The following is a 115,343-nucleotide window of genomic DNA, read 5'->3' on the forward strand; positions in this document are numbered from 1 at the left end:
TCGGTATCCATGGCACACCAGACCCGAGCCGGATCGACAAGACCGGTTCGCACGGTTGCGTGCGGTTGACCAACTGGGACGCCGAAGAGCTCGCCAAGCTCGTCAGCAAGGATGTGCCTGTCAAGTTTATGTAGGGAGGAATGTTTGACGACCAGGGGTCTGAATTGGGTGTTCGCTGATCGTCCTGCGCAGAAGCTCCGCCACTACTGCCGCGGCTTCGGCAGTGGTGTGTGGGAGCAAGACGACGAACTCCTCGCCTCCAAATCGCGCCAGGACATCGCTCTGCCGCATCCTCTCCCGACAGCGCCGGCTGGTCGACCTGAGCACCTCGTCCCCACCAGCATGACCGTGCGTGTCGTTGACAGCCTTGAAGGCGTCGACGTCGATCATGATGATCGATGCCTGCGAATCGAACCGGCGGACCTTCTCGAACTCGACATTGGCTATGTTGAAGAAATAACGGCGGTTCGGCAGGCCCGTGAGCGGGTCGGTTGCAGCGAGCCTTTCCAATTCGTTCTCGAGAAGCCGGCGTGCGGTGATATTCTCATGCGAGATCACCGCACCGCCTTCAGGTTCAGTTTCATCGGATCGATCCTTTCCATTCAACGACGGCTGCCGGCGGGGGCATCGGCCTAAATGCTCTTGCGCAGGGTGTCCTTGACGTTGACGCGATACCCATGCTTGGGACGGGGTCGGCTGCCCTTGGCTGCGACCTTGCGGGCTTCTTCAATGCCTTCTTCTTCAGGGCAATGATCTCCAGCAACCGAACGCCAAATGCAAGGCGTCCGACGCGGCATGGACGATCTGCGATCGCGGCCGAGAGCGGAAGGATGCTTAGGGTTCCGGCGACGACAGCGGTGGCGAGAGGGTTTCGACGAGTGAATGCCTGGCATTGCACGGGGCTGCCTTTGGCTGGCCTTACGGGACGAACTCGTCCAAGGCCCGGAAAGCTTTGATTTGAGGGGTTGCAAGAACTATCGGTGTCGCCCGTGGAGGAGCAGGGGGATCGGCCGAGGCAGCTATTTTAGCCGCATTAGATTCCTGTCGCCAAGCTGCACCACGGCATCGATTTCCTCGGATGTCCGCGTCGAATCCCATCCCCGCACCGTGGCCGCTATCGTCGCGATCTGCCTCAGATCGCCCGTGGTCAGGGAGCCCCGTATTGCAAGCGTCGTTCGGCGCATGACGATATCAGACAGATGCTCGACACATTCGTTGCGGAGGATGTAGTCGATCTCCGAGAGGCTGTAATCGGTCGAGCCGGGCAGGCGATCTTGGTCGCTCCAGGGACTGTTGTGACACGCGATCTGCAGCGCTTTGGTTCCATAGCGAGACAGGAGCTGGTCCAGACGGTCCTTCTGCAAATCCGATGCCGCATTGGCTTGGGTCAGCCAGCTTTCGCGAGCTGCGGCGTTGGGCGGGAAGTTCTTACCGCCACCGATTTGCATCGTTTGCGTCGTCGCCTTTCTGCTGTGTCCGAGGCGCGTCAGGATCGTATCGGCGACTTCCTCGGCGAAACCGCGAAAGGTTGTCCACTTGCCGCCAACCAGCGAGATGATCGGGAAGGGACGCGTCGGCTCCGGTTCGGCGACCGGGCTGGAATGGTCGCGGCTGATAAGCCCTGGGACAGAGGCGTTCGAGGCTGGCAAGGGCCTGATGCCGCTATAGGCATAGACGATCTGGTCGTGATTGAAAGTCATGCCCGGCAACAGGCTGCGCACACTCTCGAGCAGATACTCGATCTCTTGAGGGTCGCAGCGGACGGTGTCGGGATTGTCGGCCGGAATGTCGGTCGAGCCGACGAGAACAAGGCCGAGATAGTCGTAGACAAGGCAGATGCGTCCGTCGTCGGCTTCGAAGTAGATCATGCGCCCAGCGAGGCTTTGCACCAGTTCGTCATGCTTGAGAAGAATGTGCGAGCCCTTAGTGCCGCCAATCATTTTCGAGGGGGCGCCGAGCAGGGCATTGACATGGTCGATCCACGGGCCGGCGGCGTTGACGACCAGCTTCGGCCGTACGGAAAACGTGGTGCCGTTCTCTGGCTGGAAGGTCAAGGCGCCATTCGAGACGGAGGCGAGCGCGGTGTAGTTGGCGGCGGCCGAAAGTGAATCTTCTTCCAGCCCGTCGGCAATCAGTTCGAGGACCAGCCGTTCGGGATGGCTGATCTTGGCATCATAGTAAGTGCCGGTCGCGACGATCGACTTTGTCAGCGCCGGCATGTCGCGCAGCGCGCGGGCGCGGCCGAAAAGCTTGTGGCGCGGCATGACCCGGTTGCGCGAGCCGTAATAATCATAGATCGACAGGCCTATCTTGATGAGGATGGCGCCGCGGCTGCGCGGTGCGCTGGTCGAGCCGAAGAGGGTGCGAAGTGCTGCCCAGATGCCCTTGCTCCAGGAAAAGATCGGGATGATCGTCGGAAGCGGGCTGACGCAATGCGGCGCGTTCTTCAAAAGGAGATTGCGCTCCAGCGTCGATTGCGCGACCAGTCCGAATTCGCCGGTTTCAAGATATTTCAGCCCGCCATGGATCAATCGCGACGGAGCCGCGCTGGTGCCTGAGCCGAAATCGCCCTTGTCAACTATCAGACAGCTGACGCCTTGTGCGCAGAGATCGCGGAAGAGGCCGGCCCCGTTGATCCCGCCGCCGAGAATGACGACATCCACAGTGCCCGCCGTGGCAACTGCCGCAAGGCGGCCGGCGGGATCGATTGCCGTCTGGTTCGGTGAGGTCATGGTGCTGTCCTTACAATCCGCAGCCGCACGCCGGCCTGCTCCAGCTGTTGCGCCATTGCATCGCCGATGCCCTCGGTGACCAGAACCGTGTCAAAGGACGTGAGCTCTTCGAACACGTGCAGGGCCACCTTGTTGAATTTGACATGGTCGACCAGAAGAACGCGTGTGCTGGCGGCCGCCATCATCGCCTGCTTTACCCGGACGACCTGTTGGTCCTGGATGAAGCCGGTCGTGCCGGTAATCGCGGAGGCGGAGCAGATGAGGACATCGGCGCGCAGCCGCGAAATCGCGTTTTCACAGAGGATGCCGATATAGGCGTTGTAGGTGCGATGGTACTGCCCGCCGAGGCAGATGAAGTCGATGTCGTCGATATTGATCAGGTGCTCGGCGGTCGACATGCTGTTGGTGATGACGGTCAGTGGCTTGACCTCGAGCAGCAGCGGCGCGACGGCGTTGGCGGTGGTTGAATCGTCCAGCATCACCACCTGGCCCGCTGCGACATAGTCCATTGCGGCGCGTGCAAGCGCGTCCTTCTCGACCCGACCAACGGTCATGCGGTAGCGAAAAGTGCTCTCGTAGATGCCGGACGGCTGCACGGTGACGGCGCCGTGCAGTTTGCGCAGCACACCCTGGTGCGCAAGCTGGTCGATGTGACGATGGATCGTCATCCGCGAGACGCCGAAATGTTCGACCAGATCATCGATGCGAACCTGGCCGAATTTGATCACATAGTTGGCAATGTCCTCGCGTCGTTCGTCGGCCTTGATCACGCGGTGCCTCTGATGGTTTGCGATGCGAGGCGTTCTATCTCCGGCCATTGCGGCTTGAGCGCCTCGGCGATGCGGGAATAGAGGGCGAAGCGCTCGTCGAAGAGGGCGCTGCGTTCAGCGTCGGGCAGGTATCGGCGGCTTGTCGTCCCTTTAGGGTGTAGTGGTTGTTGCGACATCGGGAAGAGGCCGATTGCCGCACCTGCGCAGAGGGCTGCGCCGAAGGCGGCGGCCTCGTCGGTCGAGGTGACGGTTACCGGCATGTTCAGAATGTCGGCGAACATCTGGGCAAAGGCCGGGTTGCGGGAGCCACCGCCGGTCAACCGAGCCTCGCGGAAGGCAAAGCCGTCACGCAACGCCTCGACATGCGTGCGGTGATTGAAGGCAATGCCTTCCAGCACGGCTTTCAGCATATCGCCGCGATCGTGCCAGCCATGCAGACCGAGGAAGCTGCCGCTGGCGAGGTTTCCGTAGGGCGATCCAAAGAGGTAGGGGTGGAAGAGGATCGTGGAGGGTCTTTTCAGTGCTGCATCGATTTCGCCTGCCAGCATCGAGTGGATCGACCCGCCGGTCGCCGTGGCTTCATCCTGGTCCTTGCGGCAGAATGCATCGAGGAACCAGTCATAGTTCGCTGTGGACGCGGGCGAGATCGACATGTTGTTCCAGAAGCCGGGAGCTATGGCATTGCGGCAAAACCAGCGAGGGTCGGTGCGCGGCTCGGCCGACACCACTTCGTTGATCGAGTAAGTGCCGGCGACGATACCGACCACGCCCTCCGCGTGGCCGCCGATGCCGAGCGCCGAAGCGGTGACATCGTGCAGGCCGCTCGCGACCGGCGTGCCCTTTGCAAGGCCGGTCAGCGCGGCGGCCTTAGCAGTGACGCTGCCGACAATTTCGGCGGAATGGGCGACCGGAGGCAGGGCGTCAAAGAGCTGTTCAAGCCCGTAGATGCGCAGAGCTTCCGGCGAATAGGATTGGCTGCGAACATCGGTAAACGAGGTGCTGGCTTCGGTCCGGTCGGTGCCGATAATGCCTGTCAGGCAAAACCGCAGCCAGTCCTTGCAGGAGAGGATATGGGCAATACGGCTGAAGCGAACAGGATCGTTCTCCTTCAACCAGGCGAGCAATGCCGAAGGGGCAGAGGCGTGGGGGACCTGTCCCGTCAGGCGGAGTGCCTCGGCAAAGACCTGACTTGCCGACCATCGATCGACGATCGCGCCCGCGCGGCTATCGAGAGATAGGATGCCGGCGCCGAGAGGCCGGTGGTTCTCGTCAAGGAGATAGAGCCCGTCGCCGTGCGCGGTTGCGGCAAGTGCCTTGATGTCGCTGGCCGGCCTGCCGCTTTGCGAGATGGCCTCGCCGATCGCTTCGGCGGTCGCTTGCCAAAGGCCTGCCATGTCGCGTTCGACCCAGCGGGCATGCGGCATCGACTGCGGCACCCGCCGCCTCGCCACCGAAAGCTGCGTGCCGTCGACATCGAAGATTACCGCCTTGGTGACTGTCAGGCCGTTATCGATCCCTAGCAGACTGGGCATGATCTATCCGCTCTGTTCATTTGGCTATAAATAAACATACAAAGACGATAAGTTAACGTCAATAGATGTGATATTGCGCAGGTCGACGTGCGCGAAATCGTCGCGACGAGAAGCCCGCGGCGGCGGCGGTCACCCGATCCCAGGATGTCACCTGGCCTCTGGATCATAGCGTTGGATGGCCGATGCGTGGCCAAGGCCGCGGGTCGGGGCGACGACGACATTGATGCCCTTGTCGCGCATCCGGGCGATGTGCACGGCCGGTGTTCCATCATCGACGATGACGATGTCGAAACTGGTCAGCGGCGAAAAGGCATGAAGCGCTCGGCGGTCGAACTTGGTGTGGTCGGCAAGCAGGATGCGGGTCGAGGCCGAATCGAACATCGCCCTTTTTGTGTCGACCATCTCCAGGAACTGATGGAAGACGATGTCGTCTGTTATGGCCGACATCGACATAAACAAGGTGTCGGCGCGCAGCTGCGAGATTTCGTGTGTCGTCATGCGGCCGAGAAATGCGTTACACCAGTTGTAGTACTGGCCGCCGAGGCCGAGAAGCGTCACGTCGCGAACGCCCTTCAGTTCATTCATGAGCGTCAGCGAGTTTGTAATGACGGTCAGCGGCACGATCGACGGAAGGAAGCGGGCCATCTGCAAAACGGTTGTCGAGTCGTCGAAAAAGACCGCCTGTCCCGGTTCGACGAAGCGCATGGCCGCGAGCGCCAACGCCTTCTTCTCGGCAGACTGGCGACTGGAGCGATAGACATCGCTAGATTCGATCAGACTGGTTGGCGCTGCCGAGGCGATGCCGCGTGACTTGCGCAGGATTCCGCGACTGACCAGTTCGTCAAGGTCGCGATGTGCGGTCATCAGGCTTATGCCGAAGCGGTCGGTCAGATCCTCGATCCGCACCGATCCCTCGGCCATCACGGTCTCGGTGATCGACTGCCGGCGCGCGAGCTGGCGCGCGAGCCTGGTATCGCTGGGCACCTGCTCTGGGGTCAATCGCTTGTCGGCCGGTTCGCCGGCATCCTTGGACGCCGTCATCGTGCGCTCACGTCGGAAATACAAGTCGAAACTGTAACCTTAGGGAAAGCATTGGTCATTTCCGCCGCGTCGACTGCGGTGGTCGAGTGTGACATGTAGCTGTTCACGTTGCGCCCGAGCTCCTTGATGAGTTTGACATTGATGTCGGGTTTCAAACCTCGCCTTCAGTGTCTTCTTGTACTCGAAGCCGGCGTCGTCACAACCGGAAATACGTCGAACATCGCAGTCAATAGCGACAACCGTTCGGTTTTCCAAACGAAACAAATGGGGAGCGCCCAACGGCCGCTCCCCTGCGCCGTTACTGCGAGAGCGTGAACGGAGCTGTGTAGTTTGCCACGTTGTCTTTGGTGATCAGAAGGCAATCGAAGAGCTGTTTTTCGGCCGGCGCACCGATCTTGCCGGTTTTCAAAAACGAGTCTGCCTCATCCACGGCCTTCGCTGAGAAGACGGCAACCGGCTGGAGCACGGTATACTGCAGTTCGCCGGCCTTAATCGCAGCAACGGCATCTGGAGAGCCGTCGAAACCGCCAACCTTGATGTTAGCCAGCTTTCCAGCTTCCTTCAGTGCCGCAATCGCGCCAAGCGCCATTTCGTCGTTGCCGCTGATGACGCCAGTGATATCGGGATGCGCCTGCAGAAGGCTCTGCATCTTGTCGTGGCCCTGGGTACGATCCCAGTTGGCGACGTCCGAGCCAGCCTTTTCAAGGTCTGAATACTGGCTGAGCACGGTTGTGTATCCGTTCGACCGCGTTGCGGCATTGTTGTCGGAGGGAGCCCCCAGCAGTTCGACATATTTGCCCTTTTCTCCAACATCCTTCACCCATTGCTGGGCACCGAGCGCTGCACCTTGCGCGTTGTTGGAGACAAGCTGTGCCTTGGCCAGGCCAGCCTGGTTGATTTCCGCGTTGACGAGGAAGACCGGGATGTTTGCAGCAATGGCTTTCTTGACGGCGCCGATGGAGCCGCTGGCATTGGCCGGGTCGAGGATGATTGCCACGGATTTATTGGTGATTGCGGTGTCGATCAGGTTGCTTTCGGTGTTGGTGTCTGCCTTGTGGGCGCCGACATTGGCTTCATAGCCGAGCTTTTTTGCCTGGGCGGCGGCAACGTTACCCTCTGTCAGCCAGTAGGGGTTGGCCGGATCGTTGACGATGATCGAAATAAGGCCGCCGGCGGCAGATGCCGTGGTTGCTGACATGGCCAGGACCGAAGCCGACAGCGCAAAGGCTGCAGCCAGGATTTTAGTTTTGCTAAACATTATAACTTTCCTCCATTTGTTGACTGTAGTGCCGGTTGCCCGGATTTCTTCTCTCGAGCGGATTGAGCCTTTTCACGCTTTACCTCCCAGTTGCGGAGAAGTGGATTGGCCGTCGGTCGTGGTGGGCTTCTTGACGCGGCGGCGATACTGAACGGCATTGAGCAACACCGCGAGCACGATGACCGCGCCGGTGAAGACCGTCTGCCAGTAGGACGAGATGCCGATGATCACGAGACCGTCGGACAGAAAACCGATGACGAAAGCCCCAAGGAGCGTTCCGCGTATGTTGCCGCGACCGCCGGTGAGGGCCGCGCCGCCGATGACGACCGCTGCGATTGCGGTCAGTTCGTAAGAGGTGCCGGCGGTCGGACCGGCCGAGGTCAGCTGGGAGGACAGGATGAGCCCTGCGATGGAGGCGCAAATACCCGAAAGTACATAGACCCAGATCTGTACCGTCTTCACCGGGACGCCTGACAGTTCCGCCGCGCGCTCGTTACCGCCTGAGGCATAGAGCCATCGGCCAAAGGCCGAGCGGTTCAACATCAGGCTCACAAGGAACGCTATAACAACGAGCACGAGAACGCCGAGCGGAACGCCAAACAGGCGGTTGAAGCCGAGCCAGTCGAAGCCGGTATTGCCCAATTCAGGCTTGCCGCCGAGGTTGTTGTAGGTCAGCCCGTTCGTCATCAAAAGGGCGACGCCCCGCACCATGTACATGACGCCGAGGGTGGCAACGAAAGCCGGCACCTTGAAACGCGCGATAAGGACGCCGTTGACAAGTCCCACCAGCGCGCCAAGGCCACAGGACAGGACCGCAACGACCCACACCGGGGGAAACAGCACGACGCCGAACAGCTTCAACGTCACGCCCTGCATCATGAACCCGGCGATGCAGCCGGAAAGCCCGAGCGTCGATCCCACCGAAAGATCAATGCCGCCGTTCAGGATGACCAGCAGCATCCCGACCGCGAGAATCCCGAAGATGGCGACGTGCGACGACATGGTCAAAAAGTTGGCGGTCGAGAAGTAGTATGGCGACAGGATCGAAAAGACCACGATGATCGCTATCAGCGCGAAAAACGCGCGGCCCTCGAGCAGAAGCCTGCCCAGGTCGACGCCACCGCCAAACAAACCCGGGCGGGCGGCTTTGAGGGATGGACCAGCTTCGGTCATGGTCAAGGCTCCGTTCTTCTTATTCATAGGTCGATCACCGCTTCGCCCGAGGCGGCCATGATCTGCTCTTTCGTGGCATCAGATCCGAACTGCGCAGATATCCGGCCTTTGCGCATCACGACGATCCGGTGGGCGATGCTCAGGCATTCGGCGACCTCCGAGGTGGAAAACAGGACGGCGAGGCCCTGTGAGGCACGCTCCGCAAGCAGGCGGAACACCTCCGCCTTGGCACCGATGTCGATGCCGCGGCTGGGCTCATCGAGAAGAATGACCCGGGGGCTGGTTGCCAGGATCTTGCCTATAACGACTTTCTGCTGATTTCCACCGGACAGAGAGCCAATGGCGGCATCGCCGCCGGAGGTTTTGATGCGCACGTTTTGGATCGACTGTTTGATCAGTGCGCTTTCGCGTGAACGCGAGAGCAACATTCGCTTGATGAAGGTGCCGATGCTGGCGAGCGAAAGATTTGCGCCCACGGACATTGTCTGGACGAGCCCGTCGCGCTGGCGGTCCTCGGGAACCAGGGCAAGTCCACGCTCGATCCTCTCGGCGATGCTGAGCCGGGAGACCTCCTGACCCTCGAGAACGACCTTTCCGCCGGTCGGCTGCAGGCGGCCTGCGACGCATTCGAGCAGCTCGGTGCGTCCAGCCCCCATCAGGCCGTAGATGCAGACGATCTCTCCGGCCCGGATATCGAGGGACAGGCGGTCGACGACCGAGTAGCCGGATCCAGACGCATCAGCGACGCTCAAGCCGCCGATCGACAGGGCGACCTCGCCGAATTCGTGACCGGTTGGTGGCGAGCCAAGGTCGAAGTTCTCGCCCACCATGTTGCGCACGATCCACTCGAGATCGATATCCTTCGCCTCGGCTGTTGCGGTAATCGACCCATCACGCAGGACGACGGCAAAGTCCGTGATCTGCAGCGCCTCTTCGAGGTGGTGGGAAATATAGACAATCGAGACCCCGCGTGCGGTGAGGTCGCGGATTACCTTGAACAGCACCTCTACCTCGGTGGCGCTCAGCGCCGATGTCGGCTCGTCCATGATGAGGATACGCGAATCGACCGATAGCGCGCGTGCGATTTCGACGATCTGCTGCTGCCCCAGACGCAGCTCCTCCACGCGGGTCAGCGGGTCGATGTCTTCATTGAGATCGGCCATCAGCTTGCGCGTTTGACGGGCTTCCTCGGCGAAGTCGATTCCTGTCGGCGTTTGAAGCTCGCGTCCCATGAAGATGTTGTCGCGGACGCTGAGGTTGGGTGCAAGGCTCAGTTCCTGGTGAATGATCGAGATGCCGCGATCACGGGCATCGGTCGACGAATGGAAGATGACGCGCTCGCCATCAAGCTCGATATCGCCCGAACTCGGAGTGACGACACCAGATAGAATCTTCATGAGCGTGGATTTGCCCGCTCCATTCTCGCCGAACAGGGTCGTGACCTTGCCGCGGTGAATATCGAAGTTCACGCCCCTCAGCGCATGAATATTGCCATAGGACTTTGCGATGTTGCGCGCCGCCAGCACGGTGTCGTCGCGCGATCGGTCAAGATTGGATACGGCGCTCATTGGACATCCAGCTTCACGGGCGTAACAAGCCAGCTGTTGGGATTGATCAGTTGGAATACGCCGACGACCGACAAGGTCTTTCCGGTGAGGTTGCCGTTGTCGATCTTCGACAGAACCTGGGCCTTCATTTCCTTATTCAGGGCCGACCCGGCATTCTGATAGTCGATCTGGTTGGTGAACTGATCGAAAGTGATGGTGCCGGTCGAATCGCGTAAATCCGTCCCATTGATCGCCGGTCCCGTTTGGACGCGGATCGACACGGTGCTCGGAACGCCGGGGACAGTCACGCTGTAAACCCCTGATTTTGCGGCACCGGCAACACCAGTGAATTTGACTGACATCTCCGGGCCGATGCCGCCGGGAACGCCATACTGCTTCGCCGCCGCATCCTTGTTTGCCGCGATCGCTGTAGCCAATTGATCGGCGCTGGCGGCGCGTGCTTCGACGGCTGCTTGTACCTTCGGAAACTGTGCTGCGCCGAATGCCTCGGACGAGAAGACGTCGGGCGGCGCATCAGCTTCGGAGCCGATCTTCACGACCTTCGTATCGATCGCCATCGCGGCGAGCAGGACCAGGACCGCGGCAGAAACAATCGTTACCCGAAGGCGGCGTTTGGGACGGATGTTCATCGTGGCACCAGCGGGATTACTCATGGTGCGACCACCTTTGACTTAAAAACGGAGGGACGAGAGAGGCACGCCACGATGATGGCGCGTCGAGATGGCTCCCCGCACGAATGCGGCCGGGCGAGCAACTGAGCCAAGCTTCCAGCTGTCGAAGTCGAGCAGCATCAATTTTGCACATTGGTCGCCCCTCCTCCAAGTGGCCGGTTGTCTGGGGCAATGCCTGAACGGCATCGCCTCGATGGATATTGCCTACAAGTGATCTCCTCGCCTCAAATGTAGTAGCTGTGGTATATTTATGTTATCAGCCACATTCAATATGTGATATAGAAGATGTCTTGTCAATCGGCGCGACGAGGCCGCTATGACAGAGATTGACAAATTCCGGTAGAAATATGGAGGGCCTTGGACACTGCTGCGGCTCTGGGAATGACGGCAGCGTTGACCCATCCCCGGTACGGACGGCAAGTGATGGTCGTGGAAGTTGCAAAATTGGCGCTTTTTAAGTCAAAAATTGCCAAATCGTAGGGATCTAGGCGAGAATGTCCGATCGAGCGCGAGCCTGGCGCTGACGACGAGCGGGGTTGTGGTCTCCCGGTTGGAGCCTCGACCAATGCCCACTGGAACGTCATCTCATGTCACGCAACAAAGAGTGATATTGTTGACATATGTTATGAAACTGTGCAAAAAAATACACCAACTAATAATAATTTCACCAGCCGCAATCGACTTTGGGAGGCGAGATGGCGCGATTTTCCGAGAAACGCGACAGTGAAGACAGCCTCGCAGTGCGCGCGGCCTGGCTTCACTATGCTGCGGGAATGACGCAGGCCGAGGTTGCGAGCCGGCTGGGGGTCACGAGTGTCAAGGCGCACCGGCTGATCGCGCGCGCCAACCAGAATGGCGCTGTGAAGGTCACGATCGACGGCGAGGTGGCCGAGTGCGCAATGCTCGAGAGGGCGTTGGAGGTTCGTTACGGGCTTGAATATTCGGAAGTGGTACCGGATCTGCATGAGCAGGGTTTGCCGCTGAAGGCACTGGGCATGGCGGGCGCGGGATTCCTGCAGCGCGAGATCGAGAGTTTTCATGGAGGCGTTATCGGGATTGGTCACGGCCGCACCCTGGCTGCGGCGGTGACGGAGATGGCCCGCATGGATGCCGGGCGGGTACGGTTTGTATCTTTGTTGGGAGGAGTGACGCGGAACTACGCGGCCAATCCGCACGATGTGATGCACCGCCTGACCGAGAAAACCGGGGCGGCGGCGTTTGTCATGCCGGTTCCGTTCTTCGCCAATACGGTCGAAGATCGGGAGGTGCTGTTGGCGCAGCGCGGCGTGCGCGAGATTTTCGAGCTGGCGGCAAGGGCTGATCTGATGTTCGTCGGCGTTGGCACGGCAGCGCTGGATGCCCAGCTTGTCGCATCGCAGATGATTGAGGCGGCCGAAATTCGCGACGTGCGTGAACTGGGCGGCGTCGGAGAGATGCTAGGTCATTTCTTTGATCGCGTGGGCAAGCCGATCGAAACGTCGCTGTCGGCACGCACATTGTCGCCTGGTCTCGACGCGATGCGGGGAAGAAGGATTGTCGCCATCGCGGGCGGACATGAAAAGATCGGCGCGATCAGGGCTGTGTTGAAGAGTGGCTTTCTGCGCGGGCTGATCACCGATGAGCGCACAGCGCAAGCCCTCGCGAATGAGGATCCGGCATGGGTGCGCGGATGAAGTGGAAATCTTGGTGGACGATATGAATGCGGGGGCCAACGGACATGCCGCCGGGGTGGCATGCCAGCAGTTCATCTGCCAATGGAGTTGGAGCGATGGAGAATAGAGCTGATGCATGATGCCGGACAGGACATCCTGATCGGCATCGATGCCGGAACCTCCCTCATCAAGGCGGTAGCCTTCGATCTGGCGGGGCGGCAGATTGCCGCGGCGTCAGTGCCGAACCGCTATGTGACACAGGCAGATGGAGCCGCGTTCCAATCGCTAAGCCAGACCTGGGTGGACTGTGCCCGGACGTTGCGGGATCTGGGCACCAAGGTCGAGGGGCTTGCGCGCCGCACGGCGGCGGTGGCGGTGACGGGGCAGGGCGACGGTACATGGCTTGTGGGCGCGCGCAATGCGCCGGTCACCGACGGTTGGCTATGGCTGGACGCGCGGGCCGCCGAAACGGTGCGGCGGTTGCGGGCCTCGCCTTCAGAACGCGCTCGGTTCGAGGCGACCGGGACCGGGCTTACTGCTTGCCAACAGGGAACGCAGATCGCGCATATGGCAGCGGCAGCGCCCGAAATGCTCGACCAAGCCGAAGTCGCGCTGCACTGCAAGGACTGGCTTTACCTCAATCTCACCGGGGTTCGCGCGACTGATCCGTCGGAGGCGAGCTTTACCTTTGGCAACTTCCGCACCCGCCAATATGACGAGACGGTCATCGACGCCCTGGGCCTGACGGCGCAGCGCGGATTGCTGCCGCAGATCCTCGACGGTACGCAGGTCACGCATTCGCTCTCGCCGGACGCGGCAACGGCGACAGGCCTGCTTGCGGGAACGCCGGTCAGCCTTGGCTATGTCGATTTTGTCTGCACGGCGCTCGGAGCCGGTATCCATACCGGCGGGGCACCGGCCGCCTGCTCGATCATCGGCTCCACGGGCATGCATATGCGTGCGAGCGACATTGCGGGCGTCCACCTGAACCAGGAGGGCACGGGCTATGTGATTGCACTGCCTATCCCCGGCATGGTCGCGCAGGTGCAGTCGAACATGGCGGCAACGCTGAATATCGACTGGGCGCTGCGATTGGCCGGTGATTTGATGGAAGAGATGGGCCACGAGGCGACGCATGCCGAGCTGGTGGCGCGGATAGAGGGTTGGCTTGCGGTCAGCAGTCCCGGCACCCTGATCTATCACCCCTATATCTCGGAAGCGGGAGAGCGGGGACCGTTCGTCAACGCCAATGCGCGTGCCGGTTTTGTCGGGTTGACCAGCGGGCACCGTTTCCCCGATCTACTACGTGCTGTGGTCGAGGGGCTCGGGATGGCCACGCGCGATTGCTATGCGGCGATGGGTGATATGCCATTGGAGTTGCGACTGACCGGTGGAGCGGCACGGTCGCAGGCGCTTCGCGAAATTGTTGCAGCTGCAGTTGGCTCGCCTGTCCGGATTTCCGCACGAGAAGAGGCGGGCGCCGCGGGTGCGGCAATGATGGCTGCGGTCGCAATCGGGGTCTATCCGGAGATGGAAGCCTGCATTGCAAAATGGGTCACGCCGTTGCTTGGGCCGGTCGAAGCGCCGGATGCAGCGCTGGTGCAGACCTATGATCGCACGTTCCCGGCCTATTGCAGTGCGCGGCGCGCGCTGGAACCGGTTTGGGACCTGTTGGCGCTTTCGCAGGGGCGAACCGAATGAACGGGGATATGAATATGATCGACAATTGCTTCCAAAAGCCCCGCAAACACGCAGAGGCTTGCCTCGGAGGAGAGTGGAGATGAACGATACGCAAACGGTAGATCTGTTCATCATCGGCGGCGGCATCAACGGTGCGGGCATCGCGCGCGATGCCGCGGGCCGAGGTCTGTCGGTCATCCTGTGCGAGAAGGATGATCTGGCGCAGGGCACCTCGTCCCGCTCGGGCAAGCTGGTGCACGGCGGGCTACGCTATCTCGAATATTACGAATTCAGGCTTGTGCGCGAGGCGTTGATCGAGCGCGAGGTGCTGCTGAATTCGGCAAGCCACATCATCTGGCCGATGCGTTTCGTGCTGCCGCACAGTCCTGATGATCGGCCGGCGTGGCTGGTCAGGCTCGGACTGTTTCTCTATGACCATCTCGGCGGGCGCAAGACGCTGCCTCCGACGCGCATGCTGGATCTGCAGCGCGACCCGGAAGGCGCACCGATCAAGGATCAGTACACCAGAGGGTTCGAGTACTCCGACTGTTGGGTTGACGACGCGCGGCTCGTGGTGCTGAACGCGATGGACGCGGCTGAACGGGGGGCGGAAATCCTGACGCGGACGGCCTGTACCTCGGCGCGGCGCGAGGGCGCGCTGTGGCGGGTCGAGATGACAGATGCGCGCAATGGCACCAAGCGGGTCGTCATGGCGCGTGCGCTGGTCAATGCGGGCGGGCCCTGGGTCAATGACATTATCGGGCGGGTGGCTGGCACCAATTCCACTCGGAATGTCCGTCTGGTGAAGGGCAGCCACATCATCACACCGAAGTTCTGGGACGGACCGCAGGCCTATCTGGTGCAGAACCACGACAAGCGGGTGATCTTCATCAACCCCTACGAGGGCGATAAGGCGCTGATCGGAACGACCGATATTCCTTATGAGGGGGCGCCGGAGGCGGTGTCGATCGACGAGAGCGAGATCGAATATCTGTTGGCGGCGGTCAATCGCTATTTCAAGCAGACATTGCGGCGCCAGGATGTGATCCAGACCTTCTCGGGGGTGCGGCCGCTCTACGACGACGGCAAAGGCAATCCCTCGGCCGTGACGCGGGACTATGTCTTCGACCTCGACGTTGCAGGCGGCGCGCCGCTGCTCAACGTTTTCGGCGGAAAAATCACCACCTTCCGCAAGCTGGCCGAGCATGCGATGCAGCGGTTCCGGGCGACGTTCCCGAAGATGGGCCTGGATTGGACCGCCAAAGGCATTTTGCCCGGCGGCGAGATCGAGGGGGCTGACGTGCCGCGTTTCCTCCACACGTTGCAGCGCGAGTATCCGTGGCTGCCGCGCGCTCTGGCGGGACACTATGCCCGTGTCTATGGCGCGCGGACGGCGAAAGTGATCGGCGGTGCCGCATCGCTTTCGGGCTTGGGGCAGTGTTTTGGCCCGAATTTCTACGAGGCCGAGGTGCGGTATCTGATGACACAGGAATGGGCGGAGACAGCAGAGGACATTTTGACCCGCCGCACCAAGCATGGGCTGCACATAAGTGCCGAGGAGAAGGCCACCTTTGATGTGTGGCTCAACGGGCAGATGGCGCGTTCCGCCTGAGCGGCATTGGGGGAAGTGCTCGATTTCACCCCGGCGCGTTTCGATTTTCAACAGGAGGTCCCGATGGGGCTCACGCTATCGCTCAACACCAATCCGCTGGTCAACCGCTTCGCCGAGCCGGGCGACCTGATAGACGCCATCGCGCACAGCGTGAAGATCCGTGATGTCCAGCTGACGCATGAGTTCATCAACCCTTCGTGGCCAGGCGCGGTCACCCGGCGGCTGACGCGCGAAATGAGCGCGGCGATGGCACGCACGGGAGTGCGCGTGACCTCCGGCATGACCGGCCCCTATGGGCGGCTCAACCATTTCGGGCACCCCGACGCAGATGTCCGGCGCTACTATGTCGACTGGTTCAAGACCTTTGCCAATATCACCGCCGATCTGGGCGGCAGTTCGGTCGGCACGCAGTTCGCGATCTTCACCTATCGCGATTTCGACGATCCCGCGCGCCGCGAGGCGCTGATCCGGATCGCTATCGATTGCTGGGCCGAAGTCGCGGAGCACGCCAAGGCGGCAGGCCTGAGCTCTGTATTCTGGGAGCCGATGTCGGTGGGTCGGGAATTCGGCGAGACAATTGCCGCCTGTATGGCGCTTCAGGACCGGCTGACGGCCGCGAACATGGCGGTGCCGATGTGGATGATGGCGGACATCGACCATGGTGACGTCACCAGCCCCAACCTCGACGACTTCGACCCCTATGCCTGGGCGAAGGCGGTGCCCCGTGTTTCGCCGATCATTCACATCAAGCAGTCGTTGATGGACAAGGGCGGTCATCGCCCCTTCACCGCCGAATACAACGCCAAGGGGCGCATCCAGCCCAAGCCGCTGCTTGCCGCCTTCCACGAAGGTGGCGCGCGTGAAAACGAAATCTGCCTTGAACTATCCTTCAAGGAACGCGAGCCGAACGACCGGCAGGTGATCGGCCAGATCGCCGAGTCGGTGGCCTTCTGGGCCCCTCATATCGACACCGGCATCGCCGACCTCAATCTTTGACCTGCTCAACAGGAATAGACACATGACTGATATGCCTTTCTGGATCGGTACCAGCTGGAAGATGAACAAGACGCTGGCCGAGGCGCGCGTCTTTGCGGACGGCCTCCTCGCGGCTGAGGCAGACGCCGATCCGCGCTTCCAGCGCTTTGTGATCCCGCCATTCACCGCGATCCGCGAGGTAAAGGCGATGCTTGCCGGCTGTTCGGTCAAGGTGGGCGCGCAGAACATGCACTGGGCCGATCGCGGGGCGTGGACTGGCGAAATCTCGCCGCTCATGCTGGTCGATTGCGGGATGGATATGGTCGAGCTCGGCCATTCCGAGCGGCGCGAATATTTTGGCGAAACGGATGCGACCGTAGGACTGAAGGTCGAGGCGGCCGTGCGCCATGGGCTGATACCGCTGATCTGCATCGGCGAGACGTTGGCGGACCGCCAAAGCGGACGTGCGGATGATGTCTTGGCCGACGAGGTGCGCGGTGCGTTGCAGGCGTTGTCGCCGGCGCAACGGGCAGCACCGATACTGCTGGCCTATGAGCCGGTCTGGGCGATCGGGGAGCACGGCATTCCGGCGACCGCGGAATATGCCGACGCGCGGCAACAACGGATCATCGCGGTGGCCGAAGAGGTTCTGGGCCGACGGATACCGTGCCTTTACGGTGGCTCGGTCAATCCGGGAAATTGTGCCGAGCTCGCCGCATGCCCACATATCAACGGACTCTTCATCGGACGATCCGCCTGGGACGTCGGGGGCTACCTCGACATCATCGCGCGGGTCGCCGCTATCATCTGATCCAGGGATCACAACCCATCACATTGCAAAAAAGGAGAAAGACTATGAAACTTGCAATCGCCGGCGACAGTGCCGGGTCTGGCCTCGCCCATGTGCTCGCCGAGTATCTGAAAGACCGGCACGATGTTGCCGAAGTCTCCAAGCCTGCCGAGGGCTCTGAGGAATTTTATGCAAACCTTTCGGACCGTGTAGCCTCCCGTGTGTTGAGCGGTGAGTATGATCGAGCAATTCTGATCTGCGGCACCGGCATCGGTGTCAGCATCTCGGCCAACAAGGTTCCTGGCATCCGGGCGGCGCTGTGCCACGACACCTATTCCGCCGAGCGGGCCGCATTGTCGAACAACGCGCAGATCATCACCATGGGGGCCCGCGTGATCGGGACAGAGGTGGCGAAATCGATCGCTGACGCGTTCCTGGCGCAGACCTTCGACGAAAAGGGCCGCAGCGCGTCGAACGTCGCGGCGATCAACGAGGTTGATGCGAAATATCATCGTTGAAGTCGATGGCTGGACGGCTCCGAACTGCTGGCTTCGAAGATCGGCTGGCGAAAGGAGCCGTTCAAGAGGCGCTTGTCGTCAAACAAACATTCCAAAAGTGGGATAAAATGCGTATCGGCCGCCAGCATTGGCATGGTGCGGGTCGGGGAGCGGAAATATAGGAAATCCCGTGTCGAAAGTGGAAACGTCACGCGGCCATTGATTTTTCGGGCAGTCGGACTAGACGTTTTCAGCGAATGGTCTGCGTCCACTGGACCGGATGCTGAAGCACGGGAACGAATACGACCGCACATGGACAACGACATCGAGGCGGTGAATCCGACCGAACGAATTCGATTTCAGCGGTCTGCAATTCACGCGCGGCAGCTCTCTACCGATGCGTCTCGGGTGGGCATAGTCGCCGCGGCATTCCTGCTGGCGGCTTGCCTGGTCGGATCATTCGCCTCTTCAACGATGTGGCTGCCGTTCTTTTGCAGCAACGCTGCGGCGTTGATTGTTCTCGGATCAGGCTTGCGATCGGGCTGTGAGGTTGCAAGCTGGCGACGGGAAAGAGCCGGTCTTCCGAGCCTGCCAAGACCGGCTTGGTTGCGTTGGATGATCGATGCGGCCACGTCGCCGTGGCGCTCGCCGTCCGAGGAACCTCTGCGAACCGATACCATTGAGCGGCTTTCTGGAAGGGCCGCGACTTCTGCCAGAGCCGCTGTCCAGCGTGTCGGATCACGAGCCGTGTTGCAAGCATGCCTGTCACTGCTGGCGCTCTTGACGGTCTATGCGGGTGTGTCCTGGGATTTTGAACAATCGACACCCGGTCGGGCTGCCTACATTGCGGGCGGATTCTGTCTTGCGCTTGCATTCGCGCTGCTCGTGATCGAGAGGCGCTTTGCCTCAAGCAATTTGGAGGAATTGCCTGAGGCGGGTTCGCTGATGCTTCTGACCCGCCTGCCGATCGTCACCCTCGTTGCATCGGCCTTCTGCCTGCTTATGGTCGGAGCAGGCCAAGAATGGCTTACCCGGCTTATGGTGCTCTCGGGTTGTTTCGCGGCATTGGTGGCGCTTGAGCTGCTCATTCGCGCCCTCCTTGCAATGTTCAGTCCTCAAAACAGCGATATTGAACCGCAATTGATCGCGGACAGCTTTGTGGCAGGTACACTTCGCTGGCCGCCGAGGCCATTTTCGGTCCTTCGCAACGAGATCAAAGCCAGGTACGGCATAGATCTTCGCCAGATCTGGGCGATTTCCTTCATCCGCAGGGCCGCACCTGCTGTCATCTGCCTGATCCTTTTCATCGGCTGGTTGCTGAGCGGCGTCAGCGAGGTGCCGATGACGGGGCGCGGCATCTATGAGCGCTTCGGAAAGCCGGAAAGCGTTGTCCATTCCGGCCTTCATGCCGGCCTTCCCTGGCCCTTCGGGCGGGTCGTCCCGGTCGAAAACGGCGTGGTTCATGAACTGGCAACGTCACTGTCCGACAAAAAAGACGGTGAGCCCTTGGCTGACGCGGAGGGGCCGGCGCCGGAGATTACAAATAGGCTGTGGGACGGCTCTCATATCAGCGAGAAATCGCAGATCATAGCGAGCCGAACGGACGGAAAGCAGAGCTTTCAGATCGTCAACATGGACATCCGCTTTGTCTATCGCATCGGCCTCTCGGATCAGGCGGCACTGAACGCCGCCTATCAGACCTCCGACCCCGCTGCCCTGATCGAAAGCACGGCTAGTCGCGTCCTGGTTCACGATTTCGCGGCGCGAACACTCGATGATGTCCTTGGCGAGACGCGCGCACAGCTTGCTGTCGATATCTCTTCGGCGATACGAAAGGATCTCGACCGCTTGAACAGTGGCGTGGAAATCCTCGCGGTGGTGGTCGAGGCAATTCACCCGCCGGCTGGGGCCGCCAATGCGTATCACGCGGTTCAGGCCTCGCAGATCACTGCCGAGGCTCTGGTTGCTCGCGAGCGCGGCCACGCGGCCGAGCGAGCCAACGATGCTCAACTCAACGCCAGTATCGAACGTGACAAGGCCGTGGCGAGTGCGCGCGAGAGCATTGCTGCCTCCGAGGTGGCGAAGTTGCGGTTTGCAGCAGAGCAGACGGCCTATGACAAAGCTGGGCAGGTCTTCCTGACGGAGACCTATTTTGCTCGGCTCACCGCGGGGCTGGCGCATTCGAAGGCATTGATCCTCGATCATCGGATCGGCGGAAACCTTGCTCCTACTTTCGACCTCAGAACGACCATGCCTCCGATAGATCCAGATGCCGCCGGTGAGACGAGTGCGCCAGCGCCAAGTGAAGAGGTCAATCCATGACCCACGTGCATTCCCATGATGAAGCAGACGATCACCATCATTTTCATCATGACGAGGACGCTGAAACGATGCCGTTTCGGTGGTACCGCGTCGTCATCGCCGTCCTGATTGCAATGATCATCATCACGGCTGCCTGCCTCGTCCAGGTCAGATCGGGTGCGGCCACCATTGTCACGCGCTTCGGCAATCCGACGCGCGTCCTTACCGAGCCTGGCCTTGCCTTCCGGTTTCCCATGCCGTTCGAGACAACCATAGATGTCGATCTGCGCGCCAAATCGACATCGAGCGGTTTGCAGGATGTCGGCACGAGGGACGGCCTGCGCGTCATTGCTCAGGCCTATGCGATCTGGCAGGTCCCAGGGGACCCGGAGGCGATAAAACGGTTCGTCCGATCGGTGCAGAACCAGCCGGATCAGGCGGCGGAGCAGATACGCACCTTTCTGGGATCGTCGCTGGAAACGGTGGCCAGCAACTATGATCTGGCATCGCTGATCAATCCCGATCCTGCCAAGTTGCAGATAGACGCGCTCGAAGCCCGCTTGCAGGCGCAGATTGGTCAGCCTTTGCTCGATACCTATGGCATTCGCGTTGTCGAGGTCGGGATCGAACGTCTGACGTTGCCGTCCGTCACCCTTGATGCGACCGTCGATCGCATGCGGGCGGAGCGCGAAACCATTGCGACGGAGCGGGCGGCTGTTGGGAAAAGACAGGCGGCGGAAATCCGTTCGGCGGCCGAGCGCGATGCACGGGTGCTGCAGGCGGATGCCGCCGTCAAAGCGGCCAATATCGAGGCCCAGTCCCGCGTCGAAGCAGCGCAGATCTACGGGGCGGCTTACAACAGCGCGCCACAGCTCTATGACCTGCTTCGATCCCTCGACACGCTGGGGACGATCGTCAATTCGAACACACGGCTTATTTTGCGAACGGATGCAGCACCATTCCGCGCTCTGGTCGATGGTCCTCCTGTTGCGCCATCAAGTGCACCGCCGGCGATTGGGGGCAAGTGAGCATGTCCAGGCCAGATCAGAACGATGCCTCGCCTCAAGTTCAGGCTGTTCGGCTGGCATTTCTCGCGTTGTTTGCAATCATGGCGATGGCAGCTGTCGGCTGGATGATTTCCAACATCCGCCAGATCGCTCCTGAAAGCAGGGCGGTTGTCTTGCGGATGGGTGCGTTGAACCGGATACAGAATTCCGGCCTTCTGCTCGCCTGGCCGCAACCCTTTGAACAGGTCTTGCTCGTGCCGGCTTCCGCAAATGTTCTGGAGCGCAAAGTTCAAGGCTTGTTGCGCTCGATCGATGCAAAGACTGATGAAACCGATACGGCACCGGAAAGCGACGCGCTGGCGGGTTCCGGATATTTGCTGACTGCGGACGCGAGTGTCGTGCATCTCGACATTCAGGTGTTTTATCGCGTCACAGATCCCTTCGACTATGTCATTCAGGGGGCGCACCTTATTCCGGCCCTGGATCGCCTGGCGACACGAAGCGCCATTCTGGTCTGTGCATCCAGAGACCTCGACGGAATCTTGGTGGCGCGGCCGGAGCTGATGGCTTCCAACAATGGTACCGCCGAGCGACGGGAACGCTTGAGGGCGGATCTGGTCAAGAGCATCAACGACAGTCTGAATGTCCTCAGCGCCAAGGGCGCCGGGCTCGGGATCGAAGTCGAACGCGCCGATGTGCAATCGTCGCTTCCCCTGCAGGCGGTCGCGGCGTTCGACGGCGTTCTCACGGCGAGCCAGCAGGCGGAGCAGGCGGTCGCGGCGGCTCGAAACGATGCCGCTAAACAGGGGCAAGCGGCGGCGCAGGCTGCTGACCTCGCGGTGCAGATTGCCACGGCGCAAGCCACCGAACGGATCGGAAAGGCTCGCACGGATACGGCCACGATTACAGGCCTCGCGGCTACGCAAGGCAATGACGGCGATCCGGGTCTCCTGCTGCGCCTATACCGGGACCGGATCGCGACGATCCTGTCGCAGGCGGGGTCTGTGATCACCGTCGACCCCCGCGACGACAGCCATCTGATCCTTCAGGGAATGGATAAATGAGCCAGCCACCTGGACACGGGCATAGCCATGCGCACCTTCATGGTCATGTGCTCAGCAGCGGCATGCTGACCGCCAACGAAAAGCAAAATGCGGCCTTCCAGCTGACGTTGGCGATGATCGCCGTAGGCCTTCTGATACTCGGTATCGGCTGGCGTTGGGTTTCTGGCGATGAAACAGGGATAGGCCAGCTGCTCTTCGCCTCGGCATCGATCATTGTTGCGGTGCCGGTGCTGCGCTCCGGATGGCACAGCCTTCGTCACCCGAGCCTCCACGGCATTACCGACCAGTTGATCGCTCTCGCGATGCTCGCTGCCTGGGCGACGGGTGACCTTTTGACCGCGGCCTTACTGCCGATCATCATGATCTTCGGCCATGTGCTTGAGGAGCGCAGCGTCATCGGATCGAAGGAAGCGATGGACGCACTGGCACGCCTGACGCGCAGCCACGCACGATTGTTCAATACTGATGGGCAAATCGAGGAAGTGGACAATGCAACCCTCAAGCCTGGAGATCAGGTTGAGGTGAGGGCTGGGGACCGCGTGCCGGCCGATGGCCGTATCCTGGCAGGGAGAGCCAGCCTCGATACCGCGCCGATCACCGGAGAATCGGTTCCTGTGGAGGTTGGCGCCGGCACCGAGGTCTTTGGCGGCTCGATCAACCTCGATGGTTTGCTGCGGATCGAGGTCACCAGAATTGGCGAGCAGTCGACACTCGGTAAGGTCATAGCGCTCATGCAGCGGGCGGAACGCTCGAAGCCGCCGATTACCCGCCTGCTTGAGCGATATGCCAATCAATATCTGGCCCTTGTGCTCATGATCGCTGTTGTTGCTTGGTTCGTCACATATGACGATCAGATCATGCTGGCCGTGCTGGTGGCGGCATGTCCCTGCGCGCTCGTTCTATCAGCGCCTGCGACGGCGATCGCGGGCATTGCGGTGGCGGCGCGCCACGGCATCCTTATCCGCAGTTCCGCCTTCCTTGAGGAGTTGGCCGACCTCACGTCCGTCGTCATCGACAAGACCGGAACGCTGACTTACGGCAAATTGCGTTTGCAGGAAATTCGATCGGCGGGGAACGTCGATCAATCGGACATCCTGGCACTGGCAGCGTCTCTTGGGGCCGCAAGCAGTCATCCGGTCAGTCAGGCTTTGGTCTCGCTGGCGCCTCATGACACATTTCGTTCGTTGAAAAACCTGCGGGAACTTCAAGGTCTTGGCGTCGTCGCCGACACAGCGGAAGGCGAGGCGGCTCTTGGTCGCCCGGAATTGTTCGAGCGTCTGCGGATCGAACTCCCGGCCGTCCCGGTTCACGACGGGCCGATCGCCGGTGTTTCGCTCGGCGGGCGGTTTGCGGCATGGCTGCTGCTATCTGACACGATGAAGCCGGAAGCCGCTGCCGCCATGGCCGGTCTTCGTGACCTCGGGCTCAACCGGCAACTGCTCCTGACCGGTGATCGGCAGTCCGTTGCAATGGCCTTGGCGGAAAAAATCGGCATGACCGATCTCATTGCAGAGGCACTGCCGGAAGATAAATTGAGATGGGTATCCCGCGAAATCAAAAGCGGTTACCGGCCCATGGTGGTCGGTGATGGAATTAACGATTCTCTTGCTCTCAAAGCTGGCGTCGTTGGCGTTGCAATGGGGGCGGGCGGATCTGATATCGCGTTGGCGTCGGCCGATATCATCCTGATCGGCAGTGATCTCCGGCGGCTTGGCACATGCGTACGCCTCAGCCGACGCTGCCGAGACACCTTGAAGGGGAATGTCGTCATCGGGCTCGGTTGGACGTTGGCGATCGTCGTCCTTGCGGCATTCGGGCTGCTGGGTGCCACGGGCGCCCTGGTGGCCGCAATTCTCCACAACGTCAGCACGCTACTGGTACTCGGAAATGCCGGGCGACTGATGAGATATGACGAACTGTTGCCGCCGGTGACGCCAGCTGAACCCACCGTTTCAAAGACCGCGCCCATGCTCGATTTTGGGTGACCCGGGCGAGTGTTTATCAAGGGCGATGGTGGGAGCTGACTGCGAGGGAAGATGGGCGAAAGCTTGTGAGGGCTTTGATCGACCTTGCGAATCTTGGATTTGAACCTAAATGCAATCTCTCGCGTTTGTCTTTTTACCGCCTTTGTCTCAAGCTACCCGGTTGGGATCGTTCTGCAATAATATGCGTTCCAGTTGCGGAATTTGTCGATTGGAGGACAGTGCATATGCATCGCCCACGATATTGGAAGGAAACGACTATGAATAAATCTGTACTGGCAATTGCCACAGCAATTTCGACTCTGTCTGCCGCAACGGTGGCCAGCTCTGCCGACATGGTCACCAGCTATCAGGAGCAAGACGCGCGCAATGGCGTGAAGATCGGCTATCTCACTTGCGATATCAGCGGGGGTGTCGGCTATGTCCTCGGGTCGGCCAAGGAAGTCGACTGCGCATTCCATTCGAGCGCATCCGGTGAGCTTTCCGACCATTACACCGGAGCCATCAGGAAGTTCGGGGTCGATCTCGGCTTTACCACGCGCAGTCGGCTCGTTTGGGCGGTATTTGCGCCGACGGCCGGCTATCACCGCGGCTCGTTGAGCGGTCTCTATCAAGGCGCCACCGCCGAAGCGACGGTTGGCGCCGGCATCGGTACCAACATCTTGTTCGGCGGCACCTCAGGCTCAATTCATCTTCAGACGATCAGTGTCACGGGCCAGCTCGGTCTTAACGTCGCCGCCAGCGGGACGTCACTGACGCTAAACTCCATAAATTGAGTAGGCAGACCTGCGCCCTTTCGGGTGGTCGCCGATCTGTCTGTTGAACTCGACGGATAACTCCTCGCGGAGTTATCCGTCGAATTTGAACACGGTTTTCTCCGTATCGCCGTATACGCTGCGCAATCGCTGGCGGCACTGATGGCGCCAGTCATGGCTTGGCGCGCGCCGTCTCAAAGAGGCAATGGTCGTGGCATTCATTCTGGCAGTCAGCGCGAAATAGCCCGCCGCAGTGCGGTTCGGTGCTCATAGGGACCGTGATCCTGTCGAACAGGTGTTCGACAGCAAGGCGGCGGCATTGCCGCAGGTTGCGACAGAATTCGTCTGCGGAATTCCCCAGCGTGGTGGCAGCAAAGCCTTGCTCGCTTCGGTTGCAGAGCGCTGATCAACGCCGATCTCCGGCACGGAGTTTGGGAGGTTCTGTCGGACGTGGCGGCATTCAGGTCACTGTCAGTGTCGTTGTCCATAATTGCACGCTAGCTAAGAAAGAAAGTCATTTAATATGAAGCGCGCGCAGACTGCCGGTTATCCAAGCGTTCAGATATCATCGCACTGGCTCGTAACCACTCTGAGGTCCTCGCCGGCCAAGCTGTCGTGAGGTCTCTCCACGACATTTCAGATCGGCCACGAAAGTCGACCGACCTAGAACCTTTGCAGCGAAACGCGGTAGATCTCGTTCCTCGAGTAGAACATCGGCAATCCGTTTCGGTTGTCGTTCCGACGCTCAACGAGGTCGAGAATATCGACGTTCTTCTGTCGTCATTGCTGTTGCAATCCAGTGCCGACATAGCGCTTGAGATCCTGGTAGCTGATGGCGGATCGACCGATGGAACCGTTGAGCGCGTCCGGGTGTGGGAAGCCAAGGCTCCCGTGAGGCTCATCAGCGGTAGCGGGGCACGCGGGTTGGCTGGAGACGTACTCGCAGCTGCAAGATCTGCCACCGGCGACATCGTCGTCGTCATGGATGCCGATCTGAGCCATCCCCCTGACGAAATCGGCAATCTCGTCGGACCCATTGTTGACGGCACGAGCGATATGGTCGTCGGAAGCCGCTATGTGCCGGGCGGCTCCACGCCGGATTGGCCGCTGGCTCGTCGCTTGCTGTCTCGGCTCGGCGGCGCTCTGGCATGGCCGCTGACCGATCTGCAGGATCCCATGTCCGGGTTCTTCGCCGTGCGCAAAGAGCGACTTCTGGCCGTTGACCCGGAGGCAGCCGGCTTCAAGATCGGTCTGGAAGTCATAGCCGACGGCGGTGATGCCCTTCGGGTCAGCGAGGTTCCGATTGTCTTCCACGACCGAGTGCGCGGAGAATCGAAGATCGGCTGGGGACAGATGATAGCCTATGCCCGCCGCCTTCTGGTCTTGGCCGGAGGCGCCGTTTCACTTGGAAACGCTGCGCGTTTCGCAGCGGTCGGCCTCATTGGCTTGGCACTCGACATCCTGATCTTTCAGATATTGTTCGCGATGGGAGCAAAATTGGTTACGGCGCATGTCGTAAGCTTCGTTGTCGCCACCGTTTCCAACTATATTTTAAATTCGAGATGGGCTTTCGCAAGCGACGAGCTGGCTCGGCGGGAGCGGGACTGGAGACGATACATACGCTTCCTGACGATCTGCCTTCTTGCTTTCGCACTGCGGGGCGGCGTCCTTGCCGGGGCCGTGGAGCTGCTGGGATGGCATCCCCAGGCCGCGATCCTCCTTGGCGTCGGGGCGGCCGCAGTTGTCAACTACTTTGGAAACGCCTTCTTCGTATTCCCCTCTGTCAACCCGCGCATGCCGCCCGATGTGCGGTGGCGTGTGGCGGCGATCGGCGTTCTGGTCTATGTTCTTGCCTTGAGATTGGTGTTCCTGGGCCTTGTCGACCTCGTGCCGGAGGAGACTTACTACTGGAACTATTCGCAGCATCTCGACATCGGATATCTTGATCATCCTCCGATGGTCGCCTGGCTGATATGGCTCGGAACGAGCCTTTTTGGGGACACGGAGTTTGGTGTCCGTATCGGTGCCTATCTGGCATGGATTCCGACGGCCTTTTTTGTCTTTTGGTTCTCACGCAATCTGTTCGGCAAATCGCCGGCGTTTGTCGGCGTTCTCCTGCTGGCAACCCTGCCATTTTTCTTCTCTTCCGGTTTCATGATGATGCCGGATGTCCCCCTGACCGCCGCGTGGGCGGCAGCGCTTTATTTTCTGGAGCGGGCGCTTGTAGGCAATAGCCGCCGGGCCTGGTGGGGGGTAGGCATATGTGCCGGTCTTGGCATGCTTTCCAAATATACAATCGCGCTCCTGGGACCAGCCGCACTGATTTTCATCCTGTTGGACCCCAGGGCACGACGCTGGCTGCTGCGACCAGAACCCTATCTCGCCATCATAGTGGCTGCCGTCCTCTTTTCCCCTGTGATCTACTGGAATGCGACGCATGGCTGGGCATCATTCTCCTTTCAAACGTCGCAACGGCTGCAAAGCTCGGTCAACTTCTCACTTCCATCCTTGGTCGGAAGTGCCGCGATCCTGATGACGCCGATCGGATTAATCGCAGCAATCGCGGCCCTGGCGTCGAGGAGCGGCCTGACGCTGGGGACGAAGCCGGACGCGAACGCTGCGCGTCAGTCCCTGTTCATCAAGATCTTTACAATTGTCCCCCTGTCGGTCTTTGTTGCGTTCAGCCTGTTTCATGAGATCAAGCCGAACTGGACGGGGCCGGTCTGGCTCGCGGTTCTTCCGGCTATCGCCGCAACGATCGTTGCAGCCGTCGGCAACCTGTCGCGGTTCAACGGTTTCCTGCAGCGACTATGGGTCCCGACCGTGATGACCACGCTGGTGATCTATGGTCTCAGTCTGCACTATCTCGTTCTCGGATTTCCGATGGTCGGGTACTTCGGCTCCGTTCGGACCCTTCCTGTCGCTTGGGAAGAGTTTGGCGCAGAGGCAGGAAGGATCGAGCGCTCTGTCGAGCAGGCAACGGGCAAGCAAGTGCTGCTGGCCGGAATGGATCGGTATTTCGTCGCCAGCGAGATCGCCTTTTATGATCGCGAGGACCGGGATGCGGTTCGTACTTCCGTGGGGCGCGGCCCCTTCGGGGGAGATGGCCTGATGTATGACTACTGGTTTAAACCTGCCGACATGCAAGGACGAACCGTCATCCTCTACGGACTGAAGAGGAATGACCTCGATCAGGATTCCATTGGCGGGCACTTTTCTCGCCTGACCGAGATTCTCGAGCAGAAGGTCACCAAGAACGGCACCGCCGTGGGCAGCTTCTTCTACAGGATCGGATATGATTTTCGTAGCTGAGCTTCCTTCGCGTCAGCGGGGCTAGACGCTGCCGAAGCCGGCTTCGGTCAAGGTTGCCGCTTGGACTGGCCGCTTCCTATGGGCCCAATATTGGGGCCGCGACGACGACTGCCTTTGCAAGAGTGAGGCTGGACGCGAAACCCGCATGCGTCATTTCTGTTGCACCTTGGCCCGCCCTTAGAGGCGGGTCTTTTTCGTCTGCCGTCACACGAAGACTGAGGGTGCCACCGGCGCATTCATCGCCCAGACAATACCGAAGGGATCACGGAGCTGGCCGTAGCGGTCGCCCCAAAACATCACATCGACGGGCATGACGACCTTGGCGCCGGCTTCAACGGCACGGCGCCACCAGGCATCGATATCGTCGACGATCAGTTGCAGCGAGAAGCCCTGTGGCTTCTCGAGTAGGCACCCGTGCTCCGGATAGGCGTCACCCAGCATGACCGAGCTGCCGTTGATGTGCAGATGGATATGCATAGTGCGACCGCTATCGTCGATCGGATAGCGGAATACTTCGGTCGCCCCGAATGCACGCTTGTAAAATTCCGCTGCCTTAGAAGCGCCGTCGACCGTCATATAGGTGACCACGCCGCCGAGCACCTGTGGCCGCGGCTCGGTTTCGGTTGAAACTTCTGCTGTCATGTCGTCCTCCAATGAGCGTTGGTTGCCCCGTGTGGGCTGTTCCTAGGACGAAGGACAGTGCTGGTCTGCGACATCGACGGGTCAAGATTTTTACAGAAAGTCGCCTAAACGGTATCAGCGCCAATGGCGGCCAGTGCGGCGCGCCCTACCTCGAAATCCTGCTCGCCGCTGCCGGAGCCAACTCCAATTGCTCCGCAGAGCCTGTTGGAAAAGCGAATGGGCAAACCGCCTGGAAGGTGGGTGACGCCACCTTGCGAGGCGATCCCGGCGGCCGCGCCAAACTCGAACGGCATAGCACCGGTCGGCGCATTGATGGATGCGGCGGTTCGTGCCTTGGCACGAGCTGTGTGCATGCTGAGATATTTTGCCCCATCCATGCGCAGGCTGGCGATCGTTTCGCCGCTCGCGTCAACAATGAAAATGCATTGCGGAACGCCCATGGCGCTTGCCTTGGTAATGGCGGCGTTGAGCGCCTGTAGCGCGCCGGCGTGGCTCAGCGTCAGGGTCTCTCGTATGACGGTCATCAATTTGATACCTTTGTTCTCGTTGTGGCTGTCACGGCAAACGGCCGGCGCAGCCGTCAATTCAGTCTGGTCAACTTGGCGAGCGATTTGCCGTCGACGTCGAAAAGGTAGCAGTTGGCCGGGTTGATCTGAAGGGAAATCCGTGTGTGAAGCGGCGTCGGGTCAGCGCCATCGGTCTGGACGACGAGGGACGTCTCCGATGCCGTGTCGACGTGAAAGATGGTCAAGCCACCAAGCCGCTCGGCGATAATTGCCTCTCCTTCAAACTGGCCGCTTTGCCCAATACGGATGTGCTCTGGCCGAATTCCCAGCGTGACGTTCGCGCCACGCTGCGCCGTTCCCGCAGCAACCGGCACGGTGACCGTCGCCCCGCTTGGAAGGACCACGGAAACGCCTGACGGACCGACTGAATCGACGACGACTGGCAGCATGTTCATCTTTGGTGAGCCGATAAAGCCCGCAACGAAGATGTTTGCCGGATGATTGTAGAGATCGAGCGGCGAACCGACCTGTTCGATACGCCCGCCGCTGAGAACCACGATCTTGTCGGCCATGGTCATCGCTTCAATCTGATCGTGGGTAACGTAGATCATCGTTGCCGCCAACTTTTCGTGCAGGCGCATGAGTTCGAGGCGCATATTGACCCGGAGCGCTGCATCGAGATTGGAAAGAGGCTCGTCGAACAGGAAGATCTTCGGATTTCTGACGATCGCCCGCCCGATGGCCACACGCTGGCGCTGGCCGCCCGAAAGATCTTTCGGGCGGCGTTCGAGCAGATGCGACAGCTCGAGCACCCGGGCCGCATCGCCGACCTTCCGCTCGCGCTCGCTGGGGGACACGCCGGCAATCTTGAGCGCGAAGCCCATATTTTCCGCGACTGTCATATGCGGATAGAGAGCATAGGATTGAAACACCATCGCCAGACCGCGTTCCGATGGGTCCACATCGTTTGCACGCGTGCCGTCGATGATCAGATCGCCGCCGGTTATCTTTTCCAGGCCGGCGATCATCCGCAGCAAGGTGGATTTTCCGCAGCCGGAGGGGCCGACGAAAACAACGAATTCGCGATCCTCGACATCCAGGTCGATGCCCTTGATGACTTCGGCTGCGCCATAGGACTTGCGGGCGTCGCGTAGCTTGAGATTAGCCATGACTGGCCTCCATTGTGTCGGTGGGTGCGCCTGCGTTGTCCGAGCCTTCGAGGCTGGCGGCTCCAGAGCCGGCTTTCTCCCCGTCCCAAAGGATGAGGCTGGCCGCGCCGATCAGACCGGCGTGATGACCGAGTTGGGCGGGAACAATCGGCACGTCGCGATAGGCTCGCATGGCCCGGTCGCGAACCGTCGCCTTCACCGCCTCATGCAGAAGATCAAAGCCGTTGGAAATGCCGCCGCCCATCACGATGATGTCGGGAGAGTAGAGATGGAGCAGGTTGGTAAAGCCGATCCCGAGCCACCGTGCCTCCGCGTCCAGCAATTCCAGCGCTAGACCATCACCCTTTCGAGCGGCATCGACGACATGCCGCCCGGTCACCTCCGCATTGCCGGAGAGCGCACGTAGCACAGACCCATCTGGCTGTCTGGCGCGCGCCGTCGCCCTTCTTCCAAGCGCGGTTCCGGACGCCACCGCTTCGAAGCAACCGATCGCGCCACAAAAGCAGCGTTCTCCCTCGTTGGTGATCGTCATGTGGCCGATTTCTGCGGCCAGACCCCGCCTGCCATGCAGGATTCGTCCGTCAGCGATCACCCCGCCGCCGATCCCCGTCGACACGGTGACGAACACCATCGATTTTGCACCGCGGCCGGCGCCATATCGCCACTCGCCGAAGGCTGCGGCGTTTGCGTCGTTTTCAAGTTTCACCGGCAGTTTGAAATGATCGGAGAGGATATCGACCAGCGGCACTTCCTGCCATCCGGCCAGCGTGGGTGCCCCCATCACGACGCCGGCGTCCGGATCGAGCGGACCCGGTGCGCCGATCCCGATGCCGACAGGAATATGGTCGGGCGTTTCTGAAAGGAGTTGGCTCGCCAGCGTTTCGATCTGTTGGATGACGGCGTCCGGGCCTGCAGCGGCGTGGGTCGGTACCGCCAGAAATGACAAAAGGTCGCCGGTGCCGTTGACCAGCGCGGCGCGAAGCTCCGTTCCACCCAGATCGAAGGAGAGCGCGACCTTTGTCACTGGATTTGGCGCTCCAATCCATGCAGCCAGGCCATTCGATCTCCCAGGTTCTTCTCGCCAAAGGCGAGCGAGCCGAGAACGACCGTCTGCGCACCCGCAGCGCGCAGAAGCGGCACGGTCTGCTCGCGAATGCCTCCGTCGGCTGCCAGGATCACCTGGTCTTCTCGGCCCGCCTGTTTCAACAAAGAACGGGCCTCGATGAGCCGATCGCAAGCCTTCTCCGACAGGCTTTGCCCTTTGACGCCGATGGACGTGCCCAGCAGCGTGACGAAGGCGACATGGTCGATAAACGCCTTGACGGCGGCAACAGGTGTTTCCAGCCGCAACACGACGCCGGCTTCCGCCCCCAGTTCCTTCGCCAGTGCAACCGCACGCAGGCCGGCTTCGCCGTTTTCGGCATGAACGCTGATGAGATCGGCGCCGGCCTCGATGAATTGGCGCGTCTGCTCCTCGACGATTTCAGCCTCCACCATGAGATGAACGTGGATCGGTTTGGCCGTCAATTTAGCGATGCGGGCGACAAAATCCGGGAAGAACAGAAAGCCCGGCGTAAAGCGCGCGTCGGCGACATCGATGTGATGCAGGTCGACATGCTGTTCAATGCGTTTGAGATCGGCTTCCATATTGGCAAGATCGGCCGACCAGAGCGAGAATTCGCCGAGCAGCCGGTTGCGGGGCAGGGCTGCCACGGCGGAAGGGCCTGAAAGGGTTTTGGGCGTCATGATGTGACGGAGCTCCGGATTTTTTTGGATGCGAGAAATCGTGATAGCGCGTGTTGGGTCTCGGCGAAATGCTGCACCTTGTCGGCGGCCTTGGCCGCGACTTCGACAAAAGTTGCGTCGGGTATGGTTTCAGCGACGGTCTTGGCTGACACCAGCGGGTGAATGGCGTCCTGCCTGTTGCCGATGACGAGGGTTGGGATTGTCAGCGCCGCAGCGGCAGCCTGCGAAACGCCTGGCCCGTCGGCTGCAATGTCGGCGAGCACCGATGCAAATGGAACCACATCCGGCCGGTCGAAGTAGCCGAGCAGTGAGGCGAGATTGTCGGGGGCGTTGGCCTTCAGACCTGCGGCAATTTCCGAGGCCATGAAGAGCTGTCTAGCTTCGCCAAGCGGATGCCTCTGGATCAGGGCTGCGATGGCGCGCACCGGTGCCATGTTGACCGGAGCCGACGCAAAGGTCCAGGCGGGACGTACCAGTACCAGCGCGGCAACGCGCTCTGCGTGGTGGTGGGCGAGATGCAGCGCGATTGCAGCCCCCATTGAGATCCCCCCAACCACCAGCCGGTCGATGCCGCGATCCTTAAAAGCAGCGAGAACGTCTTCGGCGAACATCCTGATCGAAAACGGCCTGATATGGCCGAGCGATGACGCCCCGTGTCCCCGGCACTCGACCGTCATGCGCCGAAATCCCGATACGTCGGGAAAAGTCTGCGCGACCTGTGCCTGATCTCCGCCCAGCCCATGCTGAAACAGGATCGGAAAGCCTTCGCCGCTGTCGTAGATGGCAAGTCTCGCATGGTCGGAGGTGAGATAGGTCGATCCGGCCATCAGATCAGTCCCTTGAGGAAAAGCGCAACGCCGGGCGCTTCGGCGGCGGAGAGGCCATGGGTAACGAGCGGGCCATTGAAGCCCGCGGCCTTCAATCGTGCGACGAAATCGGGGAAGTCGACAATACCCTGGCCGGCGGTGGCAAAGCACCCATCGGCATGTCGATCCTTGGCATGCGCCATGGCAATGTGTCCCGCCGCCGTCTCGACCGCGCGCGCGATGATGTCGCGCGCCTCGGGCGGGGTCGCCTTTTCGAACAGGTTGGCCGGATCAAGAACGATGTGCAGCCGCCTGGAGCCCATCTCAGCGATCAGTCGCTTGGCATCGATTGCGGAGGTCACGATGTTTGCCTGTTCAGGTTCGATGCCGAGATCGACCCCGTGCTCGTCGGCGAGGATCAGGGCCTTGCCCATTTCGCTCGCCATATCCGCCCAGGACGCTGGATCGGTATTGTCAGGATGATAGGCCCATTGGTCGAGAGGATTGCGTGTTCCCGTGCAAAGGGTGACGAGCGGAACGGAAAGGGCTGCTGCCGTCTTGATGATCACCGAAAGCTGACGGAGCCCCGTTTCCCGCACCCCTTTTTCCGGATGGGCCATATTGTAGGTGCCGGATAAGGCGGCGAGAGAAATACCAGTAGTCTCCCCAGCTGCGCGGATAGAATCGACGATGGCGTCCGGCACATCGTCGGGCATCGACGGCAGTCCGCAGCACGCAAGATTGAACTGCGTGCCTGAATAGCCGCTGTCGCGGACCGCCGACAGCACTGGAACCGGATCGGTTCCCGGAAAGGTCTTTGCGAATATCCCGATCTGCATCAGACCGCTCCCGTGACGGATGCGATCTCGACACGTTCACCTGTCTCCACCGACCGGGCGATTGCTACCATCGCGCGGATCGAAGCAATGCCGTCCTCGACATCAGCACCGCGCATCGGCGCACCGTTGAGCACCGTGTCGGCAAGTCCCTCGACCTGCCTGCGGAAAAAATGACCGTCGGCGCCCAGCGGCTTGCGGCTGGTTGCGTCCTTCTCATGAAAGATCTCGACCTCGCTGGAGCGGAAATACCAGGGGTTGAAGGTCTTTGCGACAACGGAGCCGTTTTCGCCATAGAGCTGGAAGCCCTCGTGCCAATCCATCCGAACGGCAACCGTGAGATCGAGATGGCCGAGCGCGCCATTGGCAAATTCGGTGTCGACAAACCAGCAATAGGCGCCGGCGCGCTTAAGGAGGCGCGCACGCACCGCTGTGATCTCGCCGCAGAAAAAGCGTGCAGTGTCGACCAGATGCGAGCCATGCGCGAGCATGAAATATTGCCTGAGATCGGCTTTTGGATTGCCCAACGGTTTGCGCGCCAGCTTGCTGGTGACGGGCAGCGGCTGCACCGCATCGGTGTTGGTGTATCGATGCGTGGAATCGCAATACCAGGCTTTCAACGCAAAGATCTGGCCGATGTCGTCGCGAACGAAGTCGCGCGCGGCCTCGAGCGCTGGATCGAAGCGCTTCATATGGCCGACCTGCAGAATCTTGCCGGATCGCTTTACCGCATCCGCAAGCTGCTGGCCTTCCTCGACCGAAACCCCGATCGGCTTTTCGCACAAGACATGTTTGCCAGCCTCGAGAGCCTTGATCGACATGGGCACGTGGTATGCATCGGAGGTGGCAACGATCACGGCTTCCAGCTCGGGGTCATCAAGCATCGCGTCGTAGTCGCTGAACATCTTTTGCGGTTCGTACGTTGCGCCCATGCGCGCCAACAGATCGGGGGCTGCGTCGCAGATGGCGTAAAGTTCAGCATTCCTGGCTTTTACGCAGGATTCCAGATGCGCAAACTGGGCGATCGGCCCGCAGCCGAGAACTCCGACACGCAACCGGCGATTTTCCTTCTGAATCATGGTCTTCTTCCTTAGGCGCCGTAGGCACGCATCGTTTCGCGGTTGGTCTTGACTGCTGCGGCGGGATCGCCTGCGGCGGTCTTTGATTCCTCTTCCAGCACCAGCCACCCGGTAAAGCGCGGCGCTTGTGCGACGAGCTTAATCACTGCAGGCGTATCGAGTATGCCCGTTCCAAGCATCGCCCATTCGTCCATCGCGTCGACATCCTTGAGATGCAGATAGCGGATGCGATCCTGATAGCTGCGCAACGTGTCGTTGATATCATCGTGGCCGCGCAGGATATGCCCGGTATCGGGAACCCAGCCGACGAGCGACGGGTCGAGGAGGGCGAAGATCCGATCATAGTCTGCGCGGTTAAATAGCAATGTGTTGTGGTGCGAACTCGGATGGACTGCGACGTCGACGCCGGACGCCCTGCCAAGCGCCCCGGCGCGATTGTAGAACTCGGCGGCAATTGCGAACTTGTCGTCACGCGGCCCTTCAGAGACGACGGTCGCCGAGCCGATAGAGACCAGCGCACCCGGGAACGGAGCGGCGAAATCGATCCAGCGCTGCGCCACATTGAGGTCGTTGGGGATCTGGTCGGCCAACGTGAAGCCGCTCTTGGAGCCAAATGCGAAGGAGACCAATTGCAGGCCGCTATCCTTGAGAGCCCTTGCGAAGTCGGCCGGCTTGTCGGCGTAGCGGCCGATCATCGTATCGGTGATTTCGATGCCCGAATAGCCACCGGCGGAAATCGCCGAAAGGAGATCGTCTGGCGAACCGGTCCAGCCGTCCCCCAGCATTTCCCATGTAAAGGTCTGGCAGCCGACCTTCAGATCCTTGGTCATGTCATTATTCCTTGATTCCGCCCTGCGTGAGGCCTTCGATGATGTGTCGTTGAAAGAAGAGAACCAAGACAATAAGCGGCACTGTCACGACTGCCGAGGCCGCGGCGATGTCTCCCCAAGGCACGTAATATTGGTTGGTGAAATTGGCGATCCCGACCGGGATCGTCTGGCTGTCGCTGTCCGAGGTGAAGGCGAGCGCGAACAGGAACTCGTTCCAGGCAGTGATGAAGGCAAGCAAGCCCGTGGTGACGAGGCTTGGAAGCGACATCGGCAAGATGATGTGCCACAACAGGCCGACAACGCCGACGCCATCCATGCGCGCAGCTTCATCGATTTCGCGCGGCAGGGTCTCAAAATAGCCGAACAGCACCCAGGTGACGAGTGGAAGGCCAAGCGCCAGATAGGTGATGATCAACGCGGTATGTGTGTCGAGCAGGCCGAGGTCCGACGCGAGCAGGTATAGCGGCCCGACTAGCGCGATCTGTGGGAACATCGAAACCGACAAAATCACCATCAGAATGCCGAACCGGCCTCTGACATCCAGCCGCGAGAGCGAAAAGGCCGCAAGCGAGCCGACGATCAGGCAGAGCGCCGTGGTTGCGAGCGAGACGATCAGCGAGTTTACGACGTAGTGATGCAGGCCCTTCTCCACGAAGGCATTGTAGTAATGCTCCAGCGTGAAGGGGTGCGGAATGAGCGACGGCGTTCCCTCGGTGAGCGCCTTGTCGAGCTGGAACGACGTCGAAAACTGCCACAGGAACGGGCCGGCAGACCAGACCAGTATGAGAAGTGCGCCGAGGTAGATGACGACGCTTTGAAGGGCGGAGCGCGTATCGTTCATGTTGTCTTCCCTATCTGCCTGACGAGGAAAAGACAGAACACCAGGGCAATCAGTCCCTCGGTGATGAACATCGCGGTCGAGACCGCAGAGCCGTAGCCGAACTGCAGTGTCGAGAACAGAACCTTGTAGGATAGCGTCGAAAGCGTTTCGGTGGAATCGGCAGGGCCGCCGCCAGTGAGCACATAGACCAGATCGAAAATGCGGAACGCGTCCAGCGCCCTGAAGAGACCGGCGATCAGCAATGTCGGAAGCAGCAGGGGTAACCGGATGTTCCAAAAGATCGTCCAGGCCTTGGCGCCGTCCATTCGCGCGGCTTCGATGAGCGACTTCGGGACGGTCTGAAGGCCTGTCAGCAACAAGAGTGCCATGAACGGCGTCGTCTTCCAGACATCGGCAAGGATGATGGTGATCAACGCGGTGTCGGGTGAGCCGTACCAGTTCACGTTCTGATCGATCAGTCCAAGGTGGAGAAGGATGAAATTGACGATGCCGTGTTGGCCGTCGAACAGCCAACCGAACATTTTCGATGTGACGACGGTCGGCATCGCCCAGGGAACCAGCATCGCCGCGCGGATCATGCCCCGGCCGCTGAATGTCTCGCAAAGGATCAACGCCATTGCGAGCCCGATCAGGGTTTCAAGTCCAGTCGAGGCCACGGTGAACCAGATCGTGTGCCACCAGGCATTCCAGAACGGCGGGTCGGCCAGCAACTGTACATAGTTGGCAATGCCGACGAAATCATTGTCCTGGGTAATCAGGGAGCGATTGGTGAAGGAAAGATAGAGGCCGTTGATAATCGGGTAGAAGGAAACCGATGCCAGCGATATGAATGCCGGCAACAGCAACAGCCAGGGCCAGAGGGCGCTTGGAAGCGCCCTCCCTATCCCGCCGGTTCCGCCATCGACCCGGGCCGTGACTGCGGCTGCCATATCAGGCGACGATCTTGTTGATCTGAACCGCGGCTGCCTCGAGCTCTTGCTTGACCTTGCCGCTGACAAGGGCCTTGGAAATTCCCGACTGCAGGGCGAGCGTCACCTTGGCATACTGGGGCGTGATCGGCCGCGGGGTCGCACCGGTAAACACGCTCTGCAGGCTCGCCATGAACGGCTGCTCGGCCTTGAGCTTTGCATCCTGGAAAATGGCCGGGCGCGACGGCGCGAGACCGAAATTGAGGGCAAGGCGCGTCTGCGTTTCCGGGGACGACATCCATGTCAGGAACTCGATGGCGGCTTCCCGTTTCTTGGAGTTGGCGTTGACGCCAAGCTGGTATCCGCCAAGGCATGCGGCACTCTTGCCGCCTGAAAAATGCGGCAGGGGCGCGACTGCGACCTTATCGACGACCTGCGAGGCCTTCGGATCCTGCGAGATCGGATAAACATAGGACCAGTTGCGCATGAACATGGCCTCGCCTGAAGTAAAGGGTTGGCGGGAAGGCTCCTCGTCCCAGGAGAGCACGTTCTGGGGACTGATCTTCGTCTTGTTGATCGTGTCGTAAAGGAACTGGATCGCCTCGACTGCCGCCTTCTCGCCGACGACGGAAGACTTGCCGCCAGCCGCAAGAATGGAGCCGCCGTTCGACGTGATGACTTCGACGGCGTCGCAGATCAGGACTTCAGCCTGCTTGCCCTGCCAGAGATAACCGAATTTGGCATCGCCCGCCTTTTGAGCCGCAGCCGCCATGGTGGCCATGTCCTCCCAAGTCTCCGGCACCTTGCCGCCATGCTTCTCCACGAGGTCCTTGCGGTAATAGAACATGCCGGAATCAACGAACCACGGAAGCGCGGTCAGTTTTTTGTCGTAGGTACAGGCGGCGACCGTTCCGGGGAAATAATCGGCGCGCTTTTCCTTGGGGAAATATTCGTCGAGCGGCAGCGCCCATCCTGCCGCGGCAAAACCGGCGATCCAGACCACGTCCTGGCTGAAGACGTCAGGCGTACCGTTGCGGCGTGCCAACTGCTGGATAAGGCCCTGATAAACTTCCGTCGACGAACTCGGCGGCGGAAGTTCGATGAATTTGACCATAATGCGGTCTTGCGTTTCATTGAAGGCCTTGACGAGGTCGCCGAGACCTTCCTTGCCGAAGAAACTGGCGCTGGCAAAGCTGATTTCGGTGCGATCTGCGGCGCGCGCGGTGCGGATGCCCAGTCCCGATGTAACGCCTATCGTTGCCGCACTGAGTGCCGCGCCTGCAGCGCCGAGGAGCAATTGCCGCCGGTCCACCATCATCGATGAAATGGCAATATTTGAGCCTGTCGGCTCTTTTTTGAAATCCGTCATGTTTCCCTCCCAGGAAAGACTGGCGACCTCCAAATTCCCGCGCCAGTATTGCCGTATGTTTCATAAAAATTTATCGCGCGTCAAGAAATAAAATGCTTTAACTCACCTTCGCCCATGTCGGGAAGCGTTGGCGATTGGTGATGCAAAAGCCTTGTTATCTAGGGAGGACTGAGAAATATGGACGTGAAAACAAAGGATAAGATCGGTCTAGGCGTGATCGGCTGTGGCAATATCTCGATGACATATTTGCGGAATGCGGCGATGTTTGCCGGCATCGAATTGCGGGCTTGCGCAGACATCTCGGCCGATATGGCAGCTCATCGTGCCCGCGAATACAATATTCGCGCTAAGAGCGTTGACCAGCTTCTTGCCGATCCGGAGATCGACCTCATCCTCAACCTGACTATTCCCGCCGTACATTTTGACGTGACCATGTCGGCGCTGTCGGCAGGCAAGCATGTCTTCACGGAAAAGCCGCTGGCGACGTCTGCTACCGATGGCCGGACCCTAGTCGCGGACGCAAAGGCGCGCGGCCTGCTCCTCGGCTCGGCACCGGACACGTTCCTCGGCGCTGCCGGCAGGCGGGCTCGGCGCCTGATGGAAGACGGTGCGATCGGACGTCCGGTTGGCGGCACCGCCTTCATGATGGGCCGCGGCATGGAACATTGGCATCCCAATCCGCAGTTCTATTATCAACCCGGCGGTGGTCCGGTTTTCGATATGGGGCCATATTATCTGACCATGATGGTGAACCTGCTCGGCCCGGTCGTGCGGGTCATGGCCATGGCGTCGAAAGGTGAGGACGAGCGCCTGATCACTGCGGCCGGCCCGTTTCAAAACACCACGTTCAAGGTTGGCACCCCGACCAATGTCTTGTCGCTGCTGGAGTTCCAGTCGGGCGCGACGGTGAATTTCGGGGCGTCCTGGGATGTCTTCCGCCATTCCAACCACCCGATCGAATTGCATGGTACGGAGGGCTCCATTCGTCTGCCGGATCCTGATACATTTGGTGGAACGGTTTCGCTCTCCGAAGGTGGCGCCGACTGGCGAGATTTTGAGAGCGAAGGCGAGCTTTACGGCGAACGAAACTGGCCGTTCGATGCGCCCGATCGGGCAAACTATCGCATGCTCGGCGTGGCCGACCTCGTGCGGTCGCTGGGGGAGGGTAGGGCGCCGCGCGCATCCGGCGACCTCGCGCTGCATGTGCTCGAAATCATGGAGGCTATTCTTGCCTCAGGTGAAAGCCATCAGTCGGTGAGCGTGGGCCTGACCGTAGCGCAGCCGCCTTTGCTCGGCGAAGACGAAGCCCGAAGTTTTTTGGCTTGAGCGGGATTGGGAAGGCTGGCATGCTGGGAGAGATCGACAATGGCGCGCGGCGTGTTCTGGATATGGGCGTAAAGGAGAGGCCGCGCCGCTTTGAAACCGGCACGCCGGAAGAAGCTCGCATCGACTATGATGCGGGTTGCCCGTTGCTTCAGGGCGAGAGGGAGGTCGTTGCCTGCGTCGAAGATCGCAGGATCGTCGGGCCGAACGGTCCGATCGCCGTGCGCATCTATCGCGGCATCGGCGCGCCTGCTGAACGCGGCCCGGGCCTTCTCTATCTTCACGGGGGCGGCTGGGTGGTTGGCAATCTCGAGTCTCACGACGAGATTTGCCGATGGTTCGCCAATCTCGGCGCATGTAGCGTGGTTTGCCCGGACTACCGCCTGGCACCGGAGCACAAGTTTCCCGCCGGATTGATGGATTGTGCCGCAACGCTCGCCTTCATGGCGTCGTCCGCCGGCGAGCTCGGTATTGATCCGCGCCGGATCGCCGTGGCAGGAGACAGCGCCGGCGGCAATCTTGCAGCCGTGGTGGCGCTTTTGTCGCGCTCAGACGATGGCCCGCCGATTGCTGCGCAATTGCTTCTCTATCCGAATACGGATGCTGCACAAACCGCCGACAGTTACCGCCGTTTTTCCGAAGGCTTCGGTTTGACGGCGGCAACGATGAGGTGGTTTCGCGATCACTATGTCAGGGACGCGGACGACATCGCCGACTGGAAGGTCTCTCCCCTGCGGGCGGAAAGTCTAAGGGAAGCGGCGCCGGCCTTCGTTGCCATTGCCAGCTATGACATTCTCGCCGACGAGGGCACTGCCTACGCCAGACGATTGGATGATGATGGCGTTCGTGTCGTCATGCGCCTTTGGACGGGGCAAATTCATGGCTTTGTCTCCATGGGAAAATACATTCGCGATGCGCGGCAGGCCGTCGAGGAAGCCGTCGCTGCCTGGCGCAGTTTTGAAGAGGCTGCCGACTGAGCGACCGGCCGCGCGCTACGCCGATTGCCGCATGACCAGCGTTCCATCAAGCCTGACCTTGCGCGGGATCGCCTGGACCGGTGCGCTCGTATCGCCGAGAAGCGCCAGCAGCGTATCGACGCTGTCGGCGGTCATGGATGCGAAATCCTGTGCCATTGTCGTCAGCGGCGGACAGGTGTAACGGCTCAAAGGATGATCGTCATGGGCGGCAATGCGAAGGTTGTCGCCCTTCTTGCGTCCAATCTTCAGCCGGTGCGCAAACGCGGCTGCCATGACACCGAAAGCCAGACGATCGTTGGCGCAAAGGATTGTCTTGCTCGGAAGTTTGCTCGATCCCAGCATCCCGTCCATCTGTTCGTAGCCGATGCGCTCGAAATCCCAAGTGTAGTCGGCATTCGTCTTGATGACCATCGGCTCGTAGCCTTGAGCCTCCATCGTGGCGATGTAGCTTGCAAGCCTCTCCGGCGAATTGTGGTTGACGTGCGGAATATCGAGATAGGCTGGTGCGTCTCCGGACCGGCAGAGATAATCGACGATCATCGCGACGCTTTGATAATTGTTGTTGCCGATGAACGGCGTATTTCCCTCGATATAGGTATCGAAGTAGACGATGGGCAGATTTTGCACCAGCTTTTCAAAAACGCGCGGGTCGGACTTCAGACCGAGGGGAGCAACCACTGCTCCGGCGACCTTCAGAGATAGCATCGTTTTGACGGCCTCGGCTTCGAGCTCCGGCAAGCCATGTGAGGAAATTACGATAGGCCAATAACCCTCATCGCGAAGGCGCAGCTCCAGCCGGTTGACCATTTCGGCGTAGAAGGGGTCGGTCAGGGCTGGAACCAGAATGCCCACGTTGCGTGTCCGCTTCCGGTTGAGGTTCCGCGCGTAAAGGTTCGGCTGATAGTCCGTCGATCGAAGTGCGGCCTCGATCAGCGCTCGCGTTGCCGGCTTTACGCTCGTCGGATCGTCAAAGAATTTCGACAATGTTGGGCGGGAGACCCCGCAGGACTTCGCGAAATCCTCCATCGTCTTATGAGTCAATTTTTCCATCAATATTCGACCGTTTTTGACGGACCGGTCAGCCGGTCCCGAATGAGTTATGCGTCCGCCTTCAAACATGCGCAACCGAAGCCGTAAATTCCAGGCAAGTTATCTCGACATCCATGTCGCCGAAAAATATTGCACGTGACAATATATTAATTGACGCATTTTAGCATCCTGAGGTGCGAGTATGCCGCTCGGGCGCCCGCAGCGCGCCGCCGCCAAACAGATGTTGAGCATATCGCCGACATCGAAGCTTTCTCATCTGTGGCCCCGAGAAACCATGCGATAGATAAAAGATATGTGGCATCGATAATCTAATCTTTTACTTCTTCTGCCAATCTTTACCGGACAATCCGATGCCGCCCTCCGCTGCAGGTGTTTTTGGAGGGACCCGGGAGGTGGATATGGTGGATTTCAAGGGAATTGACGCGTTCAGCTTTCTGAATGCCTGCTCCTTTGCTGTCTTATGCACGAACGAAGAGGGCTTTATCCTCTTCAGGAATCCAGCCGCAGATGAACTTTTGGGTGCTCGTGCTCCCTTGCGCAGCTCGATATCCGAGCTGTTCTTAGAATGGCCGCTTCCATCCTCCCAGACAATGATACGCGCGGCAGATGGCGACGAGGTGGCCTGCGAGGTCTCATCCACGGTTTGCCAAGCCGAAGCGGGCTTGCTTACCGTCATCATGATCGCGTCTGCAGGCGGTCGCACGCGGGCATCGATCGCTTTGAGGGAAGCAAATCTACGCTTGCGCTTCGTCATCGAAATGCTGCCACAGGCTGTCTGCGTTTTCGACGCTGAGGACCGCTACGTACTCTGGAACGAGAAATACACGGACCTCTACACTGACATCGCCGCGCATCTGCGCCCCGGCATTCCCTTTGAAGATATCCTGAAGATCAGTCTTGCTAGCGGTGAGATGCAGGAACTCGTCGATGATCAGGAGGCCTGGCTTCGGCAGCGTTTGGAAAAACACCGCATGGCGTTGTCGCACGAAGAACAGCAGCTGCGAGACGGCCGCTGGCTCCGGCATGACGATCGGCGCACACCGGACGGCGCCATCGGAATGCGAATCGATATCACCGAATTGAAACAGCGCGAAGAATGGCTTCGGCAGTTGTTCGATGCCAATCCGATGCCGATGCTCTTATGCGATCCCGACACATTGTTGATACTGGAGGCAAACGTAGCCGCCGTCTCCTTTTACGGACATAGCAAGCCTGCCCTCCTCTCGATGAGGGCGAGCGATATGCATATCGGCGAGCAGGAAGTGAAATTCGGCGCCCTCCTTCACGATCTGACTGGCGATTGCGAGGCGAACACAGTCTGGACCCAGCTGACGGCCGGGGGCGACCATCGTCATGTCTTGATCTATGTGCGGTTCCTGCGCGAGGGCGGGGAGCACCGACTGCTGCTGACCGTCGCAGACGTGAGCAAGCGTGTACATGCGGAGACGCAGGCAAATCATCTTGCCCATCACGACGCGCTCACGGGTCTTCCCAACCGGATGCAGTTTCACAAGGTCTTGGAAGACGCACTGCAGGATGCGGCTAAGACGGGCACTTCCGTCACCATCCATTATCTCGATCTGGACGCATTCAAGCCCGTCAATGACACGTTTGGCCATGCCGTGGGCGACGAGGTGCTGAAGGTCGTGGCTGAGCGCCTGCGGACCGTGGCTGGCGCGGGCAATATCGTGGCTAGACTGGGAGGCGACGAGTTTGCCATCATTCAAACGACGCAGGACGAAGATCCCCGCCGCCTGGCGGAGCAGTGCATCCTCGTTCTGGAGGAGCCGATGATGTTGAAGGGACTGCCGATCAAGATTGGTGCGAGCGTCGGGGTCGCGATGTCACCCCAGAACGGAACCCAGGCTGACGATCTGCTGAATGCCGCCGATCGAGCCTTGTATCGTGCAAAGGCCGACGGGAAAAACACGTGGTGCATTGCAGCAGATATCGCGGCGTAGCCGGAGTTTTCGATTCTCGGATGCAACGCACCTATTGGCAATCGGCGGATCAACCTTCTTTGAGCAGCGTTCCGTTGTCCCGCCGCCGCCCGAACGGGAAGGTTGTATCCAACTGCGCGCTTAAGAGCGCCGGTCAGCCGGCGACTGTGCGCATCGCTGCACCTCATATTGCCAAGATCGGCCGCCTCGCCGCGCAACAAGCGGTCTCTTGGTGCGATGATCCGCGAACGAAAATTGCAAACCGCGGTCATGGGGCGATTTAGCCTTGAATGCAACCTTTGCGGTGATCATGTTGGGTGGACGAGCCGCCCGGTGGAGGAGCGCTGGGCGGTCAGGTAAAATGTCTCGATGGCGCGGTGCGTAAGGCCAGCTGACGATCCGAAAGTTTTAGTTGCCTGGGGAGGCGAAAATGGCATTGGACGATCCGGTTGTCATCGTGGGATCCGCCCGCACCGCCATCGGCGGTTTTCAAGGAGATCTCAAGGCTGCCAGCGCCCCCGAACTCGGAGCGGCGGCAATCAGAGCGGCCCTGGAACGGACCGGGGTTCGGCCTGAGGCGGTGGACGAAGTCCTATTCGGTTGCGTCCTGACTGCGGGGCAAGGCCAGGCGCCGGCGCGGCAGGCGGCGATCGGTGCGGGCCTTCCTTATGAAACCGGCGCCACGACCGTGAACAAGATGTGCGGCTCCGGAATGAAAGCCGTCATGCTCGCCCATGATCTGCTCGCCGCCGGCAGCGCCTCGGTGGCTGTGGCAGGCGGCATGGAAAGCATGACGAACGCCCCCTATCTGCTTGATCGTGCTCGGGGTGGCTATCGTCTTGGCCACGGCCGCGTTGTCGACCACATGTTCCTCGATGGGCTGGAAGACGCCTATGACAAGGGGCGCCTGATGGGCAGTTTCGCCGAGGAATGTGCCACCGCCTACCAGTTCACCCGTAAGGCACAGGACGACTATGCGATCGTGTCGTTGAGACGGGCGCAGAAGGCGATCGCTGACGGTTTCTTCGAGGCAGAAATTGCGCCTTTCAAGGTCGCAAGCGGCCACCTAGAACAGATCGTCGCGCTTGATGAGCAGCCCGGTAAAGCCAAATTCGAAAAGATCCCGACGCTTAAACCCGCATTCCAGGAGGGCGGGACTGTGACGGCTGCAAATTCGAGCTCGATTTCCGACGGCGCGGCCGCGCTTGTCTTGATGCGCCGTTCTCAAGCCGATCGATTGGGCCTGAAGCCGCTTGCAACGATCAGGGGCCATGCCACCCATGCACAGGCTCCCAATCTCTTTGCCACCGCGCCGATTGGTGCGCTCACCAAGCTCAGCGAGCGTACGGGCTGGTCATTGAAAGACACGGATCTGTTCGAGATCAATGAAGCTTTTGCCGTTGTCGCCATGGCCGCGATGCGCGATCTGGACCTGCCCCATGACAAGGTGAATGTGCATGGCGGGGCCTGCGCACTCGGCCACCCGATCGGCGCGTCAGGTGCCCGCATCATGGTCACCTTGCTTTCGGCACTCGCACAATATGGGCTGAAGCGTGGCATGGCAGCAATCTGCATCGGCGGCGGCGAGGCAACCGCCATCGCCATAGAGCGGCATTGATACGTTTCGGGAGGAGGTTTCAATGATCCTGACGGAAGCACAACAGCAGATACGCGACGTCGCCCGCGATTTTGCGCGCGAGCGTCTTGCGCCGGGTGCTGCCGAGCGAGACGTCTCGCAGCGGTTTCCTCGGGAACAGCTGAAAGAGATGGGCGAGATCGGTTTTCTCGGGATGCTACTGCCGGAAGTCTATGGCGGTTCGGATGCAGGCGCGGTCGCCTATTCCATCGCCATCGAGGAGATTGCCGCCGGCGACGGCTCGTGCTCCACGATCATGAGCGTCCATAGCTCGGTCGGCTGCGTGCCCATCCTGAAATTTGGCACTGAGGTGCAGAAGGAAAGATTCCTGCCGAAACTCGCAAGCGGGGAGTGGCTCGGCGGCTTTGCGCTTACCGAGCCGCAGGCGGGCTCTGATGCCTCCAACCTGCGGACGCGTGCCCGTCGCGACGGTGATCACTACATTCTCAACGGCGCCAAGCAGTTCATCACCTCGGGCAAGAACGGACAGGTGATCATCGTTTTCGCGGTCACCGACCCGGATGCCGGCAAGAAGGGGATTTCTGCCTTCATCGTTCCAACCGATACGCCGGGTTACGAGGTTGTGCGCGTCGAGCATAAGCTAGGCCTGCATTCCTCCGACACCTGCCAGCTTGCCTTCAACGACATGCGGCTGGCGGCGGATCTGAGGCTCGGAGAAGAAGGCGAAGGCTACCGGATCGCCCTTGCCAATCTCGAAGGCGGTCGTATCGGCATCGCCGCGCAGGCCGTCGGCATGGCGCGCGCGGCTTTCGAGGCGGCGCGCGATTATGCGAAGGATCGGGTGGCTTTCGGCAAATCCATTATCGAACATCAGGCGGTCGCTTTTCGGCTCGCCGATATGGCGACGAAGATCGAGGCGGCGCGTCATCTGGTGCTGCATGCGGCCGAGTTGAAGGAAACCGGGCAGCCTTGTCTCACGCAAGCGTCGATGGCCAAGCTCTATGCATCCGAGATGGCGGAGGCCGTCTGCTCCGATGCCATCCAGATCCACGGCGGTTATGGGTACATGGCCGATTATCCGGTCGAGCGCATCTACCGGGATGTTCGCATCTGCCAGATTTACGAGGGTACAAGCGATGTCCAGCGCATTGTCATTGCGCGGAGCCTGTGAACGACAGACGCTGGATTCGGGGCAACCGAGGAGGAATGAAAAGGCATGGCCGAGTTCACGCAATTGAGTCTGCATGTCCCCGAGCCGGCGGTACGTCCCGGCGGCCAACCGGATTTTTCCACCGTCAAGATACCGAAGGCCGGATCGGTGCCGCGTCCTGATGTGGATGCCGCGCCCGAGACGATCCGTGATCTGGCCTATTCCATCATCCGTGTTCTTAACCGCGAGGGTGAAGCTGTGGGTCCCTGGGCCGGTCTCCTTTCGGACGATGATTTGCTGACCGGATTGCGCAATATGATGAAGCTGCGGGCCTTCGATGCGCGCATGCTGATGGCACAGCGGCAAGGCAAGACATCGTTTTATATGCAGCATCTGGGCGAAGAAGCTGTCGCCTGCGCCTTCCGCAAGGCGCTTGCAAAGGGTGACATGAACTTCCCCACCTACCGTCAGGCCGGCCTCTTGATTGCCGACGACTATCCGATGGTCGAGATGATGAACCAGATATTCTCCAACGAGAGCGATCCGCTTCGCGGCCGGCAATTGCCGGTGATGTATTCCTCCAAGGAGCACGGCTTCTTCACCATTTCCGGCAATCTCGCGACGCAGTATGTGCAGGCGGTCGGTTGGGCCATGGCATCGGCGATCAAAAATGACACGAGGATCGCGGCAGCCTGGATCGGCGATGGGTCGACGGCGGAATCCGACTTTCATTCCGCGCTGGTCTTCGCCTCGACCTACAAGGCACCTGTCGTTCTCAATATCGTCAACAATCAATGGGCAATCTCCACCTTCCAAGGCATCGCCCGCGGCGGCTCCGGCACCTTTGCGGCCCGCGGCCTTGGCTTCGGCATCCCGGCGCTGCGCGTCGACGGTAATGATTATCTCGCCGTCTATGCCGTTGCCCGTTGGGCCGTGGAGCGCGCCCGGTTAAATCTTGGTCCCACGCTGATCGAATATGTCACCTATAGGGTCGGCGCGCATTCCACCTCGGACGATCCGAGCGCATACCGCCCAAAGACCGAGTCCGAGGCCTGGCCGCTCGGCGACCCCGTTCTTCGCTTGAAGAAGCACCTGATCGTGCAGGGGGCGTGGTCGGAAGAGCGGCACGCGCAGGCGGAAGCCGAAATCATGGACGAGGTGATCCAGGCCCAAAAGCAGGCGGAAGCCCACGGTACGCTTCAAGCCGGTGGCAAGCCCTCGGTGCGCGACATCTTCGAGGGGGTCTATGCCGAGATGCCCGCGCATATCCTCCGTCAACGTCAGAAGGCAGGATACTGAGATGGCCAGAATGACAATGATCGAAGCAGTGCGCAGCGCCATGGATGTCTCGATGGCGCTTGACGACAACGTCGTCGTCTTCGGCGAGGACGTCGGCTATTTTGGCGGCGTGTTTCGGTGCACGCAGGGACTTCAGGCGAAATACGGCAAGACCCGCTGTTTCGATGCGCCGATCAACGAATCCGGCATCGTCGGCACGGCAATCGGGATGGCGGCCTATGGCCTCAAGCCCTGCGTCGAGATCCAGTTTGCCGATTACATGTACCCGGCCTATGACCAGATAACCCAGGAAGCAGCCCGCATCCGCTATCGATCGCACGGCGATTTCACCTGCCCTATCGTTCTGCGCATGCCGACGGGGGGCGGCATATTCGGCGGCCAGACACATAGCCAGAGCCCCGAAGCACTCTTCACCCACGTCAGTGGCCTGAAGGTTATCGTCCCCTCCAATCCCTATGACGCCAAAGGATTGCTGATCGCCGCCATCGAAGACCCGGACCCGGTGATGTTCCTCGAACCGAAACGCCTCTACAATGGGCCGTTCGACGGTCATTATGAACGACCGGTCATTCCGTGGTCGAAACACGATCTCGGTGAGGTTCCGGACGGACACTATACCATCCCGATCGGCAAGGCCGAAGTTCGGCGCCAGGGCGCATCGGCAACCGTAATCGCCTACGGCACGATGGTGCATGTGGCACTCGCGGCTGCAGCGGAAACGGGGATCGATGCCGAAGTGATCGACCTCAGGAGCCTGCTACCCCTCGATCTTGAAACGATCGTGCAATCCGTGAACAAGACCGGCCGTTGCGTCATCGTGCATGAGGCGACGCTGACCTCCGGTTTTGGCGGCGAGGTGGCTGCACTGGTTCAGGAACATTGCTTCTACCATCTTGAAGCACCGATTGTCCGAGTGACGGGTTGGGACACGCCCTATCCGCATGCGCAGGAGTGGGACTATTTCCCTGGACCCGGCCGCGTCGGCCGCGCGCTCATTGAAGTCATGGAGGCCTGAACATGGGCGAATTTGTCATCAAGATGCCGGATATCGGCGAAGGCGTGGCCGAGGCCGAGCTTGTGGATTGGTTCGTCAAGCCGGGCGACCCAGTCGTGGAAGACATGGTGCTTGCCGCAGTCATGACGGACAAGGCAACCGTCGAGATTCCGTCTTCGGTCATCGGCACCGTCCTTTGGCTCGGTGCGGAGGTCGGCGACACCGTAGCCGTCGGAGCACCGTTGCTGCGGATCGAGGTCGGAGGTGAGGCGGCCGAGGCCGAAGAGACGACGGAAGCCGAAAGCGAGACACTGGCAGCTTCGCCAGCCGTGGCGCTAGCTGCCGCTCACGAACAGGCGCCAAAGCCTCTCGCTTCGCCTGCGGTCCGGCTTCGCGCCAAGGAGGCTGGCATCGATCTGCACCTGGTGCGGGGCACGGGGCCGTCCGGGGCGATCACCCATGAGGATATCGACCTCTTCGTCGGTCGCGGCGTGCAGCCGACATCCAAAGCAACGGATCTGGTGGGAAAAACAAACGTCGAGGAAATCAGGCTCACGGGCCTGCGCCGCCGCATTGCCGAGAAGATGACGCTTGCCACCTCGCGCATTCCGCATATCACCTATGTGGAGGAAATCGACGTGTCAGACCTGGAGGACTTGCGGGCGACGATGAATGGCGACCGCAGATCCGACCAGCCGAAGCTGACGATCCTGCCCTTCCTGATACAGGCGCTGGTTAAGGCCATTGAGGAGCACCCTGTCGTCAATGCCACCTTCGATGACGAGGGCGGCGTCATCACCCGCCATGGAGCGGTCCATATCGGCATTGCCGCACAGACGCCGGCGGGCCTGATGGTTCCCGTCTTGCGCAACGCGGAAGCGCGGGACATCTGGGCATGCGCCACCGAACTGAACCGGCTGGTGGAGGCTGCCCGCACCGGAACGGCGCAACGCGAGGAATTGACCGGCTCGACGATCACTGTCACGTCGCTGGGCGCGCTCGGCGGCGTCGTGACGACACCGATCATCAATCACCCTGAGGTGGCGATCATTGGCGTCAACAAGATCATGATGCGCCCTGTCTGGGACGGCAACCGGTTCATTCCCCGCAAGATGATGAACCTGTCGTCGAGCTTCGATCACCGGGTGGTGGATGGATGGGATGCGGCGAGCTTCATCCAGCGAGTGAAGGCCCTGCTTGAAACGCCTTCGCTGATTTCGATCGAATGACGAGGCGCATACGAAGGCGCGCAGCAATCAGGCGGCTGATCGCCCAGCCCTGTTGGCCCCGGTTGCGCTGACGTCGACACGGAAGTCCGTTGTCAGCGCCACGCCGAATTCGGCATCTGCTTCCGTCACCGAATAGCGACCGAGGCGGACGTCCTCGGCGACGGCCTGGGGGTCACGTTCCAAAGGGTTGCCATAGCCGCCGCCGCCTGGGGTCTGAACACGGACTCGGTCTCCGGGCCGCAAGGCGATGTCCTGCGCCTTCGAGAGATGTTCCGGCGTCATCGGAACGCCGCTTCTCCACACCGTCACGACATTGGGACGCCCGTCGCTACCGCCGAGCGCACCTTGCGGGCCGAAGCGGCCGTGATCCATCACGAAGCTTGCGGTCGCATTGCCTCGGCGGATCTCGATTTCATAGTCGAGCCCGAATCCGCCCCGATGCAGGCCGGCCCCACCGGAGCCTTCTCGCAACGCGTAGCGGTGATAAAGGACCGGGAATTGCTGCTCCATGATTTCGACAGGGGGCGCCTTGGATATTCCGATGGTCGAGCAACCATTGGCAAGTCCGTCATGATCGATGTTGCCCCCATAGCCGCCGCCTGAAATCTGATACATGACATAATCGCGGCTGCGGTCCGGATCATGACCGCCGAGTGCGAAATTGCCGGAGCTGCCGGCGGGAGCGGCGGTGACCCGATCGGGAAGTGCTTCGACCAGTGCCGCGAACACCGCCTCCGCAATGCGCTGGGAGACCTCTGCGGCGCATCCGGACACGGGTCGTGGATAGTGCGCATCGAGGAAAGTGCCGACGGGCGTCTTTACCTTCAGGGGTTCGAATGCGCCGGCGCTGATCGGCACGTCGGGGAAAATATGCCGCATCGCGAGGTAGACGGAAGAGAGCGTGGTGGCGAGAACCGAATTCATCGGGCCGGCGCAGGGCTTGGAGGAGCCGGTGAAATCGAACTCGAGTTCGTCGCCCTTCGCCGTGATCGCCAGCCTGATCTCAAGCGGCTCGTTCACCACGCCATCGCTGTCGATATAGGCAACGGAGTGGTAGACGCCCTCGGGGATGAGCCGGACGTTCGCGCGCATCTGTTCGGCCGATCGTCTGCGCAGCTCGCCGATCGCTGCCTTCACAATGTCGTCGCCATATCGGTCCAAAATCCGTGTCAGCCGTTTTTCTCCGACCAGCAGGGCGGCCGCCTGCGCCTTGACGTCGCCGATGCGCTGTTCGGAAACCCGGATGTTCGAGCAGATGATCGCGTAGATTTCTGCGTCGAGCTTGCCTTCCTTGAAAAGGCGGACCGGCGGCAACCGCAAGCCTTCCTGCTCGACAGATGTGGCAGAGGCCGAAAAGCCGCCAGGTACCGCGCCGCCCGTATCGGGCCAATGCCCGGTGTTTGAAAGCCAGCAGTAGATTTCGCCATCCCGGTAGAAGGGCATGGCAAAGCGCACGTCCATCAGATGCGTGCCGCCGAGATAGGGATCGTTGACGATGTAGATGTCGCCGGGCTTCGGCGCGGCAGCCTTTCCAGATGCGATCATCTCGATTAGCGTTCGCGTCGAATACTGCATCGTGCCAACGAAGACCGGCAGGCCGCCGGCGCCCTGGGCGATGAGCGAGCCGTCTTCGGCCGAATAGATACCGTCCGAGCGGTCGTTGGCCTCGGCAATCACAGGAGAGAACGCGGCGCGGGAGAAGGAGAGGTCCATTTCGTCGCAGACCTGCTGCAGGCCGGACTGGATGACGCTCAAGGTAATGGGATCGATGCTCATTGCTCGCCTCCGATCGTGATGATGATATTTCCGTCCGCATCCTGGACGGCCTTGTCGCCGGGCTCGATCAGGATCGTCGTGTCCATCTGTTCGACGATCGCGGGACCGGAGATGGTGGCATCTGCTGGAAGGTGGTCGCGCCAGTAGATTGGCGTCTCAACCCAGCGGTCGAACCACACCTGCCTGCTTCCCGTCTGGGCTTCCATAAGCGATGCCCTGCGGCCATCCTTGTCGATCAGCATGGACAGATCGATTTCCGTGCGACGGCCGATCACCGAAGTGTTGACGTTGACGAGGCTCGCCCGGATTTCGGGAAGCTCGACATGGAATCTGCCGAAATACATCTCCTCGAAGCGGGCCTGCAACTCGGCGTGCGTCGGTAGCGGTCCGGGGAGCGGAACGCGCAAAAGATGCGTCTGGCCGATGAATTGCATGTCGACCGAGTGCATTTCCCGGATTTCCCGGATCGCGACCCGCTCCTTGGCGATCAGGCGTCGACCCTCTTCGGATTGCTTGGCGAAGAGGTGATGGACGGCGTCGATGTCGGCGACATCGAGCGGCCGGTTGACCGTGTTGACGAAGTCATGGCGGAGGTCGGCGACCACGCATCCCAGCGCATTCGTTATGCCTGGCCGCGGCGGCGTCAATACCCTTGGAATGCCGAGCTCTCTGGCGATGGATGTCGCATGCAGGGGCCCCGCGCCACCGAACGAGAACAGTGCGAAATCGCGTGGGTCCTCGCCGAGGCTGACCGAGACCATTCGTACGGCATCCGCCATTCGGGCGTTGGCGACCCGTAAGACTGCCGCAGCTGAGGCAACGGCGTCCAGACCGAGCGGCTTGCCGAGTTCGGCTTCGAAGATCTCCTTGATGTCGTCGACCGACATGCCGCCCGGCACCGAATTCAGCTTGGCGGGATTGAGGCGACCGAGAATGAGGTTGGCGTCGGAAATCGTCGGACGTGTTCCACCGCGCCCGTAGCAGATCGGCCCCGGCGAAGCTCCGGCGCTTTCCGGTCCAACCTGCAGGAGGCCGGCTGCCGTTACCCGGGCGATCGACCCGCCACCCGCGCCGACGGTTCTGACGTCGACCATCGGCACATGGATCGGCATCGCATACTCGATCTCGATCTCGTTGGAGACAGCAGGTTCGGCGTTGCGGATGAGAGCGACGTCGGTAGAGGTTCCACCCATGTCGTAGGTGATGAGATCCGGGATTCCGGCGCGGCGCCCGGTATAGGCCGCAGCCATGACGCCGGACGCAGGGCCGGACATAACAGTCTTTGCGGCCTCCTTGGCAACATGGCGAGCAGATACCATGCCGCCATTGCCGTTCATCACGAGCACGTCATGCTTGTAGCCGCGCTCCGCGAGCCGGTCGGCCAGGCGGGAGACATAGCGGGCAAGCAGCGGTTGGACGGAGGCATTGACCGCAGCGGTCACGCCGCGTTCGTATTCGCGGCTCTCCGAGAGCAAAGCGTGGCCGAGCGTGATGTTTTCATTCGGCCAGACCTCCGCGGCGATCTCGCCCGCCCTCAATTCGTGGGCGGGATTGGCGTAGGCGTGAAGAAAATGGATGACGAGCGCTTCGCAACTCCTGGCGATCAGCTCCTGGAGCGCTGCACGTAGTGCGTCTTCGTCAAGTATTTTGAGCACGTTTCCGGCGGCGTCCATCCGCTCGGGCACTTCGAGACGCAGGTCCCTCGGGATGATCGGTTTGAATTCACCCTTCATGCCATAGGCGTTGGGGCGCGTGCGTCTGCCAAGTTCGAGGACATCGCGAAATCCCTGTGTGGTGATGAGCCCCGTGCGGCACAGGTTGCGTTCAAGCACCGCGTTGGTCGTGGTCGTCGTGCCATGCACGATCAGATCGAGCGAGGCGATATCGGCTTCTGCCGCATCGAGCGCGTTGAGCACGCCGGTTGCCTGGTTGTCCAGCGTGGTCGGTGTCTTGGCCAGCCGTACCTTGCCGGAGACCGTGTCGAAGAGAACGAGATCGGTGAATGTTCCGCCAACATCGATGCCAGCGACTTGCGACTGCTCGGCGACCGGTTCGGCCCCTTCGTTCGATGAAGACTGTTGCACGGCTCGTTCCCATTATTGTTTGTATACGAATGAATTAAGTCGATCGATCAAGCGCTTGTCAAGCGACGCGCTTGCTTATCCGACGTCACCGAAGACCGTCTTTTCCCTCGATGCCGGAAACCGTCAGGCCGCCGATGCGAGGCAGAGGCCGACCGCCGACAGCCATTGCTATTGCGACGACGATCTCGTCGGGTTTCGGGGCATCGCTGACCGACACCTCCATGCCGTCGAAATGGGAGCGCACGAACGCTGCATCCTTGTGTCCAAGGGGAATGTCGAACGGGCGGCCGGGGCCACCGCGCTTCTTGGATGACGGGATCAGCGCAGCACCGCCTCCGATCGTGTCGCGGAGCGGCTTTCCGAGGGAGGGATGGAGTAGGGCAGCTGCGTGCTCGAGCTCTCCGTCCTCTCCGACTAGCGCTGCCTTGCCATAGCTTTCCACGACTGTTGGAGAGACGCCGAGGGCAGTCAGACATTTGTGTCCCAGCAGGTCGCCGAGCTCAGCTCCGAGATCGACCAGAACGGTCAGATCCTCCACATAGCGTCCGGCGAAGGGATTGGCGATGACTGCCACCGCTGCCGCCTTTCGGACCGGCTTGTCGAGCTTCACGCCGATCTCGGCGTGGGTTTCTTCGACAATGACGGATATGCGCCTGATGGAAGCGTTCAACGAAGTCCGTCCTCGCCCTTGATGTCGGAAGCTCTCAGCCCGCCGGCGCGATTGTGAATGCGGGCGCCGGTGGTCATGACGAGAACGACGGCCATTTCGTTGCCGCGCGGGCCGTCAGGCACTCCGACCTCCATCGAGTCGAAATGGCTGCGGACATAAGATGCGTTGATGTGGGTGATCGGGACATCGAGCCGGGTTCCCGGCCCGCCGACCTTCTTTGAGGACGGAACGATCGCTTTTGCGCCGCCGAGAACCTCGCGCATGGCGTACCCTCCAGGAGCGTGCCAGAGCGCGCCGTGCTCGAGCTCGCCGTTCTGGCCGACGATGATGCCCTTGCCATAGCCCTCGACCGCGGCTGGGTCTCCACCGAGTGCTGCAATCAGACGTGTCGCCATGTCCAGCCCGAGCGGCTCCAGGTCCTTCATGAAGCCCGTGATCTCTTCATGGTAGGAGCCGGCAAAGGGATTCTCAATCACGGCAACAATCGCCCCCCGCATGAGGGGCTTCTGCGCCGCCTTGCCGCCCTCATGATAGATCTCCTCGATCATCGTCAGGAATTTGCGAATATTTACCTCAGGCATCGAAGGTCGCTCCGGTTTGTGCATTGTGAAGAATGACTTGATGATGCGGGCCTTCGCCTGGCACGACAAGCCGGCCGCGATTTTTCAGGAACAGGGCTGCACGATGGATCAGATCGGCATCGAGAAGGCGTTTCGCCTGTGCCGCGCCCGCAGAAAGTGCCCGATCGATCTCGTCTTCATCCAGGGGGCCGCAATCCACGACGACCATCCGCTCGCCCAGATCGCTGTCGTCGACAACGTCGGTCGCCCGGGCACGACGGACTTGGCGGTGATCCGGCAGGTCGACGGCGTTGGCCACGATGGTGGCGGCCGCGTCGGCGGCGGCAGCAGTCGCGGCAATGATGGTGACGCTGTCGGCGATTCCCATCGACAGGCTGCGTCCTCCCCGTCCGCTTGTCGCAATCCCGCGCGAGGGGCTCGTTCCGGCGATCGCGAAATCGCCGAGCGATACCCCGCTTTCTGAGGCCATGCGGATACGAAATTCGGAAGACTGGTCGATATGCAGCGAGATGTCCCCGCCATTGTTGACGTAGATTCGTGAGGGACCTTCGCCGGCATCGAAAGCCAAGAGCATCGCAGATATAATCTCATCGGCCACCGCTCCGGCGACCGCTGCCATTGGCGTGATGAAGTGGCTCTCGGCAAACGGGCTGACGGCCTGCATCATTCGCATCGCGACCGCCCCGGACGGACGCTTGGCATGCTTGTTGGCGGGAGCCCTCAGCAAGGCGAGTTCGCCGACAAGCTCTTCGAGAACGGTCTTAAAACGCGTCCGCGCAGCGTCGAAGGCCTTTTTGCGCAGCAACGAACCGTCCAGCCCGGTACGCACAGCGTCGTCGACGCCGATGATGAGGTCGACAGGGCCGTGCTGCAGATGCAGTCGTCCGTCGGGATTGCCGTCGTCAAGAAACCGTGAAATTGGCCGGAGCATCCGAACCTCCGCTCAACCGCCCCAGCGGAAGTTTCGACCTTCGGTCGGCCATGGAGAGCCGCCCATCGGGCTGACGCGACGTTCCGCGACCGCAAGCGCCTCTTCGATCGGGACCACGGCCTCCATGTGGCCGCCCAGGGCCCGGTAGTCCTCCAGGCGCATGGTGAATTCGATCGGCGCAACGAGCGCGGGCGTCGGCACGTAGCCGAAAGAGTTGGCCGGCATTTGAGTAACGTCCGCCATGACGGTGATGCCGCCGCCCGGCCAGACATAGGCTGGCGCGCCGCCGCATGAGACATAGGTCAGCGCTTCCTTCACCGAACGGGTGAGGCGGACCGGGTTCGTCGTCACGCCGGCCCGCAAGCTTCCGCCGGCCCCGCCGATGAACATGACCGATGACAGCGCCGGTTCGCAGTTCTCCGCGATGATCTCGACCGATTCCTGAATGGCAGCGGGCAGCACGGTCTGAATCTCCGGCCGCAGGTTCTCGTCGAGCACGTAGTAGGCATATTGCTCGCCCGTGGTGGATACCATCAGCATCCGCATGCCGGGCCATGCGGTCTTCGGGTCGAACTCGGAGAGGATGGTCAGAGGATCGGCGATGTTGGTGCCGCCCCAGCCGATGCCGGGTTCGGCCACCTGGAAGTAACGGCCCGGCGTGGAGCGACGTCCCTTGATGCGGATTCCGGTCGGCGGTACGTCGAGCAGCTTGCCTGCCTGATGTTCGGACAGGACGCCTGTGATATGGTCGTCGACGACGACGACCTCGTCGACATGGCCCATCCACTGTTTCGCAAACATGCCGATCGTCGCCGAGCCACACCCGACGCGCATCCGGCTCTCCGCGGCGCCGTTGATGACCGGCGCCGCGCCCGCCTTGACGGTAAGACTGACGCCGCCGTCGACCTGCATGTCGACCGCCTCGCCGTTGCAAAGCTTGAGAAGCGTGTCGCAGGTGACCCGGCCTTCCTTCTTCGATCCGCCGGTCAGGTGATGCACACCGCCGAGCGAAAGCATCTGGGATCCGTACTCACCTGTTGTTACATGTCCGACAGTCTCGCCGTCGACGCGGATGGCGGATGTTTCCGGCCCAAGAAAGCGATCGGTGTCGATCTTAACCTTCGCGCCGCAGTAGCTGAAGATGCCTTCGGTGACGACCGTCACCATGTCGACACCGTTTTCCTTCTGCGAGACGATAAAGGGGGCAGGCTTGTAATCGGGATATGTTGTTCCGGCTCCAACTGCAGTGACGAAGCGCTTCGTCGATTGGACGAGATCGCCGTCCCATTCCGCCTCGTCGGGTCTGGCGAGGAATGGAACAATGTTGCCGCCCTCAGATATTGTGTTCTCGATGATTGTGAGTGGATCGACGCGGATGAGGTCTCCACCGACGTTGGCGTACCTGTCGCAGGCGCCTGCCCGTCCGTCGGCAATGTAGCACATCACGGGACAGGCGTCGCAACGGATCTTGCCGTTGGCGGTGCTCTCGACCTGCTGTTTCACCATGCCGCTCTCCTGTTCGTTTAAGCCTGATCTCAGGGCCGTTCAGGTCGGGGCGGTGTTCCGTCCTCGTTCCCCATTCTTGTTTGTATGCGAATGACTATCATCTCTCGAGGAGATGCTGTCAAGTTCTCTGGCGGCTGTGGCCGTTGTCCGGGATATAGGCAGGCTGCGGTCCTGCGCCTTGCAATGGACCACAGGACGTTGAACAATCGCGTCGACAGGGTTAAAGCCTGAACATACGCATGCATACAATTCCTGCACGAGGACGTTTTAATGCAGATTTCCGCTGAAACCGGGCATATTGAGGAGACACCTTACCAGGTCGAAAGACAGGTCGGTTTCCTGCTGCGCCAGGCAAACCAGCGGCACGTAGCCATCTTTTCCAATATAATCGGCGACAAATTGACGACAACCCAGTGGTCTGCTCTTTCGAAGCTGCAGCAAAACCAGCCGTGCTCGCAGAATCAGTTGGGACGCGAAACGGCGATGGACGTCGCGACCATCAAGGGTGTCGTGGATCGTCTGGTAAAGCGCGGGCTGGTGGCGACTGTTCCCGACATGTCCGATGCCAGAAGGGTTGTCCTGTCGCTGACGCAGCAGGGGGAAGAGGTGGTCACAGAAAATAGGCAGGCCGCAAGAGCCGCGACGGAAGAGACCCTCTCGCCTTTGACCTCAGGCGAAAGAATGATCTTCCTCGAACTGCTGCAAAAGCTTTGCTAGCTGTCGGCCCGGGCAGGCGCGACGGAAGGCGAACATTCCCGATAAAACGCTTTGACTTTTCTCGCCGACACTGGAATATTCGTTTGTATACGAATGAATATTGTTGGCGAGGGATTTGGTATGAACATGGAAGTGAAGAATTCCACCGTCGAGCATCTGCCCCTTGGGGCCGGCCTTGCCACAGTCCGCTTTCCCATTCCCGAGAACGTCTTTGCACAGACGGTGACCGAGGTGCGCCATTTTACGGATCGGCTATTCAAGTTCCGGATCACGCGGCCACCAGAATTCAGGTTCAGGTCGGGCGAGTTCATCATGATCGGTCTTCCCAACGCGGAGAAGCCGGTCTACCGCGCCTATTCCATCGCCAGTCCTTTCTGGGATGAAGAAATCGAATTCTACTCGATCAAGGTGCCGGGCGGACCGCTGACCGAGGAGCTTCAGAAAATTGTCCGTGGCGATACGGTGCTTATGCGCAAGAAGCCGACGGGTACGCTGGTGCTTGATGCGCTCATTCCCGGCAAGCGGCTTTATATGCTGTCTACCGGAACCGGCGTCGCGCCGTTCGCCAGCCTTATCCGCGATCCGGAAACCTACGAGAAGTTCGAGGAGATCGTTCTCGTCCAGACTTGCCGCGACGTCGACGAATTGACCTATATATCGGACATTGTTGACGGATTGCGCGAGGATCCCCTGATCGGAGAACTGGTCGGAGATCGCCTTCGGCTTCATACCACGACGACGCGCGAACCCTTCGCACGGATGGGTCGCATCACCGATCTGCTTTCGAGCGGGCGGTTCTTCGCCGACACGGGTCTTCCTCCTATCGATCCCGAGATGGATCGCGCCATGATCTGCGGTTCGATGGAGATGCTGAAGGATACGAAGGCGGTCCTCCAGTCCTTCGGTCTTGTGGAAGGTGCGAACAACGCGCCGGCGACATTCGTGGTCGAGCGCGCCTTCGTCGGCTAATGCTGAGGCTCGGCTTCAGCGCATTCTTGCTGTCAAAGTGGCAGTCGTTGCCAGTTCGATCTGATCCGGCATGCGTGGCAGAACATGTGCAAGGATCTGATCGTGCGACATGGTCGACGAACTGCCGACCGCGTCGGTCGCGACCACCACATGAAAACCAGCGTCGACGGCATCGAACACGCTTGCCAGCACGCAAACATCAGTCTCGACGCCGCTGAAAATCAGCGTGTCGACGTTCTCCTGGCGCAGTCTATCGGCAAAGCCCGGAGCACCGAAGATCGAATAGGTGGTTTTCTCAACCAGGGCACCTTCGGGCGCGATCGCTGCAAGAGGCTCCATCAGATCCTGCATAGCCGGGTCCATCTGATCGGTCGTGAGCATCGACCACCGGCGATAATAGGTCTCCCAGCTTCCAGGCGCATGCTCGGGCGCGGAAGGCACCATGAACTTCGCAAACAGCGTCTTTCCCGCGTAGAAGTCGCAGAGCTCGAGAATATTGGGCAATATCGCTGCCATGACTGGCGTATGCCAGGCGGTCTCTTCGGCAAATAGCCGCTGCATGTCGATCACGATGTGGCGAATGGTCGGGGCTGACGGCACCATCTCAGGTCTCGACGGCTATGGTGTGGGAGGGAGACCAGGAGAGTGTGACTTCAGACCTGCCGGGCAGGATGGTGCCGTCGGTGTTCTGGGCAAACAGCTTCAATTCGTTCCCGTCCGCTGTCGTCAGAACATAGGTCAGCGCAGCTCCCGCATAGATCACGGTCTGCACGGTCGCCTTCAGGCTGTTGCGCTCCGGATCGGTAGCCGTGCCTTGCCTGACGACCGCCATCTTTTCAGGCCGCACCGCAAGGGTGGCAGCCGTGCCGATGGTGCCGGTTGGGCCGCTGGAGCGGACCAAAGTCCCGTCCCCTAGCTTCACCCCACCAGCGACAACCGTTCCGGTCAGGAAATTCGCGTCTCCAAGGAACTGTGCGGCGAACCTCGTCCTCGGCCGCTCGTAGATCTCGGATGGTGCTCCGATCTGGACAATCCTGCCGCGGTCGAGAATTGCGACGCGGTCGGAAAGCGTCAGGGCCTCTTCCTGGTCGTGGGTCACGAAAATGGTCGTCAGCCCGGTTTCTCGCTGGATGCGAAGAAGCTCCACCTGCATTTCCTGCCTCAGACGGCGATCAAGCGCCGATAGGGGTTCGTCGAGCAGAAGAACGCTTGGCTTGATGACCATAGCGCGCGCCAGTGCCACCCGTTGCTGCTGGCCACCTGAAAGTTGCTTGGGTCTGCGGCTGCCGTATCCTGGTAGCCTCACCATCTCCAGCGCCTCCTCCACCTGACGCCGTGCGTCCTCGCCCTTTATGCCGCGGCGGGCAAGGCCGAACCCGACATTCTCAGCAACAGTCATGTGCGGAAACAAGGCATAGTTCTGGAACACCATTCCGATGTTGCGTGCCCAGACAGGCGTGTCGGTCACGTCGCTGCCGCCGATCGATACCGTTCCCATATCCGGGGCTATGAAGCCAGCGACGATCCGCAGCAGGGTTGTCTTTCCAGAGCCGGAAGGGCCGAGCAGGCTTGTGAACGAGCCCTCAGCAAAGCTTGTGCTGATGTCAGACAGCACCGGGGTCTGGCCGTAGGACTTCGCGACCGAAGATACTTCAACGTTTGTCACTGATGCCTCCCGGGCGGGCGAAGAGAACGAAGACAAGGATCGAAGCCATGGAGCCAAGCAGCAGAATGGTCGAGATTGCGTTTATCTCCGGAGTGAAACCTTTGCGGATCGCCGAGTAGATCTGGACGGGCAGGGTCGTGTAGCCCGGCGTTGCCAGAAAATACGAGATCACGAATTGGTCGAGCGAAACGGCGAAGGCGAACAATGCGGCCCCGACGATGCTTGGCGCGAGCAGCGGCAGCGTCACGGAGAAGAAGGCGTGTAGGGGCGTGGAGCCGAGGCTGATGGCGGCTTCCTCGAGATCTGCCCGGATCGTCTGAAATCCGGTTCCGACGACCAGCACCACATAGGGGATTGCCAATGCGACGTGACCGATGATGAGCGCATGCATGCCGCGGCCGATGCCGGTCCAGAAGAAGAAGACGAGCATCGCCGTGCCGGTTATAAGCCATGGTATCGCAATTGGTGGCAGAAGCAGGAGTTGAAGCAGCGTCTTGCCCTTGAACGTGCGACGGGCAAGGGCGACTGACGCCATCGTGCCGAGAACCGTAGCCACAACCGCGGTGATGACCGCGATCACGACGCTGTTTATGCCGGAGGTGATCAACTGGTCATTGCCCGCAAGTTCCGAATACCATTTCGTCGAGAAGTGAAACGGCAACTCGTAGAGCGAGGATTCGTTGAACCCCATCGCCATCATCACGACGATCGGAAGGTACAGGAAGACCAGGATCAACAGCAGGTAGATGCGGGCGAGGGCAGTCATGCTGGTGCCCCCGTGCCGCGCCGAAGCACACCGGAGAAAGTGGCGAAGATCGCAAGGACCACAGCCAGCATGGTGAAGGAAAGGGCGGCGCCGAGCGGCCAGTTGAAGGCCTGGGTGAACTGGTCTTCGATGACAGTGCCCATCGTGACCCCGACCCGGCCGCCGAGAATTCGCGGCTCCATGAACGACCCGATGACGGGTACGAAGGTCAGCACCGATCCGGACACGATGCCTGGCATGGCCATGGGCACAAGTATCCTGAAGAGGATCGTCCACCAGCGTGCACCAAGGCTCGCGGCCGCTTCGACAATCGCATCGTCGATCGTCACCAGCGCGATGTAGCAGGTCAGGATCATGTAGGGCAGGTAGCCATGGACAAGTCCGACGACTATGGCGGGGCGCGTGTAGAGGAATCCGACCGAGCCGGCCTCAGGCGCAAGCCAGTGAACGACGCTGTCGAGGAAACCGCCTTCGCGCAGGACCATCGTCCAGGAAAAGATGCGGACAAGTCCGTTTGTCCAGAACGGAAGAAGGATCAGTATGAGCAACGTTTCGCGCATGCGATTGGCAGTCGCGCGAGCAAGCGCAAGGGCGGCGAAGAAGCCGAGAATGGCGCAGGAGATGGTGGTCGCGAACCCGATCAGGAGCGAAGTCCAGGCGATCCCGACGAGATAGGGCTGGGTGACAAACGACTTATATTGCTTCAGCGTAAAGACGATCGGCGCGCGTCCCATCGGCGTCGCGTTCATGAAGCTGAACACCAGCATCGTCAGGAGCGGCAGAAAGACGGCCACGAAAAGCCAGCCGTAGGTCGGCAGCAGAAGGGCGACGGTCGGGAACCAGCCGGGCAGGCGGCCCCGGCCGCGCGCGCCTTGCAACGCGCTCGCGGCCGTCTGGTTTGCCTCAAGCGGCATAGAAGGCTTTCACTTCCTGCCAGAGGTTGTTGAAAGATTCACGACGATCGTCAGGCAATGCAGACTGGATTGTCATCGTCTTGAGGTATTCCGGCTTATGGATTGCCCGGTTCAGGTCGTCGGCCGGAAGCTTCTCCATGGCCGCCGCGTTCGCCGAAGCGGGAGCGCCGACTTTAGTCGCCCATTCTACATAGAAATCAGGGTCGATCATGTAGTTGATGAAGGACAGCCCAGCCTCGGCATTGGCAGCGCCGGCCGGCACGCAGAGGCTATCGAGCCAGCCAATGCCGCCTTCTTTCGGAACGACGAACTCGACGGGCAGCTTGCTGTTGCGCTTCGAGCGCACCGCCGCTCCCGACCAATAGACGGAAAGGTCGAATTCCTTGGCAGCGAACGACTTGTTCCACTGGTCTTCGCTGGACCAAAGCAGCTTGACGTTGTCCTTGAAGCCCTTCAGCTTCTCAGTAACCGCGGCCAGATCCTTTGGATTGTTCATGTCCTGACCGGAAAGAAGGGCGCCGATGGCAACGCCTGTGACAGCGTCGTCAAACAAGGCAACACGGCCCTTATGGGAGGGATCCCCGAGTGCGGCATAGCTGTCGGGTTTCGGCGCTCCCTCGACGATTGCAAGCGAGGTGATACCCCAGACCCAGGAGACGCCGTAGGTCTTGCCATCCAGCTGCAGATTAGGGTGGCCCTTCAATTCCGGCGACAGTCCCGCCGAATTCTTGACGGCGGACAGATCGATCGCAGTGATAAGGCCTTCGCCGGCCGCCTGCTGCGTGCGGGCGCTGTTGATTAGGACGACGTCATAGGCGCCTGGATTGGTGCGCAGTTTCGTCAGCATTTCCGGTTCGGAGCTGAAGTAGTCGTGCACCACTTCGATACCGGTCTTGTCGGTAAATGCCTTGACGGCCCATTTCTCGTCCGTGCCGTATCCTTGCCAGTTGAGGACGGTAATCTTCGTGGCAGCACGCAACTGGCGGGGCATGATGGTAGAAGCGGCGGCGGCAAGCGCCCCGGTTCCGATGAGCGCAAGTGTCTGACGTCGTGTGGTGTTAAACATGCTGGTTTGCCCCTCTCTCTTGTTGTCGGCGTGCAATCAACGTCGCCGGCCTTGTTGGCCGTGACAGCAACCTACCTGGCCCGATCGCACCCCTTTTCCTCTTGGGCAACCATCGAGCATGCAACTTGAAACAGAAATCTTCTAGGCGGGCGTGCAACGGCCGCCCCGGTCCTTTCTGATCTGGATCCCGGCTTGCGCTCTTCTTGGCGGCTCGGTCCAATCTGTTTGTATACAAATGATTATGTTCATCCCTTTGCATTGTCAAGCCAGGCATTACTGGAAGCCACATCGGCATTATCGACCGGCATGAACCACAGTTGAAGCGCCTTGCCGTCGAGCGCGCCGGGCACGACGAATTCTACGCCGCCGTCGACGGCATATGCGGTCAATGTCGTGTCCCCGAGCCGGGCGCCGATGATTGAATCCACGTCAAGGCCGGGCAAAGAGAGACGCGCGTCCTGTTGGGACCCGCCTTCGAGAATGCAGGCAAAGTAACCTCTGCCAAAATTTATCTGAGCAATCCGACCGATGAAATCCGTGGTCAGAAGGTGGCCCGCCTCGTTGAAGAGAGAGGTGACGCCAGCGATGGTTCGCAGCGTGACCCGACCGACCGGCGTTAGCAACGGACCGAGGATCACGTCAGCACCATCACTGGTGATCGTCCATCCGGTCCAGGGGTCGAAGCCGCAAATCTCCTCGACCGCCATCAGGGGCAGCAGCGCCGACCAGATGTAAAAGGGATCGGTGTCGCCCTGGTCCATGGCCTCACCGTTGTCCGAATTGTAGTTCTCGGCGGCGATGCGATGTTCTTTCCAGTTCTGCATGAAGAGTTCGTAGCTTTTCCCGGCAAGTTCGAGGGCGTGCCGATTGAAGCCGTACCGCCTGAGGCCGAGCCAGACCATATAGTTTACGTTCGGCCAGATGCGGCCTCGCCAATAGACGTTCTCGGCGTGGGAGGGGTCGTCCCGGGTGGAATTCGGCAGGACGAAAGCACCGCCGAACGTTTCGGGATCCGCCAGATGCTCGAGCAACCGTGACGCCTGTTCGGGGTTCGCCGCGCCGCAAAGCAGGGGATAGAAGGTGGTGGGCGAAAGCGATCGCACGAAGCCCCCCGCGCGTTGCCGATTGGCGAACAGACCCCGGCTCTCATCCCATAATTCGCTGCCTATGAGGTTGCGGCTGATGTCAGCCAGTGACGCGAACTCCAACGCGTCTTCCCGGTAGCCAAGGACGCTCGCGATCTTCGACAGCATCTCTGCGTCAAGAGCCAGGGCGCAGTTAAGACCGAGATCGTAGGTTGAAAGCGTACGGGTGGCGGGATCGTAAGTCGCTTCGTCATGCGTGGCGGAGTTGTCCATGCCAGTCTCGTTCCGCGCGCCGAAGACCGTCCCCTTGTATAGTCCTTCGCCGACATCGCTTGTGCCGCAGGAGATCAATCCCGATCGATCCGGATCCCGGTTTTCCCGCCACCAGCGCTGGTTGCGCGCAAGAGCCTGATAGCTCGCCTGAAGCAGCGACTTCTCACCGGTCCGCTGATAGAGCAGCCAGGCGACGAGCCCGCCATGGGGAGGCTGGCTACGGTCGACCCAGGCGTCGTTCGACGTCACGATGCAGGCGATATTGCCCTGCGGCGTCGCGCCGGCAAGAGCAACGGACATGTTCTCGCGGGCGACATCGGCATCGAACAGGCCCGCCAGCAGCCCGGCGAAGGTCTGGTCGTTGTACCAGACCGCGAACTCGCCGAGATTCCATATTCGCGTCACCGCGGTATAGGGCCGGTGGTTGACCCGGTCCCAGATCGTGTTCCAGCCGACGACATCGCGAACAGCATCGAGTGATCCGGCAAACCGGCCCTGGTGGACCGAAGGCAGCGTCGCGTCGCTCGCGGCCAGGCAAGCGCGCGCCTTGGCGATCGCAAGAGCCTCGGTATCGGCGACGGCCGCCGCATAGCCTCCCTCGCGCATCATCTCCATGTTGAAGCGCAAACCGAGAACGGGATCGGCGTTGCTGCGCGTGGCGGTGTAGAAATAGCCGTTCGCCTCGAAGTCGGCCGCAAGCGCGTCGACACTGTCGTGGCCGGTGACCTGGATCGGCGCGTCTCGGGTGACGATCGCAACATGGCGACGGTCGACGCAAACAAGCGCTGCTTTCTCGACCGGGTCGTATTTGACGGCTTCCCCACCGTCTGCCGAGACTGCCAGCGTCAGCCAGAAGCGCGTGCCCCATTCGCCAAGGGCAGTCGCCTGCCAGTCGCCGCGTATCGCAAACGGGTCGCCGGACTGTGCACGCAAGCCGATCACCGTGCCGGACAGTTCGGTCTCCAGTTCGATGAGGCGGTTGTCGATCGTATGCCGGCCGAAGCGGACCTTGTCGCTCCTTGGCTCGATGAGGCTCGCGCGCCTTGACCGGCTGGAATAGAGCACAGGTGTCACCCTGATGCCGAGGGGAAGAAAAGTGAGCTCGGCAGGGCGTAGCGACCAGCTGTTCCAGGCTCTATTGAGGGGAATCGTCGAGTGACCGCACATATCTGTCTCTACTCCACGTTGTCCGGATAGAAGAAAAGCAATCGAGGCGGCTGCGTCAAGCCGCTTTCGTCGGGCCACGTCGCTCCGGCGTAGGGCGTGCCGGCGTAGTAGCGGTTGGCCGCGGTATTGGAGACGTCCAGCAGCAGCTGGTGCGCACCAGTCGAAAGCACACCGAAGTCGATGCGAAATGGGGAATGATGGCACGCTCCGACAAGCCGTCCATCCAGATAGGCCGTCACTGCCACCGAAACGCCCGGAAGGTCAAGAATGACACGGGCAGCCTCGCGCACATTGATCTGGGTGATATAGGAACCCGTGCCTGAGAAGGACGGAAAGCCCTGCGAATGCCAGCCGGCGTTGACCTGAATAGGTTCAGGCCTGCCCGTCTCGGAAATTTGCAGCGTCCAGTCGTCTTTCAAGATATCGACGCGATGGGGCAAGGGCAGGGAGGCTGGAATTGACACCGGTTGCGAGGGCTTTGTAGTATCGGCGCGAACCCGCAGGCAGACGAATTGCTGCGGGTCAAGTGTGATGCTGAGCGACGAGGCGGTGGCAGCAGTCGTCCGCGTAGCTCCAGCTGCGTCCCAGATCTCGAATTCCAGCTTGGAAATGCCGGCGACCTTGGCGTTGCTGACGGCGCCGCCATCATTGAACAGGACCACACGCGTCCAGCCGTCGGCGTCGGTACCGATAACGTTTGCAACCGTGCCATCGGACGTCACCGCAAATTGCGGACGAGGCAGCGAGGCCACGAGGTCGCGCACGGTTTCAGGTGACGGCGCACCGAGGACGATCTCGACATTTTCGACGACGTCATTTGAACCCGGCTCGCGCGAAAGCCAAACCTTTACCCCCGCGGCCCGAAGGGCGCCTAACGTTTCGGTCAATTCACCGAGTTCGAGGCTGGACAGGGCAGGCATGACGAGCGCTGCGAAGGTCAGGCCGTTCACGGTGAACGTTCCGCAGCCGAGCTCGGCTTTCGACAGGCTCTTGGCGTCCACGATCATGTGGCCACAGGACAGCGCCGACAGGTTCCCGCACCAGGCGCCGAAATGGCGGGCGTGCTCATGTCGCGGGCCTTTTTCCCAAGCCGTCCCCAAGGGGTAGAGCACTGCGACGGTCGTTTGCGGGACGAAGTCCTCGAGAAACGCCGAGAGACGCGAGGTCTCCAGGGACATATGCTGGTGATGCCGCCACCAGGGCTCGAAGTTCAAGCCTGGCGCGAAGTCGAAACGCGGATTGGAGAAAAGGCGTGAATCGTTGTCGAAGCCATCGGTCTGGTAGAGCCCGTGCATGACAACCTGTCGCGCTCCCGCCATGTGGAGCCTTACCGATTGCGAGCGCAATGTCGCCGGCGTCAGCTCCCACTGCCCGGCGGCTCGACGTTCGGTGCGAAGGGCGGTGGCATATATTTCGACCATCGTTCTCGAGCGTCCGTTGGCCCGGGCGACGGAATCTCCGAGCTTCGGCGAAAGCTGGGCGAAGAAATTGTTCGCATCGACGGCAGTTTCGTCGCGCAGGGCATCCAGACCGAAGAAGTCGACGGCGGGAGCCACGCGCGGATCGATGGAGGTAAATCCGGCGTTGAGATCGAAGCTGCCAACGTGCGGCAGGATTTCATGGCCCGTGAGGCGCAGATCGTGGTTGCTGCAGAACACCTTTATCGGCCGGAAGAACGACTGGTAGATCAGGTTGATGTAGGTTTCGTAGAACTTGGTTCTGAGCACACCCGTATCGGGGCCGACGTCGTAGAGAAGCGAGAGCAGGACGATCGAGATCGGGCAGTCACTTGCGACCTCGGCCTTCTGCATCAGATCCGGAGAATGCAGCAGGCTGTTTGCGAGGTTTCCTTCAATTTCGGCCCATTTGTAGAAGCCGGGCGCCGGCTGGTCAAAGAACAGGAACTGTAATGTTTCAGGGATCAGCTGCCCAAGCGCGCTCGCATAAGGCTCCAGGCCGACTTCGACGAAACGTGCCCCGACCTCCGGGAGCAGATAGTTGGGAAGCCGCGATGTCAGGCAGGTTGCCGACAGGAAAACCGTGAGGCGATAGCCGTCCTCGACCTCGCAGGCTGCGGAAAACTCGCACCCGTTTTCGACCCCGGCGATCGTCACCAAGGAGGTCACGTCGCAGATATTGTCGGGGCTCGTCGTTCCGTCCGGATGAAGGGTGGCCGCGACAATTTCCCAATTTCCGAACCGAGCTTCGCCGCCCTCGTAGAGCCAATCGGCAATATCTGGCCCCATCGCCGCGATGATCGGAGCGACGACAGAGGTTATGGCCCCGGTCCTGCTATCGCTCGTCGCCCAGAAGAGATGTCTCTCCCGCAGACGATCGGCATTTTCTACCGTGAGGCCCGCAGCCTGGCCACTTGCCCAGTTGTAATCGTCGTATAGTCCTGCGACCAAGCCGAGCTCGGCCATGATCGACACAGCCTCGGCGTAGCGTTTGAGAAATGCCGGCGACATATAGAGCGAGCGCGGGAAGGCGAGGCGGGTCTGGATGAGGATGGTGCCATAACCCTTCTCTGCGAAATCCGCGAGTTGGGTGGTCATCTCTTCCGTGGACGGCAGCGAATGCCAGAACCAGTAGGCCGCGGGGCGGAACCGGGCGCATGGATTGGCAAACCACCCGTCGGCAGGCACAGTTCTCTCAACGCGCGCTTCGCCCTTCATGGTCCGGCCCACTCCGGATGGGAAATGTCGCGAGCCGCGGCCGCCGCCCGGGCAAGGTCCTCCCAGGCCGGTTTGTCGGGCGCAAAGCGCGCGCGCAAATAGGCCGCCAGATCCGCAAGCTGTTTGTCATTATAGCTTGCCGCATAGGAGGGCATGGACATGACTTCCGCATTTTCCTTCGAGAGCAGTGCCGGGGCGTTGGCGCCTTGGAGGATGGCCTGCAGGACGTTGTCGGGCCGCGTGGCGTGGATCGCCGAGTTGAGCGCCAGCTGTGAGATCGTCGACTGCGTCTCATGGCAAGCAGTGCAGGCGGCCTTAAACATTCTCGCTCCCCGCGGCGCGATCCTTGCCGCCGTTTCCCGCGCCGCATCGGAAGACGCAAGCGCCGCCGATCGCTGCCGCGCCGCGTCCGCCTCCGACGTTGGATTGAGATCGGCGAGATAGGTTGCCATTGCTCTTATGTCGTCGTCCGGAAGCGCTGCCATCGACTTTACGACGGCCGCCATCGGTCCGCCGGCACCCCCATGTCCGTCGACCGCACCCCGGCGCAAATAGGAGAAAAGCGCATCTTCGCTCCATCCGACCGGCGTCATGCTACTGCCGTTGAGCGCCGGAGCATGCCAACCGTCTGCGAAGCCGCCGGCAAAATGGGAGAGACCGCCAATCTCTGCGCCCAGCGCATTTCGCGGACTATGGCAGGCAGAACAATGTCCCAGCGTCTCGACCAGATAGGCCCCGCGGTTCCAGGCCGTGCTTTTCTCTGCGTTGGGCTTCAGGGGATTTGCGCCCGCAAACAACGAGTTCCAAACGGACATCAGCGAGCGGAAGTTGAAAGGAAACCGGAGCCGGGACGGCGGCGCGGGTTTTGCCACTGGGGCCTGTGCCATCAGAAAAGCGTAGAGAGCCTGCAGATCGGCATCATGTGCGCCTGAAAAGGACGGGTAAGGATGGACTGGATAAAGATGATGCCCGTCGCGGCTCACGCCGTTGCGCATTGCGCGTTCGAAAGCCGGGTAGGACCATGCTCCGATACCGCTTGCCTCGTCCGAGGAGATATTTGTGGCATAGACGGTGCCGAAAGGTGTTTCAAATGGTCTGCCACCGGCAAACGGCGTTCCGTCTTCGCCCGTATGGCAGACGTTGCAGGCGCCCGCAGCTGCGGCCAGCCGACCCTTTTCGATGGTTGCCGGGCTGAAAGTGTCAAAAGTCGGTCGGGTGATTTCGGGGTAGGCGCCGCGCCATGGCGATGCCGTCAATATGCCCCCGGCAACGATGCTCGCGCAAATCCCGCCGATGCCGGCAAGGACCGAGCCACGGCGCCAAACCGATGGACGTTCGGGCTTTGCGGCCGGCAATGTCGGCTGGATTCGGCGCTCTCCCAGTGCTGCGAGAACCCGTTCGGGCGTCAGAGGCAGTTCCCGGAAGCGGATTCCGGTCGCGTCGAAGACTGCATTGACAATGGCTGCGGCGCTCGGGACCGACGCGGATTCGCCGGCGCCGCGCGGCTCCTCGTTTTGCCGCGGCATCATCAGGACGTCGATCTCAGGGAGTTCCTGGAACGTCAGAATGGGATAGCTTCCCCACTCCGAACTCTCGACGGCGATATCCGTGAAGGAGACCTGTTCCTTGAGGACGCGGCTCGTCGACTGGATGACGTTGCCATGGATCTGATGCCTGACCCCGTCCGGATTGATCATCAGGCCGGAGTCCTGACCAACCGTCACGCGCGTCACGGTAATCTCGCCGGTCCTCCGGTTGACGGCGACGTCGGCAACCCAGGCCGACCACGCTGCCGGCGTTCCGGGAAATTTGCCGTGGACATAAAGCGCATAGGCAAAGCCGCGGCCATAGAGCAGGTCGCCTTCGCTTCCCATCGTCCCCGTCGTTGTACGAGGCGCCCATCCTGCCCGCTCCGTGACGGCCCGAACAAGGTCCACGGCGCGCGGATCCTTCAAATAGCGAAGACGGTATTCGACCGGATCGACACCGGCGGCAAAGGCCAGTTCGTCGATATAGCTCTCGTGGGCAAAACTGTTCGGCAGGGCCGAGACGCCCCGGAACCACGATGCCCGCGCAATCGGCGGCATGTCGTGGACGGTGATGCGCATGTTGCTGAAGGCATAGGGCGGGATCGCCGTCCGGTCGCCCATGTCAAGGGCCGCGCCCTTGTTCGACACCTTGCCGGTCAGGATGAGCGCGAGCGTCGGCGCGAGGTTGGACGGGTAGCTGCTCTCGAAATCATAGGCTGCGGGTCCGCCTTCGAGGTCGAGCCCACCCCTGACGTCGACCACCTGGCCGGCCCCTTTCGGCTCCCACCCGTTTTCCTGCTCTCTCGTGAGCTGGACACGGACGGGTCGTCCCACCGCGCGCGAAAGCAGGGCTGCGTCCGCTGTCACGTCATCGGCGCAGTTGCGTCCGTAGCAGCCGGCGGCCTCGAGACGTTCGACGGTCACTGCGTCTTCGGGCATGTCCATCAGCAAAGCGAGGTCGCGTCGCATGGAAAAGGGGTTTTGTGTTCCCGACCAGACGACGAGCCTTTCCGCGCTCCAATCGGCAACCGCGCATGAAGGTCCGATCGAGGCATGCATCTGAAAAGGCCAGACGTAGCTTCGATCGAAACGTGGCGCCGCACCTTCCAGGGCGAGTTCAACGTTGCCCTGGTCGGCCAGCACGCGTGCCGTCGCGGGATTGTCGCGGATTGCCTGCTCGGGATTGTTAAGGTCCGCAAGCAGCGGCGGATCACGCCACATCACCTTGAGCCGCTCGGCCGCGGCCGCGGCGTTCTCTTCCCGTGTCGCCACGATCCCGATGAAATCGCCGATCGCCACCAGAGCGACAATTCCGTCTATTCCCTCGATCGACCGTTCGTCGATGCTGATCAGGCTGTGGCCGACATGGTCTCCGCTGTCGAAGCCGATGTAGGGAGGGCGCACGACCCGGCCATGAAGCATCTCCGCGAGGCGCACGTCGTGGACATAGTTCCACGTGCCTGTCGCCTTTGCTGCAATGTCGTTGCGGGGTTGCGGCTTGCCGACAATGCGGTAGGTATCCACGGTCTTGACCGTGACGGATGGGTCGATTTCGATGCGGACGTGTCGACCGGCAATCAGCTCCCCCATACCGATCGACCAATTTGCCGGCGATTGCGGCCGGATCACGCCATCCTCGATCGTAAGCAAAGCCGGATCGATCGCATGCAGGCGGGCCGCCTGTTCAAGCAGATATCGCCGTGCGGTCGCGGCGGCCTGGCGCAGCGGCACAGCACTCACCTGTATCGTCTCACTGGCGATCGTGGCCCCTTGGTCCGGCGCGATGGTGGTTGTTCCAAGAACCACGCGCACCTGGTCGAAACCGACATCCAGCTCCTCGGCGACAATCTGCGCCAGCGATGTCCTGATACCGGTTCCAAGATCGACATGGCCGTTCAGCGCGGTGGCGGTGCCATCGGGAAAAACCGCAAGAAATATGTCCGGATCGCCCCCGCCGCGGGATCTGACGACGAGCAGAATTTCTTTTGATGAGAGGTATTGCGAGCGCGGAATGTCCTGAGTGGTGGTCATGCGCTTCCTCCGCCGGCAGATGGACCCTTGGAGAGTGTATCGCGAGCTCTCCTTACAGCGGCAAGAATTTCCACGTGGGTTCCGCATCGACAGAGATGATGACCAAGCGCTCTTCGTATATCGGCCTCGCTTGCATCGGGCTTTTCAGTCAGGAGAGCGGTCGCCGCGACGATCATGCCGTTCAGGCAGTATCCGCACTGGGCGGCCTGTTCTTTCACGAAGGCGTCCTGAACGAAATGCATGCGCTCGACCGTCCCCAGGCCCTCGAGGGTCACAATTCGTTTTCCTTCGACGGCGCCTATCTCGACAGTGCACGAACGCACGGAGCGTCCGTCAACAAGAATGGCACAGGCGCCGCATTCGCCAAGGCCACAGCCGTATTTGGGACCGTTAAGACCGAGATCGTTTCGAAGAACGAAGAGGAGAAGGGTTTTCGGAGAAAGTTCAATGAGGTGCTTGGCGCCGTTTACGTCGAGAGTAATCGCCTGAGGTCGCATCAGAAGCTCCCGCAAGGCGCGGCGTCAGGCATCGACGATGTGCCGCTGCAGGTTGAATCCTCAGCTGGCCGGTCCCCCACGCGTTCACGCCCCTCGAAGGCATACATTCATCTATCCCCTGGAGGCGTTGGCGCCTCTTCATTTGTGTACGAATGATTGCCGGGCGGCATCGATCTGTCAACTATGAAACAGCATCCAAGCGCGCGCCTTAAGGCGGGTCGATGATCGACTGAAACCCCTCTCTGTCTCCATGATTAAGGATGAATGATGGCCGACACCGATCGTGACACCAGCACATTTTCAGAAATGATGCGAAAACAAGGCGATGGGATTGTTCGCTGCAGAGCGCCCCTTGTACACTGTTGCGCCGTGGACGTTGAATCGCCAGGATAATTGGTGGAGCCTTTATTGGCTCATCTCTTCAGGAAGAATTAAATCTATTAGTTAATAGATGGTCGTTGGATGCCGACAAGATTAATAGAATTTTAATTCTTATACGCACCCTGCGAAGTCAAAATTGTCAAACGGACACCTAGTAATTCCTGTATCAAATCCACGAGGAAGACATGCGCGTTAAGATTGGTTTGTTGCTAGGCTTGCTCTTTGGACTGATTGTCGTCGTTTCGGCCGGTCAGAGTCTCTACGCGGTTGTCGCGCTGAACTCGATTGATGCAGCAAACAGCCAGCTTATCGATAAGCGTGTGCCGTCCTTCATTCAGCTTGGGCAACTGAATTCCGATGTCGGACATGTCCGTATAGCGCAAAGTGGCCTCCTGATGGCTGGAACCGCCGGCGCTGACGACTTCAAACAAATGCTGAAGAAGGCCCAAAGCGCCGTGGCCGACGATCGCGCCAAATACGAGCCATTGATGGTCGACCAGGGCGATCGGGATCTCTACGCTGAATTTTCAAAGGATTGGGCGTCAGCCGATGCTGAATGGGCAAAAGTGCTCGCTGCCTTGGAATCGGGACAGCAGGATAAGGCGATGACGCTATTTGCCGGCGAATCCCGCAGCGCATATGAAAAAGCTGGAAAGGCGATACAGGCGGCCGTCGACGATCTCAAACAGAACGCCATGGACGAAGGGATCACCACGCGGAATACCGTTTCCATGGCGGAGGCTGCAACCTATGTTGCGCTGGTCGTCTCGGTCATCATCGGCCTTGGCGCCATGGCTATAAGCTTCCTGCGAGTTGTCCGGCCTGTCGTGCGAATGACCAACTTCATGGGTATGCTGGCCAAGGGCGACACCGTCTCGGAGGTGCCCGATTCCCATCGTCGCGATGAGATCGGCGCGATGGCTGCCGCCGTCAAGGTGTTCAGGGACGGCATGATCCACAACAAACAGCTTGAGACGGCGGCCGAAGCCAACCGGGCAAAATCCGATGCCGATCGTGCAGCCGCCCAGACCAAGGCCGAAGCTGACGCGACCGAGCGTCTGCAGCAGGCAACATCCGGTCTGGCGTCCGGTTTGAAGCGGTTGGCGGCTGGTGACCTCTCGTTCGAATTGACGGAACCGTTCGCTCCCGAATTCGAGACCCTGCGCCACGATCTCAATACTGCGGTCGCTCAACTCGGCGAGACGCTGCGCTCGGTTGCACAATCGACCGGCGGGATCGACACCGGAACGCGAGAGATCAGCCGGAGCTCCGACGATCTGTCGAAGCGAACCGAGCAGCAGGCAGCTTCGCTCGAGGAGACGGCGGCAGCGCTCGATCAGATCACCGTCAATGTCGCGAACTCCTCCAAGCGGGCCGATGAAGCACGGACCGTGGCCGTTCAGGCAAACACAGGTGCTGCGCAGTCCGGCAAGGTCGTTGCCAATGCCGTGGAGGCCATGCATCGTATCGAGCAGTCCTCCAGCCAAATTTCCAACATCATCGGCGTCATTGACGAGATCGCCTTTCAGACCAATCTTCTGGCGCTCAACGCAGGCGTCGAGGCCGCGCGTGCCGGGGAAGCGGGCAGGGGGTTCGCCGTCGTCGCTCAGGAAGTACGCGAACTGGCCCAGCGTTCTGCAAAGGCTGCCAAGGAGATCAAGGACCTGATCAGCACCTCCAGCAACGAGGTGGAAAGCGGCGTCAAACTGGTACGGGATACCGGTGAGGCATTAAGGACGATCGAGCAATATATCGTCACGATCAACTATCATATGGAGGCGATAGCGACTTCCGCCCGGGAGCAATCGACCGGACTTGCCGAGGTCAACACGGCCGTCAATCAGATGGACCAGGTCACTCAGCAGAACGCTGCCATGGTGGAAGAGACCAACGCGGCCAGCGCATCCCTTGCCGAGGAAGCGGGACGCTTGCGCCAGTTGATCTCCCAGTTCAGCCTTGGTGGAGATGGCAATAGGGTCCCGACAACAGCAATTCGCCGCCAGGCCACTCCTGTCAAGGGCTCTCCCGTCCAGGCGCTGCGCGATCATAGGCCGGTAAGCTCGCCCGCCCGTAAAATGGTCGCAGATGTCGCCAGGGCTTATGGCGGCAATACAGCCGCGGCGAAGGATAGCTGGGAGGAGTTTTGATGAATGCGGTTCAACAGAATAGCCAGCGTAGCGGCGAGACCCTGGAAATCCTCGCCTTCCGGCTCAACGATCAGGAGTTTTGCGTCCCGACGATTGCTATCCGCGAGATCCGCGGATGGGGTGCTGCAACACCGATACCCCACGCACCGGCCGATGTGGTCGGCGTGATGAACCTGCGCGGTGCCGTAATCCCGATCATCGATCTTGCCTTGAAGCTCGGTATGAATAGCACCACGCCAACCGAGCGCAGTGCCATCGTCGTTGCCGAGATCAACCGGGTGGCGATGGGGCTGGTCGTCGATAGCGTGTCCGACATTCTGACAATCGATGCAGCGTTGCTCCAACCCGTACCCAACATGAACGTACCCGGCGGCACCACCTATTCCGACGGCATCATCGCCCACCAAAACAGCATGATCTGTTTCTTGAACCTCGAACGCATGTTCGAGCGGGAAGGTGAACCGGGTCTCACCGCTTAGGCGAGGCCGATTTAAGTCCTGTCGGGCAGTTCAGTTCTGCCAGCCCGTTGCGGTCTCGGCTGCAAAGTCGCGATAGGAGCGCGGCGGGCGGCCGAGGAGCGCGGTCAGCGGGTCTATTTCAGCAGTCGTGGCCGCGGCACCCTCGTCCTGATGGTAACGAACATCTGGCGCATGTCGTAGGCCTGCCGGCTCGGGGTAAACGCGGCCTTCCTCTCAAACCACTATTCTGGAGTGGAATGCTGTAGACTGCACCCGCCGACAAAGGTTTGACTCATGTCGATTGATGATGAGATTGGTGCAGTCCGCAACAGAGGCGGGCGAAGGATCGACGGGCAATGGCATCAATCTTCGAGACACTGGTGATTGCAGAGAGGTGGCAGCGGTCCGGACGCGACCTTGCGATTGCCACCGTGATCGAAACCTGGGGCTCGGCCCCGTGTCCGGTAGGTAGCCACCTGGTGATAGACGCCAACGGAAACTTCGAGGGCTCGGTCTCCGGCGGATGCGTGGAGGGCGCTGTTATCGTCGAGGCGATGGATGTCATTGAAAGTGGAGAGCCAAGGATGCTTGCGTTCGGAGTTGCCGACGAAACGGCGTGGAAGGTGGGTTTGTCCTGCGGCGGGCAAATCCGCGTCTACCTCGAAAAGCTTGTCCCATGAGGATCTCGAGCCTCTACGCGCTCAACGAGGCGCGAGGCAAACGCCTGGCCGCCGTTCACGTCACCAACCTGTCTCGCGGCGAGGACTGGGTTCTCGTCCAAGGACAGCAGTTTCAACACCCTATCGCGACGCAGATCGAGAAAGCACTTCATTCGGGCCGGTCTGCCATCGTCGAAACCGGCGATGGCGAGATATTTCTGAATGCGCAACGACCGCCGCCTGTGATCGTCGTCATTGGTGCTGTTCACATCAGCCAGTCACTGGCAAAGATCGCCAAGCTGACTGACTTCGATGTCCGGATCATTGATCCGAGAACGGCTTTTGCCACCGCCGAGCGCTTCAAGGACATCGACCTTGTGGCCGACTGGCCGCTCGACGCGCTGCGCGACAGGCCGCTTGACCGCTACACCGCCCTGGTCGCAGTCACGCATGACCCGAAAATCGACGACCGGCCGATCATGCAGGCTCTCGCCGCAGGGTGTTTTTACGTGGGTGCCCTCGGTAGTCGGAAGACTCATGCTACGCGCCTGGAGAGGTTGCGGGCGCAGGGCCTCGACGATGTCGATCTTTCGCGGATACATGCCCCGATAGGGCTCGATATCGGCGCCGTGAGTCCGGCGGAGATAGCGGTCGCGATCCTGGCGGAGATCATTCAGGCAGCACGTATGCCGAGATGGGCTGCTGGCGAAGCATCATGACCGTAGCCAATGACATCACCGTTGCTGTCGTGCTGCTGGCGGCAGGCAGGTCGACCCGGATGGGTGAAGCGGGGCAGCACAAGCTTCTCGCCGAATTTGACGGCATGCCGTTGGTGCGACGATCGGCACAGGTGGCAATCGCGAGCAGCGCCACGTCGACGACAGTGGTGACCGGGTATCGGAGCGATGAGATCGAGCGCGTGCTCTCATCGTTGCCGCTGCATCTCGTGGAGAACCCGGAATATGCCTCCGGCATGGCCAGCTCGTTGATCGCAGGCGTGTCGACCAAAGCCGCCGGCGAGGCGGATGGCGTCATGATCATGCTTGCCGACATGCCCGCCATCACCGTCGACAATCTTGCAGCACTGATCGTCGCGTTTCAAGGAGCACAAGGGCAAGCGATTGTGCGGGCCGTGTCGCATGGTCAGCGCGGCAACCCGGTGATACTGCCGCGGACAATTCTGCCCAAGATTCTGGAGCTTAACGGCGATGTCGGCGCCCGGAGCATCATTGAGGCCTCGGGCCTTCCTGTCATAGACGTAGAGATCGGGCAAGCCGCCCTCATTGATGTTGATACGCCGGAACAGGTCATAACAGCGGGCGGCCGGTTAGACGGCTGATCGCGCTCACTGGGCAATCTTGGCGAAGTCGCCCCGGACTATGCCATGGCGTTGAAGCTTGTCGTAGAAGGTCTTGCGCGGAATGCCGAGCGCTTCGATCGTTCGGCGGATATCACCATCGTTGAGGGTGAGCGTTTCGCGGATGATATCGGCTTCATATCGCTCGACGCGTGCGGGCAGCGGCAAGGCGCCATCGGACGCCGGGTTCTGGTCTGGCCTTGCTGCTGCGGCCGGTTCCAGTCCTAGCACGAAACGTTCGGCGAAATGCGACAGCTCGCGCACATTACCCGGCCATTCATGGCTCTGGAGATGGCGATGCAGATCAGCGGAGATCATCGGTATCGAACGTTTGAAGCGTGTGGCGGCGCGTTCGGTGAAATAGCCGAACAGGAGAGGAATATCGTCGCGCCGATCGCGCAGCGGCGGGATGCTGATGGTCACGACGTTGAGGCGGTAATAAAGGTCCTCGCGGAAATCGCCGCGCTGGCGCGGGTCGCCGAGGTCCACCTTGGCGGCGGCGACCACTCTCAGGTCCACCGGCCTGACCTCGTTGGTGCCGAGTGGCGTGACTTCGCGCATTTCCAGCACCCGCAGCATCTGCACCTGTGTCGAAGGTGGCATGCTCTCGATCTCGTCCAGGAAAAGCGTGCCGCCGCTGGCGTGTTCGATGCGACCGATCCGCTTCTTCTGCGCACCGGTAAAGGCGCCCGGCTCGTGACCGAAGAGCTCGCTCTCGATGACGGTTTCCGGCAAAGCGCCGCAATTCAGCGCGACGAAATTGCCGCTGGCCCGGCGGCTCCAGCGATGAAGGAGGCTGGCAACCACCTCCTTGCCGCTGCCGGTTTCGCCGGTCACGAGTACATCCACGTCGGTGTCAGCTATCTGCCGCAGCGTGTGGCGCAGCCGCTCCATGGCGGCCGTCTGGCCGATCAACGGCAGGCTGTCCTGCGCCTGTTCGGCGGCGTCCCTGAGGGCACGGTTCTCCAGCACGAGATGGCGCTTTTCCACCGCGCGTCTGACGCTCTGCACGAGGCGATCGGTGGCGAAAGGCTTCGTGATGAAGTCATAGGCGCCATCCTGGATCGCCTTGACCGCCATCGGAATATCGCCATGCCCGGTCATGAGTATGACCGGCAAGTCCGCGTCGAGCCGTCGCACCCGGTCAAAGAGTTGCAGGCCGTCGATCTGTGGCATGCGGATGTCGGACACGACGACGCCGACAAGATTTGCATCCAGTGCACCGAGCGCATCGGCAGCCGCGGAAAAGGCCGAGACCGAAAAGCCGGCAAGTTCCAGCGTCTGTGTCGTCGCTTTCAGCAAATCCCTGTCGTCATCGATGAGAAAGATCCCTGATGTGGCGCTCATGGTAGTACCCTGCGCAGATGGATGGTGAAACGGGTTCCGCCTTCGCCGCTGTCGACATCGATGCGGCCGCCATAGTCGGCGACAATGTCTTTCGAGATGACGAGACCAAGGCCCAGACCCTTTTCCTTCGAGGTGTTAAAGGGAGTGAATAGCGAGTGCAGGATGGCCGGTGAAATGCCCGGGCCGTTGTCGGAAACGATGACCTCGACGCTGTCAGGCATCTCGAGCACCGAAACCTCGACCCTAGCCTCGTCGCGACCCTCCAGCGCCTCCAGCGCGTTCTGGAAGAGATTGATCAGCACCTGTTCAAGCCGAACGCGCGTGCCGATCACCGTAAGACCCGCCGGCGGCAGATCGATCGCCAGCGCGTCGAGCCGGCCGGCGAAGCGGCTTCTGAGCAAGACCACAGCGCCTTCGATGGCACTGCGAAGTTCGACCGGTTCCGGCCCCGTCCGCCCCTTGCGGGCAAACGCCTTCAGCTCCTCGGTGATGGTGCCGATCCGCTCGGTCAGCGCGGCGATGGAATGGAGATTTTCCTTCACCGGCTCGATCTGACGTCGCTCGAGAAAGACATTTGCATTGTCGGCATAGGCACGGATGGTCGCGACCGGCTGGTTGATCTCGTGGGCGACTCCGGCGGCGACCTGGCCGAGGATTGCCAGTCTATTGGCCTGTACCAGCTCCTGCTGCACGACCTGAAGCTTCGCCTCGGTTGTCCGATGATCGGAAATTTCGGCCTCGAGACGGTCCCGGGCGCGGCTGAGATCCTCGGTGCGCTCCAGCACGCGCCTCTCCAGTTCCTCCCGTGCGATCCGGCCGAGAGCAATCTGCATTGCAGATACTTGGCGCCGCCTGAGCAGGAAGGCCGCGATTGCAAGGATCGGCACAAGGGTTGTCAGCACCAGGAATCGGGTCTCGCGGACGGCAGAGGCAATCGCCGGTTCCATCGGGATCAGATAGTCCAATTGCCAGGGCGTGGAGGGTACGGCCGTCGTTAGCCGCAGATATTCTTCGGAATCGCTTCCCGGCAGAACCGCGCGCACGATCGAGGCATCCGGACCGATGGCTTCGGGACGAGCGATCGGCAGGGGCGTCAGCGGAGCATCACCGAATTGCAGGCTCTTGCGGATGGCGGCGAGATTATCCGTCGAAAGCGGCGACGCTGTCATGAAACGCCAGGAGGGGATGCTGGTGATGAGCACCACGCCATGCTCGTCGGTAACATAGGCCGGGCGTGCCGCTTCGCGCCAGTCTGCCTCCAGCTGGTCGAATTCCATCTTGACGACCACGACCCCGAGCGGTGCTTGCGCGTCGCCTACGCGGCGCGAAATATAGAGGCCGGGACGATTGCTGACATTGCCGAGGGCAAAATGCTCTGCCGTTCCCGTCTCCATCGCCCGGCGAAAATAGTCGCGGAAGGAATAGTCATTGCCGACGAAACTTAGCGGTTCGCGCCAATTGCTGGAGGCGATCGCGACGCCGTCCGCGCCGGTGACGTAGAGCACGGAGGCCTTGGTGCCGGCGACGAGGCTCTCGAGCTTTTGGTCGAGCGTGGTGACCGCATCGCTCTTGGCGGCTGCGAGCGCATCGCGGACCTGTCGGTCATCTGCCAGCAGAAGCGGCAAGGCGCGGGGGCGCTCCAGAACGGCTCTGAGCAGCGCAACCTTTAGATTCGCGTCCGTGCGACCTTGGCTTTGCAGCGCCTGGATCGCGGTGATGCGGCCGTAAAAGGCCGCGCCATAGAGTCCGGCCGCAAGGATGACCGCACAGAAAACTGCAAAAACAAACCAGGCACGGTGGGAGCGCCGGCCCAGCTGCTCAGGCGTCGAAGATCGTTCCAGGGTGGGTCGCTGCAGCATGGCCGCATTGTGCATGATTTCGCCAGAACTGCAATTCATCTTGTGCGGATTATCGCACAGGGCTTGGAAAGCCGCCTGCATCCCCTCAGGTAAATGCTTTCAGTTCAACCTGTTAGACGCAACCGCGCAGTTTGGCACGCTTGTTGCTCCGTATGACCAAACAGTCGGAGGCTGTTGAGGATTGGTCATTGCCCGGAGGGCCGAGAGATCGGTTGGGCGAAACGGAGGACATCATGATTGCACCCATTGCCACCACTGCCGAACCGCACGGCAAGCTTCCCTTTTACCGGCATCTCTATGCCCAGGTTCTCGCCGCCATCGCGGCGGGTATACTGCTCGGCCATTTCTACCCGCAGATCGGCGCCTCGATGCAGCCGCTTGGCGACGCGTTCATCAAGCTTGTGCGCATGGTCATTGCGCCGGTGATCTTCCTGACGGTGACAACAGGTATTGCCGGCATGTCGGACCTGAAGAAATTCGGACGTGTCGTCGGCAAGGCTCTTATCTATTTCTTCGTCTTCTCGACGCTGGCGCTGGTTGTCGGTCTTATCGTCTCGAATGTTCTGCAGCCGGGCGCCGGCATGCACATCAATCCGGCAACGCTGGACACGAAGGCGGTCAACACCTACGCGGCTCAAGCGCATGATGCCTCTGTCGTCGGTTTCCTGATGAACATCATTCCCGACACGATCGTCGGCGCTTTCGCCAAGGGTGATATTCTTCAGGTGCTGTTCTTCTCGGTCGTTTTCGGCATCGCGCTTGGCGCGGTCGGTGAACGCGGCCGGCCGGTGCAGGATTTCCTTCAGGCGCTGGTGGCGCCGATCTTCCGTCTTGTGGCGATCCTGATGAAGTTCGCACCGATCGGTGCTTTCGGCGCCATGGCTTTCACCATCGGGAAATATGGCATCGGCGCGATCGCCAACCTGGCATTCCTGATCGGCACCTTCTATCTCACATCGCTTCTGTTCGTGATCGTCGTCCTCGGCGCCGTGGCCCGCTATAACGGCTTTTCGATCCTGGCGCTGCTGCGCTACATCAAGGAAGAACTGCTTCTGGTGCTCGGTACGTCGTCTTCGGAAGCTGCATTGCCCGGTCTGATGAACAAGATGGAGCGTGCGGGTTGCAAGCGCTCCGTTGTCGGCCTTGTCATCCCGACCGGCTATTCCTTCAATCTCGACGGCACCAACATCTACATGACGCTGGCGGCGCTCTTCATCGCCCAGGCGACCGATACCCCGCTGACGCTAGGCGATCAGGTCCTCTTGCTGTTGGTGGCGATGCTGAGCTCGAAGGGTGCGGCCGGCATTACCGGTGCCGGCTTCATCACGTTGGCAGCCACGCTCTCCGTCGTGCCCTCGGTTCCGATTGCCGGCATGGCGCTGATCCTCGGCATCGACCGCTTCATGTCGGAATGCCGTGCACTCACCAACCTCGTCGGCAATGCAGTCGCCACGGTGGTCGTCGCACGCTGGGAGAACGAGCTGGATCAGACAAAATTCGCCGCAGCCATGGCGGGCGAACTGTCCGGAGATCCCGAAGCGATCGAGCCCGCGCTACAAGCCGCTGAGTGAGCGTCTTCCGGGGCGGTCCGTAGACAGCAAACGAATGGGCGTGATTGTCTGCTCATCGCCGGATAAAGCTGGCGATGAGGCCAAGATTGCGATGGCATCGCCCTTCGGGGCGGGTCACATGCCCCTTTTGAGGTCGGCTGCTTTCTCGCCGATCATGATGGTTGTGGCATTGGTATTTGAGGAAATTGGCTGCGGCATGATCGAGCTGTCGCAGACACGCGGGCCCTCGATGCCGCGAACCTTGAGATCCGGGTCGACGACGCTGCCTTCGCCGCCGCCCGTGCGGCAGGTTCCGACTGGATGGTATGCCGAGCGGGCATGCCGGCGGGCAAAGCCCCTGTAGTCGTCGCGGATCCTGATATCGTCGCCGGGCATGTGGATTCTGCTTACGAACGGCTTGAACGCCGGCTGACAGAATTTCCCCGCTGATCATGATGCCGTCGACCGCCAATAGCCATTCCTGTGGATGTCAAGCTCAATATGGCGTGGTCGCGTCTCGCGGTTCCCGAGGGACTGTGGAGCGCCGTGGACGCCGTTCTTTGAGGGGTGCCGACAGCAAATCTTCTGGAGGGAAGCGCCGAGTGGTATAGATCTGCGTTGCCAAGCAGTCTCTGCCACTTGGAAAGGATGCCGTTCATGCGAAAATATCTTCCGCTTGTCTTTGTCCTCATCGCCACCAGCCTGTCGGCCCAGGAACTTTCTATTCCCCAAAAACTCCAGCTCGAATCGGCTTGTAAAGCCGACATAGCTCGGCTGTGCCCCGGTATCGAACCCGGCGGCGGCAGGCTGATCGCCTGTATCCAAGGCAAAAAAGATCAGCTTTCCAAACCTTGCGCGACGGCGATCGCGAACATCAAGGCAAGCCGACAACCATAGGCTAAAGGCCTCGCCCATGTGCTGTTGAGGATGACGCAGATGGCGTGGGTTTTGGCGACAAATCGTCGAGCCCGATAAATCGGAGTGTTAGCAAAGCCGAACTGTTCCGAGAGTTCGCGGCCCGCGGGATCATCCGCGTCCGGCGATTGAGGTTTTTCCGCATTTTTTCTGGCAGTTCGACATGGCGTCATCAGTCATAGCGGAAGCTCCTGAAACGCATGCCGCATGGTGCGGTGCTCTTCCAGGAAAAGGCAAATCCCGCCCGCCGGCCGCAACGTCCGTTCAATTTATCCCGCTGTGCTTTCCCGGGGAACAAGGGCGAAACCCAGGTCAAATGTCTCGACCCCCGACTTCGTCGACGCGTTCAACGAAGCAAGGACTTTTTCGGCGGCGAGCTTGCCGGTTTCGTAGCGTCGTGTGGCAATCGACGACAGCGACGGCGAGGCGCAGGCTGCGAATTCGAGATCGTGAAAGCCGATGATCGAAATGTCGTCTGGCATTCGGATGCCGTGCTTGCGGCATTCCTGCATCGCGCCGAGCGCCAGGTTGTCGTCGGTGCAGAATATGGCCTCAGGCAAATCTCCGCGCAGACGCATTTCTGAAAACAGGTCGGATCCGAGGGCAACCGAGCTGTGTCGAGGTATTCGCGCGATCACGTTCATTCCCGCCAACCCGGCCTCTTCCATGGCGATGCCATAGCCATCAAGGCGAGATTGGGCGCGACGGTCGAGATTGCCGGTCAGAAAGGCGATGCGGCGAAGGCCCCGATCGAGAAGATGCCGCGTGGCTGCATGGCCGGCGAGCTCCTGAGACATGCCGATGTTGATGTTGATCGGGTCGGCCGAGAGTTCGAACGTCTCGACAACGGGGACATGCGCCTGGATGAGAAGCTGCCTCGAAAGCGTCGTGTGGTTGACGCCGGCGATGATAATGGCTTCGACCCTCTGGCCAAGCAAAGCCTTGATGGCATTCTCTTCCTCAATCTCGGAATAGCGACTGTTGACGACAATGAGCTGAAAGCCGTGCTCAATGAGCACCTCGTGAAGGGCGAACAAATATTCCGCGAAGATGACGTTGTAGAGCGTCGGGACGATAACGCCGATGGCATGCGAGCGCGACGAGGCCAATCGGCTCGCCGCAACATTCGTGACGTAGCCAAGTTCCGTGACGGCGGCCTCGACGCGCAGCCGCAATCCTTGTGAAACCGCGTCGGGTTTCCGCAAGACGCGCGAGACGGTGATCGGGCTCACCCCCGCTAAGTTTGCCACATCGTCAAGTGTAACTCGGCGCATACAACGTCCTCAGTCAATTCAATCGAAATAATCATTCCGGAAATCAAAGCATATTACGCACCATGACATAGTTGACAGCGCTAGCAAATACGATTTGACAGCGCTGTCAACTATGTTAGGTTTTGAGGGTTCCGGATCAGGATGGGATGGAGCCTTCCGGACCTAGCGTGCCAAATCAACAAAGGTGGGGCGGCTCGGTCCGCCCGAGGAGGAGAACACCCATGCCCGACGTGAAATCAAAAAGGATAGCGAGCGTCGCTGCCTTCTCGGTGCCGATGCTCGCATTGCTCTGTGGCGCGGCCTATGCGGCGCCGCAAGTTGTTGCAGGTCCGGCGACAGACGCAAAATGCATGGCGCCCTGGGCTTCGGACACCCAATTTCTCCAATATAAGAAGAAGGACGGTCCGTACCGGATTGCGTTTGCCAATGGCTATATCGCCAATACCTGGCGCATTCAGATGGTCCAGACCGCGAAGGCCTACGTCGCCCAGCCCGATGTTGCTGCCAAGTTGAAAGAGTTCAAGGTCGTGTCCACGGGCGAGGATGTTCCCGCGCAGATTTCCGCGATCAACAATTTCATCGACGCGGGGTATGACGCGATCGTTGTCGATGCGCAGAACCCCACGGCTTTCGGCCCGGTCATCAAGCGGGCAAAGGAAGCTGGCGTCGTTCTGGTCGCGTTCGATAATGTTCTCGACACGAAGGACGCCATCAATGTCAATGTCGACCAGAAGGGACTTGGTGTCATCTGGGGGGATTGGCTTGTCAAACATATGCCGAACGGCGGCAAGGTGCTCGAAGTGCGCGGCGTTGCCGGTACATCGGTCGATACCGATCGTCATGAGGGAATAAAGGAGACGCTGGCGGCATCCGGCAAGAAGTTCAACGTTACCGAGGTCGTCGGCAAATGGGACGACGGGGTGGCGCAAAAGGCGACTGCCGACGCGATTGCGACCAATGGCCCATTTGACGGCTTTACCGCCCAAGGTGGCGACACCGGCGTTGTACAGGCAATGATGGACGCCAAGCATCCCTTTGTGCCGTTTGGCGGCGAGACCGAGAACGGATTTCGCAAGCTCTGCGCGGCCCATGCGGCTGACGGCCTGAAATGCGCCTCTGCCGGTACCGGTCCAGCTCAGGTCGCCGTGGCCATCAAGACGGCGATCGCCGCGCTCGAGGGCGATATCGTCCCGCAGGCGGTAAAGCTGCCAACGGCTCTCGTGATGGATCCGGATTTCAAGAAGGGCCAGGACTTCTATCCCGATCAGTCCGACAACTTCTTCGTTGGCAATTCCTTCCCGACCTGCGGCATCAATTTTACGGCGCAGGAAATTATGGGGCAGACAAAAGAAAACCAGTAGCCCACTTTGACCGAGAGGCAGCCTGCGGGCGTTGGCGCCCGCGGCACGTCGTCTGTTACAACCCTCTGGGAGGTGGGACTTGACCTTATCCGAGCCGCTTTTCGTCATGGAAGGCATATCGAAACGCTATGGCGGCGTTGTCGCGCTGAAGGATGCCGATATTGCCGTCAGGTCAGGGGCCATCCATGCTGTTCTCGGTGAGAACGGTGCCGGCAAATCGACCCTTATCAAGATCATGGCCGGGGTTGTCGCGCCCGATGAAGGGCGGATGCTGCTGGATGGAAAGGAAATCTCCTTTTCGTCGCCGGCGGCTGCCAATGTGGCGGGCATCGTCTGCGTCTTTCAGGAGCTTTCGCTGATCCCCGACCTGTCGGTCGCCGATAACATTGCCATCAGCAAGCCTCCGCTGCGTTTCGGCATGATCGACCGTCGAAAGCAGCGTCAGATCGCAGAGGAAGCGCTTGCGCGGGCGGGGGCCTCGGACATTCATCCGTCCTCGCTGGTCAAGGACTTGCCGCTCTCCCGTCGCCAGATCGTCGAGATTGCCAAGGCACTGGCGCGCAAACCGCGGCTGATGATCCTCGACGAGGCCACGTCGGCGCTGAGCCAGGCGGACGTCGAGAGGATTTTCGGGGTGCTGAAACGACTTCGCGCCGAAGGATTGGCGCTAATCTACATTTCCCATCGCATGCACGAGATCTCAGAACTTGCCGATGATTGCACCGTGTTTCGAAACGGACGCAGCATCGAATCCTACAAAGCGGGCACCAAGACCGACCAGCAGGTGATCGAGCTGATGATCGGACGGGAATACACCAGCGTATTTCCGCCGAAACCGGAGCAGCGCAAGGACCGACCGCCGATCCTGTCCTGTCGGGATCTTTCCTGGGACGGCAGGCTTTCGGGGATTAGCTTCGATCTGAAGCCGGGAGAAATCGTCGGCATCGGCGGATTGGACGGACAGGGCCAGCGCGAGTTGCTTCTGGCGCTGTTCGGGGTCCTGCGCGATGTCAAAGGCGGGATCGAAGTTGACGGCAGGCGGGTGACGCTCCGCAGCCCTCGCGACGCGAAATCGGATGCGATCGCGATGGCGCTCATTCCGGAGGATCGCAAGACCGAGGGTCTGCTGCTGCCGATGACCGTGCGGGAAAATCTGTCGATTGCAGCGCTCGATCGCGTTTCCAGTAGAGGCGTCATCGACCGGGCCTTGGAGGAGCGCCAGATAGACGATCTTCTCAAGCTGCTGGCCATCAAGGCGGCAACGATAGACATGCCTGCCGCGGCGCTTTCCGGAGGCAATCAGCAGAAGGTGGTCATCGCCAAATGGTTGATGAACCAACCACGGATCATCCTGCTCAACGATCCGACACGCGGCATCGACGTCGGAACCAAGCAGGAAATCTACGTGCTTTTACAAAGACTTGCAGACGCAGGCGCGGCGATCATTTTCTATTCCACCGACTACGCCGAACTGATCGGCTGCTGCGACCGGGCACTTGTCATGTATGACGGTCGCATCGTTCGCGAGCTCGCAGGCGCCGAGATCACCGAGCAGGAACTCGTCGGCGGTGCGCTCAACATTGGTGCGCATCAGGCCCAGCAAAGGATTGCCCGATGAGCCAGGGAAAGTCCAGCGAATGGCGGTTCTGGTACGCACAGCACAAGGGAACGCTCTTGGCGGCTGGCCTCTTCGTCGTCATGTTTGCGATCTACGTCTCCAACCATCCGGCCGGCTTTACGCCCAATGTGGTTCAGACGGCTTCGAACAAGGCGACGCTTCTCGCATTCGTGGCGATGGCGCAATGTTTCGTGGTCATCACCGGCGGGATCGATCTTTCCGCCGGGATGATTCTGATCCTCAGCAATTGTCTTGCCTCCTGGCTGGTGGTGGGAACGCCGTTTCAGACCGGTATCGGGATTGCTGCCGTTCTGCTGGCCGGACTCGGTTGCGGCGCGCTGAACGGGTTGATCATCATTTTCGGTCGGCTGCAGCCAATCGTCACCACCATCGCGACAAGTGCGATCTTCTTCGGTCTTGCCCTGCTGCTGCGGCCAACGCCTGGCGGCGCGGTCAACGAGACGCTTGCTGATGTCTTTACGTCCAAGCTCTTCGGCATCTTTCCGACAAGCCTGATCGTGCTTGCCGCAACCATCCTATTGATCTGGATTCCCTTCAGCCGCTCGACCCTTGGCAGGGCAGCCTACGCAGCCGGCTCTGCCGAAAACGCCGCTTACATGTCCGGAATGCCGCTGAAATCGGCAAAGTTTACGGCCTACGCGCTCGGAGGGCTGCTTTCTTCCATCGGGGGGCTATACCTGACTTTCTTTTCCTATACGGGGGAGGCGGCCTATGCGAGCGGTAACGCCTATACGCTTTATTCGATCGCGGCGGTCGTGCTCGGTGGAGTGGCGCTGTCCGGCGGCAGGGGAAGCGCTATCGGCGCGGTATTCGGCGCGCTCGCATTTCGCACCATCGGCGATCTCCTATTCGTCTTCGACTTCGATCCGCTTTGGCAGCCGCTGTTTCAGGGCGTCGTCCTTATGCTGGCGATCAGCATCGGCTGCTTCGGCCTTGCCCGCGTTCGCAACCGGCTGGAGTGGTTTCAATGAGCGAGGAAGCATCTCCCATGCGGCAATCCATGGTGCCTGCGCGGCTGCGGGGCATTGATCCCGCGGTCGCGATTGCTTTCGGCTGCATCCTCCTGCTTCTGATTGGCGGCTCCTTTTATTCCACCAACTTCCTTTCGCCCGATTATCTGCTGCAGCAATTGAAGGTCGCATCGTTCCTCGGCGTCATCGCAACCGGCATGATGATGGTCATCCTTCTTGGACAGATCGATCTTTCGGTCCCCTGGGTCGTAACGACAGGGGCGATGATGGCGTGCGCGGCAACAGTCCATGGCACAAGCGGATCGATCCTCGCCATTCCGTTCGGGATCTTCTGCGGTGCAATGATCGGCCTGGTGAATGGCATTGCCGTCGCCTATCTCAGGATTCCCTCGATGATCATCACGCTCGCCACGAACGCGGTCGCGCAGGGGCTGATGGTCGTCTACACCGGCGGCTTCTCCCCCCAGGATACGGCTTCCCCGGCGATGCGGTTCCTGGCAACTGGTTTCGCAATTCCCAGCATCCCAAATGGTGTCCTGGTGTGGCTGATCGTCGGGGTCTTGGCCGTCTTCCTGTTGACGCGTACGACGCTCGGCCGCTCGCTTTATGCCATCGGCAATCGTGAGAGAGCGGCCTACATGTCGGGCATAAATACGCGCCGCATCACCATGATAGCGTTTGTCATCTCAGGTGGCTTGAGTGCGCTCGGCGGCGTCCTTTTGGCCGGTTATGCCTCCAAGGCCTCGCAGTCGATGGGAGACGCCTACCTGCTTCCCTCGATTGCGGCAGTCGTACTCGGCGGAACCCATGTTCTGGGTGGCAAAGGTTCATATCTTGGGACCGTCGCCGGCGTCATACTGATCACGCTGCTGCAATCCATCCTGTCCGTCATGCAGATAGAAGAAGCCGGAAGACAGCTGATCTATGGTACGGTGATCATCTGCATGCTCCTGCTGTACGGCCGCCAGAAAGCCCTCTGAACCGATCAGCCGCCAGCGGTTTTTCCGCCGAAATTGAATGATCCAGCTAATATTTACGCGTGGAAATTTTATGTTGCATTGCGACAGGATTCATTTCTGTCGAGATAATTAGCATCTTCAAAAATAATCTAGTAATTTCAAGCAATTGCCAGCTGCAGGGCGACCTGAACCCCAAATGTCGCCCGCGGCAAGCTTGACAGCCTCTGGAAAAATGAAGGATATAAACTTTACGCATGTAATGTTGTGCGTGAACGTCCGTAAGGGAGGGACGGAAACCATGAGCAAAATTATTCGCATTCTATCTGCGTCCGCAGCCGGATTTGGGCTAATGGCAGGATTGGCCCATGCCGAGGAACTGACGATCGCCACCGTCAACAACGGCGATATGATCATCATGCAAAAGCTCTCGTCGGAATGGGAAAAGGAAACCGGCAACAAGCTGAACTGGGTGGTACTGGAAGAGAACGTCCTGCGGCAGAAGGTCACGACCGACATTGCGACCAAGAGCGGTCAGTTCGACATTCTGACGATCGGCGGCTACGAAGCGCCGATCTGGGGGAAGGCTGGATGGCTCGAGCCGGTCGGCGATCTCGGGGACGACTACGACTACGACGATCTGCTTGCGCCGATCAAGACCGGATTGACCGTCGATGGCAAGCTCTATGCGGTTCCCTTCTACACGGAAAGCTCGTTCACGCTTTATCGCAAGGACTTGTTCGACGCGGCAGGCATCAAGATGCCGGATCAGCCCACCTATGACCAGATCAAGGAATACGCGGCCAAGCTGACCGACAAGTCGAAGGAACAGTATGGCATTTGCCTTCGCGGCAAGCCGGGCTGGGGCGAGAACATGGCGTTTCTCGGCACCATGATCAACACCTATGGCGGCCGCTGGTTCGATATGGACTGGAAGCCGCAGATCAATTCCAAGCCGTGGAAGCAAGCCATCACCGACTACGTCGCTCTCATGACGAAATATGGCCCTCCGGGCGCCACGTCGAATGGCTTCAATGAAAACCAGGCACTGTTCTCGACCGGGCATTGCGCGATGTGGATCGACGCAACGTCGGCTGCTGGCCGCGTCTACGATCCCAAGCAGAGCAAAGTTGCCGACATGATCGCCTTCACGCGCGCACCGGTCAACGTGACGCCCAACGGTTCGAGCTGGTCATGGTCCTGGAACCTCGCAATCCCGGCAACGTCGACGAAGACCGAAGCAGCGAAGTCATTCCTCAAGTGGGCGACTTCCAAAGAATACGTCAAGCTGGTCGGCGAGAAGGAAGGCTGGGTAGCGGTGCCGCCGGGTACGCGGAGATCGACCTATGACCTGCCGGAATACCAGAAGGCTGCGCCATTTGCGGCAACTGTGGAGAAGGCAATTCTTTCGGCCGATCCGTCCAAGCCGACCAAGGATCCGGTGCCTTACACTGGCGTCCAGTTCGTCGCGATTCCTGAATTCCAGGGAGTAGGCACCGTTGTCGGTCAACAGATCGCGGCGGCCCTTGCCGGCCAGCAGACCGTCGATGCTGCCCTCGACAATGCCCAGAAGCAGGTCGAGCGCGACATGAAAAAAGCCGGTTATCCAAAGTAAGAACTTTGGCTTTCGCGGCGATGCCGCTAGCTCCACCCAGAAGAGTTCCGGCAGAAGGTCTGCCGGAATTTCCACGTCAGACCTTTTACGATCCCGCCCAGGCGGCACAGAGCCAAATGGCAAGAAAACCTTTCCTTCAACGAAGCCGGCTGGCATCTTTTTGCTGCCGGGGGCAAGGTGCCGCCGGGCCTCGACTAGAGCCGGTGCAGGGACCAGACAAGCCCGCTCATTTCCCGCCTAACGATTGCTGCAAGAACTGGAGAGCGACATGAGACTGAAAGACAAGATCGCGCTGATCACGGGCGGCGCACGCGGCATCGGCTTTGGCTTTGCCGAAGCCTTCGTCAAGGAAGGCGCCAAGGTCGTGATTGCCGATATCGACATTGAACGCGCGACCAGGGCCGCAGCTTCGATCGGTCCGGCGGTCAAGGCCGTCAAACTCGATGTGACAGACCTTGCCGCGATAGACGCTGTCGTTAGGGCTGTCGATGAAGAGTTCGGCGGTATCGATATCCTCGTCAACAACGCGGCCATATTCGATATGGCGCCGATCAACGAAATTTCCGAGGCAAGCTACGACAGGGTCTTCGCGATCAATCTCAAGGCGCCTCTGTTTATGATGAAGGCCGTGTCGAACGTCATGATCGCGCGGGGCAGGGGCGGCAAGATCATCAATATGGCAAGCCAGGCCGGCCGCCGCGGCGAAGCGCTTGTCACGCTGTATTGTGCTTCCAAGGCAGCGATCATCTCGGCGACGCAGTCGGCGGCTTTGGCGCTGGTCAAGCACGGCATCAACGTCAATGCCATTGCCCCCGGCGTCGTCGACGGCGAACATTGGGACGTGGTCGATGCGCAGTTCGCGAAATGGGAAGGCTTGAAGCCAGGCGAAAAGAAAGCAGCCGTCGCGAAGTCTGTTCCGATCGGCCGCTTCGCCACGCCAGACGATATCAAGGGCCTGGCGGTCTTTCTCGCCTCCGCCGATAGCGACTACATCCTTGCCCAGACCTACAACGTCGACGGCGGAAACTGGATGAGCTGATCCCGCAAGCGGCATTGCGGTCAAAGGAAAAGAGGAAGAAATGCAGGCTATTTGCTTCACGGAAAAAGGCGTTGCAACGTGTGAGGACGTGCCGCGGCCGGAACTCGTGCCGGGTCATGTCCTTGTGCGCGTGCGCGCCGCCGGCTTGTGCCATACCGATATCGACGTGCTGCATGGTCGCTACGGCGAGGGGCGGTTTCCACTGGTTCCGGGCCATGAATATGCGGGTGTCGTGGAGGCTGTTGCCGCTGATGTAAGCGGGATCAGCGTTGGGGCGCGCATCGCCGTCGATCCCAATCTCCCCTGCGGCTCCTGCAGCGCATGTCGCAAGGGACTGACCAATCTATGCCGCAACCTCAAGGCCTATGGCGTCACCGACAATGGCGGTTTCGCCGAATATAGTCTCGTCAAGGCTGATCACCTTCATGATATCGGCGATCTTGCCTTTGACGTCGCAGCTCTGGCGGAACCGCTTGCCTGCGTACTCAATGGTCTGGGCAGCGCCGGATTGAAGGCGGGTCCAGGCGCTACCGAAACCGCGCTCGTCTTCGGCGCGGGACCCATCGGCCTCCTGCTGGCCTTGTCGCTGAAGGCGGAAGGGGTTCAATCGGTCACCGTTGCCGACATCAACGAAAGCCGGCTCGCATTTGCTGAAGAGCTTGGGCTGGAGACGGCGGTTTCAGGTTCTCAGGCATTGCTGGCGCGCAAGCGGAGTTTTGATTTTGTCGCGGACGCAACGGGGATTGCAAGCGTGGTGGAGGGGATGATCGATTTTGCGACGGATGGCGGCACCGTTCTGATATTCGGTGTTTGCGCCCCGGAGACGCGCATCTCGCTTGCGCCGTTCGAGATATTCCGCCGACAGATCAAGCTTGCAGGCTCCCACTCTCTGAACCGCAACATCCCCGAGGCGCTGGCGATCCTGCGCCGAGACGGGGGCCGGATGGCGAGACTGGTTTCGCATCGCCTGCCCTTGGCAGAGATCTCGCCCTATTTCTCCAGGAAGCCATCTGATCCGGCAAGCATGAAGGTTCAATTCGTGGCCGAATAGCACTTGTCCGGGGGATCGCCGGCTGCCGCTTGCGTTCCGCCTTTTCGTCAGACAGTGACTCATCTATTACCTAACGGGTGGCGTTGCAGGAGATCAGATGGTGGGCAAGACGATCAAAACGATGGAGGATTTCTCGGAGCTCGTCGGCTTGTCGCGCCCCACCGTCTCGAAATACTTCAACGACCCGACCTCGGTGCGCAAGAAGACGCGGGACACGATCGAGATCGCGCTCAAGAAATCCGGCTTCAGGCCGAATATCTTTGCCGTCAACCTCAACCGGCGCCGCAGCAACATCCTCGGTGTCATCATTCCGAATTCCACCGATCCGTTTTACATGGCCCTCACCCGCCGCATCGAATTGATAGCAAACGAGGCGGGATTTCTGGCGTTCGTGCTGTCCTCCGATGGTAAAGCCGAAATGGAAGACCGGGCGATCAAGACATTGAAGTCCATGAATGTCGCAGGCGCGATCATCGCTCCGCTGGGCGTTGAATCTCACCACAGGACCCTGGAGGAATTGGGCCAGAGCGTTCCGTTGATTTACGTCGACTCTCCCCTGAACGAGACATCGTCTTTTGTCGGCACCAACAACCGGCAGAGCTTCGGCCTCATTGTCGACTATCTCTGCCGGTCCGGCGCGCCTCCCTGCTATCTCGGCATGCCGCACGTCAATACCAATGCGCTGACGCGGCAAATTGCCTATGTCGAAGCGATGGAGCAATTTCGAATGACAGCCGAGATCGTCGCCGTCGCCGACCTGAAGACCTGGGACTTCGAAAGATTCGGATTTGAGGAAGCGACCAGAATACTGCAATCGAAGTCGGGATTTCCAACGAGGACTGTCCTTTGCGCGAACGACCGAATTGCATTTGGCGTTATCGCGGCCGCCTACCAGCAAGGGCTGCGGGTGGGGCATGGTGCCGACTGCGATCTGAGGGTTGCAGGCCACGACGATCACCCGTTGTCAAAATATGCATGTCCCCCGCTCACAACGGTCGCGCAGAATTATAATGAGATAGGCAGGCTGGCAATCGAGTTGCTTTTTCACAAGCTCGACGAAATGCCGAGCGGAACGGCAACATCTCAGGCGGATGAACGCATTCTTCTGACCGCAGAGATCATGCTTCGAAGTTCAGCTTGAACAGATTGCCACATCCTTCAGCCTCGCCCTGCCGCGTGTTTTTCAGCCGGATATCTTCGAAACCTGCGTTGCTGTTGCGGGCGGGCCAACTGAGCCTCTTTCGATAATGACCGTTGGTAAAATAAGCCTTTCCGGCGCTCGTACTTCGCCCTTCAGACGGCGGATGAGCAGTTCAGCGACGCTTTTGCCGAGCGCGTAGACCGGCTGGTCGACGACGGTGATCGGCGGGGTGGTGACGCTCGTCCAGTCAGCATCGTGGAACGTGATCAGCGAAATGTCCTCGGGAACACGCAGGCCGTGTTGACGAATAGCCTTGAAAATCTCTAGCGCAATGAGGCTGTCGGACGCGAGGATGGCGGTTGGTCGATCGAGGCTCGACAGGAGCTTGGTTGCAACCTTTCGCGTCTCCTCAGGGCTCGTTGCGCCGAGCCGCACATAACGCTCCGGTCGATCGATGCCGGCATCCCTACAGACGGCGAGAAAGCCCTCGATACGCTCTCGCACCGACGATGTGTAGATCTGCCCGAGATCTTGATATTCGCTCCCTTCGGCATCGACGGCCGTCACATAGGTGATATGGCGATGGCCGGCATCCACCAGGATCCGGGTCGCCCGCATGGCGACGTCGAGGTCGTCGACGGTGACCGTATCGACATCCAGATCAGGCAGGGCCCGGTCGAGCAGGGCGAGCGGCCGGCCCGAACGGTTGATGTCGCGCAGGTGCGAGACGTCGCGCGATTCCGATGGCGTCACGATCAGCCCGTCGACGCGCTTGCTGATAAGCAGCCGCACGGCCGCCTTTTCTACCTCTATCTGTTCGCCGGAATTGGCGAGAATGACATTGAAGCCGGCGGCCCTTGCCGCATCGGTGATGCCGCGCACCGCCAGGCTGAAGAACGGATTCTCGATATCGCCGACGACCACGCCAATGATCCCGGATTTACCGGTCGTCATACTGCGGGCCAGCTCGTTCGGTCGATAATCCAGCGTCTTCGCCGCCGTCATGACGTCCGTGCGCACTTTATCGCTAACGACGCCGTAGCCGCCCAGGACGCGCGCGGCGGTGGCTTTTGAGACCTTGGCCTCCCGGGCAACGTCGCTAACGGTCACTGAGCGGGTTTTTTGCGTCGAATTTTTCATGTCTGAAGGACTACAAGAGTTGTTGACGGAAGGTCAACGTGGAACTAACTATTATCGAATGAGACCGGTCTCAATCACTAAGATACCGGTCTCTTAACAAAATCGCGTTGGCGAATGAGAGGAAAAGTTCGCTGACTGACGGAAATCAAAAAAGAACAACTTCAGAGTGGAGAACCAGATATGACCAACATTGGAATTCTCGAGTCGCTGATGTCGCCGGTCCGCGCCGTCGCAATGGCTCTCATGATGGCATGTGCCGGCGCAGGCTTTGCTTCGCAAGCCCTTGCGGCAGACGACAACCCCTACGGGCTGATAGATGCGAAGGTCATTAGCGTCGGCACAATGGGCGATGCCAAGCCCTACGCCTTCACCCAGGCGGATGGCACGTTTACGGGGTTCGACATCGAGTTCTTCCGGAACGTCGCGGGCCGTCTCGGCTTCAAGCCGGAGCAAGTGATCTTCACTGGACAGGAGTTCTCGGCGCTGATGCCTTCAGTTGCCAATCAACGGTTCGACGTGGCGGTGGCGGCCATCGGTACGACGGAAGCACGCAAGAAGACGGTCGATTTTTCAGACGGTTACCTCGCTGGCTATCTCTCGGTACTGACTGCCGACAAGGCGATAACCTCCGCCGACGGCCTCAAGGGCAAGCGCCTCGGGGTCGTGCAGGGCACGCTGCAGGAAATCTATGCGGCAAAGAATTTCAACAGCACGGATCTCGTAAAATTCCCCGACAATAACTCCGCCGTCGCCGCGCTCAACAACGGATCGGTCGATGCGCATTTCCTCGACTACGAGGCGGCCAAGCAATATGGCGAGCGTTACCCGGAGCTGAAGATCGCCGTCAACATTCCCTCTTTCGATGCGCCGGCAGGCTTCGTCGTCCGCAAGGGCAACGACAAGTTCCGAGACGCGCTGAACACGGCGCTGCATGCCGCCATGCAAGACGGCACCTGGAAGACGCTTTATGAGAAGTGGTTTCCAGGATCGCCGATGCCTGACGAATATCTCCCCAAGAAATGACCGCACTGGCCGCCGGCGGTGAAAACCGGCGGCCGCAGGAGATGCTGCTGCGCCCGAGTTTCGCGCAGGTGTCGAGAGCCTAATGAAAAGGGGACAGAATGAACTGGCTTGAAAACCTGCGCCGCAGCTTCCTCGACTGGCAGGCAATGGCCGATGTTCTGCCGAGCATGATCACCATCGGATTGAAGAACACCCTGATCCTGGCTGCGGCTTCGACGGTGCTCGGTGTGATCCTGGGGATGCTGCTCGCGGTCATGAGCATTTCGCAATCGCGCTGGCTGCGCATTCCAGCGCGTGTCTATACCGATATCTTCCGTGGCCTGCCGGCCATTGTGACCATTCTTCTGATCGGCCAGGGTTTCGCCCGCATCGGCCGCGAGATTTTCGGCCCATCACCCTATCCGCTGGGTATTCTCGCACTCAGTCTTATCGCCGGCGCCTATATCGGTGAAATCTTCCGCTCGGGCATCCAAAGCGTAGAGCGTGGACAGATGGAGGCCTGCCGTGCGCTGAGCATGAGCTACGGGCAGGGGATGCGGTTGATCGTGATCCCACAGGGTATACGCCGCGTCCTGCCGGCGCTCGTCAACCAATTCATCGGCAACGTCAAGGATTCGAGCCTCGTCTATTTCCTCGGACTGCTGGCGTCCGAGCGCGAGATCTTCCGGGTCGGGCAGGACCAAGCCGTCGTGACCGGCAATCTTTCGCCGTTGCTTCTCGCCGGTGCGTTTTATCTCGTCATCACCGTCCCGCTCACACACATGGTCAACTACATCGACAACACCTTGCGGCTCGGCAAACAGAAGGGCGGCGCCGTCACCAGCGGTCTGGCAGAAGTGAGCGAGCTTGCAGGCGCGGTCAAAGCTTCGGCCGATCAAACACCGGCTTCTCAAAGCGTCGCAACCGGAAAATCCCGTTTCAAGGGCGGCAGTCTCGCCATCACCAATCTCGACATGGCTTATGGCAACCTCGATGTTCTCAAGGGTGTCAACCTCACTGTCAAGCCGGGCACGGTCACCTGCGTCATCGGTCCATCGGGCTCGGGCAAATCGACGCTGCTGCGCTGCCTCAACCGTCTGGTCGAGCCGAAGGGTGGTGACGTCCTTCTCGATGGCGAGAGCATTCTGGCGATGAAGCCAGAAAAGCTGCGCCGCCGTGTCGGCATGGTTTTCCAGCATTTCAACCTGTTCCCCGATCACTCCGCGCTTGAAAACGTCATGCTCTCGCTCACAAAGATCAAGGGGCTGCCGCGACAGGACGCCGAGCGGATCGCCGAGGCGCGCCTTGCCGATGTCGGGCTCGCCGCTCGCAAACATCACCGGCCAGGTGGCCTCTCGGGCGGCCAGCAGCAACGCGTGGCGATTGCTCGCGCTCTTGCGATGGATCCGGAAGTCATCCTCTTCGACGAGGTGACGAGTGCGCTTGATCCCGAACTGGTGAAGGGCGTCCTCAACCTGATGGCCGATCTCGGTTTGCGCGGCATGACCATGGTGATCGTCACCCATGAAATGGGCTTTGCCCGCAAGGTCGCCGATCAGGTCGTCTTCATGGACGAAGGCCGCGTCATCGAAGCGGGTACGCCCACGGCGATCTTCGACAATCCTCAAAGCGCGCGCTTGAAACACTTCCTTGCCGAGGTGTTGTGACCCTCCGGTCACCCGAACCGCGCAACCCACCCCTCCATCCAGAAAGAACTCATCATGACTACATCTTCTCCTGTCTCCAAGGTCGTCGTGGTCGGCGGCGGCATTTTCGGCGTCTCCTCGGCGGTTCATCTTTCAAGGCTCGGCATCAGCACCATCCTCGTCAACGATGGGCCGCTGGCCATGGGCGCATCGGGCCGCTCGCTCGCCTGGCTCAATTCCTCGCGCAAGCGTTCGCCGGCGTACCAGAGCCTGCGTATGATCGGCATCGATCGGTACAGGACGCTGTCGGCGAAATATCCCGACGCCAACTGGTTGCGTTTCGACGGTGGTTTGACCTGGGATGCGGACGATGCTTCGAACGAGATTGCCGAGGTCTTTGCCCATGAGAGAGACCTCGGATATGACGCGCAGCTGCTGTCAGCCGGCTCTATTGCAGCCGTGACGTCGGGGATCGACGCGCGCGCCGTGACACCGCAGGGAGCGATTTTCAATCCAGGCGAGGGCTGGGTCGATCTGCCATCGCTGATCGACGTGCTGATTGCCGAGTTCATCGAGCGCGGCGGCAGACTTGTTACCGACGCCGGCCGTGCTGCCGTCACGGTGTTCAATGGCCGGGCGACCGGTATCACGACAACGAGCGGCGTGAGCTTCGATTCCGATGCGGTGCTGCTGGCGACCGGTGCCGACGTGCCGCGCATGGCGGCCGATAACCATCAGAATATTGCCGATGGAACACCGATCGCTCTGTTGGTCAGGACGAAGCCCGTCAATCTGCCGCTGCGGGCCGTGCTGAACACGCCGCGGGTCGCTATCCGCCCGACGCCGGTCGGCGGGCTTGCTCTAGATTCAGCCTGGTCAGAGGAAGAGGTCGCGGTCCGCAAGGATGGCACCTACGAGGTGAAGGACACGACAATTAGGGGATTGCTCAAGGAAGCCTCTGCTGTTCTTGAGGGCAATCCAGTGCTGGAACTGGAAAGCTACGGCGTCGGCCCGAAGCCTATCCCCGGAGACGGCGAACCGGTGTTCGGCCAGTTGAAGGCCATCAAGGGCTATTATGTCGCTTTCAGCCACAGCGGCGCGACGCTCGGCCTGATTGCAGGCGAATTGCTGGCCGGCGAGATCGTCACAGGAAAAGAACATCCGCTGCTCGCAAACTTCCGCCCCGAGCGGTTCGGCTGAGCACCCGGCCGACAGGGATGCGCCAAACATTTCCAGGCCTCTCGCCTGTCGGCGTTTCAGACGATGTGGTTTCCGCCGACCCATGTTGAGGCAATGTTTGCCGCGGAAGCCGTGTAAATGATCTTCTGGAGAATCTGGTCGCCGCGATCAAGCTCGTCCCAAAGGCGGATCGTGCCATTGCTGGCCTTGGTGTCGATCATTATGGCATCGAACTGGTAACCCGGTGTGAATTGCCCAATCGGTAGATCCAGCGCAATACCGCCGCCTGCCGTAGCCAAATGGAAGGCATCTCGGAAATCGATTTGCGCGGGAGCTGCCGCTCCGCGGTTTTCCCGTGTTACAGCTGGATCGACACCGCTTTCGAGCATTCGTGAAACAAGCACGGCGGCGCGGCAATTTTCAAGAATGGAGGCACTGGGGCCGCCGGAAATATCAGTTCCGAGTCCGACCTGCAGGCCTTTCTCCAGCGCTGCACGAAGAGGGAAGACAGCATCGGCGAAATAGGCGTTCGAAAGCGGGCAGTGGGCGATTGCCGCCTGCCGTGTGAAAATGAGTTCCATGTCATCTACCGTGATGAAATTGGCGTGTGCCAACACGGTCCGGCGTCCGAGCAAACCGAAACGATCGAGCATCTGCGTATCGGTGGCGCCGTGGCGAGAGAGAACATAACCGTGGGCCCAGTCGCTCTCCGAGCAATGGGTCTGGACGTGGCAGCCGCATTGCGCCGCGATTGCGCCAAGCCCCTTAAGCGTCGCATCGGTGCAGGAGGGTATGAAGCGCGGGGTTACGACCGGAAGGACGCGGTCCTCGCCGTTGTCCGGATGCCCCCTGACATAGTCGATCAGTGCCCGCGTTCCCTGGAGAGCGGCATCGGTGGATGCGTCGCGATAGTAGTCCGGGCATTCCGCGACATTGTCCATTGCCACCTTGCCGATCAGCGCCCGCTGGCCCTTTTCGAGGCAAATGTCCACGAGCGCGCGCGTGGCCTCCTGATGGACGGTGGCGAAATACAGTGCCGTGGTCGTGCCGCTCGCCAACAGGTCCTCGACAAGAAGCCCGTAACTTCGCCGCGCAAAAGCGAGGTCCTGATAACGGGCTTCCAACGGAAACGTATATGTCTGCAGCCAGTCCTCCAGCGGAACGTCGAGCGCGTTTCCGAGTTGGGGATATTGCGGGGCATGGACATGAAGATCGACGAAACCCGGTAGCAAATAACAGCCCGCGGGAAGGCTCACGAGCTCGCCGGTCTCGTCGCGGGCGTCCCGGATGGAGCGGTAGTTCGGTTCGCCGGGCCGGTGGATCGCCCCGATGCGGCCGTCGGCGCCGATTTCGATGAGCACGTCTTCCAATATGTCGATGGTGCCGCGTTCCGGGGAATGAAAGCCGGAGGCGAAGAGCGTCTTGCCACGCAAATCCATCAGATTGCCGCCCCTATGCCGCCATCGTCGTCGTGCCGTAGGTGATGCCTTTTTCCTTCAGCCAGCGGCGATAGGCGATCGAACTTGCGTCGGCACGTGTCGGAATTTCTGCGCGCGCCTCCATCGGCAACAACACAGGACGCTGGTTTTCGAGGATAATGCGATCCTGCAGGAAGATGAGCTGCTGGAAATTCACCAGCTCGGTCGTCGTCGACACGTCGTCGATCAGGAACATGACCGGGTGGGCGCGGCACCGGTCGGGATCGAGCGGTTGGACGAACAGACAGATGACGTCCCAGCGGTTCGCGGAATTCGGGCAAGTCTTGTAGAGCAGCGTCGTAAACGGCGTCATGACGCGATAGATGTAGTCGGTCATGATACCTCCCGTCGCCGAGAGGGCCGCCTGCGGCTGGAAAAACTGGCAGTTTGTCGCCCAGACCTCGTCCACGTCGCGACGTATCTCGGCATTGTAGTGTCTGACTTCCGTGTGGGGCTCGGCGCCAAGAATATCGGTATGGACGAATGGGAAATGCGCCATGTCGAGGAAGTTCTCGACGATGCGCAATCCCGAGGCGCGCACAGATACCGAGCCGCAATTGACGATACGCCTGTCCTCTTCGTCGGCTTCGGGTAGGGCAAAAAGGCCGCCGGCGGGTTCGCCGAGCGTCGCCCAGACAAGGCCGAAGCGCTTGATGAGCGGCAAAGGCTGCTCGCAGTCCTGCGCCATGACGGTGATCGTGCCGTCTCGTTTGCGGTTCACCGTCAGATTGGTGCCAAGCAAGCGGTTGGCGGATCTGCCAAAGGGAATCTCGCTCTCGGTGTCGAGAGCGTACCATTGATTAAGGGCAGCCTTGTCTGAACACCGGCTCATGAAACGCTCCTCTTTATGGTCCTAAATCCGGTTGATCACAGTTTGATGGCTCGTAGACAATCCGTCCACATCCAAAATTCTAATTTGTCAGCGTACGTCGCGATAGTAGGGCACGCCGATCGCGGCGGGGGCTGCCATGACGAGACGCATGCGTTGCCACGCAAGCACCGGCACGATGATGAAGGCCATGGTGCCGAGATAGGGCAGCATCGAGAGGAAGGCAGGGGCGATCGGCCATCCTCGAGCCTGACCGACAAAGCCGAGAGCGGTGATGAACCCGAAGAGCAGCCCGGAAAGGACGGCGGGGATCGGCCGGTAGCCGGCAAAGATCACCAAGGCAACGGCAATCCAGCCGCGCCCTGCCACCACGCCATCGGACCAGGAGGGAACGAAGGCGAGCGTCAAGTAGGCACCGGCGCCGGCCGCCAGCGCCGAGCCTGCGGTGACATAGACAAAGCGTATGAGGTTAACCGGTATGCCTGCGGCATCCGCCGCAGCCGGATTTTCGCCGACGGCCCGCAGGTTGAGGCCATGCCGGGTCCGGAACATGAGATAACTTAGCGCCACCGGCAGGATGATATAGATGAGGTAGACGAGGATGTTCTGGGAAAAGAAGGCTTTGCCGAGTATGGGAATACTGCTCAATAGGGGGATATCGATCCCCGGAAAAGTTGCCCTCGCCGGCATGCCGGAATAGGCGCGACCGATTGTCGAGGCGATGCCGTTGCCCATCAGGGTGAGTGCCAGCCCGCAGAGAACCTGATTGGCTCGCAGGATCACCGTTGCGAAGGCGAACAGCGCGCCAAACAGCGCGCCGACTGCGAGCGCCGCCAGGAAGCCGACTGTCGGAGACGGGAAGGCCGAGACCGTCGCGATCGCGGTCAGCGCCCCAATCGCCATCAGCCCCTCGACGCCGAGATTGACGACGCCGACGCGTTCGGCCAGCACTTCGCCGAGTGCCGCGAGCGCAAGGACGCCACCCGCCAGGAAGGCTGTGGTGAAGAGGCCGGTCAGAAGGTCCATGGTCGTTCTCCTTCAAGCCCTGTCGCGCGCTATGCGATAATGGGCAAGTTCGTCGCCGATCGCCGTGAGAAAGAGGATGAGACCAGTCATCGCCAGCACGGCGGACGTGGTCAGGCCCTGTGTTTGCAGGATGATGCCGGAGTTGAGGATGAAGGCCATCAGGGCAGCGGAGAATATCACACCGATCGCGGAATTGCGCGCAAGGACGGCGACCATGATGCCGAGGTAGCCGTAATTGTTGGAGATTCCGCCCTGCAGGCGGTGAACGGTGCCGGCCAGTTCCAGCATTCCGGCAAGGCCGGCGATGGCGCCGGACAAGAGCATCACGGTGATAAGATGGCGGCGAGCGGGTATGCCGGCATATTGCGCAGCCGAAGGGTTGGAGCCGGCAAGCCGGACTTCGTAGCCCCAACGCGAGAATGCCAGCACGCCGGCAACGATCAACGCGAGGACAACGGCGATCGGTAGGCCCCAGTGGATAGAGCCCCAGAATTCCGGAATTTCGGCAGACAACCGCGCCGTCGCCGAATTTGCTGTGCGATCCCGCCAAGCGCTGGTCGAGACATAGTAGACCAACAGGATCGCCACGAAGTTCAGCAGCAGCGTGGTGATGAGCTCGTTGACATTGGCGTAGGCCCGCGCCAGCGTCGGGATAAGAATCCAGACGGCGCCGCCGAATAGACCTGCAAGGAACATCACCGGCAGGATCACTACGGGCGGCCCCGGCAGGAACAGGCCGACTGCGGCGGTACAGAAGGCGCCGGCGTAGAACTGACCTTCAGCTCCGATGTTCCAGGCGCCAATCTGCTGCCCGACGGCGACGGAGAGCCCGGTCAATATCAGTGGGATCAACAGAACGCCCAGGTCCTGAAGGCCGAAGCTCGAGCCGAAGCTTGCGTCGACCACCTCGGAGGCAAGTTCAAGCGGATTGGCGCCGCCGATTGCCAGAACGATGCCGGCAAACGCCAAGGCCACGAGGATCGCAGCGATGCGCGCCGCAACGGCTATGGCGGGAGATGCGGACGGCAAACGGTGGAGGCGCCATGTCGGGGCCATGTCAGGCGACCTCGTGGGCTTGGCGGCGCCCGCCCATCAGCAGACCGATCTCATCAATGTCGGCTCTGTCGTTGTCGACGACACCCATGATCTTCCCTTCGTAGAGGACGGCGATGCGGTCGGAGAGGTTGAGAAGCTCGTCAAGCTCCTCGGAAATGAGAACGATACCGGCGCCCGCGTCGCGTAGCTCGACGATATAGCGCAGCATGGTGTTGATGGCGCCAACATCGAGACCGCGGCTCGGATAGGCGGCGATCAGGACGTTGTGCGCGATGCGCATTTCCCGTCGGGCGACTAGCCTCTGCTGGTTGCCGCCGGAGAGATTGCGGATCGGCATGCCGAAATCCGGGATTGCAACATCCGCCGCAGCGGCGATTTCCCTGGCAAGCGCCGTTGCCGCGGTTGGCCGGTAGCTTCCGCCCGAGCAGACCGGTGGTTTCCGGTATTCGCGCATGACCGCATTGACGGTGACGCTGAGTGCCGGCGCCAGCCCGCTGTGCAGGCGATCTTCGGGGATGTGGCCTATGCCACGCTTGGCAAAAGCTTCGGCATTGCTGTTCCTGACTGGTGTGCCGTCGATCAGGAGGTGCCCGGCGCTTGGCGGCCGCATTCCGCTCAGAACCTGGCTGAGTTCGCGCTGGCCGTTCCCCGCGACACCCGCAATACCGACGATTTCTCCGGCATGGACGTCGAGGGAGATGCCATGCAGGGCCTCGTCGCCGGCATCGCTCAGCGCGGAGACGTTGGCAAGGGTCAGCACAGGCCGCTGTGAGATCGGTGCTGCGCCAGTCCTGCGCTGACGCATGTCGGCAAGGACGATGTCGCGGCCGACCATCAGCTTGGCGAGCATGCGCGGATTGCAGTCCGCGGCATTTTCCGTCGCGATCTTGCGGCCGCCGCGCAGGATGCTGATGCGATCCGATATCTCGAGCACCTCATCGAGTTTGTGGCTGATGAAGATGACGGCGTTGCCCTGCGAGGCGAAATCGCGCAGCGCCTTGAACAATTCACGGGCCTCGGCCGGCGTCAGGACCGCAGTCGGCTCGTCGAGGATCAGGACGCGCGCCTGGCGCGCGAGCACGCGCAGGATTTCGACGCGCTGCTGTTCGCCGGTGGAAAGATCGCTGACGCGGGCAGCAGGGCGGGTTTGAAGATTGAATTTGGTTGCAAGCGCCGCCGTCCGTGCTTCGAGCACCTGCCCCGAGGCGCGACGCGGCGTTTCAGACCAGCCGAGATGGATGTTTTCCGCAACGGTGAAGGCCTGAACCAGCTTGAAGTGCTGGTGGACCATACCAATACCGGAACCAATCGCCTGCACTGGGGTTGCAAACGTCTTGGCGTAACCGTCGATGATGATCTGGCCCGCATCCGGCTGATAGATGCCGGTCAATATGTTCATCAGCGTCGATTTGCCCGCTCCATTCTCGCCCAGCAGCGCATGAATTTCACCGGGCAATACATCGAGATCGACGTCTTCATTGGCGATAACGCCCGGAAAAAACTTGGCGATGCCCTTTAGCTGAACAAGAGGTGGAGCGCCCGGAGGGGCCGTGAAGCGTGTCGAGTTTTCACTCATCAAATGGACACCGAAATTTCAACGAGGCTGGACCCGACCAGGGGCGGCGGTCGGGTCCCTGTTTGGTGGCAAAATCGATCAGGTGCTGAGACCTGTGACGCCTTCGACCGACCAGTCCCAATTGTACAGCTCCAAGTCGGTCATCTTCTGCCCAGCTGCCACACGGACCTTGCCGGTCGAATCCTTGATCTCGCCTGCAAAGGGCGACCAGCCGCCGAGGATCTTGTCGCGCACGGCGTCTGCCGCTGCAGTGACGTCCGAAGGCACCTTCTCACCCCATTTGTCGCGATCGACGCCGGAGCCCATCGCGAGCAGGGTATCGGTCGGCGTCCAGGTGCCAGCCAGACGCTTGCCCACCTGATCGACATAGTACTTGCTGAAATCGATCAGGACGGAGGAGACATATGAATTCGGGCCATAGCGCCGGATATCCGTGTTCCACATTGCGGCCCAGACGCCGCGCTTTTCGGCGACCTGCAGGTAGCCCGCTTCATCCATGATGCCGAACAGGAAGTCGCAGCCGTTGTCGATCAGCGCCGTGCCAGCCTGCGTCGCTGCCTGCGGATCGAACCAGGAGTTGATCGCGATGGTCTGCAGCGTCGCATTCGGGTTCACCGAGCGGGCGCCCATCAGAAAGGCGTTGGTCGAGGCGAATACCGATGCGACCGGGAACGAGGCGACGTAGCCGAGCTTGCCGGTTTTGGAGAGATGGCCGGCGGCAACGCCGATGACGTAGGTCGGATACCAGTGGGCCAGATAGTACCAGCCGAGATTATCCATGTCGACGCGGCCATCGCATTCGAGGAAGGCGACGTCGGTGGCCTGCTTGACGACGGCGTGCAGGAAATCGCCGTTCGACGAGGTGTCGAAGATGATGTTGGCGCCTCCGCTGACGAACTGGCGGTAGGTGCGTGTTGCATCGGCGGAATAGGGGATGTTTTCGACTTCGAGAATCTTCTTGAGCTTCGGATAGGCTTGCTTGACCGCAAGCAGCCCCTGATGGTGCGCCCATGTCCAGCCCTCGTCCGAGATCGGGCCGACATGGCCGAAGCCGACGACCGCATCCTCTTCCTTGATCGCTGCAAGCGCGGTGGCGGCACGTGCCTTGGTGGCGAGGCCGGCGGGCAGCATCAAGGACGCAGCACCCGCAGCGCTCATGTTCAGAAATCCGCGGCGGGAAAGCATACGCAAGTCAATCATAGTGTCCCCTTTTTGGTTTGACGCGAAACCGCGCGTCCAGTTTTGTGGCCTCTACGGCTTGTTCAACCAACGCAACAATTATGCCAGTTGCGGCGCGCCGCTCGCCTCGTTGGCGCTCCCCCGTGCTGCAGCCAAGGAGCTGCCGCCCTTTCAAAATCCCTTGAACTTCGCGGCATAGAATGTCTAAAATGCACAAAACTAAAGCATGCATATAATTTATGCGCAATGGCTAATTTTTAGGATGTGGGGTGCAATGTGGAGGCGGTTGGCGGAACTTTCCCGGTATGATCGAAGCAGCGCAATTCGTCTTTCGGGGGCAAATTCAACAGGAGAGCTTCATTGAATTTGCCTTGCACCGGGCGCTCAGACTGGAGCTCGAAATTAACATCGGCGCATGTGATGAAGTCTCCGCCGCGCTCTCAGTCAAGGGGCAGGAAGATCTCGTCGATGCCTTCGAGATGGCCTGCAGCCTGGGGCCCTATGATTGCATCATCCTTGATATCGAGCGGAAGGCGCTAGCATGAACAGGAGAGGACTATGAGACTGGAAGAAGCCTGGGTGCCGGTCGCGCTGTCGTCGTCGATCGAAGCGGCGACCTCGGCGGGTGCTGTTTCGGACGGACGTGAACTGGTCGTCTGGCGCGACAACAGCGGCAATGCCCACGTCTGGGAGGATCGCTGCCCGCATCGGGGCATGCGGTTGAGCTTCGGCTTCGTGCGCGGCGATCACATCGCGTGCCTTTATCATGGCTGGCAGTATGATAGCGCCGGGCAATGCCGTTATATTCCCGCCCATCCGAGCCTCGATGTGCCGTCGACCATCAAGGTCCCGACTTATTTGACCGAGGAAAAATACGGAATCATTTGGGCGACGACTGCTGCGGACGCGGCGCTGCCGGAAGTCGAAGCCGCGCCTGAGGCCGCGCCGGTGCGCAGCCTTTATATTGATTGTCCCGTGGACGGCGTTCTGGCGGCGCTCAAGCAGGCCGGAACCGTGGTCCTTGCCGGAAATGCCGGCGTGCTTTCCTTGAACGGAGACAAGCTCCTGGTTGCCGTTCAGACGGTTTCTCCAGCGAAAACAGCCGTCCATCTGGTCATTCTCGGCGCACCCGCTGTCGATGGTGGCGTGAAGCAGAGGCACTATGCAGGCTGGGCGGAAAATCTCCGCCGCAGCCTTGAAAATATGGCCGAGGTCGCCTGATGTCGGAAATCACGCTCTACAGTTACGAACTGGATGAGAACAGCTACCGCGCTCGGCTGCTGCTTTCAATGCTTGGTCTGCAATGGAAGACGGTCGCGGTCGACATGTTTCCGGGCCGTGAAGAGACCCTGCCGCCGATGTTGGCGTTGAACCCGCGCGGCACGCTACCGGTGCTTGCCGACGGCGATCTGGTACTGGCCGGCACGGAGGCTATCCTCTCCTATCTCGCCAAGGGGTATGACCCGGCAGGCAAGTGGCTGCCGGAAGACGCGGCTGCTTTTGGAAAGGTCGCGATGTGGCTGCATTTCTCGGCAACAGCGCTGGCTCCGGCCTTCGCAGCGCGGCTGAAAGCGCTCTTCAACACCGGGGGTCACGAAACGCATCTTCGCGCCGGCGCCCGCAAGGCCTTGCGCATCATGGATGACCATATGACGCTTCGCCATTTCGGCGGCGCGGAATGGTTCGTGGGCGATGGACCGACCCTTGCCGATCTTACGCTGTTTCCGTCCTTTGCTCTTAGCCGCGACTACGGCATCGACCACGACGAGTTTCCGGCGCTGCGTCGCTGGATCCGCCGCTTCCGCGCACTGGATGGCTTCCGCACCATGCCCGGCATTCCCGATTACCACTGATTGAGGAGCTGGAGATCAGATGACATCGCGGCATTCACGAGGCTTTTCATGACGAGGATTTTCAATCCGCCATCCGTGCGTCGTCCGTTTGGAAATTACAATCACGGCCTGCTGGTGTCCCCCGGGGCTTCGTTGCTGGTTACCTCAGGGCAGCTCGGCATCGGCATCGACGACAGGATCCCGGAAGGTGTCAGCGAGCAGGCGGAGCTTTGCTTTCAGGCAATCGCGTCAATCCTCGAAGATGCGGGCATGAGCTTTGCCGACGTTGTCCGCATATCGGGCTTCGTGACCAGGCGCGAGGATTTCGGCTCCTACATGGCCGTGCGCGACCGCTATACGCTCGACCCCAAGCCGGTCTCGACGCTGATCATCGTCGGCGGCTTTACGCGGCCTGAATTCCTGGTCGAGGTTGAAGTGACGGCTGCAAAGGTGCTGTGAAGGGATGTCTGTTCGCTAGAACCGCTCCATCTGCGCTTTCACCTTCGCCAGAAACCGCACCCTCGTCTCGTCCGTCGAGCGGTTCATGTCGTAGTGGGCGAGGAAGACGACCGGGGCGAAGGGTTTGATCTGCGCACGGATGACCCGCTTGATGATCTTTTTTGGCGGATTGCCAGCGATAAAGGCGCGGAGGGGATCGGCACCGTAGGTCAGGACGGCACCGAGCTTGCCGATATGCTGCAGTCTTGAAGCGACCTTGCCGTTAACCAGTTCGAAGCTGACGCCGGGGAGCCAGACGCGGTCGAAATAGCCTTTCAGGATCGCCGGAAAGCCGAAATTCCACACGGGCGTGCAGATGACGAGAGCCTCCGCTTTCTGCAGGCGTTCCACATAGGGTTTTAGGATTTCCGTATTCTCCGGATAGTCATGGTAGATCACCCGGTCGTGGCGGGAAAGCACGGGATCGAAAGCTTCGGCATAGAGATTGCAATCGTCGACCTCATGCCCCGCAGTCTTCAGGCTGGTCACCGTCTGCCTGTGCAGGGCACCACCGAAACTTTCCTCGACCGGATGCGAATAGAGGACAAGAACCCTCATCATGCCTCCATCATCGCGGCGAGGCCGGGAAAAAGATAGTTCTTGCCGGCGCTGAAGTCGAAATCGGGGTTGTCCCAGGCGATCATCTTGCCGGGATTGAGCAGGCCCTTGGGGTCCGTCTCCTTCTTGAAGGCGAGCTGGACGGCGTCTGTTTGCTTCATGCCGCCTTCCTCAAGCGTATAGCGATGCGGATTGAAGATCGGGCAGCCGTGATCCTGGTGGATCTTGATGATGTCTTCCAGCCGCTCTTCCGTAGTGAAGCGCACCAAAGGCAGGCCGGAACACTGGATCTGGCCGTTGAACCTGATGAATTCGAGATGGCCAGGCACCTCGTCTCCGAAGATCTCGACCATCTTCGCGACCTTGGCGACATGGTCAGGTCCTGGATACTGCACTTGAAGATAGGTGATCGTCGGATCGACTTTCAGCGCGCGCAATGTCGTGTGGTTCCAGGCGAGTTCATAGGCATGTGGAATACCCTTCATGCTCGCGACCGTATCCGAGCGGAAGGTGATCTCGCCCTTCTGCTGGCGGGTGAAGGCGAGAAACGGGTCCATGGCATGCGGCGCGATCATCAGCGCGACCACGGACTGGCCCTCGCGGATAAATGGCTTGTGGCGGCTGAAATAGGCGTATGGGATCGGTGCCGCGATCGGCGCGATCTCCTTGACGAGAATGCCGTTGCAATGGGCAAGAGCATCCGAGTAGCGAACGGCATCCATGAAATCGTCGTAGCCGACCAGCACGTCCACCCAGTCATAGGCAGGCGCCAGCGGCATCTCGATTTCGGTGATGATGCCGTTGGTGCCATAGGCATGGCTCACCTTCGTCAGGTCCCAGCCGGTCAGGTCGAGGACACGCGGCTCGGCCTCCATGGTGACGACGCGGAGCCGCAGGATGTTGCCGAGGTCGCGCAGGCCGCCCCAGGTGATCGAACCGACGCCGCCGGAGCCGCCTGCAATGAAGCCGCCGATCGTCGCGGTCTGGGCGGTCGAAGGGTGAAAGCGCAGTTCCTGGCTGGAATGGGCCTTGGTTTGACGATCAAGTTCGGCAATCACGATACCGGGTTCGCAGATGACGCGGCCGGGATGGATCTCCCTGACCTTGTTCATGTTGGCAAGGTTGAGGACGATGCCGCGCGACAGCGGCATTGCCTGGCCGTAATTGCCGGTGCCCGCCCCGCGCGGAGTAACAGGCACATCATGGGCATAAGCGATCTTCAGCGTGCGGATCACCTCCTCCTCCGTCTTCGGGGTGACGACAAGGTCCGCTGTGACGCTATCGAGCTGGCGCTTGAGCACCGGCGAGTACCAGTAGAAGTCCCGGCTCTTCTGGCGAACCAGCGCCGGATTATCCTCGATGGCGATGCCCTCGAGTTCCTTTTTGATCATTTGGTAATCCGGCATGTCATGCTCCAACCACGGTATCGAGTTCACGGTAGTCCGGCAGGCTGCGGTCGATCATCTTGCCCTTGCGCAGGACGACACGGTCGGACTGCGGGCGAGACAGGAATTCGCTCCAGCGGCGGGCGCTGAAGAGAACCAGATCGGCAGGCCCGCCGGCCGCGATACGGCCGATATCGGGCCGGCCGAGGGTAGCTGCCGGCGAAGTGGTGACGACGCGCGCGGCGGTGTCGAGCGGGTGGTCGAGATGCAAGATACGCACTGCCTCGCGAAAAACCTCGACAGGGTCGAGATCGCCATAGGCATAGAAGGGATCGCGTGTATTGTCCGAGGCGACGGCGGTCGTGACGCCGGCCGCCGCGAGCTCATGGAACAGCGTCACGCCGCGCCAGCGGGGAGTACGGTTCGCTTCGCGATCCTGCAGATACATATTGCACATCGGCAGCGAGACGACAGAAATGCCGGCCTTGGCGACGAGATCGATGGTGGCGCGGGCGACGTCCTCGTCCTGGCGGGCGAGCGAGCAGCAATGGCCGACCGTGACCTTGCCCTCGAAGGTGTTGCGCAGAACGGCCTCGGCAATCGCTTTCAGGGTGAAGACTTCCTTCTGCTTGCTCTCGTCGACATGCAGGTCGATATCAAGGCCGTTTTCGGCAGAAGCGCGGATCAGCTTGTCGAGCTGCCGGTCAAGATCGGGGTTCATCTGGGTGACGCCGCCCATCAGGCCACCGGCGTCGCGTACGACCGCGAGGAGATCGGCAAAATAGACATCGTCCGCCATGAAATCGAGCGGGAATAGCGAGACGGCCTGCAGCGCTATCCTGTCTTTCCAGGCTTCGCGCAGTTCATTGAAGACCTCGAAGGAAATGCGGTGCTGCGGGTCGAGCGAGTCGAGATGGGTACGGATCAGGCTGGTGCCGTGAGCATAGGCCGAGCGGAGCGAGAACTCCATCCGCTTCTTCACGTCGGCGGCAGACCAATTGGCCTCGCGGTCGGCTTTGACTGCCTCAAGCGCACCGGGAAAACTGCCATCAGGATTGGAGCGGCGTTCCCAGATGTGGCCCTTGTCGAGGTGGGTATGCATGTCGACGAAGGTCGGCCACACCATGCCTTCCTTCATGTCGGCCTTGGCCAGCTCTGTCGGTGCCGAGCCAGCCGGCAGCACATCCTTGATAAGGCCGTCGGCGACGACGATGTCGGCCTTGGCGAGCCCCTCGCTCGTAGCACCCTGAAATCCGTCGAGCGTGACGGCCGGAACTGTTGCATTGCTGAGGACGAAGCGCGCCGCATTCGGAGGCGACATGAAAGGATAGGTCATCAGTTTTCCCGTTTGATGCTGCTTTCGTGCCAGCGATGCAGGCTCAGCCACGAAATGAAGGAGGTAAGGGCGAAGATGGCGACGCCGAGGAGCGAAAGCAGCAGCAGGGCCGCAAACAGACGCGGCATGTTCAGCCGGTATTGAGCTTCGAGCAGGCGGAAGGCGAGACCGGAGCCGGCGCCGGCGGAGCCTGCCGCGAATTCGGCGACGACGGCGGCGATCAGTGCCAGACCGCCGCCGATCCGCAGGCCGGTCATGAAATAGGGTTGGGCGGCTGGCAGCTTCAGATGGACCAGCGTCTGCCAGCGCGAGGCACCATAAAGATCGAAGAGGTTGAGTAGGTTGTGATCGACGCTTTTCAGACCCTGCACCATGTTCGACAGGATCGGGAAGAATGCGACCAGAAAGGCGCAGATGAGCAACGCGGCCTGCGTCGATGGCGCATAGACCAGGATGAGCGGCGAGATCGCCACGATCGGCGTCACCTGCAGGATGACGGCGAGAGGATAGAAGGCAATCTCGATCCAGCGTGACTGCACCAGGAAGACTGCAAAGCCGACGCCGCCGATCAGGGCCAGGATCAGCGACACCAGGGTAATCTTGGTGGTGACCCAGAGGGCAGGGGCAAGCGTCCCCCAGTCGGCAAACAATGCCTTGGCGACGGCCAGCGGGCTGGGCAGGATATAGGGCGGGACGCCAGAGACGACGACGCCGATATACCAGGCAAGAGTGAGGACGACGATGACCAGGACGGGCACGCAGATGCGCAGGGCAAGGTCGGCATGTTCGCCGCGGCCAACGGGGAGGTGAGGGGTTTGCGGGTCGGTCGTGCGCATCAATGATCCTCCGAGCCGCCCATCGCCTCAATCAGGGAATATGAGACCTTTTCGCAGGCCTTCCGGTATTCTTCCGAGGTCCGGTAGTGCGAGTCGCGTTCCAGACTTGTGGCCAACGGAAAGTCCGCATGAACGCGGCCTGGCCTCGCCTTCATCACCACGATACGGTTCGACAGGTAGGCGGATTCGAAAACGGAATGAGTGACGAAGACAACGGTGATGCCTGTGGTCTTCCAGAGCTTCAGCACATCGTCGTTGAGTTTCTGACGAGTGATTTCGTCAAGCGCCGCAAAAGGCTCGTCCATCAACAGAAGCTTCGGTTTGGTCACGAGCGCGCGGGCAATGGACACCCGCATCTTCATGCCGCCGGACAGTTCGCGGGGATAGGCATCGGAGAAATCCTGCAGGCCGACGGTCGCGAGCCCGTCCATAATCTGGCTACGGGCAGCGGTTTTTGAAACGCCCCGCAGCTTCAGCGGCAGATGGACGTTGCCGAAGACATTCTTCCAGGGCAGCAATGTGGGTTCCTGGAAGACGAAGCTGATATCGCCTTCCGGCAGCCCCCTCGAATTGATCCGAGAACTCGGCCAGTCGATCTCTCCCGAGGACACGTCGCCGAGCCCGGCGATGATCCTCAGTGCGGTCGACTTGCCACAGCCGGAAGGGCCGAGCAGGCTGATGAACTCGCCGCTCTCGACGGTCAGCGACATGTCGGAAAGCGCCACAGTGCCGCTGGAAAAGACTTTCGAAATCCGCGCCATCGTCACCAGCGCCCGCTTGCGCGGTTCGTTCGCTCTGGTCGTGGTTCGCGGTTCGGATAGGGTCATTGTGGGGATTCTCTGTTGGCAGCATGCGGGATTGCCCTCACCCTGACCCTCTCGCCGCGTTAGAGGGAGAGGGACAAGCATCGCCCTATTTCTTCAACGCCATCCCGACGCTCTTGCAGGCGAACTGCGAGACGTAGGCCTTCTTGTAGTCCGTATCCGGCTTAAAGACTTTGATCTGGACCATTTCATCAAAGAACTTCTTGTAGTGCTCGTCGGTGATGCAGCCTATGCCCTTTTCGCTGGCGTCCCCGGATTCGAGGATGCCGTATTCCTTCATCTTGGCAATGGAATAGGCGATCTGGCCATCCGTCATGTCGGGATTGTCCTTCTTGATCAGCTCGTTGGCCGCCTTGTTGTCACCGTAGAGATAATTGTACCATCCTTCGATCGAGGCGCTGACGAAGCGTTGTACGAGGTCCGGCTTGTCGGCAACCGTCGAGGACTGGGTGGTGATCATCGTCGAATAGGGCGAGTAGCCGGCGTCGGCGAGCAGGAAGACCTTCGGCTCCCAGCCTGTCTGCTTCTGGATCTCGTAGGGTTCCGAAGTCAGATAGCCCTGCTGTGCGGACTGCTTGTCGGCGATGAAGGGCACGGGGCTGAAATTATAAGGCTTGTACTGTTCATCCTTGAAGCCCTGAAAATTTGCCTTCATCCATTCAAAATAGGTGATGTAG

General features: G+C 60.5%; 100 protein-coding genes and 1 pseudogene (1 of these 101 running past the window's edge). 45 read left to right on the forward strand and 56 right to left on the reverse strand.

Annotation, left to right across the window (positions count from 1 at the left end):
• Positions 1 to 134: L,D-transpeptidase (locus CPY51_RS10465; RefSeq protein WP_146260114.1), on the forward strand; the 134-nt coding region annotated here is incomplete at its 5' end.
• On the opposite strand, the gene CPY51_RS10470 is transcribed toward CPY51_RS10465, so the two are convergent.
• From CPY51_RS10470 to CPY51_RS10510, 9 genes are all read right to left on the reverse strand, one after another.
• A complete protein-coding gene (locus tag CPY51_RS10470) occupies positions 127 to 606 on the reverse strand; it encodes a GGDEF domain-containing protein (protein WP_111160184.1) in 480 nt (159 codons plus the stop codon). The two genes, CPY51_RS10465 and CPY51_RS10470, sit on opposite strands and share 8 nt — an antisense overlap.
• Before the next feature lie 413 nt (positions 607 to 1,019).
• The gene (locus tag CPY51_RS10475) at positions 1,020 to 2,732 is read right to left on the reverse strand and encodes a glycerol-3-phosphate dehydrogenase/oxidase (protein ID WP_111160185.1); all 1,713 of its coding nucleotides are present in this window, start codon (positions 2,730 to 2,732) and stop codon (positions 1,020 to 1,022) included.
• On the reverse strand, positions 2,729 to 3,502 hold the full coding sequence (locus CPY51_RS10480; RefSeq protein WP_111160186.1) for a DeoR/GlpR family DNA-binding transcription regulator: 774 nt from the start codon (positions 3,500 to 3,502) through the stop codon (positions 2,729 to 2,731). The genes CPY51_RS10475 and CPY51_RS10480 overlap by 4 nt, the downstream gene beginning before the upstream one ends.
• The gene (locus CPY51_RS10485; RefSeq protein ID WP_111160187.1) at positions 3,499 to 5,034 is read right to left on the reverse strand and encodes an FGGY-family carbohydrate kinase; all 1,536 of its coding nucleotides are present in this window, start codon (positions 5,032 to 5,034) and stop codon (positions 3,499 to 3,501) included. The genes CPY51_RS10480 and CPY51_RS10485 overlap by 4 nt, the downstream gene beginning before the upstream one ends.
• 147 nt (positions 5,035 to 5,181) lie before the next feature.
• Positions 5,182 to 6,075, reverse strand: a complete 894-nt coding sequence (locus tag CPY51_RS10490) for a DeoR/GlpR family DNA-binding transcription regulator (protein WP_111160188.1) — start codon at positions 6,073 to 6,075, stop codon at positions 5,182 to 5,184.
• A 298-nt stretch (positions 6,076 to 6,373) separates the two neighbouring features.
• Positions 6,374 to 7,333: a D-ribose ABC transporter substrate-binding protein gene (locus tag CPY51_RS10495; RefSeq protein ID WP_111160189.1), complete on the reverse strand. Its 960-nt coding sequence runs from the start codon at positions 7,331 to 7,333 to the stop codon at positions 6,374 to 6,376.
• Positions 7,334 to 7,405: 72 nt separating this feature from the next.
• Positions 7,406 to 8,506, reverse strand: a complete 1,101-nt coding sequence (locus CPY51_RS10500; RefSeq protein WP_111160275.1) for an ABC transporter permease — start codon at positions 8,504 to 8,506, stop codon at positions 7,406 to 7,408.
• Positions 8,507 to 8,529: 23 nt separating this feature from the next.
• Positions 8,530 to 10,074, reverse strand: coding sequence for a sugar ABC transporter ATP-binding protein (locus CPY51_RS10505; protein ID WP_111160190.1), 1,545 nt, complete (start codon positions 10,072 to 10,074; stop codon positions 8,530 to 8,532).
• Positions 10,071 to 10,727: a DUF2291 family protein gene (locus CPY51_RS10510; RefSeq protein WP_111160191.1), complete on the reverse strand. Its 657-nt coding sequence runs from the start codon at positions 10,725 to 10,727 to the stop codon at positions 10,071 to 10,073. Before CPY51_RS10510 ends, CPY51_RS10505 begins: the two co-directional genes overlap by 4 nt.
• A gap of 713 nt (positions 10,728 to 11,440) precedes the next feature.
• Between CPY51_RS10510 and CPY51_RS10515 the strand changes: the two genes are divergently transcribed.
• The 6 genes from CPY51_RS10515 (at position 11,441) to derI (ending at position 17,972) form a co-directional block, all read left to right on the forward strand.
• Entirely contained in the window at positions 11,441 to 12,418 is a 978-nt protein-coding gene (locus CPY51_RS10515) for a sugar-binding transcriptional regulator (protein WP_111160192.1), read from the forward strand.
• A 111-nt stretch (positions 12,419 to 12,529) separates the two neighbouring features.
• Positions 12,530 to 14,098, forward strand: coding sequence for an FGGY-family carbohydrate kinase (locus CPY51_RS10520; protein ID WP_111160193.1), 1,569 nt, complete (start codon positions 12,530 to 12,532; stop codon positions 14,096 to 14,098).
• 79 nt (positions 14,099 to 14,177) lie between these two features.
• On the forward strand, positions 14,178 to 15,689 hold the full coding sequence (locus tag CPY51_RS10525; protein WP_111160194.1) for a glycerol-3-phosphate dehydrogenase: 1,512 nt from the start codon (positions 14,178 to 14,180) through the stop codon (positions 15,687 to 15,689).
• Between the two features lie 63 nt (positions 15,690 to 15,752).
• Entirely contained in the window at positions 15,753 to 16,685 is a 933-nt protein-coding gene (locus CPY51_RS10530) for a sugar phosphate isomerase/epimerase family protein (RefSeq protein ID WP_111160195.1), read from the forward strand.
• 22 nt (positions 16,686 to 16,707) lie between these two features.
• Positions 16,708 to 17,475: a triose-phosphate isomerase gene (locus CPY51_RS10535; protein ID WP_111160196.1), complete on the forward strand. Its 768-nt coding sequence runs from the start codon at positions 16,708 to 16,710 to the stop codon at positions 17,473 to 17,475.
• A gap of 44 nt (positions 17,476 to 17,519) precedes the next feature.
• Positions 17,520 to 17,972, forward strand: coding sequence for a D-erythrulose-4-phosphate isomerase (gene derI / locus CPY51_RS10540; RefSeq protein WP_111160197.1), 453 nt, complete (start codon positions 17,520 to 17,522; stop codon positions 17,970 to 17,972).
• 353 nt (positions 17,973 to 18,325) lie between these two features.
• On the opposite strand, the gene CPY51_RS33345 is transcribed toward derI, so the two are convergent.
• On the reverse strand, positions 18,326 to 18,631 hold the full coding sequence (locus CPY51_RS33345; RefSeq protein WP_244598582.1) for a hypothetical protein: 306 nt from the start codon (positions 18,629 to 18,631) through the stop codon (positions 18,326 to 18,328).
• Between the two features lie 67 nt (positions 18,632 to 18,698).
• On the opposite strand from CPY51_RS33345, the gene hflK reads away from it, so the two are divergent.
• From hflK to CPY51_RS10570, 6 genes are all read left to right on the forward strand, one after another.
• Complete coding sequence (hflK, locus tag CPY51_RS10545) at positions 18,699 to 20,273, forward strand: protease modulator HflK (RefSeq protein ID WP_244598584.1); 1,575 nt, start codon at positions 18,699 to 18,701, stop codon at positions 20,271 to 20,273.
• Complete coding sequence (gene hflC, locus CPY51_RS10550; protein ID WP_111160199.1) at positions 20,270 to 21,280, forward strand: protease modulator HflC; 1,011 nt, start codon at positions 20,270 to 20,272, stop codon at positions 21,278 to 21,280. The genes hflK and hflC overlap by 4 nt, the downstream gene beginning before the upstream one ends.
• Before the next feature lie 2 nt (positions 21,281 to 21,282).
• Positions 21,283 to 22,323: an SPFH domain-containing protein gene (locus CPY51_RS10555; RefSeq protein ID WP_111160200.1), complete on the forward strand. Its 1,041-nt coding sequence runs from the start codon at positions 21,283 to 21,285 to the stop codon at positions 22,321 to 22,323.
• Positions 22,320 to 24,308: a cation-translocating P-type ATPase gene (locus CPY51_RS10560; protein WP_111160201.1), complete on the forward strand. Its 1,989-nt coding sequence runs from the start codon at positions 22,320 to 22,322 to the stop codon at positions 24,306 to 24,308. Before CPY51_RS10555 ends, CPY51_RS10560 begins: the two co-directional genes overlap by 4 nt.
• Before the next feature lie 257 nt (positions 24,309 to 24,565).
• Positions 24,566 to 25,081, forward strand: coding sequence for a DUF992 domain-containing protein (locus CPY51_RS10565; protein ID WP_111160202.1), 516 nt, complete (start codon positions 24,566 to 24,568; stop codon positions 25,079 to 25,081).
• A gap of 594 nt (positions 25,082 to 25,675) precedes the next feature.
• A complete protein-coding gene (locus tag CPY51_RS10570; RefSeq protein WP_111160203.1) occupies positions 25,676 to 28,372 on the forward strand; it encodes a glycosyltransferase family 39 protein in 2,697 nt (898 codons plus the stop codon).
• 204 nt (positions 28,373 to 28,576) lie between these two features.
• Here the strand turns inward: CPY51_RS10570 and CPY51_RS10575 are convergent, their stop codons facing one another.
• The 12 genes from CPY51_RS10575 to CPY51_RS10630 all read right to left on the reverse strand — a co-directional run bounded on the left by CPY51_RS10575 (position 28,577) and on the right by CPY51_RS10630 (position 39,104).
• Positions 28,577 to 29,014, reverse strand: a complete 438-nt coding sequence (locus tag CPY51_RS10575) for a VOC family protein (protein WP_111160204.1) — start codon at positions 29,012 to 29,014, stop codon at positions 28,577 to 28,579.
• 104 nt (positions 29,015 to 29,118) lie between these two features.
• On the reverse strand, positions 29,119 to 29,538 hold the full coding sequence (locus CPY51_RS10580; RefSeq protein ID WP_111160276.1) for a GlcG/HbpS family heme-binding protein: 420 nt from the start codon (positions 29,536 to 29,538) through the stop codon (positions 29,119 to 29,121).
• Between the two features lie 56 nt (positions 29,539 to 29,594).
• Positions 29,595 to 30,689 (reverse strand): ABC transporter ATP-binding protein, encoded by a 1,095-nt coding sequence (locus CPY51_RS10585; protein ID WP_111160205.1) that lies wholly within the window; start codon positions 30,687 to 30,689, stop codon positions 29,595 to 29,597.
• Positions 30,682 to 31,713, reverse strand: a complete 1,032-nt coding sequence (locus tag CPY51_RS10590; RefSeq protein WP_111160206.1) for an ROK family protein — start codon at positions 31,711 to 31,713, stop codon at positions 30,682 to 30,684. Before CPY51_RS10590 ends, CPY51_RS10585 begins: the two co-directional genes overlap by 8 nt.
• Positions 31,710 to 32,435: a ribulose-phosphate 3-epimerase gene (locus CPY51_RS10595; protein WP_111160207.1), complete on the reverse strand. Its 726-nt coding sequence runs from the start codon at positions 32,433 to 32,435 to the stop codon at positions 31,710 to 31,712. The genes CPY51_RS10590 and CPY51_RS10595 overlap by 4 nt, the downstream gene beginning before the upstream one ends.
• Positions 32,432 to 33,262 (reverse strand): alpha/beta fold hydrolase, encoded by an 831-nt coding sequence (locus tag CPY51_RS10600; RefSeq protein ID WP_111160208.1) that lies wholly within the window; start codon positions 33,260 to 33,262, stop codon positions 32,432 to 32,434. Before CPY51_RS10600 ends, CPY51_RS10595 begins: the two co-directional genes overlap by 4 nt.
• Positions 33,262 to 34,080, reverse strand: a complete 819-nt coding sequence (locus tag CPY51_RS10605; RefSeq protein ID WP_111160209.1) for a sugar phosphate isomerase/epimerase family protein — start codon at positions 34,078 to 34,080, stop codon at positions 33,262 to 33,264. The genes CPY51_RS10600 and CPY51_RS10605 overlap by 1 nt, the downstream gene beginning before the upstream one ends.
• Positions 34,080 to 35,156, reverse strand: coding sequence for a Gfo/Idh/MocA family protein (locus CPY51_RS10610; RefSeq protein ID WP_111160210.1), 1,077 nt, complete (start codon positions 35,154 to 35,156; stop codon positions 34,080 to 34,082). The genes CPY51_RS10605 and CPY51_RS10610 overlap by 1 nt, the downstream gene beginning before the upstream one ends.
• A gap of 11 nt (positions 35,157 to 35,167) precedes the next feature.
• Positions 35,168 to 35,986, reverse strand: coding sequence for a sugar phosphate isomerase/epimerase family protein (locus tag CPY51_RS10615; RefSeq protein ID WP_111160211.1), 819 nt, complete (start codon positions 35,984 to 35,986; stop codon positions 35,168 to 35,170).
• A 4-nt stretch (positions 35,987 to 35,990) separates the two neighbouring features.
• Positions 35,991 to 36,827, reverse strand: coding sequence for a carbohydrate ABC transporter permease (locus CPY51_RS10620; protein WP_111160212.1), 837 nt, complete (start codon positions 36,825 to 36,827; stop codon positions 35,991 to 35,993).
• Entirely contained in the window at positions 36,824 to 37,756 is a 933-nt protein-coding gene (locus CPY51_RS10625) for a carbohydrate ABC transporter permease (protein WP_111160213.1), read from the reverse strand. The genes CPY51_RS10620 and CPY51_RS10625 overlap by 4 nt, the downstream gene beginning before the upstream one ends.
• Position 37,757: 1 nt before the next feature.
• Entirely contained in the window at positions 37,758 to 39,104 is a 1,347-nt protein-coding gene (locus CPY51_RS10630; RefSeq protein ID WP_111160214.1) for an ABC transporter substrate-binding protein, read from the reverse strand.
• Between the two features lie 177 nt (positions 39,105 to 39,281).
• Here CPY51_RS10630 and CPY51_RS10635 point away from each other — a divergent pair, with 177 nt between their 5' ends.
• Together CPY51_RS10635 and CPY51_RS10640 are read left to right on the forward strand one after the other, a co-directional pair.
• Entirely contained in the window at positions 39,282 to 40,430 is a 1,149-nt protein-coding gene (locus CPY51_RS10635) for a Gfo/Idh/MocA family protein (RefSeq protein WP_111160215.1), read from the forward strand.
• A gap of 20 nt (positions 40,431 to 40,450) precedes the next feature.
• A complete protein-coding gene (locus CPY51_RS10640) occupies positions 40,451 to 41,404 on the forward strand; it encodes an alpha/beta hydrolase (RefSeq protein ID WP_111160216.1) in 954 nt (317 codons plus the stop codon).
• A 15-nt stretch (positions 41,405 to 41,419) separates the two neighbouring features.
• Here CPY51_RS10640 and CPY51_RS10645 read toward each other — a convergent pair whose 3' ends face one another.
• A complete protein-coding gene (locus tag CPY51_RS10645) occupies positions 41,420 to 42,454 on the reverse strand; it encodes a LacI family DNA-binding transcriptional regulator (RefSeq protein ID WP_111160217.1) in 1,035 nt (344 codons plus the stop codon).
• A gap of 316 nt (positions 42,455 to 42,770) precedes the next feature.
• Positions 42,771 to 43,208 (reverse strand): hypothetical protein, encoded by a 438-nt coding sequence (locus CPY51_RS33350; protein ID WP_244598585.1) that lies wholly within the window; start codon positions 43,206 to 43,208, stop codon positions 42,771 to 42,773.
• Between CPY51_RS33350 and CPY51_RS10650 the strand changes: the two genes are divergently transcribed.
• The 6 genes from CPY51_RS10650 to CPY51_RS10675 all read left to right on the forward strand — a co-directional run bounded on the left by CPY51_RS10650 (position 43,195) and on the right by CPY51_RS10675 (position 50,663).
• Positions 43,195 to 44,415, forward strand: a complete 1,221-nt coding sequence (locus CPY51_RS10650) for a diguanylate cyclase domain-containing protein (RefSeq protein WP_244598587.1) — start codon at positions 43,195 to 43,197, stop codon at positions 44,413 to 44,415. The two genes, CPY51_RS33350 and CPY51_RS10650, sit on opposite strands and share 14 nt — an antisense overlap.
• A gap of 409 nt (positions 44,416 to 44,824) precedes the next feature.
• A complete protein-coding gene (locus tag CPY51_RS10655; protein WP_111160219.1) occupies positions 44,825 to 46,012 on the forward strand; it encodes an acetyl-CoA C-acyltransferase in 1,188 nt (395 codons plus the stop codon).
• 22 nt (positions 46,013 to 46,034) lie between these two features.
• Positions 46,035 to 47,162 carry an acyl-CoA dehydrogenase family protein gene (locus CPY51_RS10660; RefSeq protein ID WP_111160220.1) on the forward strand — a complete coding sequence of 376 codons (1,128 nt, stop codon included), beginning with the start codon at positions 46,035 to 46,037 and terminating at the stop codon, positions 47,160 to 47,162.
• A 45-nt stretch (positions 47,163 to 47,207) separates the two neighbouring features.
• Complete coding sequence (locus CPY51_RS10665; protein ID WP_111160221.1) at positions 47,208 to 48,440, forward strand: 3-methyl-2-oxobutanoate dehydrogenase (2-methylpropanoyl-transferring) subunit alpha; 1,233 nt, start codon at positions 47,208 to 47,210, stop codon at positions 48,438 to 48,440.
• A 1-nt stretch (position 48,441) separates the two neighbouring features.
• A complete protein-coding gene (locus CPY51_RS10670) occupies positions 48,442 to 49,455 on the forward strand; it encodes an alpha-ketoacid dehydrogenase subunit beta (RefSeq protein ID WP_111160222.1) in 1,014 nt (337 codons plus the stop codon).
• Positions 49,456 to 49,457: 2 nt separating this feature from the next.
• Entirely contained in the window at positions 49,458 to 50,663 is a 1,206-nt protein-coding gene (locus CPY51_RS10675; RefSeq protein WP_111160223.1) for a dihydrolipoamide acetyltransferase family protein, read from the forward strand.
• A gap of 27 nt (positions 50,664 to 50,690) precedes the next feature.
• Here the strand turns inward: CPY51_RS10675 and CPY51_RS10680 are convergent, their stop codons facing one another.
• The 6 genes from CPY51_RS10680 to CPY51_RS10705 form a co-directional block, all read right to left on the reverse strand.
• Positions 50,691 to 52,439, reverse strand: a complete 1,749-nt coding sequence (locus CPY51_RS10680) for a hydantoinase B/oxoprolinase family protein (RefSeq protein WP_111160224.1) — start codon at positions 52,437 to 52,439, stop codon at positions 50,691 to 50,693.
• Positions 52,436 to 54,523, reverse strand: coding sequence for a hydantoinase/oxoprolinase family protein (locus tag CPY51_RS10685; RefSeq protein ID WP_111160225.1), 2,088 nt, complete (start codon positions 54,521 to 54,523; stop codon positions 52,436 to 52,438). Before CPY51_RS10685 ends, CPY51_RS10680 begins: the two co-directional genes overlap by 4 nt.
• An 85-nt stretch (positions 54,524 to 54,608) precedes the next feature.
• Positions 54,609 to 55,193, reverse strand: coding sequence for an amino acid synthesis family protein (locus CPY51_RS10690; RefSeq protein WP_111160226.1), 585 nt, complete (start codon positions 55,191 to 55,193; stop codon positions 54,609 to 54,611).
• The gene (locus tag CPY51_RS10695) at positions 55,190 to 55,774 is read right to left on the reverse strand and encodes an amino acid synthesis family protein (protein WP_111160227.1); all 585 of its coding nucleotides are present in this window, start codon (positions 55,772 to 55,774) and stop codon (positions 55,190 to 55,192) included. The genes CPY51_RS10690 and CPY51_RS10695 overlap by 4 nt, the downstream gene beginning before the upstream one ends.
• Complete coding sequence (locus CPY51_RS10700; RefSeq protein WP_111160228.1) at positions 55,767 to 56,705, reverse strand: UPF0280 family protein; 939 nt, start codon at positions 56,703 to 56,705, stop codon at positions 55,767 to 55,769. Before CPY51_RS10700 ends, CPY51_RS10695 begins: the two co-directional genes overlap by 8 nt.
• A gap of 12 nt (positions 56,706 to 56,717) precedes the next feature.
• Positions 56,718 to 58,211 carry a 6-hydroxynicotinate reductase gene (locus CPY51_RS10705; RefSeq protein WP_111160229.1) on the reverse strand — a complete coding sequence of 498 codons (1,494 nt, stop codon included), beginning with the start codon at positions 58,209 to 58,211 and terminating at the stop codon, positions 56,718 to 56,720.
• Positions 58,212 to 58,481: 270 nt separating this feature from the next.
• Between CPY51_RS10705 and CPY51_RS10710 the strand changes: the two genes are divergently transcribed.
• Together CPY51_RS10710 and CPY51_RS10715 are read left to right on the forward strand one after the other, a co-directional pair.
• Positions 58,482 to 58,928 (forward strand): MarR family winged helix-turn-helix transcriptional regulator, encoded by a 447-nt coding sequence (locus tag CPY51_RS10710; RefSeq protein WP_111160230.1) that lies wholly within the window; start codon positions 58,482 to 58,484, stop codon positions 58,926 to 58,928.
• Positions 58,929 to 59,048: 120 nt separating this feature from the next.
• Positions 59,049 to 59,897 carry a ferredoxin--NADP reductase gene (locus CPY51_RS10715; RefSeq protein WP_420820684.1) on the forward strand — a complete coding sequence of 283 codons (849 nt, stop codon included), beginning with the start codon at positions 59,049 to 59,051 and terminating at the stop codon, positions 59,895 to 59,897.
• Between the two features lie 15 nt (positions 59,898 to 59,912).
• On the opposite strand, the gene CPY51_RS10720 is transcribed toward CPY51_RS10715, so the two are convergent.
• The 9 genes from CPY51_RS10720 to CPY51_RS10760 form a co-directional block, all read right to left on the reverse strand.
• Positions 59,913 to 60,500, reverse strand: a complete 588-nt coding sequence (locus CPY51_RS10720; protein WP_111160231.1) for a cysteine hydrolase family protein — start codon at positions 60,498 to 60,500, stop codon at positions 59,913 to 59,915.
• A 1-nt stretch (position 60,501) separates the two neighbouring features.
• Positions 60,502 to 61,563 (reverse strand): ABC transporter ATP-binding protein, encoded by a 1,062-nt coding sequence (locus CPY51_RS10725; protein WP_111160232.1) that lies wholly within the window; start codon positions 61,561 to 61,563, stop codon positions 60,502 to 60,504.
• Positions 61,550 to 62,329: an ABC transporter permease gene (locus CPY51_RS10730; protein WP_111160233.1), complete on the reverse strand. Its 780-nt coding sequence runs from the start codon at positions 62,327 to 62,329 to the stop codon at positions 61,550 to 61,552. The genes CPY51_RS10725 and CPY51_RS10730 overlap by 14 nt, the downstream gene beginning before the upstream one ends.
• A complete protein-coding gene (locus tag CPY51_RS10735; protein ID WP_111160234.1) occupies positions 62,326 to 63,243 on the reverse strand; it encodes an ABC transporter permease in 918 nt (305 codons plus the stop codon). The genes CPY51_RS10730 and CPY51_RS10735 overlap by 4 nt, the downstream gene beginning before the upstream one ends.
• Entirely contained in the window at positions 63,233 to 64,234 is a 1,002-nt protein-coding gene (locus tag CPY51_RS10740) for an ABC transporter substrate-binding protein (protein ID WP_420820686.1), read from the reverse strand. The genes CPY51_RS10735 and CPY51_RS10740 overlap by 11 nt, the downstream gene beginning before the upstream one ends.
• Before the next feature lie 320 nt (positions 64,235 to 64,554).
• Positions 64,555 to 66,834, reverse strand: a complete 2,280-nt coding sequence (locus tag CPY51_RS10745; RefSeq protein ID WP_111160236.1) for an MGH1-like glycoside hydrolase domain-containing protein — start codon at positions 66,832 to 66,834, stop codon at positions 64,555 to 64,557.
• A gap of 8 nt (positions 66,835 to 66,842) precedes the next feature.
• On the reverse strand, positions 66,843 to 69,509 hold the full coding sequence (locus CPY51_RS10750; RefSeq protein WP_111160237.1) for a carbohydrate-binding protein: 2,667 nt from the start codon (positions 69,507 to 69,509) through the stop codon (positions 66,843 to 66,845).
• Positions 69,506 to 73,069 (reverse strand): molybdopterin cofactor-binding domain-containing protein, encoded by a 3,564-nt coding sequence (locus CPY51_RS10755; protein ID WP_111160238.1) that lies wholly within the window; start codon positions 73,067 to 73,069, stop codon positions 69,506 to 69,508. Before CPY51_RS10755 ends, CPY51_RS10750 begins: the two co-directional genes overlap by 4 nt.
• Positions 73,066 to 73,566, reverse strand: a complete 501-nt coding sequence (locus tag CPY51_RS10760; RefSeq protein ID WP_111160239.1) for a (2Fe-2S)-binding protein — start codon at positions 73,564 to 73,566, stop codon at positions 73,066 to 73,068. The genes CPY51_RS10755 and CPY51_RS10760 overlap by 4 nt, the downstream gene beginning before the upstream one ends.
• Before the next feature lie 566 nt (positions 73,567 to 74,132).
• Here CPY51_RS10760 and CPY51_RS10765 point away from each other — a divergent pair.
• From CPY51_RS10765 to CPY51_RS10790, 5 genes are all read left to right on the forward strand, one after another.
• A complete protein-coding gene (locus tag CPY51_RS10765; RefSeq protein ID WP_111160240.1) occupies positions 74,133 to 76,094 on the forward strand; it encodes a methyl-accepting chemotaxis protein in 1,962 nt (653 codons plus the stop codon).
• Positions 76,094 to 76,573: a chemotaxis protein CheW gene (locus CPY51_RS10770; RefSeq protein ID WP_111160241.1), complete on the forward strand. Its 480-nt coding sequence runs from the start codon at positions 76,094 to 76,096 to the stop codon at positions 76,571 to 76,573. Before CPY51_RS10765 ends, CPY51_RS10770 begins: the two co-directional genes overlap by 1 nt.
• A gap of 335 nt (positions 76,574 to 76,908) precedes the next feature.
• On the forward strand, positions 76,909 to 77,232 hold the full coding sequence (locus tag CPY51_RS10780) for an XdhC family protein (protein ID WP_111160242.1): 324 nt from the start codon (positions 76,909 to 76,911) through the stop codon (positions 77,230 to 77,232).
• Positions 77,229 to 77,930: an XdhC family protein gene (locus CPY51_RS10785; protein ID WP_111160243.1), complete on the forward strand. Its 702-nt coding sequence runs from the start codon at positions 77,229 to 77,231 to the stop codon at positions 77,928 to 77,930. The genes CPY51_RS10780 and CPY51_RS10785 overlap by 4 nt, the downstream gene beginning before the upstream one ends.
• Entirely contained in the window at positions 77,927 to 78,550 is a 624-nt protein-coding gene (locus CPY51_RS10790; RefSeq protein WP_244598589.1) for a nucleotidyltransferase family protein, read from the forward strand. The genes CPY51_RS10785 and CPY51_RS10790 overlap by 4 nt, the downstream gene beginning before the upstream one ends.
• 6 nt (positions 78,551 to 78,556) lie before the next feature.
• Here the strand turns inward: CPY51_RS10790 and CPY51_RS10795 are convergent, their stop codons facing one another.
• Together CPY51_RS10795 and CPY51_RS10800 are read right to left on the reverse strand one after the other, a co-directional pair.
• The gene (locus CPY51_RS10795; protein WP_111160245.1) at positions 78,557 to 79,915 is read right to left on the reverse strand and encodes a sigma-54-dependent transcriptional regulator; all 1,359 of its coding nucleotides are present in this window, start codon (positions 79,913 to 79,915) and stop codon (positions 78,557 to 78,559) included.
• On the reverse strand, positions 79,912 to 81,789 hold the full coding sequence (locus CPY51_RS10800) for a sensor histidine kinase (protein ID WP_111160278.1): 1,878 nt from the start codon (positions 81,787 to 81,789) through the stop codon (positions 79,912 to 79,914). The genes CPY51_RS10795 and CPY51_RS10800 overlap by 4 nt, the downstream gene beginning before the upstream one ends.
• 218 nt (positions 81,790 to 82,007) lie before the next feature.
• Here CPY51_RS10800 and CPY51_RS10805 point away from each other — a divergent pair, with 218 nt between their 5' ends.
• On the forward strand, positions 82,008 to 83,345 hold the full coding sequence (locus CPY51_RS10805) for a dicarboxylate/amino acid:cation symporter (protein WP_111160279.1): 1,338 nt from the start codon (positions 82,008 to 82,010) through the stop codon (positions 83,343 to 83,345).
• A gap of 114 nt (positions 83,346 to 83,459) precedes the next feature.
• On the opposite strand, the pseudogene CPY51_RS10810 reads toward CPY51_RS10805, so the two are convergent.
• Positions 83,460 to 83,654 (reverse strand): annotated as a pseudogene (locus CPY51_RS10810) (GMC oxidoreductase); the annotation flags it as partial.
• Between the two features lie 327 nt (positions 83,655 to 83,981).
• Here CPY51_RS10810 and CPY51_RS10815 point away from each other — a divergent pair.
• A complete protein-coding gene (locus tag CPY51_RS10815; protein ID WP_111160280.1) occupies positions 83,982 to 84,221 on the forward strand; it encodes a cysteine rich repeat-containing protein in 240 nt (79 codons plus the stop codon).
• A gap of 287 nt (positions 84,222 to 84,508) precedes the next feature.
• On the opposite strand, the gene CPY51_RS10820 is transcribed toward CPY51_RS10815, so the two are convergent.
• Positions 84,509 to 85,513: a LacI family DNA-binding transcriptional regulator gene (locus CPY51_RS10820; protein ID WP_111160246.1), complete on the reverse strand. Its 1,005-nt coding sequence runs from the start codon at positions 85,511 to 85,513 to the stop codon at positions 84,509 to 84,511.
• A 221-nt stretch (positions 85,514 to 85,734) separates the two neighbouring features.
• On the opposite strand from CPY51_RS10820, the gene CPY51_RS10825 reads away from it, so the two are divergent.
• The 8 genes from CPY51_RS10825 (at position 85,735) to CPY51_RS10860 (ending at position 95,286) form a co-directional block, all read left to right on the forward strand.
• Positions 85,735 to 86,874: a sugar ABC transporter substrate-binding protein gene (locus CPY51_RS10825; RefSeq protein WP_111160247.1), complete on the forward strand. Its 1,140-nt coding sequence runs from the start codon at positions 85,735 to 85,737 to the stop codon at positions 86,872 to 86,874.
• A gap of 79 nt (positions 86,875 to 86,953) precedes the next feature.
• The gene (locus CPY51_RS10830; protein ID WP_111160248.1) at positions 86,954 to 88,492 is read left to right on the forward strand and encodes a sugar ABC transporter ATP-binding protein; all 1,539 of its coding nucleotides are present in this window, start codon (positions 86,954 to 86,956) and stop codon (positions 88,490 to 88,492) included.
• Positions 88,489 to 89,484 (forward strand): ABC transporter permease, encoded by a 996-nt coding sequence (locus CPY51_RS10835; protein WP_111160249.1) that lies wholly within the window; start codon positions 88,489 to 88,491, stop codon positions 89,482 to 89,484. Before CPY51_RS10830 ends, CPY51_RS10835 begins: the two co-directional genes overlap by 4 nt.
• Complete coding sequence (locus CPY51_RS10840; protein ID WP_111160250.1) at positions 89,481 to 90,464, forward strand: ABC transporter permease; 984 nt, start codon at positions 89,481 to 89,483, stop codon at positions 90,462 to 90,464. The genes CPY51_RS10835 and CPY51_RS10840 overlap by 4 nt, the downstream gene beginning before the upstream one ends.
• A 277-nt stretch (positions 90,465 to 90,741) precedes the next feature.
• The gene (locus tag CPY51_RS10845; protein WP_195909498.1) at positions 90,742 to 92,055 is read left to right on the forward strand and encodes an ABC transporter substrate-binding protein; all 1,314 of its coding nucleotides are present in this window, start codon (positions 90,742 to 90,744) and stop codon (positions 92,053 to 92,055) included.
• A 268-nt stretch (positions 92,056 to 92,323) separates the two neighbouring features.
• A complete protein-coding gene (locus CPY51_RS10850; protein WP_111160251.1) occupies positions 92,324 to 93,094 on the forward strand; it encodes an L-iditol 2-dehydrogenase in 771 nt (256 codons plus the stop codon).
• Positions 93,095 to 93,134: 40 nt separating this feature from the next.
• Complete coding sequence (locus CPY51_RS10855) at positions 93,135 to 94,145, forward strand: zinc-dependent alcohol dehydrogenase family protein (RefSeq protein ID WP_111160252.1); 1,011 nt, start codon at positions 93,135 to 93,137, stop codon at positions 94,143 to 94,145.
• A gap of 121 nt (positions 94,146 to 94,266) precedes the next feature.
• Positions 94,267 to 95,286 (forward strand): LacI family DNA-binding transcriptional regulator, encoded by a 1,020-nt coding sequence (locus CPY51_RS10860; protein ID WP_111160282.1) that lies wholly within the window; start codon positions 94,267 to 94,269, stop codon positions 95,284 to 95,286.
• A 42-nt stretch (positions 95,287 to 95,328) separates the two neighbouring features.
• Here CPY51_RS10860 and CPY51_RS10865 read toward each other — a convergent pair whose 3' ends face one another.
• Positions 95,329 to 96,426, reverse strand: coding sequence for a LacI family DNA-binding transcriptional regulator (locus CPY51_RS10865; RefSeq protein WP_111160253.1), 1,098 nt, complete (start codon positions 96,424 to 96,426; stop codon positions 95,329 to 95,331).
• Positions 96,427 to 96,606: 180 nt separating this feature from the next.
• Here CPY51_RS10865 and CPY51_RS10870 point away from each other — a divergent pair, with 180 nt between their 5' ends.
• From CPY51_RS10870 to CPY51_RS10880, 3 genes are all read left to right on the forward strand, one after another.
• Positions 96,607 to 97,449 (forward strand): ABC transporter substrate-binding protein, encoded by an 843-nt coding sequence (locus tag CPY51_RS10870; protein WP_111160254.1) that lies wholly within the window; start codon positions 96,607 to 96,609, stop codon positions 97,447 to 97,449.
• A 98-nt stretch (positions 97,450 to 97,547) separates the two neighbouring features.
• Positions 97,548 to 99,095 carry an amino acid ABC transporter permease/ATP-binding protein gene (locus tag CPY51_RS33805; RefSeq protein WP_111160255.1) on the forward strand — a complete coding sequence of 516 codons (1,548 nt, stop codon included), beginning with the start codon at positions 97,548 to 97,550 and terminating at the stop codon, positions 99,093 to 99,095.
• A 54-nt stretch (positions 99,096 to 99,149) separates the two neighbouring features.
• Entirely contained in the window at positions 99,150 to 100,274 is a 1,125-nt protein-coding gene (locus CPY51_RS10880) for an NAD(P)/FAD-dependent oxidoreductase (RefSeq protein WP_111160256.1), read from the forward strand.
• Between the two features lie 56 nt (positions 100,275 to 100,330).
• Here the strand turns inward: CPY51_RS10880 and guaD are convergent, their stop codons facing one another.
• From guaD to CPY51_RS10910, 6 genes are all read right to left on the reverse strand, one after another.
• Positions 100,331 to 101,692, reverse strand: a complete 1,362-nt coding sequence (gene guaD / locus CPY51_RS10885) for a guanine deaminase (protein WP_111160257.1) — start codon at positions 101,690 to 101,692, stop codon at positions 100,331 to 100,333.
• A gap of 13 nt (positions 101,693 to 101,705) precedes the next feature.
• Complete coding sequence (locus tag CPY51_RS10890; protein WP_111160258.1) at positions 101,706 to 102,563, reverse strand: aromatic ring-hydroxylating oxygenase subunit alpha; 858 nt, start codon at positions 102,561 to 102,563, stop codon at positions 101,706 to 101,708.
• A gap of 87 nt (positions 102,564 to 102,650) precedes the next feature.
• Positions 102,651 to 103,586 (reverse strand): ABC transporter permease, encoded by a 936-nt coding sequence (locus CPY51_RS10895; RefSeq protein WP_111160259.1) that lies wholly within the window; start codon positions 103,584 to 103,586, stop codon positions 102,651 to 102,653.
• Positions 103,587 to 103,598: 12 nt separating this feature from the next.
• Positions 103,599 to 104,642, reverse strand: a complete 1,044-nt coding sequence (locus CPY51_RS10900; RefSeq protein WP_111160260.1) for an ABC transporter permease — start codon at positions 104,640 to 104,642, stop codon at positions 103,599 to 103,601.
• A 1-nt stretch (position 104,643) separates the two neighbouring features.
• Entirely contained in the window at positions 104,644 to 106,218 is a 1,575-nt protein-coding gene (locus CPY51_RS10905) for an ABC transporter ATP-binding protein (protein ID WP_111160261.1), read from the reverse strand.
• A gap of 78 nt (positions 106,219 to 106,296) precedes the next feature.
• The gene (locus CPY51_RS10910) at positions 106,297 to 107,418 is read right to left on the reverse strand and encodes a BMP family ABC transporter substrate-binding protein (protein ID WP_111160262.1); all 1,122 of its coding nucleotides are present in this window, start codon (positions 107,416 to 107,418) and stop codon (positions 106,297 to 106,299) included.
• A 284-nt stretch (positions 107,419 to 107,702) separates the two neighbouring features.
• On the opposite strand from CPY51_RS10910, the gene CPY51_RS10915 reads away from it, so the two are divergent.
• The 4 genes from CPY51_RS10915 to CPY51_RS10930 are packed head-to-tail and all read left to right on the forward strand — an operon-like array spanning position 107,703 to position 109,688.
• Entirely contained in the window at positions 107,703 to 107,942 is a 240-nt protein-coding gene (locus CPY51_RS10915) for a hypothetical protein (protein WP_244598592.1), read from the forward strand.
• 13 nt (positions 107,943 to 107,955) lie between these two features.
• Positions 107,956 to 108,618, forward strand: a complete 663-nt coding sequence (locus CPY51_RS10920; protein ID WP_111160263.1) for a Rieske (2Fe-2S) protein — start codon at positions 107,956 to 107,958, stop codon at positions 108,616 to 108,618.
• Positions 108,618 to 109,250, forward strand: coding sequence for a glutathione S-transferase family protein (locus tag CPY51_RS10925; RefSeq protein ID WP_111160264.1), 633 nt, complete (start codon positions 108,618 to 108,620; stop codon positions 109,248 to 109,250). The genes CPY51_RS10920 and CPY51_RS10925 overlap by 1 nt, the downstream gene beginning before the upstream one ends.
• A gap of 48 nt (positions 109,251 to 109,298) precedes the next feature.
• Entirely contained in the window at positions 109,299 to 109,688 is a 390-nt protein-coding gene (locus tag CPY51_RS10930; RefSeq protein WP_111160265.1) for a RidA family protein, read from the forward strand.
• A gap of 15 nt (positions 109,689 to 109,703) precedes the next feature.
• On the opposite strand, the gene CPY51_RS10935 is transcribed toward CPY51_RS10930, so the two are convergent.
• From CPY51_RS10935 to CPY51_RS10960, 6 genes are all read right to left on the reverse strand, one after another.
• Positions 109,704 to 110,285, reverse strand: coding sequence for an NAD(P)H-dependent oxidoreductase (locus CPY51_RS10935; RefSeq protein ID WP_111160266.1), 582 nt, complete (start codon positions 110,283 to 110,285; stop codon positions 109,704 to 109,706).
• The gene (locus CPY51_RS10940; RefSeq protein ID WP_111160267.1) at positions 110,285 to 111,691 is read right to left on the reverse strand and encodes an FAD-binding oxidoreductase; all 1,407 of its coding nucleotides are present in this window, start codon (positions 111,689 to 111,691) and stop codon (positions 110,285 to 110,287) included. The genes CPY51_RS10935 and CPY51_RS10940 overlap by 1 nt, the downstream gene beginning before the upstream one ends.
• 1 nt (position 111,692) lies before the next feature.
• Positions 111,693 to 113,006 (reverse strand): cytosine deaminase, encoded by a 1,314-nt coding sequence (locus CPY51_RS10945; protein ID WP_111160268.1) that lies wholly within the window; start codon positions 113,004 to 113,006, stop codon positions 111,693 to 111,695.
• On the reverse strand, positions 113,006 to 113,842 hold the full coding sequence (locus CPY51_RS10950) for an ABC transporter permease (RefSeq protein WP_111160269.1): 837 nt from the start codon (positions 113,840 to 113,842) through the stop codon (positions 113,006 to 113,008). Before CPY51_RS10950 ends, CPY51_RS10945 begins: the two co-directional genes overlap by 1 nt.
• Entirely contained in the window at positions 113,842 to 114,669 is an 828-nt protein-coding gene (locus tag CPY51_RS10955; protein WP_111160270.1) for an ABC transporter ATP-binding protein, read from the reverse strand. Before CPY51_RS10955 ends, CPY51_RS10950 begins: the two co-directional genes overlap by 1 nt.
• A gap of 85 nt (positions 114,670 to 114,754) precedes the next feature.
• A protein-coding gene (locus tag CPY51_RS10960) for an ABC transporter substrate-binding protein (RefSeq protein ID WP_111160284.1) crosses the window boundary here: on the reverse strand, positions 114,755 to 115,343 show its 3' portion. The gene runs 428 nt beyond the window's last position; only the last 589 of its 1,017 coding nucleotides appear in the window; its start codon lies beyond the right edge, outside the window; its stop codon occupies positions 114,755 to 114,757.

The sequence above is a fragment of the Arminella tubonensis genome (assembly GCF_003240585.1).
In the GTDB taxonomy this organism is placed as follows: Bacteria; Pseudomonadota; Alphaproteobacteria; order Rhizobiales; family Rhizobiaceae; genus Rhizobium; species Rhizobium tubonense.

Bases quoted from the DNA above. Each gene is read 5' to 3' on its own strand.
- CPY51_RS10715 (WP_420820684.1), top strand. From the start codon at position 59,049: ATGAACATGGAAGTGAAGAATTCCACCGTCGAGCATCTGCCCCTTGGG.
- CPY51_RS10915 (WP_244598592.1), top strand. From the start codon at position 107,703: ATGATCGAAGCAGCGCAATTCGTCTTTCGGGGGCAAATTCAACAGGAG.
- hflC (WP_111160199.1), top strand. From the start codon at position 20,270: ATGACCCACGTGCATTCCCATGATGAAGCAGACGATCACCATCATTTT.
- CPY51_RS10850 (WP_111160251.1), top strand. From the start codon at position 92,324: ATGAGACTGAAAGACAAGATCGCGCTGATCACGGGCGGCGCACGCGGC.
- CPY51_RS10600 (WP_111160208.1), bottom strand. From the start codon at position 33,262: ATGGCCGGATCGACCTATCTCACCTCCGACCATGCGAGACTTGCCATC.
- CPY51_RS10920 (WP_111160263.1), top strand. From the start codon at position 107,956: ATGAGACTGGAAGAAGCCTGGGTGCCGGTCGCGCTGTCGTCGTCGATC.
- CPY51_RS10525 (WP_111160194.1), top strand. From the start codon at position 14,178: ATGAACGATACGCAAACGGTAGATCTGTTCATCATCGGCGGCGGCATC.
- CPY51_RS10730 (WP_111160233.1), bottom strand. From the start codon at position 62,329: ATGACTGCCCTCGCCCGCATCTACCTGCTGTTGATCCTGGTCTTCCTG.
- CPY51_RS10910 (WP_111160262.1), bottom strand. From the start codon at position 107,418: ATGATTGACTTGCGTATGCTTTCCCGCCGCGGATTTCTGAACATGAGC.
- CPY51_RS10620 (WP_111160212.1), bottom strand. From the start codon at position 36,827: ATGAACGATACGCGCTCCGCCCTTCAAAGCGTCGTCATCTACCTCGGC.
- CPY51_RS10790 (WP_244598589.1), top strand. From the start codon at position 77,927: ATGACCGTAGCCAATGACATCACCGTTGCTGTCGTGCTGCTGGCGGCA.
- CPY51_RS10745 (WP_111160236.1), bottom strand. From the start codon at position 66,834: ATGTGCGGTCACTCGACGATTCCCCTCAATAGAGCCTGGAACAGCTGG.
- CPY51_RS10815 (WP_111160280.1), top strand. From the start codon at position 83,982: ATGCGAAAATATCTTCCGCTTGTCTTTGTCCTCATCGCCACCAGCCTG.
- CPY51_RS10625 (WP_111160213.1), bottom strand. From the start codon at position 37,756: ATGGCAGCCGCAGTCACGGCCCGGGTCGATGGCGGAACCGGCGGGATA.
- CPY51_RS33805 (WP_111160255.1), top strand. From the start codon at position 97,548: ATGAACTGGCTTGAAAACCTGCGCCGCAGCTTCCTCGACTGGCAGGCA.
- CPY51_RS10950 (WP_111160269.1), bottom strand. From the start codon at position 113,842: ATGCGCACGACCGACCCGCAAACCCCTCACCTCCCCGTTGGCCGCGGC.
- CPY51_RS10645 (WP_111160217.1), bottom strand. From the start codon at position 42,454: ATGGAAAAATTGACTCATAAGACGATGGAGGATTTCGCGAAGTCCTGC.
- CPY51_RS10755 (WP_111160238.1), bottom strand. From the start codon at position 73,069: ATGACCACCACTCAGGACATTCCGCGCTCGCAATACCTCTCATCAAAA.
- CPY51_RS10925 (WP_111160264.1), top strand. From the start codon at position 108,618: ATGTCGGAAATCACGCTCTACAGTTACGAACTGGATGAGAACAGCTAC.
- CPY51_RS10840 (WP_111160250.1), top strand. From the start codon at position 89,481: ATGAGCGAGGAAGCATCTCCCATGCGGCAATCCATGGTGCCTGCGCGG.
- CPY51_RS10940 (WP_111160267.1), bottom strand. From the start codon at position 111,691: ATGCCGGATTACCAAATGATCAAAAAGGAACTCGAGGGCATCGCCATC.
- CPY51_RS10800 (WP_111160278.1), bottom strand. From the start codon at position 81,789: ATGCACAATGCGGCCATGCTGCAGCGACCCACCCTGGAACGATCTTCG.
- CPY51_RS10565 (WP_111160202.1), top strand. From the start codon at position 24,566: ATGAATAAATCTGTACTGGCAATTGCCACAGCAATTTCGACTCTGTCT.
- CPY51_RS10655 (WP_111160219.1), top strand. From the start codon at position 44,825: ATGGCATTGGACGATCCGGTTGTCATCGTGGGATCCGCCCGCACCGCC.
- CPY51_RS10665 (WP_111160221.1), top strand. From the start codon at position 47,208: ATGGCCGAGTTCACGCAATTGAGTCTGCATGTCCCCGAGCCGGCGGTA.
- CPY51_RS10835 (WP_111160249.1), top strand. From the start codon at position 88,489: ATGAGCCAGGGAAAGTCCAGCGAATGGCGGTTCTGGTACGCACAGCAC.
- CPY51_RS10635 (WP_111160215.1), top strand. From the start codon at position 39,282: ATGGACGTGAAAACAAAGGATAAGATCGGTCTAGGCGTGATCGGCTGT.
- CPY51_RS10670 (WP_111160222.1), top strand. From the start codon at position 48,442: ATGGCCAGAATGACAATGATCGAAGCAGTGCGCAGCGCCATGGATGTC.
- CPY51_RS10865 (WP_111160253.1), bottom strand. From the start codon at position 96,426: ATGAAAAATTCGACGCAAAAAACCCGCTCAGTGACCGTTAGCGACGTT.
- CPY51_RS10520 (WP_111160193.1), top strand. From the start codon at position 12,530: ATGCATGATGCCGGACAGGACATCCTGATCGGCATCGATGCCGGAACC.
- CPY51_RS10675 (WP_111160223.1), top strand. From the start codon at position 49,458: ATGGGCGAATTTGTCATCAAGATGCCGGATATCGGCGAAGGCGTGGCC.
- CPY51_RS10780 (WP_111160242.1), top strand. From the start codon at position 76,909: ATGGCATCAATCTTCGAGACACTGGTGATTGCAGAGAGGTGGCAGCGG.
- CPY51_RS10900 (WP_111160260.1), bottom strand. From the start codon at position 104,642: ATGGCCCCGACATGGCGCCTCCACCGTTTGCCGTCCGCATCTCCCGCC.
- CPY51_RS10930 (WP_111160265.1), top strand. From the start codon at position 109,299: ATGACGAGGATTTTCAATCCGCCATCCGTGCGTCGTCCGTTTGGAAAT.
- CPY51_RS10700 (WP_111160228.1), bottom strand. From the start codon at position 56,705: ATGCTCCGGCCAATTTCACGGTTTCTTGACGACGGCAATCCCGACGGA.
- CPY51_RS10615 (WP_111160211.1), bottom strand. From the start codon at position 35,986: ATGACCAAGGATCTGAAGGTCGGCTGCCAGACCTTTACATGGGAAATG.
- CPY51_RS10515 (WP_111160192.1), top strand. From the start codon at position 11,441: ATGGCGCGATTTTCCGAGAAACGCGACAGTGAAGACAGCCTCGCAGTG.
- CPY51_RS10785 (WP_111160243.1), top strand. From the start codon at position 77,229: ATGAGGATCTCGAGCCTCTACGCGCTCAACGAGGCGCGAGGCAAACGC.
- CPY51_RS10870 (WP_111160254.1), top strand. From the start codon at position 96,607: ATGACCAACATTGGAATTCTCGAGTCGCTGATGTCGCCGGTCCGCGCC.
- CPY51_RS10595 (WP_111160207.1), bottom strand. From the start codon at position 32,435: ATGACGCCCAAAACCCTTTCAGGCCCTTCCGCCGTGGCAGCCCTGCCC.
- CPY51_RS10510 (WP_111160191.1), bottom strand. From the start codon at position 10,727: ATGAGTAATCCCGCTGGTGCCACGATGAACATCCGTCCCAAACGCCGC.
- CPY51_RS10890 (WP_111160258.1), bottom strand. From the start codon at position 102,563: ATGAGCCGGTGTTCAGACAAGGCTGCCCTTAATCAATGGTACGCTCTC.
- CPY51_RS10475 (WP_111160185.1), bottom strand. From the start codon at position 2,732: ATGACCTCACCGAACCAGACGGCAATCGATCCCGCCGGCCGCCTTGCG.
- CPY51_RS10770 (WP_111160241.1), top strand. From the start codon at position 76,094: ATGAATGCGGTTCAACAGAATAGCCAGCGTAGCGGCGAGACCCTGGAA.
- CPY51_RS10955 (WP_111160270.1), bottom strand. From the start codon at position 114,669: ATGACCCTATCCGAACCGCGAACCACGACCAGAGCGAACGAACCGCGC.
- CPY51_RS10705 (WP_111160229.1), bottom strand. From the start codon at position 58,211: ATGGTGAAACAGCAGGTCGAGAGCACCGCCAACGGCAAGATCCGTTGC.
- CPY51_RS10795 (WP_111160245.1), bottom strand. From the start codon at position 79,915: ATGAGCGCCACATCAGGGATCTTTCTCATCGATGACGACAGGGATTTG.
- CPY51_RS10630 (WP_111160214.1), bottom strand. From the start codon at position 39,104: ATGACGGATTTCAAAAAAGAGCCGACAGGCTCAAATATTGCCATTTCA.
- CPY51_RS10695 (WP_111160227.1), bottom strand. From the start codon at position 55,774: ATGCCTGAGGTAAATATTCGCAAATTCCTGACGATGATCGAGGAGATC.
- CPY51_RS10585 (WP_111160205.1), bottom strand. From the start codon at position 30,689: ATGGCTAATCTCAAGCTACGCGACGCCCGCAAGTCCTATGGCGCAGCC.
- CPY51_RS10805 (WP_111160279.1), top strand. From the start codon at position 82,008: ATGATTGCACCCATTGCCACCACTGCCGAACCGCACGGCAAGCTTCCC.
- CPY51_RS10855 (WP_111160252.1), top strand. From the start codon at position 93,135: ATGCAGGCTATTTGCTTCACGGAAAAAGGCGTTGCAACGTGTGAGGAC.
- CPY51_RS10935 (WP_111160266.1), bottom strand. From the start codon at position 110,285: ATGAGGGTTCTTGTCCTCTATTCGCATCCGGTCGAGGAAAGTTTCGGT.
- CPY51_RS10825 (WP_111160247.1), top strand. From the start codon at position 85,735: ATGCCCGACGTGAAATCAAAAAGGATAGCGAGCGTCGCTGCCTTCTCG.
- CPY51_RS10720 (WP_111160231.1), bottom strand. From the start codon at position 60,500: ATGGTGCCGTCAGCCCCGACCATTCGCCACATCGTGATCGACATGCAG.
- CPY51_RS10660 (WP_111160220.1), top strand. From the start codon at position 46,035: ATGATCCTGACGGAAGCACAACAGCAGATACGCGACGTCGCCCGCGAT.
- CPY51_RS10735 (WP_111160234.1), bottom strand. From the start codon at position 63,243: ATGCCGCTTGAGGCAAACCAGACGGCCGCGAGCGCGTTGCAAGGCGCG.
- derI (WP_111160197.1), top strand. From the start codon at position 17,520: ATGAAACTTGCAATCGCCGGCGACAGTGCCGGGTCTGGCCTCGCCCAT.
- CPY51_RS10560 (WP_111160201.1), top strand. From the start codon at position 22,320: ATGAGCCAGCCACCTGGACACGGGCATAGCCATGCGCACCTTCATGGT.
- CPY51_RS10710 (WP_111160230.1), top strand. From the start codon at position 58,482: ATGCAGATTTCCGCTGAAACCGGGCATATTGAGGAGACACCTTACCAG.
- CPY51_RS10820 (WP_111160246.1), bottom strand. From the start codon at position 85,513: ATGCGCCGAGTTACACTTGACGATGTGGCAAACTTAGCGGGGGTGAGC.
- CPY51_RS10505 (WP_111160190.1), bottom strand. From the start codon at position 10,074: ATGAGCGCCGTATCCAATCTTGACCGATCGCGCGACGACACCGTGCTG.
- CPY51_RS10485 (WP_111160187.1), bottom strand. From the start codon at position 5,034: ATGCCCAGTCTGCTAGGGATCGATAACGGCCTGACAGTCACCAAGGCG.
- CPY51_RS10860 (WP_111160282.1), top strand. From the start codon at position 94,267: ATGGAGGATTTCTCGGAGCTCGTCGGCTTGTCGCGCCCCACCGTCTCG.
- guaD (WP_111160257.1), bottom strand. From the start codon at position 101,692: ATGGATTTGCGTGGCAAGACGCTCTTCGCCTCCGGCTTTCATTCCCCG.
- CPY51_RS10905 (WP_111160261.1), bottom strand. From the start codon at position 106,218: ATGAGTGAAAACTCGACACGCTTCACGGCCCCTCCGGGCGCTCCACCT.
- CPY51_RS10530 (WP_111160195.1), top strand. From the start codon at position 15,753: ATGGGGCTCACGCTATCGCTCAACACCAATCCGCTGGTCAACCGCTTC.
- CPY51_RS10740 (WP_420820686.1), bottom strand. From the start codon at position 64,234: ATGCCCCGCCAGTTGCGTGCTGCCACGAAGATTACCGTCCTCAACTGG.
- CPY51_RS10895 (WP_111160259.1), bottom strand. From the start codon at position 103,586: ATGGACCTTCTGACCGGCCTCTTCACCACAGCCTTCCTGGCGGGTGGC.
- CPY51_RS10945 (WP_111160268.1), bottom strand. From the start codon at position 113,006: ATGACCTATCCTTTCATGTCGCCTCCGAATGCGGCGCGCTTCGTCCTC.
- CPY51_RS33345 (WP_244598582.1), bottom strand. From the start codon at position 18,631: ATGGTATCGGTTCGCAGAGGTTCCTCGGACGGCGAGCGCCACGGCGAC.
- CPY51_RS10605 (WP_111160209.1), bottom strand. From the start codon at position 34,080: ATGCAGATCGGGATATTCGCAAAGACCTTTCCGGGAACCGATCCGGTT.
- CPY51_RS10495 (WP_111160189.1), bottom strand. From the start codon at position 7,333: ATGTTTAGCAAAACTAAAATCCTGGCTGCAGCCTTTGCGCTGTCGGCT.
- CPY51_RS10750 (WP_111160237.1), bottom strand. From the start codon at position 69,509: ATGAAGGGCGAAGCGCGCGTTGAGAGAACTGTGCCTGCCGACGGGTGG.
- CPY51_RS10500 (WP_111160275.1), bottom strand. From the start codon at position 8,506: ATGACCGAAGCTGGTCCATCCCTCAAAGCCGCCCGCCCGGGTTTGTTT.
- CPY51_RS10575 (WP_111160204.1), bottom strand. From the start codon at position 29,014: ATGACAGCAGAAGTTTCAACCGAAACCGAGCCGCGGCCACAGGTGCTC.
- CPY51_RS10765 (WP_111160240.1), top strand. From the start codon at position 74,133: ATGCGCGTTAAGATTGGTTTGTTGCTAGGCTTGCTCTTTGGACTGATT.
- CPY51_RS10555 (WP_111160200.1), top strand. From the start codon at position 21,283: ATGTCCAGGCCAGATCAGAACGATGCCTCGCCTCAAGTTCAGGCTGTT.
- CPY51_RS10845 (WP_195909498.1), top strand. From the start codon at position 90,742: ATGAGCAAAATTATTCGCATTCTATCTGCGTCCGCAGCCGGATTTGGG.
- CPY51_RS10610 (WP_111160210.1), bottom strand. From the start codon at position 35,156: ATGATTCAGAAGGAAAATCGCCGGTTGCGTGTCGGAGTTCTCGGCTGC.
- CPY51_RS33350 (WP_244598585.1), bottom strand. From the start codon at position 43,208: ATGACGAAGCGCAAGCGTAGATTTGCTTCCCTCAAAGCGATCGATGCC.
- CPY51_RS10760 (WP_111160239.1), bottom strand. From the start codon at position 73,566: ATGCGACCTCAGGCGATTACTCTCGACGTAAACGGCGCCAAGCACCTC.
- CPY51_RS10640 (WP_111160216.1), top strand. From the start codon at position 40,451: ATGCTGGGAGAGATCGACAATGGCGCGCGGCGTGTTCTGGATATGGGC.
- CPY51_RS10580 (WP_111160276.1), bottom strand. From the start codon at position 29,538: ATGACCGTCATACGAGAGACCCTGACGCTGAGCCACGCCGGCGCGCTA.
- CPY51_RS10680 (WP_111160224.1), bottom strand. From the start codon at position 52,439: ATGAGCATCGATCCCATTACCTTGAGCGTCATCCAGTCCGGCCTGCAG.
- CPY51_RS10490 (WP_111160188.1), bottom strand. From the start codon at position 6,075: ATGACGGCGTCCAAGGATGCCGGCGAACCGGCCGACAAGCGATTGACC.
- CPY51_RS10880 (WP_111160256.1), top strand. From the start codon at position 99,150: ATGACTACATCTTCTCCTGTCTCCAAGGTCGTCGTGGTCGGCGGCGGC.
- CPY51_RS10535 (WP_111160196.1), top strand. From the start codon at position 16,708: ATGACTGATATGCCTTTCTGGATCGGTACCAGCTGGAAGATGAACAAG.